The organism is Microbacterium sp. Z6_144, from assembly GCF_057197625.1.
This window is the reverse complement of sequence record NZ_JBXVPT010000001.1, coordinates 1,911,582-2,021,893: the sequence shown is the minus strand read 5'-3', so window position 1 is coordinate 2,021,893 and position 110,312 is coordinate 1,911,582. Positions and strand designations below refer to the sequence as shown.

Sequence of the window (110,312 nt, the reverse complement as noted above, 5' to 3'; positions counted from 1 at the left end):
CACCTGTCCGACTCGTACTTCGTGGTGGCCCACTTCCACTACGTCGTGTTCGGCACGGTCGTGTTCGCGATGTTCGCCGGGTTCTACTTCTGGTGGCCGAAGTGGACGGGGCGGATGCTGAACGAGCGGCTCGGCTACGTGCACTTCTGGATGCTGTTCATCGGCTTCCACATGACCTTCCTCATCCAGCACTGGCTGGGCGTGGACGGCATGGTGCGCCGCTACGCGGACTACTCGCCGCAGGACAATTGGACGTGGGAGAACCAGGTCTCCACCGTGGGTGCGATGATCCTCGGTGCTTCGATGATCCCGTTCCTGCTGAACGTGTGGATCACGGCGCGCAAGGCGCCGAGGATCACGGTCAACGACCCGTGGGGCTACGGCGGCTCCCTGGAGTGGGCGACCTCGTCGCCGCCGCCCCGCCACAACTTCACGTCGATTCCGCGCATCCGCAGTGAGCGCCCCGCGTTCGACCTGAACCACCCCGAGGCCGGCATCCCGGTCGGTGTGGGCCCGGCCAAGGACGCGCCCGACGCACCGGTCGTCGACGCCGCCGAGGGGGAGGTCAAGTAATGCGCGCCAACGCGAACCTGTGGTGGCTGCTGTCGGTCTTCTTCCTGATCGTCGGGATCGTCTACACGGTATGGGCGATCATCTTCTACTCCGGCGATGTCGTCACCCGCATCGAATGGGTCGGCACGATCGCCCTGATCTTCGCGGCACTGATGTCGGCGCTGATCGCGTTCTACGTCCAGCGCGTCCACCGCGCACAGGGCGGGGAGCTGCCCGAAGACACCCTCACCGCCGACATCGACGACGGTGACCCGGAGATCGGCGAGTTCAGCCCGTGGTCGTGGTGGCCCATCGTGCTCGCGTTCTCGGCGGCGATCGCAATGATCGGTCTCGCCGTGGGCACCTGGATGATGCCCATCGGGCTCAGCATCTTCGTCGTCGCCATCGTCGGCTGGGTGTTCGAGTACTATCGCGGATATTTCGCGCGCTGAGCGGCGAGTGCCGATCCGACTGAGAGCGGCTGCGGTGTCCGACATCGGGCCGCACCGTTCGACGAACCAGGACGCCGCCTTCACTGCGTCCTGGGGCGCGGCGGTGGCCGACGGCGTCGGTGGTGGGCCGTCGGGCGACCTGGCCTCGGCAGCCCTCGTCCACCGCCTCGTGGCCGGGGCGCCGGGCGCGTCCGATGCGGAGGCGTTGCTCGTCCGCATCCGCGAGGCCAATTGGGACCTCCGGGCCCATGTGGTGCGCGATCCGTCACTGCAGGGCATGTCGACGACCTTCACCGGTCTCTTCGTGGCGCACAGCGGCTCGATGCTCGTGGCGCACAGCGGCGACTCACGGGGGTACCTGCTGCGTGACGGGTGGTTCACCCGGGAGACACGGGATGACTCGTACGTGCAGGCGCTCGTGGACCACGGTCTGCTCGCGCCGGAAGCGGCCTCGACTCACCCGCGACGCAACATCATCACGGCTTCCCTCGGCGGTGGCGAGAACGATGTGGTCTCCGTCAGCGAGCGCACGGCTCTCGCCGGCGACCGCTGGCTGCTCTGCAGCGACGGAGTGACCGATTACATCCCTGAGCCAGAGGTGGCCGCGCTGCTGGGCGCGGGGGAGAGCCCGCGCCAGGCTGCCGCCGACCTCGTCGCGTTCGCGCTCGAGGCCGGCTCCCTCGACAACGTGACGGCGGTGGTGTGCGACATCATCGAGGACGACTCCGAGGCCTCTCCGCCGGTGTTCTCCGGGTCGGCCGCACGCTATTTCGCCGAAGACGTCGAGACGGCCTGAGCCGTCGTGCCGATCCGGCGGCCCGCGGCGCGGTACCAGTCGGCGCAGAAGATGACGATGATCGCCACCTCCACCCAGGCGCCCGCGTAGTACATCAGCTGCGCTCCCTCCCGGGCTTGGGCCACGGGAACCCCCTCGGGGGGATACGCGTAGAGGTATTTCGCGAGCACGGCGTGCGAGGCGATCGCCGCCATGAGCACCGCGGCGAGCACGGTGCGGCGCGCGCGGTGCGGGCGAGGATCTCGGCCGATCACAGCCGCGGTGAAGAGGTAACCGGCGGCAAGGAGGTGAGCGTGCACCACCATGTTCAGGAGCGGATCGCCGTGCATCGCGGGGAACAGGGGAGTGAGGTAGAGCACCCACAGGCCGCCCGCGCTGAGCACCGCGGCGAGGAGGGGCTCGGAGACGAGGCGGGCCGGCCAGGAGCGCAGCATCCGTGACAGCCGTCGCGCCGGGGTGAGCGGCAGAGACCGCAAGGCCAGTGTGACGGGGGCTGCGAGCACCAGCAGAACGGGAGCGGCCATTCCCGCAGCCAGGTGCCCCCACATGTGCACGACGAAGTCGTTCCGGGCTGCCGCCGCCACCGGGCCCGTGACGGAGAGTGCAGCGAGAGTCACGCCTGTGACCCACGCGAGCACGCGCCAGATCGGCCACTCCCGGCCTCTTCGTCGCGTCGCGAGAGCCGCGGTGAGGTAGATCGTCACCGCGAACGCCGACAGAGCGACGAGCAGCACATCGAGGAACCCGGTTCCGCCGCCGGCATGGACGTGCGCGGTGACGGCCTCGCTCACGCCGCCTCCGCGTACGCGAGGGCGCGGCGTCGGCCGGTTCGCGCTACGACCACGATCCCCGCGATCAGGACAAGGGCCGCCGAGATGTTCCAGGTGAGGTCGTACGGCAGGAGGTCCTCGACGTAGCGGATCTGGTGGATGCGCCATACCTTGTGCTGGAGCAGCCCGTCATACAGCTGGAAGGCGCCGGCTCCTACCAGCACGCCGCCGGCCCACCGCGTCGCCCACAGGGCGTTACGGCGACGGAGGTCTGTCAGGAGGAAGAGTCCGCCGATCGTCGCGAACCAACTGAATGCATGGAAGAGGCCGTCGGAGACCAGGCCGATGTCGGTGGTACTGCGGTCGTAGAAGTGGTGCCAGTGCAGCAACTGATGAAACACGGCTTCGTCGACGAACGCGATCAGGCCGACACCGAACAACGCGCCCGACCAGGCGTTCTGTGACGACCGGTCAGCGCGTGATGCCCACGAAGGACGCGGCGTCGTCGGGCGGCGGGCGGATGCAGGAACGGTCATGGTCCCAGCCTCGGCTGCAGCCCCGGGTCGGTGACACGGGGTGGACAGCGCCGCGGGGCGCCGCTACGACGAGAGTGCGGGGGAGTGCACCACCATGACGAGGGGATCGAAGGTGCGGCTCAGTGGTCCGTCGTCACCCTCGGACGGCTGCCCTTCCCGCACCCAGTATTCGTATCCGCCGATCATCTCCCTGACGTCATAGCCGAGCTGGGCGAACTCGAGTGCGCCCTTCACGCCGGCGTTGCACCCGGGGCTCCAGCAGTACACGACGACCGGCACCGCCGGATCGAGCTCCCGCGGCGCCCGCTCGGCGATCTGCCGGTAGGCATGTGGACGGCCCCAGGGATGCGTCCCTGCGCCCACGCATCCTGCCCCCGCACATCCACGAGGACGAACGCGTCACCCGCCTTCTGCGCGGCGTACACGTCGGACGGGTCGGTCTCGGCGGCGAGGCGGGCACGGAAGTACGCGGCACGGTCGGTCATGGCATCAGGCTACGGGAGACGTGTCGTCGCGCGGAACCTGAGAGAGCCGTCGGTCGCGCGAATCCTGCCAGAAACGCGGGATGCGCGGTCCGCGGGGCGGACCGGGCATCCCGCGTTTCATCTCACCGCGTCACTGCGGCTTGTCTTCTCCCGTGGGACGATTGCGCTCCTCCAGTCCCTTCGGAGAGGGCATCTCCATTTCCGCTCGCTCGTCGTGGGGGGCGGCCACGGGGCGGCCTTCCCCGATGGCGCGCTGATCGGAGGCCTCGAGCTCGTCCTCGGCCACGTGCGTGACGTGGTCGAGCTCGTGGTGCTGGTGCGCGGCCGCCGCATCCAGTTCCGCCTGCGTGAGCGGGGCGAGGCGGTCCTCGAAGAACCAGCGCGAGAACGCGGCCCGTACGTGCTCATGCCAGGGGATGCGTCCCTGAGCGTTGGGACGCACGACCAGCGGGGCGTAGATGTTCTCCGAGTCGACGAGCTTCCAGCGGTCGTACTCGTCGACCGGCTGGTGGACCTCGATGTACTCCCCGCCGGGGAGGCGCACGATCCGGCCGGACTCGTAGCCGTGCAGGAGGATCTCGCGGTCCTTCTTCTGCAGGGCGAGACAGATGCGCTTGGTGACGAAGTAGGCCACGATCGGGCCGACGATCAGCAGCGCCTGCAGGGCGTGGATGACGCCTTCCATCGTGAGCCAGAAGTGCGTGGCGATGATGTCCGAGGACGCCGCAGCCCACAGCACCGCGTAGAAGGTGACGCCGGCGGCGCCGATCGCGGTGCGGGTCGGAGCGTTGCGCGGACGCTGCGCGATGTGGTGCTCGCGCTTGTCGCCGGTGATCCACGCCTCGATGAAGGGGTAGATCAGGACGAGCACGATGAACACGCCGAGCACGGCCAGCGGGATGAGGATGTTCCACGACCACGTGCGATCCCACAGGACGAACTCGAGGTACGGCGGTACCAGGCGCAGGGCGCCGTCGGCGAACCCGATGTACCAGTCCGGCTGGGTGCCCGCGGAGACCGGAGAAGGATCGTAGGGACCGTAGTTCCAGATCGGGTTGATCGTGAACAGCGAAGCGACGAGCACGATCACGCCGAACGTGATGAAGAAGAACCCGCCCATCTTCGACATGTACACCGGCATGATCGGGTAGCCCACGACGTTGTCGTTGGTGCGTGCAGGGCCGGCGAACTGCGTGTGCTTGTTGATGATCATGAGCATCAGGTGCACCACGAGCAGGGCGACCAGGATCGCCGGCAGCAGCAGGATGTGCAGCGTGTAGAGGCGACCGACGATCACCGAACCGGGGAACTCGCCGCCGAACAGCAGGAACGAGATCCACGTTCCGGCCACCGGGATGCCCTTGACCATGCCGTCGATGATGCGCAGGCCGTTGCCCGACAGCAGGTCGTCGGGCAGGGAGTAGCCGGTGAATCCTTCGGCCAGGGCGAGGATGAAGAGGATGAAGCCGACCACCCAGTTCAGTTCCCGCGGCTTGCGGAACGCGCCGGTGAAGAACACGCGGAGCATGTGCACGCCGATACCGGCGACGAACACGAGCGCGGCCCAGTGGTGGATCTGGCGGACCAGCAGGCCGCCACGCAGGTCGAACGAGATGTGCAGCGTGGATTCCAGCGCCGCCGACATCGCGACGCCCCGCATGGGCGCGTAGGCGCCGTCGTAGTGCGTCTCCACCATCGACGCCTCGAAGAAGAACGTCAGGAAGGTGCCCGACAGCAGGACGACGACGAAGCTCCACAGAGCGATCTCGCCGAGCATGAAGGACCAGTGGTCAGGGAAGATCTTGCGACCGAGCTCCTTGACGATGCCCGAGATGCTGGTTCGCTCGTCGAGGTAGTTCGCGGCAGCGCCGACGAACCGTCCGCCGAGCGGCTTTCCGTCGCGTCCGGCATTCCCCGGTGCGGGATGATTCGCCGGCTCGGTGGTGACGTTGTCCGTGGGATGAGTCGTGGTGCTCAATGGCGCTCCCAGAAGCTGGGGCCGACGGGCTCGTGGAAGTCACTGCGGGCGACGAGGTATCCCTCGTCGTCGACCGTGATCGGAAGCTGCGGCAGGGGACGGGCGGCGGGGCCGAAGATGACGGCCGCACCGTTGGCGACGTCGAACTGCGACTGGTGGCAAGGGCAGAGCAGGTGGTGGGTGTGCTGCTCGTAGAGCGCGACGGGGCATCCGACGTGCGTGCACACCTTGGAGTAGGCGACGATGCCGTCGTAGGACCAGTCCTTCTTGTCCTCGGGCTCGTTCAAATCCTCGGGCAGAAGACGCATGAGCAGGACGATCGCCTTCGCCTTCTCCTCGAGGTACCCATCGTGGTGGCTCACGCCGGCGAGTTCTTCGGGGATGACGTGGAAGGCCGATCCCAGGGTGACTTCGGCCGCGCGGATGGGGCGGCCCGAGGGGTCCTGAGCGAGACGCGAGCCCTCTTTCCACATCGTGTGGCTGAGGAGGTACACCGGGTCGCCCGCGTGCGGGTGCTCCGGGGTGTTCTCCGGTGCCAGCCCGCGGAAGAGGGTGATGCCCGGCAGGATCGATGCCGCCAGCGCGGCGAACAGCGAGTTGCGGATCATCGTCCGGCGCCCGAATCCGGACTCCTCGTTGGCGGCGGCGAAGACCTGCACCGCCGCGGCGCGCGTGTCGTCGCGGCCGCGCGTCGCGTGGCGGGGCTCGATGTACTCCTTGTCGGACATGATCGCCTTGGACCAGTGGATGGCGCCGATGCCGATCGCCAGCAGCGCCAGCGCGATGCCGAGCCCGATGAAGAGGTTGTTGTAGCGGATGTCCACCAGCGAACCCGACTCGATCGGGAACAGCATGTATGCCGCGACCGCCCAGATGCTCGCTGCGACCGAGAGGTAGAACAGCGTGTAGACCGTGCGCACGGCACGGCGCATCGCCTTGGGGTCCTTGTCCGTCACTCGCTCACGGTGCGGCGGGAGCTCCGGATTCCTCACGGGGTCTGTCACCGCGACCGCGAGCCCCGAAGACGGCTTCCAGGAAGCCCTCCCGTGCTCGAGCGCGTCGTCCTCGTGTGCCATGCTGCTCCTCGTACGTTCCGGAATGCCGTTAAGCGTCTATCAGTTGGATTTCGCCGTGATCCACACGGTCAGCGCGATGAGCGAGCCGATACCGAAGATCCAGATGAACAATCCCTCGGCGACCGGTCCGAGTGAACCGAGCGCGTAGCCACCGGGCGACTCGTTCTCCTGCAGGAAGACCAGGTAGGAGATGATGTCGCGCTTGTCCTCGAGGGTGAGGTTCAAGTCGTTGAAGACCGGCATGTTCTGCGGGCCGGTGACCATCGCCCCGTACATGTTCAGCGGAGAGGTGGTGTGAAGCCCCGGGGCGTACTTGCCCTCCGTGAGCGCACCACCGGCACCGGCGACGTTGTGGCACATCGCGCAGTTGATGCGGAAGAGCTCGGCGCCCTCGGCGACGTCGCCCTCTCCGTCCAGCACCTCCTCATCGGGGAACGTCGGACCGACCGAGGTCGACTGCACGTAGGCAGCCATCGCGGCGATCTGGTCCTCGGTGAACTGCACCGGCTTCTGCGGGGCCTGGGGGGCCTGCGCCTGGAGAGGCATACGGCCGGTGGAGACCTGGAAGTGCACCGACAGCTCGCCGACCCCGTAGAGGGACGGGCCGTTCTCGGTGCCCTGCAGATCCATGCCGTGGCAGGTGGCGCAGTTGGCTTGGAACAGCTTCTGGCCGTCTTCCACGGTGAGGGTGGATGCGGTGGGGGAGTCGTCTTCGGTTGCGGCGATCGCCGCGGTCGCACCCGCGTAGAGGCCGCCGGTGACGAGCAGGCCGATGCCGATCAGTGCCGCGGCGGCCAGGGGGCTCCGGCGGCCGGACGAGCGTCGCTTCTTCTCACGTGCCATGTCGAGGTGGAGCTCCGCTCTATTTCAGGAAGTAGATGACGAGGAACAGCGCGATCCAGACCACGTCGACGAAGTGCCAGTAGTACGACACCACGATCGAGGTGGTCATCTCCTTGCGCCCGAAGTTCTTGACGGCGTACGCGCGGCCGATCACCAGGAGGAAGGCGATCAGGCCGCCGGTGACGTGCAGGGCGTGGAAGCCGGTGGTCAGGTAGAACGCCGACGCGTACGGGTTCGCCGTGATGGGCATGCCCTCCGCGACGAGCTGGGCGTACTCCCACACCTGGCCGGACACGAAGATCGCGCCCAGGGCGAAGGTGAGATAGAACCACTCGACCATGCCCCACTTCAGCGGGCTCGCGCCCGTGCGGTACGGCTGGAAGCGCTCGGCGGCGAAGACACCCATCTGGCACGTCACGGACGACAGCACGAGGATGATCGTGTTGACCGTCGCGTAGGGGACGTTCAGCAGCTGGGTCTCCTCGGCCCACAGCTCCGGAGAGGTGCTGCGCAGCGTGAAGTAGATCGCGAAGAGGCCGGCGAAGAACATGACTTCGCTGCCGAGCCAGACAATGGTGCCGACCGCGACCGGATCGGGCCGTTTCACGGACCTGAAAGCCTGGGGGTATGTCGCTGGCGTCGTCACGCTCCCCATTATGGCCGATTCCCGTCCCAGGTTTTGGCACCGCCGTGCCCGATCGACCTGCCGTCGAGATAAGCGACGCCTCAGAATCGGCCGCAGGTTCACCACGGGTCGTCCCTGAATGCGCCCGCGGTCGGGGCGTTGCCGCTCGATAGGATCGCAGGATGGCGGAGCGGTATGCGTGGCCCGAGATCCTGACGAGCCTCCTGGGCGGGGAAGACCTCAGCGTGTCGGAATCCACGTGGGCGATGCGACGCATCATGCAGGGCGAGGCGACGCCCTCGCAGCTCGCGGGCTTCCTCATCGCCCTGCGCGCCAAGGGCGAGACGGTGGACGAGATCGTCGGCTTCCGCGACGCGATCCTGGAGGCCGCCCTCCCGCTCCCGGTCCCGGCGGGCGTCCTCGACATCGTCGGCACCGGGGGCGATCGGTACGGGACCGTCAACGTCTCCAGCATGGCCGCCATCGTCGCCGCCGGAGCCGGTGTGCCCGTCGTCAAGCACGGCAACCGTGCCGCGAGCTCCCAGTCGGGATCGTCCGATGTGCTCTCCGCGCTGGGCATCGACCTCACCCTCGCTCCGGATGCGGTGGCGGAGACGCTCGCTCGCACGGGGATCACCTTCGCCTTCGCGGCGGCCTTCCACCCCGGGTTCCGGCACGCGGGGGCCACCCGGGCGGAGCTGGGTGTTCCCACGGTGTTCAACTTCCTCGGCCCGCTGTGCAACCCGGCGCGCGCGGAAGCCAACGCGGTCGGTGTCGCTCATTTGGACCGCGTGCCGCTGATCACGGGCGTGTTCCGCACCCGCGGTGCCACAGCGCTGGTGTTCCGCGGCGATGACGGCCTGGACGAGCTGACCACCACGGGGCACAGCCGTCTGTGGGAGATCAGCCTGGGCGACGTGCACGAGCACGACCTCGACCCGCGGGACCTCGGCATCCCCCTCGCCGACATGGACGACCTCCTCGGCGGCGACCCGCAACACAACGCCGGCGTGGTCCGTCGGGTGCTCGCCGGCGACTCCGGACCAGTCCGCGACATCGTCCTGCTCAACGCCGCCGCCGGCATCGTGGCGTACCGGCTGTTCCGCGACCCGGGCGAGGTGCAGCGTCCCATCGTGGAGCGACTGGCCGAGGCGCGTGGGGAGGCCGCCGCGGCGGTGGACGACGGCCGCGCGGCCGCGAAGCTGGAAGCATGGGCGGCGACCTCGCAGGAGCTGGCGGGCTGAGGCATGGATCCGCTGGACGCCCTGACCGAGATCGCGTACCTCCTCGAGCGCGAGCGCTCCAGCCGCTACAAGTCCAAGGCGTTCCGCTCGGCGGCCGATGCCATCGCCGGGCTGGATGACGCGCAGCTGCGCGACCCTGGGCTGCGGCGGCGGAAGGGGATCGGGGACTCGACGTTCACCGTCATCCAGCAGGCGCTGGCCGGCGACGTGCCGGAGTACCTGGCGTCGCTGAGGGAGAAGGCCGGCGTCGCCGGGCCGTCCGAGCTGCGCGCGGCCCTCCGCGGCGACCTGCACAGCCACAGCGAGTGGTCGGACGGACTCACCCCCATTCAGGCGATGGTGGATGCCGCCCGCCGCCTCGGGCACGAATACCTCGCGCTCACCGATCACTCGCCGCGCCTGCGCGTGGCCAACGGGCTCTCCCCTGAGCGACTGCGCGCCCAGCTCGAGGTCGTCCCGGGGATGAGCGGCGACGGCTTCACCCTCCTCAGCGGCATCGAGGTCGACATCCTCGAGGATGGCTCCCTCGACCAGGAGGACGCCCTCCTGGACGAGCTGGACGTCGTGGTGGCGTCGGTGCACTCGCTGCTGCGGATGGAGCGTGCGCCGATGACGCGACGTCTGGTCGCCGCCGTGTCGGGCCCGCACGTCGACGTGCTCGGGCACGTCACCGGTCGCCTGGTGGAGGGTTCACGCGGCACACGGCCGCCCTCCGACCTCGACCCGCACGCGGTGTTCAAGGCATGCGCGGCGCACGGCGTCGCCGTGGAGATCAACTCACGGCCCGAGCGGCAGGATCCTCCGGACGAGCTGATCGCGATCGCGATGGAGAAGGGGTGCCTCTTCTCCATCGACTCCGATGCCCACGCGCCCGGTCAGCTGTCTCTGCTGGACTACGGCGCCGCGCGAGCCGAGCGGGCCGGCATCCCGGCCGACCGGATCGTCACGACCTGGCCGTTGGCGAAGCTGCGGGAATGGCTGGGACGCAGGCGGTGAGCCGCTCGTAGACTGGGGTGATGACCTCGCCACGTGGGGGTGCCCTCGGCAGGCCCCTCCCGTGGCTGCTCATCGCGGGAGTCCTGGTAGCCGCACTGAGCCTGCGTGGCCCGATCGTGGCTCCGACCCCCGTGCTGCGCGACATCGAGCAGGATCTCGGCCTGGGGGCCACGACGGTCGCGCTGCTGACGACCGCGCCGGTGCTCATGTTCGCGATCCTCACGCCGGTCGCCGCGTTCGTGATCCGTCGTGCGGGCCCGGAACTGGCGCTCCTGATCTCGCTCACCGGGGTGCTGGTGGGAACGGCGGTGCGCGCTCTACCGACCTTCGGGTGGATGCTGGTCGGAACGGTCGTCATCGGCGCGGCCATCACGGTCGGCAACGTCGTCATCCCCGTCATCATCCGGCGCGACGTGCCCCCCGGGCGGGTGAGTCTGCTGACCGCCGCGTATGTCGCGATGCTCAACGCCGGGTCTCTCCTCACCTCGCTGCTGACGGCGCCGCTGGCATCCCTCGTGGGGTGGCCCCTCGCCCTGCTGCTGTGGTCGGTGCTGACCATCGCCGGTATCGCGTTGTGGGGCGCGCACCTCGCGCGCTGGCGCCGCGCGGGAATCGACATCGACGAGCGGTATTCCGGGGCGCGCCCGGCACGCGCCGGCGCCATCGAGGACATCGACCCGCGCACGCTCACGGGACCCATGCCGGTGATCAGCACGCGCAGCGCATCGTTCCTGCGGCGACCCGTGCCGTGGCTCCTCTTGGCGACCTTCGCGTTCCAGACCTTCATCTACTTCGGGTTTACCACTTGGCTTCCCGTGCTCTCCGGCGACCTGTTGGCGCTGGACCGCACGGCAGCCGGTGCCCTCGCCTCGATCTTCCAGGGCGTCGGCATCGTGGGAGCGTTCGTGGTGCCGCTGTTGACGCGAGTGGCTCCGCCGTGGGTGACGGTCGTGGTGATCAGCGGGAGCTGGCTCGCCCTCACCGTCGGCGTGCTCGCGGCCCCGTCGCTGATGGTGCTGTGGCTGTCGATCGGCGCCATCGGGCACTCGGGCGGATTCGTGGCGGTCTTCAGCGTGCTCGTCCAAGTGGCCCGCTCGGACAGCGAGGCAGCAGGCATGTCGGCCTTCGTCCAGGGCGGCGGCTACGCCATCGGTGCGATGGCCGGTCCGGTGCTGGGGGCGATGCGGGAATTCAGCGGCGACTGGACCGGCGCGCTGATCGTGCTCGTGATCGCCGCGGCGGTGTACACCGTGCTGCTGGCGGCCGCGTTCTCCGCCGTGCGTCGCGCCCGCTGAGGGCCGCGCCGGCGGGCGTGCGTCGCGCCCGCTGACGGCCGCGCCGGCGGGCGTCGCGGCCCCGGCGGTGTTCAAAACTCAGGAGACACGCCGAGCGGCGGGTGCTGTGGGCCCCGAGAATGCCCGAATCTCCTGAGTTTTGCGCACCTCGGCCGCGGGGGAGGTCCCGGCGCAGCGACGGCGGCCGAGGGGCGCGTGGCCCGCCGGCGCGGCGATGGGCTGCGGATGGATGCCGGCGATGTGCCGTTGGTCGGTGGGGGTGTGTGGCGGGGGCCGTCGCGGAGGACGGGCGTTCAAAACTCAGGAGACACGCCGGGCGGAGGGCGCTGTGGGGCCCGAAAATGCCGGAATCTCCTGAGTTTTGCGCACCTTGGCCGCACCGATGGATGCCGCGCCGGTGGATGCCGCGCTGATCAGGTCAGGGCGTCGAGGACGCGGGTCATGGAGGACCCGAGGTTCCACCGCTCTGCGAGCTCTTCGGCTGCCGCACGGCGTTCGGCGTCCACACCGGGCAGGCGGGCGTCCACGGGCGGCAGGTCGAGGTCACGCACCACTTCGACGACCGTCGGGGCGACGGCCAGGTACGCCGAGCCCGCGAGCATCTTCGCGCGCTGGCCCGCGGTCATCCCCTCGCCGGCCTCGGCGGCAGCGACGATGCCGGCGAGATCGCCGTGGGCGGTGAGGAGGGTGGCGGCCGACTTCTCCCCGATGCCGGCGACACCGGGCAGCCCGTCGGAGGCGTCGCCGCGGAGCGCGGCGAAGTCGGCGTACTGCGGCGCATGCACGCCGTACTTCGCGACGACGGTGGCATCGGTGACGACTTCGAGGTTGCTCATGCCGCGCGCCGTGTACACCACGCGGACCTCGCGCTCGTCATCGATGAGCTGGAAAAGGTCACGGTCGCCGGTGACGATGTCGACCGGGATGTCGGCGCGCGTCGCGAGCGTGCCGATGACGTCGTCGGCTTCGTGCTCGGGGGCGCCTACGACGGGGATCCCGAGGATGGCGAGGGCCTCCCGGATGACGGGGATCTGCGCCTCCAGCGGGTCGGGTACCACTTCCACATCCGGTGCGTCGGCGACGACTTCGGCGACGCGGTGCGTCTTGTAGCTCGGAATGAGATCGACTCGCCACTGCGGGCGCCAGTCATCGTCCCAGCACGCCACCACGTGGGTCGGGTGGTAGGTCGTGACCAGCTTCGCGATGATGTCGAGCAGCCCCCGGACCGCGTTCACCGGCGTCCCGTCGGGGGAGCGCACCGTATCGGGCACGCCGTAGAACGCTCGGAAGTAGAGGGAGGCGGTGTCGAGCAGAAGCAACTTGTCTGGACGCGGGGACACATCGACAGGCTACTGCTCGTCGAACGGGCGGTACATTGACGGAATGTTCGCGATGAAGACCACCAGCTTCCGACTGGCCGTCGGCCAGGCGATTCTCAACGCGGTTGCCGCCTCCGCCGGCGCGGCCATCCTGATCTTACGAATCCCCCACGGGGGCAGCAGTTTCGGGATCCTCGCGGGAGCTGCGATCCTGCTCTTTTTCGGAGCGCTCGCTGTCACCTATGCGGGGAACGCCCTGCGGCTGCGTGGAGAAAGGCCGGCCCAGGTGGGACCGGCGCCAGCGGCGTCGTCGGAAGACTAGAAGCAGCTGCGGTACACCGAGGCGGTGTCCGCGAGCATCCGTCGCATGAATCAGAGGAGATCTCGCGGATCGAGGACCCGATCGGCCGGTGGGATCCTCGATTCCCGAGATCTCCTCGATACGGGGGGGCGTCAGCAGCCGGGGCCGGTGGGATTCTCGGCGCACGTCTTGTCGACGAGTGCGGTGCGCACCTCGAAGATCTCGACCGGATAGCCGGCCGTGGTGGCTGTGACGACGCCGCGGACCGGGAACCACCCCGTGCCGAAGTCGACCGCCGCGGTGTACTCGATCGTGACCGAGACGTCGTACGTGCCGCGTTCGGCGTAGGAGTGGCTGGTCGGCGTGGGCGTGAACTGCGCCTGGCCCAGGTCGCGCCAGGATGCTCCGCCCGACGCCGAGCGCGCGGTGGAACCATCGCCGTAATCGAAGACGAAGGCGGCCGGGGTGAACTGCACCGTCACCGGTCGGCCGAAGAGGGTGCCGCCCGTGGTCTGCGCCGACGCCGAGGCGACGAAGTTGGCGGGCATTCCGACGACACCGACGCCCTCGGGCTCACTGCCCAGCGCCGGGCCCGCGGGGGCGAAGCTCGCGAGGTCGCGCGCGGTCACCGCCGGGATCCCGGGAGCGACCTCTTCCTCCTCGGCTTCTGCGGGACACACCAGGAACGTGCCGGTCCGGGCGGGGACCTCGGTGCACCCGTCGGCCCGCGCCGGTTGCGTCGCCGGGCTGGAGTTTGCGTCCGCGGGGCCCGTGCCCCCACCGGACCTGCGCCCGGTGCCGGCCCCGCCGTTGTTCCGGCCGGGCTCGTTCCGCTCCCCGACGATGTCGACCCCGGTGCCGGAGTTAGATACGCATGCAGAAACTAAGATTTGAGCCGAGTTGCACGCCGACCCGGTATAGCCCATGGCGCCTCCAGCGACCAGAGCCGTCGCCAGAAGTGCTCCTAACATCTCAACTCCTGCGCGGGCTCGATCGACGCGATCAGCAGAGCGTCGCCTTGGGGTCGTACAGCCGTGATGCGTAGGGGCTGGACGGCAGGTCTTTCCTCGTCCACGAGAGAAGCCCCCTCAGGAGTAACCACGTCAACCGTCGAGACGTCGTAACAGGCCTCAAGGACAATATCGATCTGGCTAGACCGCTGTGAGATTTCCACGGGCTGTAGCCCGGCAACGACCGCGTCTCCCTCGATGGAGAGGCCGTCCGCGTGCCATTCCGAGAAGTTTCGCCGGTCCTGCGCGTTTAAGTCTCCGGTGGTGAGGGCGTACACGGGCTCGAAGGTGGTGGGGTCGCTCAGATCCACCTGGTTCAACGCATCGACGTAGGCGCGGTAGGTCTCCTCCGCCGCGGCGAACGCCTCCTCGTCCGTCAGGGGCGCCGGGGTGCTCGCTTGCGGTTCGGGCGTTCCGGCACATCCGGTCATCGCAGCGCCGGCCAGCAGGACGACGGCGATGGCGCGGGCGACTCGGGCGAGCATGGCACCAGGCTACGAGCGGGGTCGGTCGAGCGCATCCGTTATCCACAGCGACATCCCGTCGGCGAGATCGTGCGTAGCAGGGCGGAAACATGGATCCGACACAATGGCGGCATGACTCTTGCCACCTCCTTCTCCGCAACGCTGCCGGAGTGGATCCTGTCCGATTTCCCGAACCTGCCCGAGATGCTGCCGTCGCTCGAGGACCGCATGGATCTCGTCAATGAACTCGCCGACCGCAACTGGCGAGCCGGGAACGGCGGCCCGTTCGCCGCGATCGTCGTCGAGGCCGACAGCGGTCGCCTGGTGTCGGCCGGGGTGAACGTCGTGCTCAGCTCCGGCCTCAGCTCGATGCACGCCGAGGTGACCGCGATCAGCCTGGCCCAGACGGCGGTGGAGCGCTGGGACCTCGGCGCCTCGGATGCGAACCTGCAGCTGGTGGTCAACTGGCGCCCATGCGTGATGTGTTACGGCGCCACGATGTGGAGCGGCGTCCGCTCCCTCGTCATCGCCGGCGACGGCCCCGAGCTGGAGGCCCTCAGCGGATTCGACGAAGGACCGGTCGTCGATGACTGGGCGGCCCAGTTCGAGGCACGCGGCATCCAGGTCGTCACCGGTGTGCGCCGGGATGAGGCGGTCGCCGTGTTCGCCGAGTACGGGAAGTCCGACGTCCTCGTCTACAACGCCCGCGGCACGTCCTGACGCGCGGCACCCGGCCGCTGCACGTCGCCCGCGAATCCGCCGACGGCTGAGGCTCACTGCGCCGGTCCCCAGAAGATCTCGCCTCCCTCGGGAAGCTCCAGCACGAGGAACCCGCTGCCGGTGACCGTGGGTGCCACATCGAAGACTTCGAAGTACTCCACGGTGTCGCCGGGGGCCACCTCGTCGAGATCGAAGCTCCCGCGGTAACCCGCCTCCTCTGCCACGTAGGTCGGGTCGGCGCGGCCCCCGTCGCCGGTGAGCAGCCAGGCATAGAGCGTGTACTCGTAATCGCGCGACGGGTCGATCGGCGTATCGCTGAGGTTGGTGAGTTCGAGGGGGACCGCGACATAGCCGCCGTTGTCCGCGTCGGCGCCCGGTGCGTCGGAGACCGCGGCGGTGGCGTCCTGGGGTGCACCGACCGTGATGCTCCACACCTCGTCGCCGGTGTTCTCATCCACGACCGTCACGGAGGTGCCGTAGGGCAGTGCATCCGCGCGTGACGTCCCGCTGCCGTCCAGGCCCACCACGCCCAGCAGTGGGGGTTCGGCCGGGTCCGGCTCGGCGGCACCCGGGGCGCCGGGTGGCGCGGGGAGTTCGGCGGAGCGGTCGGCCTCCCACGGCCACCGTGCGGGCGCGGAGCGTCCCACGGATGACGCGGCGGTGACCAGCACCCCGGCGAGGGCGAGCACCAGCGCTATGACGGGGAGCGCGCGGGAAGCTCCGGGGCGGTTCATCGCGATGACCGCGCAGGTCAGGGTCGCCACCACGAGCGGTGCGATGAGGATCGTCCCCAGGAACGGGATCACCGCGCACACGACGCAGAGGATGCCGAGGACGAGTGCCGTCGCGGCGAGCCCGGAGCGGACCGTCCCGTCCCCGTCATCCGCCGGCCCTGTCCCAGCCCATCCCGTCGCGGCCGGAGCCAGGGTGGGCGGCGCACCGGGGTAGGGCTGCTGCATGACGAGCGGCGGAGCGCTCGGCGGGGTCGCGCTCGCCGCGCCGCCCCACGGGTTCTGCGGATCGGTCATGCTGCTCCTTGTCGCCGGGTGCGCCCATGCTACGGACCGCGGGCCGGACCTTATCCCGTCCGCGCCCGGGCTGTGGGAAGCTGCGCGACGACCGCCGCGGGGGAGGAGAGGACCGCCCGGCCGGCGCGACCTGCCCGGGTTAGGGTGGCGGGATGTCCTTCGGTGCCGCCGCCTCGATCCCTCCCGAGGATGCGGCATGCCCGTGCGGAAGCGGCAGGTCGTTCACCGCGTGCTGCGGGCCGTTGCTGGCCGGACAGGCGGCCCCCTCGCCCGAGCGGCTCATGCGTTCGCGCTTCACCGCGTTCCGGATCGGGGATGCAGCGCATCTGCGGCGCACGTGGCACCCGCGAACCCGGCCCGAGACCGTCTCGCTCGATGCGGCGCTGACATGGGAGCGGCTGGAGATCCTCGACGCGGCCGCGACGGCGGACGGCAAAGGGACCACGGACGGCGAGGAGACCGCGGACGGCGACGAGTCGACGGACGGCGAGGAGACCACGGACCGCGAGGAGACGGTGGAGTTCCGCGCGCACTGGCGCGACTCCGGCGGACGCGGCGTGCTGCAGGAGCGCAGCCGATTCGCCCGGCGTGGGGGCCGCTGGCTGTACCTGGACGGCGACGTCTCGGCGGAATAGCCGCGGCTCCCCGCAGGTTCTCCCGTCCATGACGTCCGACCAGCCCCGGGAAGCGGACGTCGCCGTCCTCGGCGCAGGTCAGGCCGGTCTCTCGGCGGGCTACCACCTGCGCCGTCGCGGGTTCCTGCCGGTATCGCAGAGCACACCGGAGGCGAAGGGAACCTTCGTCGTGCTCGATGCCAACGCCGCCCCCGGCGGCGCCTGGCAGCACCGCTGGCCGTCCCTGCGCATGGCCACGGTGAACGGCATCCACGAGCTTCCGGGCTTCCCGGTGCCCCCGGCCGACCCGCGCTCGCGAGCGCGCGACGCCCTCCCGCCCTACTTCGCGGAGTACGAGGATCGGTTCGAACTCGACGTCCAGCGACCGGTCACCGTCACCGCGGTGCGGGCCGCCGACGCCGACCCGCACGGGCGCCTCGTGGTCGAAACCGACTCGGGCACATGGGCCGTGCGTTACATCGTGAACGCCACCGGGACCTGGACGCGGCCCTTCTGGCCTCACTACCCCGGACAGGAGAGGTTCCGCGGCCGTCAGCTGCACACCGCCGACTATGTGTCCGCCGAGGAGTTCGCCGGGCAGCGCGTGATCGTCGTAGGCGCCGGCATCTCGGGCGTGCAGCTGCTCGAGGAGATCTCGCATGTCGCGACGACCTTCTGGATGACGCGGCGGGAACCCGAGTGGATCGAGGGCGACTTCGACGTCCCGGCGCGCGTCGCCGCGATCGCCGGAGTCGAGGAGCGCGTGCGCCAGGGGCTCCCACCGGGAAGCGTCATCTCGGTCACGGGAATGCACTGGACGCCGTGGGCGCGTCGCGCTCAGGAGCGCGGGGTCTTGAACCGGCTCCCGATGTTCACGCGGATCGAAGAGAACGGCGTCCGGATGCCCGACGGGTCGCTGCTCGAGGTGGACGCGATCCTGTGGGCCACGGGGTTCCGGCCGGCACTGGAGCACCTCGCGCCGCTGAAGCTGCGCACGCCCCAGGGAGGGTTCCGTGTGGGGCAGGGGCGCTCGCTCGATGACCCGCGCGTGTTCTTCATCGGTTACGGGCCGTCCGCGTCGACGATAGGAGCCAACCGCGCGGGGCGTGCGGTTGCGGCGGCGATCGCCTCCGAGCGGCTTCCCTCCGTCGTGTGAGCGCGTCAAGCCCTCGCTGCATCCGTCGGTGACGCCCTAACGTGTGGATGTGACCGATTCCGCGATTCCGACCCATCTGCTCCGCGCCCCCAGAGACGGGGCAGTGGGCACGATCCACCCCGCCGGCAGCGCGCTGGTGACCACGCTGCGTTTCGAGTGGGTGGGGAAGAACTGATGCGGGTACTCATCCTGGGCGGCCACGGGAAGGTGGGCCTCCTGCTCGCTCCCCTCCTGGTGGCGCGGGGCGACGACGTGACGTCGGCGATCCGCAACCCCGACCACGCCGACGAGATCGCCGCGACCGGGGCGGAGCCGCTCGTCCTCGACCTGGAGAGCAGCCACGGCGCCGCGCTCCGCGAAACGTTCGCGGGCTTCGACGCGATCGTGTGGTCCGCCGGAGCCGGCGGGGGGAGCGCCGCCCGCACCTACGCCGTCGACCGCGACGCGGCGGTGCGCACCATGGATGCGGCCAAGGCCGCGGGCGTCCGCCGGTACGTCATGGTCTCGTGGATCGGCTCGTCACCGGGTCACGGCATCGACCCCGACGACCCCTTCTTCGCCTACGCCGACGCGAAGCTCGCCGCCGACGACCATCTGCGGGCGAGTGGTCTGGACTGGACCATCCTGGGACCGGGCACGCTGACCCTCGATCCCCCGACCGGTCGGATCGAGATCGACCCGGAGGGGGACGGTGCCGTCCCGCGGGCCGACGTGGCCGCCGTGATCGTGGCGGCTCTGGCCGATGATCGGACCGTGGGCCGCTTTCTGCGGTTCGGCTCGGGGGATGAGCCCATCGCGGAGGCGCTCGGCCGCTGACGCCGGCAGGTGCTCAGCGCTCGCCGAGGCTCTCGTGGATGCGGTTCAGATCCATCAGCAGCGAGCCGACCAGCACCCAGTGGTCGGCCGACGGGGTGGCCACCTGCAGCGGCCGGGTGAGCGCCGGCGGCTCCGACGTCGCTGCCTCATCGCGCACCTCCCACACGCGCAGCCGCGCGTCGTGTGCGGCGCGGTGCAACTGCTCCGCGATCGCCTGCACGGAGGGTTCGCCGGCGATCGTCGCGTCATAGCGGTCGTACACGGCCCGCGTCATCCCGATGACCTGCGTGAGGATCGGCGTGAACGCGTCGAGCAGTTCTTGGACGCGGGCAAGGTCCGCGCGCAGGCGACGTCCGCGCGGGTTGAAGGTGAGCGAGTCGGCGGCATCCCCGATCGACGCCTCCGCGGCGTCGCGCATGGGACGCAGCAGTCGCGCGGTCAGGAGCAGCTCCTCCAGCTGATCGCGCGACTGGGGCGTGACGAGGGCGTCGGCGAGACGGTCGAGCGCATCGGCGGTCTCGAGGACGAGCGCGTGGGTCTTCTCGCGGGCCGGCGTGACGGCCACCGGGGGAACCACCGCCAGGTTGACCAGGAACCCCATCACCGCACCGATCAGGGTCTCCAGAACCCGATCGACGGCGTAGCCGGGTGTGGCCGTGCCGAGGGCGAGGACGAGGACGGCACTGATGGCGACCTGGTTGGTCGTTCCCGGCGTCATCTTCAGTGCCCACGCCGCCAGGAGGGCCACGGCGGTGGACAGGAGGATCACCCAGGTGTGCGATCCCAGCGCGATGCCCAGGGCCGAAGCGATGAGCACGCCCACGATCACGCCGACGCTGCGCTCGATGGCCTTGGTGAACGACTGGTTCAGGCTCGGCTGCACGACGAGGAGAGCCGCGATCGCGGCGAAGACGGGCGGCGGTCCCTGCACGAGCCACCCGGCGACCAGCCACGCCGCGATCGTCGCAACGGCCATCTTGACCACCTGCAGGAGCGGCCCCCTCCGGGGCGCTCGGAAGGTGGCCGGGATGCGCATGGTACGAGTCTGACAGGCAGGCTCGTCGCAGGCAGGGGGTTGCCTGCGGCGTCGGGCGGCCCCGCCGGCTCAGCGCGTCGAGAGCTGGGTGCCGATGACCCGCAGCAGCGCGAGCTTCTCCGCGTCCTCGGTGCCGGGGGTTGCCGTGAACACGAGCAATCGATGGCATGTTTCGGTGTCGAGCAGCGTCTGACAGTGCAGCGTCATCTCGCCCACGTCCGGGTGCGCGAAGCGCTTGGTCGTCGGATGCTTCTCCGCAACCTCGTGCTGAGCCCAGATGGCAGCGAACTCGGAGCTCCGGCGGAGCAGTTCCGCCACGATCGCGCCGGCGCGGGAGCGTTCGCCGGTGCGGGTGTACACCGCGCGCAGTTCCGCAACGAAGGTGCGACCGCGCAGCTCGTGATCGGCGCGCGCATAGATGTCTCGTGATTCCGGCTCGGTGAACCAGCGGAACACCGTCGAGCGCCGCATCCCCGTCAATTGCCGGGCATCACCGAGGAGCGCCCGCGCAGGCTCGGTCTGCGCGAGGGTCTCTCCGAGTTCGTTGACCACCTGTGCCGGGGTGTCGGTGAGACGCTCGAGGATCCGCAGCATCCCGGTCGAGACGTGGGTGGAGATGCCCTCCCGCTCGGGCGCGGCGTGCCCGGCCAGACGGAAGAGATGGTCGCGCTCGGTGCGCTCGAGGTGCAGCGCCCGCGCGAGTGCGGTGAGCATCTGCTCGGAGGGCTGCGGTCCGCGCGCCTGCTCCAGCCGGTTGAGGTAGTCCGTCGACATGCCCGCCAGCGCAGCGACCTCCTCACGGCGCAGCCCCGGTGTCCGCCGGCGCGGCCCGCGTGGCAGACCCACGTCTTCGGGCTGCAACGCCTCGCGACGGTTGCGGAGAAACTCAGCCAGTTGCTGCATGGGGTCATCCTCCTCGCTCCCGGGCGCGCCAACCAGGGATCGTTGATACCTCGATGCGGGGGCGAGCGCGACGACGCCCGCGTCGGCCGACCGCGCGGCGAGGGGCGTAGCGTGGGAACATGCCCGATCTGGAACGTCTGCGCGCCGAGGTGTCGGCGCGACTGGCGCGCCTGGACGCCGATGAGCGCGACCTCCTGCGCGACCGTGCAGACGGCACCGCCGACGACGAGCACGATCCGGAAGGGTCGACCCTGTCGGGGGAGTGGACGCGGGTGGATGCTCTCCGCCGCGGCGCCATCGCCGAGCTCGCCGAGATCGATGCGGCGCTCCGCCGCGTCGCGGACGGCTCCTACGGTGTGTGCGCGCGCTGCGGCCGCCGGATCCCCGAGGAGCGCATGGAGGTGCGGCCGATGGCCGACCTCTGCGTCGCCTGCGCGTAGACGCGCGTCAGTCGTCGCTGGAGGACAGTCCCCGGCGGGCGGACAGCAGCGTCACCTCCGGATGCTCCGCCATCGCGCGTTCCGCGCGGTCGAGGACATCCCGGACGTGGGCGGCGTCGCCCGCGACGACAGCGACGCCGATCTCGGCGCGGCGGTGCAGGTCGTGCGCTCCGGTCTCCGCGGCCGACGCCTCGGTACGGCGGCTGAGGTCCGCGACGATGGGCCGCACGACGCTGCGCTTCTGCTTGAGCGAGGATACGTCGCCGAGCAGCAGGTCGAATTCGATCCATCCGACCCACATGCTCAATCGGCCGCGCCTCGAGGCTGCAGGAACCACTCGACCGATCTGGCGGCGAGCCTGTCGCTGGTGGGTGTCATGGTTCGTGTCTACCTCCTGCCTTCTCGAGGCGCCACCGCCTCCGTCGACCCTCCTGCGGGTGCGAGCGCCACCTGAGTACGCTGACGGCATGACCACCCTCATCCTCACCCTCGTCGGAGACGACCGTGCCGGCATCGTCGCTGCGGTGGCCGGCGTGGTCGATGCCCATGACGGCAACTGGGAGAACAGCCAGCTGGCCGAACTGTCCGGCGCCTTCGCCGGGATCGTCGAAGTGTCCGTCCCCGCGGCGCGCGCCGAGGCGCTCAGCAACGCCCTCAACGCGATCGAGGGCCTCGTCACCGTCGCGGTCCCGGCCGCCGGATCCGGCGTCCCGGCCGCATCCCGGCACGTCGCCGTGCAGGTGATCGGCAACGACCATCCGGGGATCGTGCGCGACATCTCGGCCGCCCTCACCGGTCAGGGGCTCAGCATCGAACGGATGACGACGGAGACCCGGGATGCCGCGATGTCGGGCGGGCGGCTGTTCGAAGCCTCGATCGCCGCTCTCGTTCCCGCCGAGGTGGGACTGGAGGACGTGCGGGCGCAACTGGAACGGCTCGCGGCGGAGATCCAGGTGGATCTGACCCTCGACTGACGCCGGGCGCCCGGTGGGTCGTTTCGCGGCGCAGGTCAGCCGACGGCGTCCGCGTGCACCGCGCTTTCCGCCCGATCGTCGCGCCGGATGAGACGCACGCGGCAGGCGATCGCCCCGGCTGCGAGGGAGCCCAGCCCTCCGGCGGCCATGTCCCCGATCGTGTCGACGTAGGCGACGAAGATGTCGTCGGTGATGAAGGTGTAGCCGGCCCATTCGATCATCTCCCACACCGCGCTGATGGCCAGGCCTGTCAGCGGAACCAGCAGGAGCGGGATGCGGGCGGGCGCTCTCGCGTCCAGGGCGTCGCGGATGATGTCGAGGCGCCCGGCGAGGAGATAGAGCATGAGGGCGATGACGCCCGTGCACTCGAAGTGCACGAAGAGATCCCAGCCCGGCATCGTGCGGTAGAGGTCCAGCACGTTGCTCCACGCCGCCACCAGCACCGAGAGACCGAAGATGATGTCGAAGGCGGCACGCACGCCGAGGAAGCGGGGGAGGACGAGGGCGGGGAGCGCGAAGGCGAGGATGCCCGCGTCGACGGCGGACCACCCGACGCCGGCGACCAGGACGCTGATCACCCCCACCACCCGGATCGCGTCGGCGATCCAGTCGCCGACGGTGGACGGTCGACGCAGGAAACGTTCGATCACGCGCGGTCCTCCCGCATCCGGACGACCGCCTGGACGGGGAGATGATCCGACGGCCAACCGCCGCGTACCGGTCGCGCGTCGATTCCGACCCGCAGGACATCGCACCCGCGGACATGGATGGCGTCGATGCGCGGGCCTCCCGAGCGGGGACGACGGCGGCGTGCGTACGTCGCCCATTCGCGGGTCAGGTACTCACCGGCGACGGCCCAGGCGTCGGCGAGTCCGGATGCGACCAGGATGCGCCGAGCCGGGGATGTGGGACCGGCGTTGAAGTCGCCCGTGACCACGGCCGGCCCCTCTCCCGCACGAGCGGCGATGATCTCCGCGGCGCGTCGGCGAGCCAGCGGCGAAAGCACATCGAGGTGCGTGTTCAGGGCGGTGAACCGCACGCCGGTGGCGCGGTCGAGGAGTTCGGCGCGAGTGAGAACGCGGGGGAACAGTGATCCCCACGCCCGCGTGCCCGCCGTTTCCGGCCGGGTCGACAGGGACGTCTGCTCCCAGTCGAGCAGCTCCAGCCGGCTCGCGTCGAAGAAGATCGGGCAACCCTCGCCGCCGCCGTCGGCATCGCGACCGCGCCCGACCGACCGGTAGGTGCCGCCGAGCGCGTCGCGCAGCACGCCCACCTGGTGAGGGAGCACTTCTTGCGCGCCGAGGATGGTCGGGCCTTCCCGTCGGAGCAGCGCCGCGACGCGGTCGCGCCGGTCCTTCCATCCCGGCGAGGCCTTCCGGGCACGAAGGACGTTGAAGGTCATGATCGAGATCTCGGGCGGGCTGGCCGGGCCCACCAGCGCCTCACCGATGCGCATGGGCGCCCCCTCCGTGCCGGTTCCGATCGACGGCGCGGCGCATCGCGAGATGCACCCACCGCACCGGCGGGAAGTCGCCCGGCCAGTGCACCACGACGCTGAGCACACCGCGCGCGGTGCGGCGCGCGAACGCACCCGCATGGCCGAACGGCCGCATCGACACGCCCATCGCCGCGTGGGGGAGGTACCGGATGCGGTGACGGAGGCCGATGTGGAAAGCGAGGTCGAAATCGTCGTGCACCTCTGTCGACAGGTGTATCGCCCGGCGGGCGCCGCGCCAAGCGTCACGGCGGAACCCCATGTTGGATCCGTAGAGCGGGAGGTGCCCGAGTGCCGGGACCGCGACGGCGGCATACGCGCCCAGATACAGGGCTGCCAGCGGTACGCGCAACACGCGCGGCCCGTCGAGGAACCGGGCACCTCCGGTGAACGCGGCGACATCCGGACGGCGCTCGAACGCCGAGGTCATGACCTGCACCCAGGTGACCGCCGGCATGCAGTCCGCGTCCAGGCGCAGCACGATGTCACCGCGTGCGGCGTCGTACCCGCGGGCGCTGGCGGCGGGAATTCCTGGGCGCTCGCAGCGCAGCACGCGCGCTCCGGCCTCGGCAGCCACGGCGGCGGAAGAGTCGGACGAGCCGTTGTCGACGACGATCACTTCGTCGGGTACGCGGGTCTGCACCGCCAGAGCGCGAAGGCACCGGCGAAGCTCGGCATCGTCGTTCTTGACGGGGATGACGACGGATACTCGGGTCACGTCGCCTCCTCGGTCAGGATGCAGACCGAACCGGGGTCGCCGGTCGCACCCTCACGCTAGGTGCTGCCTCGGTCGGGGTCCGCACGGTTGACACCCCCGGCCCCAGCCGGTACCCCGTCTCAGGGCGTCATGACGCGCTTCTCACGCCCTCGCGGGCTGCTCGCGGTGGCAAGGCGGCTACGCACTCACTTCGCAGCGGCGTGAGGATCGTTTCGGCAAGGTCCTCCAGCTGCTCGACCTGCCGGTCCTCGAGAAGCGCGAACACTCGAGCGCGCACTTCGGCGGCGTATCCGGGCTCTACCTCGGCCACCAGGCGCGCCCCCGGTTGCGTCAACCTCGCCCGGGTCTTGCGCGCGTCCGCGGGGTCCGTGCTCCGGGTGAGGAGGGTGCGTTTCTCCAGCCGGCCGACGATCCGCGACAGGTGCGACGGTGTCACGCTGGCCGTGGCAGCCAGGTGGCTCATGTGGATTTCCCGGTCCTCGCTGGCGGACAAGGAGCGCAGCACCCCGTACTCGGCGTGGCTCAGATGGGCTGACCGCTCCAGGTAGGCATCCAGTTCCGCCGGAAGCCACATCATGACGCCTACCAGCAGCGACCACGTCCGGTCCTGCTGTGGAGAGAGGTGATCTGCGGCGGTCATGATCACAGAGTACCTTTGCTTGCCGCGGAAAGGAATTCTGGGGGTAGCATTAGTTTCCGCGGCAAGTAATGCTGCGTCGTGCTCACCAGAAAGCAGAACCCTTATGCGCGCTGCCCGCTTCCACTCGTACGGAGCCCCCGACGTCCTCGTCATCGAGGACGCGCCGGAACCCCACGCCGGCGAGGGTTTGGTTCGGATCAAGGTGCATGCGACGAGCGTGAATCCTGTCGACGTGGTGCTGCGCGCCGGTCACCTCGCGCAGGCCTTGCCCGTGCCCCTGCCTGCCATCCCCGGCCGGGATGCGGTCGGCGTCGTCGACGAAGTCGGTGCGGGTGTGACAGACACGCAGGTCGGTGACGTCGTGTTCGGCCTGGGCGGGGTCAGCGACACCACGGCCGAGTACGCGGTTCTGACCGCATGGAGCAGCGTCCCTGAGACATGGTCGACGGCGCAGGCCGCCGCCGCAGGACTCGCGTCCACCACTGCCGCGGCCGTCATCGACGCGCTGGGTGACCTGAACGGCAAGACGTTGCTCATCGAGGGCGCGTCCGGTGCCGTCGGCACCGCCGCCGCAGCGTTCGCCCTCGCTGCCGGCGCCACCGTCATCGGCACGGGCCGCGAGAGCAACCATCCGCACCTCGAGTCGCTCGGTGTTCTTCCGACGACGTATGGCCCGGGCCTGGCTGAGCGGGTGGCCGCCCTCGCGCCCGACGGTGTGGACGCAGCCCTGCACTCGGCCCCGTCCGACACGCTGCCGGATCTGGTGAGCATCGTCGGGGTGGCCTCCCAGGTCGTCACCGTCATCGATCACGAGGGGGCTGCGCAACTCGGCGCCACGTCCGTCAGCTCGCGCAACGACTCGGCACTCCTGCGGTACGCCGCCGCGCTCGGGCGGGACGGGCTTTACACGCCCCGCGTCGACTACGAGGTCTCCTTGGCCGACATCGTCGAGGCGCACACCCTGGCCGAGAACGGCGGCGGCAAGGTCGTCATCATCCAGCCCTGACCAACGCCGGAGCTCAGCCTCCGGAGGGCCTCATCGATCTCCGTACGCTGCGCGGGGTGCCGATGTCCAGGGGGTTGTCGCCGGGCGCGCGGTGACGAGGCTGGAGAGGACGGAAGGAACCCTCATGAGCGACACCAGCCACGGCCGCGACGCGGACGACGCACACTCCGACGACGCGCCGCCCACGGATGCGGTCTCTGACGAGGTGCGCGAAGACGCTGCCGCCGCAGAGAACCATGCCGGAGGCACCGACGGCGAGGCCACGCCAAGCGCAGAGGGCGACGAGAACGACTGACCCGGCCGTCCTGCGCGCGAACGCAGGGGGTTGTACGCATATTCGACTTCTGGCCGCATCCGTCACCCGCGCCCGGCGCTATCGTGCTCGGTATGGCACAGAAGACGTGGTTCATCACCGGCACCTCTCGCGGCTTCGGGCGGGAGTGGGCGACGGCAGCGCTCGAGCGTGGCGATCGCGTAGCCGCGACAGCGCGCGACGTCGCGTCGCTGGATGACCTGGTCGAGCGATTCGGGGACGCCCTGCTGCCGATCGCGCTGGACGTGACCGATCGCGCGGCCGATTTCGCCGCCGTGCAGACGGCGTACGAGCACTTCGGCCGCCTCGATGTCGTCATCAACAACGCCGGGTACGGTCACTTCGGAATGGCCGAGGAGCTCAGCGAGAAAGACCTCCGCGACCAGATGGAGACGAACCTGTTCGGTGCCGTCTGGGTGTCGCAGGCGGCGGTGCCGCTCATGCGCGAGCAGGGATCGGGCCACATCATCCAGGTGTCATCGATCGGCGGCATCTCGGCGTTCGCCAACCTGAGCGCGTACCACGCGTCGAAGTGGGCGCTCGAGGGGTTCTCGCAGGCCCTCGCGCTGGAAGTGGCCGAGTTCGGTATCAAGGTCACGATCGTCGAGCCGGGCGGGTTCGCGACCGACTGGGCGGGCCCGAGTTCGCGCCACTCCGACCCGCTTCCCGCCTACGACGCGGCCCGCGAGCGTCGCGCGCAGCAGCGCGCCGCCCAGGCCCCCGGCGATCCGACCGCATCGGCGCAGGCCATCCTGAGGATCGTGGATGCGGAGGAGCCGCCGCTGCGCGTGTTCTTCGGAGCCGCCCCCCTGTCCGTCGCGCGTCGCGACTACGAGTCCCGGCTCCAGACGTGGCAGGAGTGGGACGACGTCGCCCGTCTCGCTCAGGGGTGAGGGCCTGATTCGCATACGCTGACACAACGTCGGCCGCGCTGAACTGGGAGCATGCGTCACCTCTCCCGCGGTCTTCTGGCCTCACTCGCGCTGCTTCTCGTGGCAGCGCTCACCCTCGCGCCGCAGATGTTCGTCGGCCCGGCGCGGGCGGCGTTCCTCGAGTGGGCGGATGCGGTCACGATGCCGCTGTTCGCAGGAGCCGGCTACGCCGAGACCGAGCGGCTGATGAACATGGCCATGTTCGTGCCGCTCGGGGCCGCCGCCGCGCTCGTTCTGCCCCGCCGGCTGTGGCCGCTCGCCGTTCTTGCCGGCCTGGGTGTGTCCGCGGCGGTCGAGTACGTGCAGGCCTTGATCCCCGGGCGCATCCCCGATGCGGCCGATGTCCTGTGGAACACAGCGGGCGGCGCGTTCGGTGCGGTCGCGGTGACCGCGGTCCGGACGCTGGTGGTCGTTGTCGCCCGGGCTCACCGGGGCAGCGTCACCCGCACCTGAAGACCGCCGTCGGGGCGCGCCCTCACCGTGAGCCCCCCGGAGTGGGCCCGAACGATCGCGGCGACGATCGCGAGCCCGAGACCGGCGCCGTCGTGTCCGCCGGCCCCGCGGGAGCGGCCGGCGCCGCGGACGAACGGTTCCGTCAGTGTCGCGGCCACGTCGGTGGCGTGCACCTCTCCGCTGTTGGCGACCACGAGCTCGCACCGCCTGAGGTGCACGTCGATCCAGCCTCCGTCGACGTTGTGGACGATCGCGTTATGCAGCAGGTTCCACACCAACTGCCTGAGCAGCGCGGCGTTTCCCGTCACCGTGCAGGAGGTGATGTCCGGCTGCAGATGGATGCCCCGTCCCGCCACATCGGCGTGTACGTCCTCGACGGCGGCGCGGACGACATCGGCCAGGTCGATCGCTTCGGTGCGGAGCGCCCCGCCGTGGCCGGCTCGGGCTAGGTCGAGGAGAGCTTCGGTGGTTGCGACGGCGCGCTCGTTCGTTCGGGCGATGCGCTGCAGGAGCACGTCGACATCACGTCCGGAGGGATCGGCTTGGGCGACCTCGACCATCGTGCGGATGATCGCGTGGGGCGTGCGCAGTTCGTGCGAGGCGTTCGCCGCGAAGCGACGTTCCTCGTCGATCGTGCCCTGCACCCGATCCAGCAGCGCGTCCAGCGTGTCGGCGAGGTCGGTGAGTTCGTCGCCGCGGCCGGGGAGGTGGAGGCGCAGGTCCAGGCGCCCGTCCCGCGCCTGCCGCGCAGCGTCGGCGATGCGATCGAGCGGACGCAGGATGAGCCCGGCCAGCACCCAGCCGCCGACGAGACCGAACACCACGAGCCCGGCGACCGCCCACCAGGCGTAACGGACGAAGACGTCGATGAGGTCGCGGCGCCGCGGTGCGTAGTCGTTACCGTTGGCAAGCAGGAGGTTGCCCTCGGGAATGTACCGCAGGAGGAGGAACCCGACCGCGAAGAGCGCCATGCCCGCGACCACGAGGAAGCCGGCGTAGGTCAGCGCGAGCTTGATGCGAACGGGGACCCCGCGCGGCCGTGGCCGAGTCACGGGGTCATCCGGTAGCCGACGCCGGGGACCGTCTCGATCACCCAGGGTTCGCCGAGGCGCTTGCGCAGGGTCGAGATCGTGATGCGGACGGCGTTGGTGAAGGGGTCGGCGTTCTCATCCCACGCGCGCTCGAGCAGGTCTTCGGCGCTGACCACCCCGCCACCGGCTGTCATGAGTACGTCGAGGACGGCGAACTGCTTGCGCGTCAGCCCGACATAGCGCTCGTCACGGAAGACCTCCCGACGGAACCGGTCCAGCCGTACCCCGCCGACCTCGACGACCGGGGGAGTGCCCGCCGCCGGGCGGCGGCCCAGAGCGCGGATGCGCAGCACCAGCTCGCGCAGCGCGAACGGCTTGGTGAGGTAGTCGTCGGCACCGCTTTCGAAGCCGGAGGCCTTGTCGTCGAGGCGGTCGGCCGCAGTGAGCATGAGCACGCGGGGGCTCGAGGGTTCGTCCACCAGACCGCGGGCGATCTCGTCGCCGTTCGGCCCCGGAATGTCGCGGTCGAGCACGACCACGTCGTACGTGTTGACGGCGAGCTGCTCGAGCGCGGTGTCGCCGTCACCCGCGATGTCGGCGGCGATCGCCTCCAGGCGCAGTCCGTCGCGGATCGCTTCGGCGAGGTACAACTCGTCTTCGACAATCAGCACGCGCACGCCCCCATGCTAAGTGGGTCGACATATCGCGGGTGTATGACGACCGGCATACGCCGCGGCAACGCTCGCCCCCGTGGGATGGCTGCCATGCCGATCGCCAGCACCCCCGTCCCCCGCATCCGTCCGGCGACCTTCATTGCGGCAGGCGCGTGCCTCGCCGCCATCGTGGCGGCGCTGCTGATCCTCGCGACCGGATTGACCGCGTCGTTCGCGACGACACCCTTCACACCGGACATCCGCGACGGCCTCATCCCCGAGGGCGCGGCGATCTCGCTCAGCGACGAGCATCCCGCCATCGCGAACCTCGAGCCGGAGCTCCTGCACGCGATGAGGGAGGCGGCAGCGGACGCAGCCCTGGCGGGGGTGCCCTTCGAAGTCACGAGCGGATGGCGCAGCGCCGCCTACCAGGACTGGCTGCTCGACACCGCCGTCGAGACCTACGGCAGCGAAGAGGTGGCACGACAGTTCGTCGCCGCCCCCGAGGAGTCCGCGCATGTCACGGGGGAGGCGATCGATATCGTCCCGGTCGACGCGCAGTCCTGGCTCAGCCAGCACGGCGCGCAGTACGGACTGTGCCAGGTGTACGCCAACGAGATGTGGCACTACGAGCGGATCATCGAGCCCGGCGAAGCGTGCCCGAAGATGGCCCCGGATGCGTCGGCAGTGCGATCGGCATCGGAGTCGGGAGTCCGGGCGGCCGCCGAATCCTCCCGCTGACCGCGGATCGGTCTCTCCTCCCCAGGCGGCGACCGCCCGTGCTCATCCACCGCCGTGCTCGTCCGGGGCGCGGGGACTCCGCGACGGAGGGACGGTGGAGGGATGACGCACACGACACCTCCCGCCCACCGACCACTGCCGACCGACTCCGACCTGCAGCGATGGCTCGACGGCCTGTTGAAAGAGGCCATCCGTCGCCAGCTGTGGCTCATCTTCCTCGATGACGATCACCGCGTGGTGGGTCCGCTGATGCCCGGGGCCGAGCTGCCGGGAGACCCGTACGAGCCGTCCGAGACGGCCGACCTCGGCACCCTTCCCGCCTCGCTCGTGCTCGCCCATCGCCTGACGATGATCGCCGAGATCGTGGAGGCGAGCCAGGCGGTGCTGGTGTGGGAGCGCACGGGTGACGCGACGCCCACCGCCGATGACCGGGAGTGGGCGAGGGCGCTGGCGGGCGGATGCCGCGAGGTCGGCATGCACCTGCGTGCCCAGTTCCTTCTGCACGACGGCGGCGTCGACCCCCTCGCCCTCGACGACGTGCCCTGAGCGCCGGCGCGGCGCACGGGTTCTCGGCCCTACCACCCGCCGCGCGTGGGCGTGTGGCCCTCGCGCGCACCGTCGGGCATCTCCATCTCCGCTCGGACCCCGAGGAGTCGGAGCGGCCGGTCGGGCTCGATCTTCGCCACCAGCCGGAGGATCTCCTCGAGCACCACCCCCCGGTCGAAGGTCGTCGCCACCTTGCGCGTGAACGTCTTCGTGGTGAAGGGCGCGTACCGCACCTTCAGCCCCACCCCGACGACCGGCCGGCCCTCGGCGGCGACATCGTCGAGCACCTGCGCGGCGAGGTCACGGGCTGCCTGTTCTATCGCGTCGGGGTCGGCGACGTTCTGCTGGAACGTCGTCTCGCGCCCGTGTCCGCGAGCCACCCAGGGCGTGTCATCCACGACGGCGGCCCCGTCGCCGCGGCCCAGCTGGCGGTACCACGGGCCCATGCGTGGCCCGAACTCGGCGACGAGCGGTGCCTCGTCGGCGGCCGCGAGCTGGGTCACCGTGCGGATGCCGAGGGTTTCCAGACGCCGTGAGACCTTCGTGCCGACCCCCCACAGGTCGATCGTGGGCCGGTCTCCCATCACCTCCAGCCAGTTGTCGGCGGTGAGACGGAAGACGCCCCGGGGTTTGCCGAAACCGGTTGCCACCTTGGCGCGCACCAGCGTGTCGCCGATGCCGACGCTGCAGTGCAGCTGCGTCCGCTCGAGCACGGCCGCCTGGATGGCGCGGGCGTATGCTTCCGGATCATCCGTCGCAATCCCGACGAAGGCCTCGTCCCAGCCGAGCACCTGCACGACGGCCCGGGGCTGTGCGCGCAGCGTGGCCATGACCTCCTCGGAGGCCGCCGTGTAGGCGGGCGCGTCGACCGGGAGGATCACGGCGTCGGGCACCTTCCGGGCGGCCAGGCGCAACGGCATCCCCGATCCGACACCGAACGCGCGTGCTTCATACGAGGCGGTGGACACCACCGCCCGCTCCGCCGGGTCGCCACGGCCGCCGACGATCACCGGCTTGCCGGCCAGTTCCGGCCGGCGGAGCACCTCGACGGCCGCGATGAACTGGTCGAGGTCCACGTGCAGCACCCACGCCCGCTCGGCACTGTCGCTCATGCGATCCAGTGTGGCCCGGGACGCGGCGATGCACACCCGTCCCGGCCGGTGCGTCCGGATCCGTCCGTCGCGTGCTCCGTGCCGCCGCGCGCCCATCCTCTCGCCCGCCCCACGCAGGAGCGGGCGAGGGAGGGTCAGACGGTAGCGCTCGCCTCGGCGCGGCGGGGCAGCACCCAACCGGCACGCGGGAAGTGGCACGTGTACCCGTTGGGGTACTTGATCAGGTAGTCCTGGTGCTCGGGCTCGGCCTCCCAGAACGGACCGGCCGGCTCCATCGTGGTCACGGCCTCGCCCGGCCACAGCCCCGAGGCATCCACGTCGGCGATCGTGTCGCGCGCGACGCGCTCCTGCTCCGGACTCTGCGGGAAGATCGCCGAGCGGTAGCTGGTGCCCACGTCGTTGCCCTGTCGGTTCAGCGTCGACGGGTCGTGGATCTGGAAGAAGAACGCGAGGATGTCGCGGTACGTGGTCTGGGCGGGATCGAAGACGATCTCGACGGCCTCCGCGTGACCGGGGTGGTTGCGGTACGTCGCGTGCTCGTTGCTGCCGCCGCTGTAGCCGACGCGGGTCTGCAGGACGCCGGGCTGGCGGCGGATGAGGTCCTCCATGCCCCAGAAGCAGCCGCCGGCGAGGACGGCGGTCTCCGCGCCGGGGATGCGGGTGACGGCTCCGGTGTCGGTGGTCATGATGGGTTCTCCTTCGTGTCGGTGAAAAGCGTGCGGTAGGCGCCGTACCCCTGGGACTCGAGGTCGTCGAGCGGAACGAAGCGCAGTGCGGCGGAGTTCATGCAGTACCGTAGCCCGCCGGCCTCGTGCGGGCCGTCGTCGAACACGTGCCCGAGGTGGCTGCCGGCGGCCGCCGAGCGAACCTCGGTGCGGGTCATCCACAGCGTACGGTCGGTCTCCTCCGTCACGGCGGCCACAGCGATCGGTCGGGTGAAACTCGGCCAGCCCGTGCCGCTGTCGAATTTGTCGGTCGACGAGAACAGCGGCTCGCCGGAGACCACGTCGACGTAGATGCCGGCCTCGTGGTGGTCCCAGTACCGGTTGCGGAACGGCGGCTCCGTGCCGGCCTCCTGCGTCACGTGGTACTGGGTGGGGGTGAGGCGGCTCAGCGCCTCGGGGGTGGTGCGGTACTCGTCGTTCACGATTCCTCCTCGATGACGCCGCTGGCTGCGGCGTCCACGGAGGACAACGACGGGCCCGGCTGTTTTGGTCCCGCGAAGCTGGCAGGGCCCCGTGAGTCAGCCCGCCTCGGCGTCGATCGCGCGTGCCGCGGCGACGAGGATGTGGTCCAGGCTCGGAACGCCGCTCGCACGCGCCAGCTCCACCCCCGCGCCATCGCGCACGATCACCGTCGGTGTCGACACGATGCCGCGTTCCTCGGCGAGGTCGGGCTCGAAGGCGACATCGTGCTCGGAGACGGTAACGCCCGGGACGAGCTGCCGGGCTCGCTCGAGCACCGTTCGCGTCTGCCGGCACGCGCCGCAGAAGGACGTCGAGTACAGCTCGAACCCGATCGTCGGTGTGTGTGCCATGGCCACCTCCCCTTTCGGGCAACATCCGGCCGTCTCCCGATATTTCGCCCGTCGGACGGCCCCGTCCGCGAGCCGGGGGGATCCCGTCGCGGAGGAGCGACCTCGGCGCCCCTGTCCGGCCGTCGGCGTACCCTGGGGAAATGGCCGTCGACTCCGCTCTGCGAAACGCCCGATCGCAGCTGGCCGCGCTCGCCGAGACCGGTGGGGTCGATGAGGAAGGGCGCTCCTTCGTGCCCCCCGCCCCCGACGCCGGAGCGAACGCCCGCGCAGCGGCCGTGCTGATCCTGTTCGGCGTGCTCGACGCCCGGGCGAGCGAGCACGACGCGCAGGCCCGCGCCGTCTCCCGCGACCTCGACGTCCTCCTCCTGGCGCGGGCCGCCACGCTTCGCTCTCACCCCGGTCAGGTCGCCTTTCCGGGAGGACGCGTGGATCCTGACGATGAGAACCCGGTCGCGGCCGCGCTGCGTGAGGCGGAGGAGGAGACGGGGCTGGATCCCGCCGGGGTCGAGGTCCTTGGGACGCTCGCACCCGTGCCGCTCGAGTACTCCCGCCACGTGGTCACCCCTGTCGTGGGGTGGTGGCGGCAACCGTCCCCGGTGCGGGTCGTCGACGACGCGGAATCGGCCGCCGTGTTCCGCGCGCCGGTCGCCGACCTGCTCGACCCGGCCAACCGCGGGGTGACGGTGTTCCGGCGGGACGGCTCGGAGTGGCGCGGTCCTGCGTTCCTCGTGCCGCACTCGGAGGGTGCGCATCTGGTGTGGGGCTTCACCGGGATGCTGCTGGACGCGCTCTTCGACCGCCTCGGCTGGGCGGAGCCGTGGGATCCGGAGCGCGAGCTTCCCCTGCCGCCGCCCGCGCCGACCGACAGCGCGTGACCCGGGGCCACTGGTTGCGCCTCTGCCCGCCCGCCCGGAGACTGGCGGCATGGGCTTCGACGTCTCCGAACTGCTGCGCCTGGAACATGCCGGGTGGACCGCCCTGTCGGACGGGACCGGCGGGGAGTTCTACGGCTCGATCATGACCGACAACGCGGTCATGGTGCTCGCCGACGGCTCGGTGCTCGATCGCGACGCCGTGGTGGCCTCCCTCGATGACGCACCGGCGTGGTCGGCGTACCAGATCACCGACGAGCGTCTCGTGGAGATGGGGGCGGATGCGGCGGCCTTCATCTACCGGGGCCGGGCGTTCCGCGCCTCCGGCGGTCCGCCGTTCGATGCGCTCATGTCGAGCGTCTACGTGCGGACCGAGGGCCGGTGGCGGCTCGCGCTGTACCAGCAGACGCCCGTGCCGGGCGAGGAGAGCGCCGAGCTCTAGGCCGCTGCCGCCTCCGCGGCCCCTCTTCGACGGCCGCCCGCTTTACAGCCCCCGAAGGTGCTTGATGTTGGTCTTGGCGGTCTCGATCACCTGACGGACGCCGCCGGAATGCTCGGCTCCGAGTACGAGCTTGGTCATGGACAGGCCGAATCCGGTCACCTGCTCCGCGGTGATCGTCGCCGGCATGGAGAGAGCATCGGGGTCGGTCACGATGTCCACCAACGAGGGTCCGGCGTGTCCGAGCGAGGTCGCGATCGCCGCATCCAGGTCACCCGGATCGGTCACGCGCTGGGTGAGGAACCCGAGACTCTGAGCGAGCGCAGCGAAATCGACCATCGGGACGTCCACCCCGAAATCGGGGTACCCGTTGACGAGCATTTCGAGTTTGACCATGCCGAGCGTGGAGTTGTTGAACACGAAGACGTTGATGGGCAGCCGGTACGCGGCGGCGGTGATGAGTTCGCCGAGGAGCATGGACAGTCCGCCGTCGCCGGCGATGGCGATCACCTGTCGGTCGGGGTAGGCGATCTGCGCGCCGATGGCCTGGGGGAGCGCGTTGGCCATCGAGCCGTGCCGGAACGACGCCAGCAGCCGACGGTCCGCGGTGGGCGTGACGTAGCGCGCCTGCCAGACGTTACCCATCCCGGTGTCGGCGGTGAAGACGGCGTCGGATGCGGCGGCCCGGTCGATCGCGGTCATGGCGCGCTCGGGGTGGATGGGCACCGCATCCGAGTCGGTGTAGGACGCGACCGCGTCCCTCATCGCCGTGCGGTGGCGCTTCAGCGTCTCCTCGAGGAACGTGCGGTCGCTGCGGGCGGGCAGCCGCGCCTGCAGGGCCTCGAGGGTGAGGCCGACATCCCCGTGGATGGGGTGCGTCACGGCTGCGCGTCGCCCGAGGCGGGTGGCGTCCTCGTCGATCTGCGCAATCGTCACGTCGCCGGCGTCGGGGAAGAACTGGCCGTAGGGGAAGTCGGTGCCCAGCAGCAGCAGCAGGTCCGCCTGCTGCATGGCGCGGTCGATGCCGCCATATCCGAGGAGCCCCGACATCCCCACGTCGAACGGGTTGTCGTACTGGATCCACTGCTTGCTCCGCAGGGTGTGACCCATCGGCGCCTGGAGGTGGCCCGCGAAGGCGAGCACCTGGTCGCGTGCGTCGCGGACGCCCTCCCCGGCGAACAGCGCGATCTTCTTCGCTTTCCCGATCGCGGCCGCCAGCGTCTCGACGTCGGCGGCGGCGGGGGCGACCCGGCCGGGGCGCGCCGGGACGAAGGGCGGGAAGGTCCCGGCGGCTTTGTCGGCGGCGAGGTCGCCCGGGAGAACCACCACGGCCACACCCGATCCTCCGGTGGCGTGGCGGATGGCGGAGTTGACCACGCGCGGTGACTGCTCCGCCGTCGACACGAGTTCGCAATAGTTCGAGCACTCGGTGAACAGGCGCTCGGGATGCGTCTCCTGGAAGTAGTCCGACCCGATCTCCACCGTGGGGATGTGGCTGGCGATCGCCAGGACCGGCGCGCCCGAGCGGTGCGCGTCGTAGAGACCGTTGATGAGGTGGAGGTTTCCCGGCCCGCAGCTGCCTGCGCAGACGGCGAGCTCCCCGGTGAGCTGGGCCTCGGCGGCCGCGGCGAACGCGGCGGCCTCCTCGTGGCGCACGTGGATCCAGTCGATCCCGCCGTGGGCCGAACCCCCCGTCCGCCGCACCGCGTCGACCACCGGGTTGAGGGAGTCTCCGACGATCCCGTAGATGCGCTTCACTCCGGCATCGATGAGCTGCTGGACGAGCTGCTCGGCGACGTTCGCTGCCACGGTGATCCTTTCTCGGCGCACGGGGGCGCCTTCGACGTGTCCGTCGAGTCTTCGCGAGCGGCGGTGGTCCGTCCAGGGGGTTGTGGCGGCCGGAGGCAGGGGGCTCTCCCGTGCGATCCGCCGCATGGATCTTCGGGCCTGTCAACGCCTCGCTTCGAGCGGGTGCGCGGCGGTTGCATGGGGGTGTCCGTTCTCGAGAGGAAATCCCATGACCGCTGATCCTTCGGAGCTTGCCAAGCTCAACGAACTGCTGAAGAAATTCCGTTTCGCGATGGTGACCACCCGCACGGCAGACGGCAAGCTCGTCGCCCACCCTCTGACGGTGCAGGAGACCGAGTTCGACGGCGACCTCTGGTTCGTGATCAGCCGTGATGCCTCGGCAGTGGAGCACATCGGCCTCGACGCCACCGTAGGCGTCTCCTTCAGCTCGAACGACGCGTGGCTGTCGCTGTCGGGAACGGCCCACGTCGTCGAGGACGACGCAAAGCTGCGAGAGCAATGGAACGCGGGGCTGGAAGCGTGGTTCCCGGACGGCCCGGAAGACCCCGACGTCGTGCTGCTGAAGATCGACACCCACAGCGGCGAGTACTGGGACAGCCCGGGCGGCCGGGTGGCGAGCGTCGTCGCGTTCATCACGCACAAGGTGACCGGCGAGCGCATGGAGGGGGAGAACGAGAAGTTCAACCTCTGACAGGATCGATCGCCGTTCGCAGCGGGCCGCGCCGTCCGAGTCCGAATCGAAGGAGATCCCGTGCCCCGCACCATCGTGATCACCGGAGCCAGCGACGGCATCGGCGCGGCGGCGGCCGCTCAACTGCAGGACGCGGGCGAGCGGGTCGTGGTGGTCGGGCGCGATCCCGTCAGGACGAGCTCCGTCGCCCGCCGGATCGGCGCCCCGTGGCACGTGGCCGACTACAGCGAGCTGTCGCAGGTACGCGACCTCGCCGCGACGCTTCTCGGGACCTATCCGCGCATCGACGTCCTGGCCAACAACGCCGGCGGGATCTTCGGCGAGACCCGGAGCGTGACCTCGGACGGGTTCGAGGTGACCTTTCAGGTGAACCACCTCGGGGCGTTCCTCCTCACGAACCTGCTCCTGGACCGGTTGGCGGAGAGTTCGGCGGCGGTGATCCAGACCTCCAGCGTCGCCGCGCGTACGCTCGCGCGCTTCGACATCGACGACCTGCAGGGTGAGCAGCGCTACACCGCCAGCACGGCGTACGGCAATGCCAAGCTCGCCAACGTCCTGTTCACCAAGGAGCTGCAGCGCCGATACGGGGATGCCGGAGTGAACGCGGTGGCATTTCACCCCGGCGGGGTCGCCAGCGGGTTCGCCGCCGCCTCCACCGGCGCGTGGGGGCTGATGTACAACAATCCCGTGATGAGGCGGTTCCTGGTCTCCTCGGAGGTCGGCGGGTCGCGCCTGACGTGGCTCGCGCTGGGCAAGCCGGGTCTGGACTGGGAGCCCGGACGGTATTACGCCCGCAACCGTGTCGCCCGCACCAACCCGGCCGCCGATGACCCGGTGCTGGCGAAGAAGCTGTGGGAGCGCAGCGCGGAACTCGTCGGGCTCTGACGCGCACCTCGACCCTGGCAGGCGTCCTGCGTGCGCTAGCGTGAGGGCGGCCGAATCCGATCCGACCGGAGGGCGGATGTGACGTACCTGCCGTTGCCCCGACCGCGCAGCGAGGGCGAGAGCCTTCGCATCCAGCACGAGCTCCTGCGCTTCGTGCGGGAGGCCGCCGCCGGCCGCACGCCGCTTCCGGGCGAACTGGAACTGGCGGCCCGGCTGGGATGTTCGCGCCAGCAGCTGCGCAACGCGATGGCCGGCCTCGAGGCGCTCGGGATCCTCCGCCGCCGACAGGGGTCGGTGACCACGGTCGACCCGATCGCGCTGCGCCTCAGCGTGCGGCTGGAGGAGCAGTTCGAGCACACCGAGCTGCTCGACCGTCTGGGCTTCGATGCGTCGGTGGAGACGCTCGCCTCGCACCGCGCAGAGCTGGGCGCCGACATCGGCGCCCTGATGGAGCTGCCGGCCACCATGTCGGCGCTCCGCGTGCGAAAGCGGTGGCGTGCCGACGGCGCGGTGGCGATGATCGCCGACGACACCGTCCCCCTGGACGGCGATGATCCGTGCGACCCCGACGAGTCGGTTTTCACCGTCGCCGCCCTCATCTGGGGCGAACCGGTCATCTGGGAGGTGTCCACCCCCGGCGTCGCGGCGCTGGACCCGGAGCTCTCGGAGCTCTTCGAGCGACCCGCCGGCACGCCGGTCATGACGTTCGAGATCGTCGGGATCGGCGCGAGCGGTCGCCGGCTCATGCACAGCATCGAGTACCACGCGCCGGACATCGTGTCGTACTCGCTCGTGCGCACGGTGCGCCCGCCCTGGGGCGGCTCGGTGCGTTCCTAGTTCCAGAAACCGATGTGCGCCTGGGCGGCCTCGTCCTCCAGAAGTGGCCCGATCACGGTGACATCCCGCTGCCCGCGTGCGAATACCTCGCGGCAGGGGAGGGAGAACGTCGGATTCTCCGGGTGGTCGCCGGTGAGCTCGAGGAGCCGACGCTCGGACAGCGCATACACGACGCGATCGATGCCGCACCAGTAGGCCGCCCCCGCGCACATCGCGCACGGTTCCGCGCTCGTGAACAGCGTCGTCCCGGCCATGCCGTCGGCCCCGAGTACACGGAAGGCCGCGGCGACCGCCTGAAGTTCCGCGTGCTGAGTGGGGTCACCGTCCGGAGGGAGAGAGTTGTTGCCGAAGGCTGCGACGATCCGCCCGTCGGCGCTGACCACCAGCGACCCGAACGGGTGCGTTCCCGCCTCCCGTGCGCGCTGGGCCACCCGCAGGCTCTCGCGCAGGTTCCCGAGGTCGGCATCCGACAGTTTCTGGGTCATCCAGGTCTCCTTGTGAACAAGTACTACGTCCGAATTTCCACGGTAGCGATCGGTCCCGCACAATCGTCAGGCGGGATTACGCCCGTGTTACGGCCTTCGAAAGATACAGCGTCCACTTGTCAACAAGTTGGGGCTGGCAATTAGCGTTCGACTATCCCGAGCACCCGACCGAGAGAGCGCCATGTCCCACCCCGCACCGCCGCGCATCGACGAGAGCGTGATCCGAGCCCTGCCCAAGGCCGAGGTCCACGTGCACCTGGAGGGGACCTTCTCTCTTTTCGACCTGCTGTCGCTCGCGAAGGAGAACGGCGTTGCTCTGCCGGGGCCGGCCGCGACCCTCTTCGACATCTCGACCCACCATGCGTATACGGCGCCCGATGTGACCACCGGCGGCGGTGCCGCGGCGGGGTCGGGTGGGCTCACCGGATTCCTCCGGTTCCTCGACTGGCAGTGCGGTCTCGTCCGCACGCCCGACCAGGCGGCGCGGGTCGCGTACGCGTTCGCGGCCCGGCAGAGTGCGTCGGGCATCCGGTACAGCGACGTCATCGTGAACCCCACCCACTGGAGTGCGTGGCGTGGACGCGAACTCGACCTCCTCGACGCGATGGCCGCAGGTCTGGACGAGGCGCAGCAGGACGGGTTGTGCACGGTGAACATCGCGTACTCGCTTCTGCGTGCGCAGAGCTCCGGTGAGGCGGACGACATCGTCGCCGCCCTCGCGGCGAACCGCCCCCGACGGGTGGTCGCGCTGTCGGTGGACGGCGACGAGAAGGTCACCGGCCGCACCGGCGAGAAGTTCCGCTCGGCATTCGCCGCGGCGGCTGCCGCGGGCCTGCATCGTACGGTCCACGCGGGGGAGTCCAGCGGCCCGGAAGGGGTGTGGGATGCGGTCGACCTCCTGGGTGCCGAGCGCATCGACCACGGCGTGCGGGCGATCGAAGATCCGGCGCTGCTGGAGCACCTCATCGCCAATGGGGTGAGCCTCGGGGTGTGCCCGCGCTCCAACCTGACGCTCGGCATCTACGGCTCGTGGCCGGAGCACCCGTTGCCGCGCCTTCTCGCCGCCGGCGTCGCGGTCACCCTCAACACCGACGACCCCGCTCCGCTGGGCTCCACGCTGGAGAGCGACTGGGCGGTGGCGGCCGAGCAGTTCGGCTTCGGATACGCCGACCTGGTCGGTTTCGCCGCGCGATCCATCGACGCGTCCTTCGCCGATCCCGACACCCAGGCCTCCCTGCACGCCGAGCTCGCCGCCGTCGCGGAGGGTGTCGCCGCATGAGCCGCCGCCCCGGTGGACGCCGTCGCACCCTGATCGCCCTGGCCGTAGGCGGCCTGGGGGCGCTCGGGATCGCCGCGGTGGCCGCCGGGGCCGCTGGGGCGAGCGACGGGAACGTCCCGCTGGCGCCCATCGTGGCCGCGTGGCCCGACGCGTACACGGTGGACGGCTCCAAGTCCGAGCCGCTCTACACCGAGCGCATCAGCATCCGGCGCGCCGGCGACGCCTTCTCCGTCCGTATCGAGGCGGTGGCGCAGGGGGACGCGGCGCTCGGGACGCAGCGAAGCCGAGTGCGCGTCACCCCCGACGGATCCGTGACCTGGCTCACCGGGTGTCCCAAGACGTCGTCGCTGTGCGACCACGACACGCAGCTGCGCGGGTTCCTCGCCACCGCCGCCCTGGTCGCTCTGGCGCGCGAGGGCCGGCTGCCCGAGACCGCCACGCCTCGCGACTTCGCCGGCGGCGCGGTGCTCTGCGTCGACGACGAGGCGCTGCATCCGGATGCTCCGCCCGCCGCCGTGCGCCTGGACCCGTGCTTCGACCGCCGAACCGGCGCCGTGCTGGCGCACTGGTCCGCGGACAGTGCCGCGTTCGTCGGGGCAACGCTCGCCCCCGGCTTCACCGTGTCCGTCCCCTGACTCGCACCCGACTTCCGAACCCCGAAAGGACCCCGCCCATGCGCACCCGCCCCTTCCTCGTCGCCCTCGCGGCCACGACCGTCTTCGCTCTCGCCGGCTGCGCCGGCACCGCAACCACTAGCGGGGGCACCGGCGGTGACGACGACGTGATCCGCGTCGGCGCGCTGACCCCGGGTCACGCCAACGACGGCGCCTTCAACCAGGCCCTCGCCGACGCACTCGCCCAGCTGGAGGAGGAGGGGCTGATCGAGTACGAGCTGCGCGAACAGATGGCCGACCCGGCCACGAGCGAACCGGTCATCGCGGACTTCGCGAGCCAGGGATTCGACCTCATCATCGGCCACGGGATCGAGCTCGGCGACGCGATCTTCGCCGTCGCGGAGGACTTCCCCGACATCGCCTTCACCGCCTCGGGCGGGCCCGACATCCTCGAACGCCACACCGACAACGTCGAGACCTGGACCTACGACTCGTCGCAGGTCGGCTACCTCTCCGGCTACATCGCGGGCGCGACCGGGGTCAGCCCGATCGGCCGCGTGGAGAGCCTCGAACTCGACTTCGTCGTCGCCACCGATGAGTTCTTCCAGCAGGGCGTGGCCGCCGCCAACCCCGAGGCGACGCTGCTTCCCGTGGTGTACGCGGGGAGCTTCGACGACGCCGAGGCCGCCGCATCCGCGACGACGGGCCTCATCGGTCAAGGTGCCGAGCTCATCTACACGACGGGTGACGGGATCGCCGCCGGTGTCGGGGCCGCCGCATCCGGCGCCCGTGTGCTCTCGGTCGGCGTCTCCCCGGCGGCCGGCGAAGAGGCGCTCGCGACGAACGTGTCGACGGTCGACCTGGACATGTACCCCATCCTCAAGGCGTGGGTCGAGGCGGTCGGCGACGGCGGCTTCGGCGGTCAGGGCGTCGTCTCGACGCTTGCCAACGGCGGCATCGTCTACCAGGAGATCAATGACGTCGACGGTACGGTCGCCGCGGACGTCGCCACCAAGGTCGAGGAGCTCGTCACCGGGATCGCCGACGGAAGCGTGACCATTCCCCGATGACCGTCCCGTTCGTCGAGACCGACCGGGCGGCATTGGTCGCCCGGTCGGTCTCCAAGACCTTCGGCGCTGTCCGGGCTCTCGACAGCGTCGATATCGTCGTCCGCCCGGGCGCCGTCCACGCCCTCGTCGGCGAGAACGGAGCGGGCAAGTCGACGCTCGCCAAGATCCTGGCCGGAATCGAGATGCCCAGCGCCGGGAGCATGAGTCTGGGCGGCGATCCGTTCGCCCCGCGTGATCGCGCCGACGGGAAGGCGCGCGGGGTCAACATGGTGCCGCAGCAACTCAGCCTCGTCGGTGAGTTGAGTCTCGTCGACAACTTCCTTCTCGCCGGACCTCGCCGGATCGCACGGCGCCGCCCGGCACGCGCCCTCCTGGCAGACACGCTGAGCCGCGCGGGCGTCGCCGTCGACCTGGACGCTCCGACCGCTCGCCTCAGCCAGGCCCATCGCCAGCTCGGCGAGATCGTCGTGGCCCTGGCCGAGGGGGCGACGACGCTCATCCTCGACGAGCCGACGGCCAGTCTCGGACCCCTCGAGGTCGGCGGGCTCTTCGAGCACCTGCGGCGACTGTGCGATCTGGGTCTGGCGGTGGTGCTGATCACGCACCGGCTGGAGGAGGTCCGTGCCGTCGCCGACGAGGTGACCGTGCTCTCGCACGGCCGCCGCGTGCACTCGGGGCCGGCGCGCGGACTCGCCGCAACCGAGATCGCCCGCCTCATGGTGGGAGCCCTCCCAGAGCCGGCTCCCCGCGCGGCCCGGCGACCGGGGAAGCCGGTGATCGTCGCACGCGGCATCGCCGCAGCTTCCGAGGCGGATGCGTCGCTGTCCGACGTGTCGCTCACCGTGCGCGCGGGCGAGATCGTGGGGGTGGCCGGTGTGGCCGGCAGCGGACAGAACACGCTCCTCGAGGTGCTCGCGGGGCTCCGGGCGCCGACCGCCGGAACAGTGGAGTTCGACGGTGACCGGGGGCTCGACGCGCACGCGCTCCTGCAGAGGGGCGTCGCGTGGATCCCGGAGGAGCGCGCGGAGGCCCTGGTGCCCGCGATGCCGCTGGGCGCCACGCTCGGGCTTTACGAGTCCGCCCGCGGGACGCGCGGGCCGCGCCCCGCGGAGGCCGATGCGCAGGCGCGGTTGCGCGGGTTCGATGTGCGCCCCGCGGCCCCGGCCCTCGCCGCGGGCGGCCTGTCCGGTGGCAACCAGCAGAAACTCCTCGTCGCCCGGGAGCTGGGTCGCGTGTGGCCGGGTACGGGGACGGGTGCCCCGCGCGCGGTGCTCGCCTACGGCCCGACGCAGGGTCTCGATCTCCGTGCGGCGCAGGCCATCCGGGACCGGCTCATCGCCGCCGCCGAGGGGGGAGCGGCGGTGGTGGTCGCCTCTCACGACCTCGAGGAGATCCGCACCCTCGCCGACCGCATCCTCGTGCTTTACGCCGGACGCGTCGCCGCTGACATTCCCGCAGCCCAGGCCTCGACCGCGCGTGTGGGCGAGGCGATGGCGGGGCTCGACATCCACGCCGAGGAGCACTCATGACAGAACTGACCGACCTTCTGCCCACCGCCGCTGAGCTCGGTCGGCTCCGCGCGGTCGCCGCAGGCGACGCCGAACCCGACCTCATCGTCCGCGGTGGGCAGGTCCAGTCGCCAGGCACCGAGGAGTGGCTCGACGTGGATGTCGTCATCGCCGGCCGTCACATCGCAGCACTGACCCCGTGGGGGCATGTCGCCACGGCAAGGAGCGAGATCGATGCGACCGGATGCCACGTGGTTCCCGGGTTCATCGACACGCACCTTCACATCGAGTACACCAACCTCACTCCCGGGGAGCTCGCGCGGCTGTCGGTGCCCCGCGGGACGACGACCGTGCTGACCGACCCCAACGGATCGGCGAACGTGTGGGGCGCGCGCGGGATGGATTTCACCCTGCGCACCGGCACTCCGCTGCACGTGTTCCAGCAGGTGTCGCCGGCCACGCCGGGCTCGTTCGCCCTCGAGCGCGGCGGCGCGGTCATCCCGGAGGAGACCGTCCGGGCACGGCTGCACGATGATGTCACCGTCACCCTGGGCGAGAGCAATCCGTTCGACTACGGGGACGTCTCCACGGGGCGATTCCGCGAGGCGCTCGCGAGCGGGCGACGCATCACGGGTCACACCGCCGCCCAGACGCGCGAGTCGCTGTGGGGATACCTCGCCGCCGGTGTCGGCGACGACCACAACGCCGCGACGGTGGATGAGGTGCTGGAACGGGTGCGCCTCGGGGCCCGGATCACGGTCATGGGCTCATCGCTGACAGACAACACCGTGCCGCTGTTCGCCGATGTCGACGCGATCGCCCCGGCGCTGCGGTCGATGAGTTTCTGCGCGGACGACAAGCACGCCCTCGACCTGCACCGGGAGGGGCACATCGATCACCACGTGCGCCAGGCCATCCGGTTCGGCGTCGACCCGCAACTGGCCTATCGCATCGCCACCACTCAGCCGGCGCTCTACTACCGGCTCGACCAGGCGATCGGCGTCATCGCGCCCTCGCGCCTGGCCGACCTCCAGATCATCCCCGACCTCGCCGAGGTCCGCCCGAGCGTCGTCCTCGTCGCCGGCGAGGTGGTGGCGCGCGACGGCGTGGCGCTGTTCGAGAACACCGACACCATTCCGGAATGGACGCTCGGCACCGTCCACCTGCCCTCCGAGCTTCCCGCAGACCTGTTCGCCGTCCGTGCTCCCGGCAGCGCCGAACGCGTGTCGGTGCGAGCGATGGAGATGTACCGGGGGTACTTCAAGCGCGCGTTCACCGCCGACCTCGACGTCGTGGACGGCGAGGTGATGTCCGATCCGTCGCGGGATGTCCTGAAGATCGCCGTGGTGGACCGGCACCACGGGGAGGCGCTCACCGGCATCGGGTTCGTGCGCGGATTCGGGCTGCGCCGCGGCGCTGTGGCCATCACGATGAACTGCCCGAACATGAACGTCTCCGTCGTCGGCGCGAGCGACGCCGACATGCGCTTCGCGGTGGAGGAGCTCGGCCGGATGGGCGGCGGGTTCGTCACGGTCGCCGACGGCGAGGTGCGTGCGCGGGTGCCGCTGCCGGTGGGCGGAATGATGAGTGCGGCCCCCTGGGAGGAGACCGCCGCCGCGCTCGCCGCCGGCCACGCCGCGACCCACGAGCTCGGCTGCACCATCGCGTCGCCGTACATCATCCTGTCCTTCGTCGGCTTGTACGTCGTGCCCGACCTCGGGGTGACCGAACTCGGTCTCATCGATGCCGCCACTCAGCAGTTCGTGGACGTGCTCCTTCCCGGCCCCGTGGATCCCTGCGGGCACGCGCACGACGAGGCTCGGACATGACGCGGATGCGCTCCCTCACGCTCACCGCCGCCGTCGTCGCGGGGGTGCTGGCGGTGGCCACCGCCCTCATCCTCTTCGCCGGCGCCGATCCGCTCGTGGGGCTGCGGGGACTGGTGGAGGGCGTCTCGAGTTCGCCCTACCGGGTGGGCGAACTCCTCGTCGGTGCGGTGCCCGTGGCGATCGTCGCGCTCACCCTCGTTCCCGCCCTGCGCGCCGGGGTCTTCTCCGTGGGTGCGGAGGGCCAGGTCACGATCGGCGCGGTCACCGCGACCGCCGCGATCCTGGGCCTGCGGTCGCTGCTCGGCGACTCGGCGCCCGCACCGCTGTTCTGGCTCGTGGGAATCGTGGCCGGCGCGGTCGGGGGCGCGGCCTTCGCGCTTCTCCCGGCGTGGCTGGCCGAGCGCTGGCACGTCAACGTCATCCTCTCCACGCTCCTGCTCAACTACGTCGCGACCGGTTTCCTGGGCTGGACGCTTCGCACGTGGCTGGCCAGTCCCGACGACACCGCGACACCGCAGAGCGAACGCCTGCCCGACGCGGCCTCACTTCCCGACCTCCTCCCCGGCACCCGTGCTCACGTCGGCATCCTCCTCGTCCTGGTCGCCGTCGGAGTCTTCGAATGGTGGCGCCGCACCCGGCACGCCACCCGCATCGGGGTCTTCGCCGAGCGGCCCGCCCTCGCCCGACGCCTGGGCGCGACGCGCGCCCGCACGCTGTACGCGACGATGCTCGTCTCCGGGGCGGGTGCCGGCGTCGTCGGCTGGATGCAGGTCGCGGGCGTGAACGACCGGCTCCTGGCGTCCGTCTCCGGCGGCGTCGGGTTCTCCGGGCTCGCGGTCGCGCTTCTCGGCGGGCTCCTGCCGATCGGCATCGCTGCGGCCGCGGTCTTCTTCTCCGCCCTGACAGTCGGGGCCATGGGCATGCAGTCGGCCACCGGCACCATCCCGTCCTCGATCGCCGAGGTCATCAAGGGGGTCCTCCTGCTGGGTGTCGCCGTCATCGCCGCCTCCCGCCCGGGCCTCGTCGCTCCCGCGCATCCCGCGCCCACCCCCGCGCCGGACGACGGTGCGTTCGCTTCCGACGAGATCGCCTCGGCGAGCGCCGCCTCGGGTGAACCGGTCATCGAGGACGCCGCGGCGGTCGGTGCGGCGGACGTGCCGGTCATCGAGGAAGGGGCGAAGGGATGACCCTCGAGCTGTGGGCGTCGATCCTCGCCGGCACGCTGGCGCTGGCCGCGCCGCTCGTGATCGCCGGTATCGGCGAAGGCTTCGTCGAACGCGCCGGCCGGCTCAACCTCGGCATCGAGGGGATGATGATCCTCGGCGCGTTCTCGGGGGTCTTCGCCGCGAGCATCCTCGGCCCGTGGGCGGGTGTCCTCGCCGCCGGAGTCACGGGGCTCCTCCTCGCCGTGCTGATGAACTCGCTCGTCTACGCCCTCAAAGCGAACGAGATCGTCGTGGGCCTGGCGATCACGATGCTCGGGCTCGGATTGTCGACCTACCTCTACCAGGTGTGGGTGCCGGCGGGGCAGACGAACGTGAGCGTGAGCACGCTCGGACGCATCGACCTCGGGCCACTCGCAGACATCCCGCTCATCGGACCGGCGCTGTTCGGGCAGAGCCCGTTCGTCTACGGCGCCGCCCTCCTGCTGGTCGCCGCGTGGGCGGTGATGCGCTTCACGAGGTTCGGTCTGCAGGTGCGCTCCGTCGGCGCCGACCCCGCCTCGGCGGCGCTGCGGGGCGTACGCCCGCACACGGTCGGTGCTCGCTCGCTCCTCATCGGCGGAGCACTGGCGGGGGTCGCGGGTGGGGCGATCGCGCTCGCTTCCATCGGCGCCTTCACGCCGCACATGACCGCCGGCCGCGGATACATCGTGCTCGCAATCGTGATCATGGGCCGGATGACGCCGGTCGGGATCACCCTCGGCGCCGTGCTGTTCGGGTTCCTGCAGAGCTTCTCGCTGCTGTCGCAGTCCACCAGCATCCAGCTGCCGAGTGAGATCTATGCGACCCTGCCCTACGTCGTGACCCTCGTCGTGCTCATCCTCACCTCCCGTGCGCAGCTGCGCCGCCGCGCGGCGGCGCTCCGCCCGGCCTGACCGGCACCGCGCGCACCCGACACACTCCGCCACCCCGAAAGGACTCCCATGCTCCGCCGCTCTTCTCCCGTTGTCGTCCCCGAGGCCGAACAGCACTGGGTCGATACCGTCGCTGCCCTCGCCGCGGGTTTCGCCGAGACCGCCGCCGACGATGACCGTGCCGCACGCCTTCCGATCGAGCATTTGCGCGCGCTGGGAGACAGTGGCCTGGATGCGGCGTTCCTGCCGCGCGCGCACGGCGGCGAGGCGCTGTCGTACGCCACGCTCGGCGAGGTGGTGCGCACGCTCGCGGCGGCGCATCCGGCCGCAGCGACCGTGTGGCTCATGCACATCGGGGCGGCCCACGCCCTGGTGACCCTGTCGGGCGAGGAGGAGGCGGAGTTCTTCGCGGCGGAGCTCCGCGCGGGGCGCCGGTTCGCCAATGCGCTGTCGGAGCCGGCCGGGGGCAACTACTTCCTGTCGTCTCAGCAGGACGCCGAGCCGTCGGGCGGGGGGTGGTCGCTCTCGGGCCGCAAGCTGTTCGTGTCGGGCTCGGAGGTCGCCGACCACCTCTTCCTGAACGCGCGCGTCGAGGGTGGTCCGGCCTTCTTCGGCGTCACCGTCGATGACACCGTGTCATTCCCGCCGATCGAGGAGACCATGGGGATGCGGGCCACGCGGAGCCGCACCATCCTGTTCGATCACACGCCACTGCACCGTGGGCGTCTCTGCGGACCGCCGGCGCCGACCTACGCGAACCTCATCACCGTCGGGTTCGCGTTCCTGTCGATCGGCATCGCCGAGGCGGCCCTCGACGCCCTCGCCGTCGCGGCGAAGAACACCCGGGGCGGAGGGAGCCTCTCCGATGCCGCCTGGGTGCGGCAGGAGACCGGCACCGTGTGGGCCGAGGTGACCGCGGCGTCCTTGATGGCCGAGCGTTCGGCGTGGCTGGCGGACGCCGGGTCGCCGGAGGCGATGCCGGCCGCGACGGAGACGAAGATGCTCGCGAACGAGGTCGCCAAGCGTGCGGCGGCCACCGCGGTGCGTGTCGGCGGCGGCGGCGGGTATCTCGTGACCTCGCCGATCCAGCGCCTCTTCCGTGATGCGCAGGCCGGCGCGCTCATGGCGTACTCGGTGCCGTTCAGCTCGGAGATCGTCGGGGGCTGGGTGTTCGACGCCGCCTGATCACCCCCGCCGGACGGTCCGCCCCGAGTTTTCCGTTCAAAACTCAGGAGACACGCCGAACGGAGGACCCGGAAAGCCGCCGTATGGCCCGATTCTCCTGAGTTTTGAACGGCCGGAAGGTGAAGCACCGGGTCGGGAGCTGCAGCCCCGTGTCCGCAGGTGCAGCACCGTGTCCCTTGTGTTGCGCCGCGTTCCCGCCGAGGGTGGAAGCCCGGGCCCGCGAAGGAGGACCGCCATGGCCAGGACCGCACGATGGGCCGCCGTGATCGCGGGTGCGCTCGTGCTGGCCGGATGCTCCACCTCCGACAGTGGCGCAGCGCCCCCCTCGACCGCATCCGCCGTCCCGTCGGCGACGGACACCGCCCCCACGGGTGCACCGGGCGCCACCCACCGCCCGGCCGGGGAGCCGAGCGTGGTGGCGACGCGCCTCGAGGCGCCGTGGTCGGTCATCCCGTTGGCCGATGGGACCCAGCTCGTCAGCCAGCGGAACGCGGGCACCGTGGTCGAGGTCGCGGCCGACGGGCGCACCGGCGAGGTCGGCACGGTGCCCGGCGTCGCGGCCGGCGGTGAGGGCGGACTCCACGGCATGGCGGTGTGGGAGGGGGACGCCTCCACGTGGCTCTACGCCTACCACGGCACCACCGACGACAACCGGGTCGTGCGGATGACCCTGACCGGGGCCGCCGGGAGCCGGACGCTGGGGCCTGCGGAGATCGTGATCGACGGCATCCCGCGCGCGGGCAATCACAACGGCGGACGCATCGCGTTCGGCCCCGACGGATTCCTCTACGTGGCCACCGGTGACGCCGGGTTGCGCGACGCGGCGCAGGACGCCGCATCCCTCGCCGGCAAGATCCTGCGGCTCACCCCCGAGGGCGAACCGGCACCGGGCAACCCGTTCGACTCGGCCGTGTACTCGCTCGGTCACCGCAACGTGCAGGGCATCGCGTGGACGGCCGACGGCACGATGTGGGCCAGCGAGTTCGGGCAGAACGCCGTCGACGAACTCAATCGCATCGAGCCGGGTGGCAACTACGGCTGGCCGGCGCACGAGGGCATCGCGGACGATCCCGAATTCCTCGATCCCGCCGTCACGTGGGCGCCGTCCGAGGCGAGCCCCAGTGGATTGGCCGCCACCGGGCGCACGCTGTTCGTCGCCGGGCTGCGGGGGGAGCGCATCTGGATGCTGGATGTGGACGGCGGCGTGCTCTCCGGCGAGCCGACGGCCCTGTGGGGCGGGGAGTACGGCCGGATGCGGGATGCCGTCGTCGTCGGAACCGATCTGTGGCTTCTCACCAACAACACCGACGGTCGCGGCTCACCCGGCGGGGACGACGACCGGCTCCTCCGCGTGCCGCTTGCGGAGGAGCCGTAGCGCGTCAGGCGAGGATCGTGCTCTCGTCGAGGTCCCGCAGATCCAGCACGAACCGGTAGTGGACGTCGTTTCGTCCGAGCCGGTCGAGTGCTTGGGCGATTCCGGACGCGGGAACCACCTCCACGTCGGCAACGACACCGTGTTCGGAGCAGAAGTCCAGGAGGTCCTGGGTGTAGCGGTGCCCGCTGCCGCCGGACGAGCTGAGCTTCTTGTGCCCGTAGACGAGATCCACCGTCTCCACCGTGACGGGACCCAGATACCCGAGGGAGAACAGGGTGCCGTCGAGGTCCAGGACGTGCAGATACGGTGCGAGGTCGTGATCGGCGGAGACGGTGTCGAGAATGACGTCGAGCGAGCTCAGCCGCGCGCGCATGGCGTCGGCATCCGTGGACACGACGACGTGCGATGCGCCGAGCGCGAGTGCGTCCTCGGTCTTGCTCGCCGACCTGGTGAACACGGTCACTTCGGCTCCGAGGGCCTTGCCGAGCTTGACCGCGAGGTGGCCGAGGCCGCCGAGCCCCACGACCCCCAGGCGCGTGCCGGGCCCCACCCCGGCGATCCGCAGCGGCTCCCACACGGTGATTCCCGCGCACATGAGCGGCGCAACGGCCGCAGGGTCGAGGTTGTCCGGCAGACGGTAGGCGAAATGCTCGCGAACGACGTACCGAGTGGAGTACGCGCCCGCGGTGATCGTTCCGTCCACGCGGTCGCGTCCGCCGTAGGTGAGCGTCGCGACCTGCTCGCAGAAGTTCTCCTGGCCGGCGCGGCACATGCGGCAGACGCCGCACGAGTCGACGATGTTGCCCACGGCCACGAAGTCGCCGACGCGGAAGTTCGTCACCTCCGGGCCGACGGCGACCACCTCGCCGACGAACTCATGGCCGGGAACGAGCGGGAAGGTCCCGCCCTCGTCTGGGCTCGTGTGCAGCGCGTGGAGATCACTGTGGCAGACGCCGCAGTAGGTGACCGCAACCTCCAGGTCGTCCGGCCGAAGCGCGCGACGCGGGATGGAAACGGGGGTAAGGGGCGCGCCGTACTCGGCGGCTTGCAAGGCGATTGCGTTCATGCCAGCACATTACCAACTAGTTGGTTTGTCTGTCTAGCGGGTAATTCGTCGGGTCGGTCCGCCCTGACAGGCGAGCGCAACCCCCGCTCGCGATCGCCCAGGCACTTCTACGATGGGCGAATGCCGATGAGAACTCTGTGGCTCGCGCGCCACGGCGAGAGTGTGGGAAATGTCGCTGCGACACGCGCCGAACGGGAAGGTCTCGAACGCATCCCGCTGGACATCCGGGACTCCGACGTCCCGCTGTCTCCCACGGGGGAGGACCAGGCGCGCGCCCTCGGCGTGTGGGTGGGGGAGCACCGCGACGAGATCGCGACCTACTGGGTCTCGCCCTACTTCCGTGCACGCGAGACGCTCGCCATCGCGCTCGGGGAGAACCCCGCCGTCGTCGGCCTCGATGAACGCCTCCGCGACCGCGAACTGGGGATCCTCGACCTCTTGACGACCATCGGTGTGGTCCGGCGGTATCCCGAAGAGGCCGAGCGCCGCCGCCACCTGGGCAAGTACTACCACCGGCCGCCCGGCGGGGAGTCATGGGCCGACGTGGCGCTCCGACTGCGGTCGTTCCTCGGCGACCTGTTCGCCCGTCCGGAGGAGTCCGCGCTGATCGTCGCCCATGACGCGGTCGTGACATTGATCACGTCACTCCTGATGAGCTTGCAGGAGGAGGAACTCCTCGAGTTCGCCGCCGCCAACCCGGTGCTCAACGCCTCGATCACGCGACTGGATTCGACGGATTCGGGGTGGCAGGTGTCGTCCTTCGCCGATGTGAGCCATCTCCGCGAGGAAGGCGCCGACGTCACCGTGCACGAGGGCGCGCCCGATCTCGAGGCGGGTCCAGGAGAGGCGCACGAGGACTCCCCGCACGCAGCCGATACGGACGCAGTCCACCCGGGGGGCTCCGATGTCCGCGCCGAGTGAACCCCAGCCGTCGGATGCGGCAGCCTCCGCCGCATCCGGCGCCGCCCAGACGGTGACGCCGGAGCTGCTGAAGGAGTGGGGTCTTCCGGACCCCGGCGCCGACAAGAAATCGCGGGGCGACGTCATCGTGATCGGCGGATCGCGGCGTACGCCCGGGGGAGTGATCCTTGCCGCGGAGGCGACGTTGCGGGTGGGCGCGGGCCGGGTGGGCGTCTACGCACCGGGCACCGTGAGCGTGCAGCTGGGCACCGTCCTGCCCGAAGCGGCCATCCTCACACTGCCCGAGAAGGCGACGGACCCGTTCGATTCCGCCGCGCGCGACAAGCTCGCCGCCGCCGACGCCGTGCTCGTCGGACCGGGCTTCGACGATGCCGATGAGACAGCCGACACGCTGCTGGCCGTGGCCGATGCCGGCCCGCGCTGCCTCGTGCTGGATGCATACGCCCTGGGCGTGCTTCCGCGCATCGATCGGGCGCGCCTGCCCGACGGTCTCGTCCTCACCCCGAATCGGGAAGAGCTGGCGCTTCTCCTGGAGGGCGCACCCGAGCCGCGCGACGCGAGCGACGATCTGGCAGCGGATGTGCACGAGGTCGCTCGCCAGTATCGCGCGGTCGTCACCTGCTACGACACGGTGGCCGGACCGGACGGTGCGTCGTGGCAGGTCGGCACCGGCGGCCCCGGTCTTGCGACATCGGGCAGCGGCGACGTTCTCTCCGGCGCGGTCACCGGCTTCGTCGCGCGCGGCACCGACCTCGCGCACGCGGCGGTGTGGGGCACGTGGGTGCACGGGCGTGCGGGCGACCGCCTCACCGAGCGACTGGGGCTCGGGTTTCTCGCCCGCGAGCTCGTCGCAGAACTGCCCCTCGCGCTGCGCGAGATCGTCTGACCGCTCGGGGGAGACCCGGGCGTCACCCCTGGTCGAGTGAGTTCGCCACTTCGCGGAGCGCCTCCACTGCCGCCACCGCGCGGCTGACCGCGTCCGCCGGCGCCTCCGCGAGACGGGCGGCCCAGTAGGCGTTGATCCGCGCGATGCTGGTCTGCGCCTTGCGCGTGGCGACGAGAGTCACGGAGCGGGCGTCATCCGGCGTCTGCCGGCGGATGACGAGTCCGCCGGTCTCGAGGGTGCGGATGGCCGTGCTCACGTTGCTGCGAGCCAGTCCGGTCACCTCCGCGACCTGACTCGGGGTGGTGCCCGGGGTGCGGTGAACTTCGCGGAGGACCGCGATCTCGGTGCCGGTGAGCGGGACGACGTCGCGCAGTGCGGGGTTGCGGATGTCCAGCCGGTGCGCGAGATCCAGGACGACGTCGGCGAGGGCGGCGAGGTCGTCGGCTCCGGGCATGGCGGTCATGGCATGAGTCTACGCCGGGTATGATTATGCAATCATAAGTACGTGATGGCGCCGCGTTAGCACGCCGACCGGCGACGACGGAGCCAGGATGCTCAGACCTCGCTAGCGTGGAGGGGTGACCGCTCCTGTCGACCCCACGTCCACGTCCGCCTGGCGCGAGCTGACCGCCGCTCGCGAGACCTTCGCGCCGGATCTCCGCGCGTGGTTCGCGCTCGATCCGAGCCGCGTCCAGCGGATGACGCACACGCTCGGCGATCTGCACGTCGACCTGTCGAAGAACCTCGTCACCGACGAGATCCTCGCCTCCCTCGTGAAGCTGGCCGAAGAGACCGGTGTCGCCGAGCGGTACGCCGCCATGCTGCGGGGCGTGCACCTCAACACCAGCGAGGACCGCGCGGTGCTGCACACGGCGCTGCGGCGGCCCGGCCATGCCGAACCCGAGCTCGTCGTCGACGGCCAGCACATCGATTCGGACGTGCACGAGGTGCTCGGGCGGATGTCGGAGTTCGCCGAAGGCGTGCGGTCGGGCCGGTGGCGCGGGATCACCGGCAAGAAGGTCACGCACGTCGTCAACATCGGCATCGGCGGCTCGGATCTCGGCCCCGTGATGGTCTACGAGGCCCTGAAGCCCTACGCGGACGCCGGAATCGAGGCGCGCTTCGTCTCCAACATCGATCCGACGGATGCGGCGCAGAAGACCGAGGGCCTGGATCCCGAGACCACCCTGTTCGTGGTCGCCTCGAAGACGTTCACGACGTTGGAGACCCTCACCAACGCGCGTCTCGCGCGCGACTGGCTCTGGGCGCGGCTCGCCGAGCGCGGTGCGATCGACGATTCCGACGCATCCCGCACCGACGCTGTGGCCAGCCACTTCGTCGCGGTTTCTACCGCCCTCGACAAGGTCGCCGAGTTCGGGATCGATCCGGCCAACGCGTTCGGGTTCTGGGACTGGGTCGGCGGTCGGTACTCCGTCGACTCCGCCATCGGCCTCTCGCTGGCCATCACGCTCGGACCCGACGCGTTCCGCGAGCTGCTCGCGGGCTTCCACACGGTCGACGAGCACGTGGCATCCACGCCGCTCGCGCAGAACGTCCCCGTCCTCATGGGGCTCCTGAATGTCTGGTACACGAACTTCCTCGGTGCACAGTCGCACGCCGTTCTGCCCTACGCGCAGCAGCTGAACCGCTTCCCCGCATACCTGCAGCAGCTGACGATGGAGTCCAACGGCAAGTCGGTGCGCTGGGACGGCACGCCGGTGACCACGGACACCGGCGAGGTGTTCTGGGGTGAACCCGGCACGAACGGACAGCACGCGTTCTACCAGCTCATCCACCAGGGAACACGTCTCATCCCCGGCGACTTCATCGCCTTCGCGAACCCGGCGTATCCGCTGGAGGACGACGGCCGTGACGTGCACGGGCTGTTCCTGGCGAACTTCCTCGCACAGACGAAGGCACTGGCGTTCGGCAAGACTGCCGAGGAGGTCGAGGCGGAGGGGACGAGCGGCGCGCTGGTGGCGGCGCGCACGTTCCCGGGCAACCGCCCGACCACGTCGATCTTCGGACCGGCGCTGACCCCGTCGGTGCTCGGGCAGCTCATCGCGCTGTACGAGCACATCACCTTCACGCAGGGCACGATCTGGGGCATCAACTCCTTCGACCAGTGGGGGGTCGAACTCGGCAAGCAGCTCGCCCTCCAGATCGCCCCCGCGATCGAGGGGGATGCCGCCGCGCTCGAGGCGCAGGATGCATCCACGAAGGCGCTGCTCGCGTACTACCGGTCTCAGCGCCCCTGACCCGCCGCGAGCGCGCCCAGGCGGAGGTCTGGGGCGTACGGAGGGTTCGTCCAGGGTGGGGCGCGCAGACTTGAGGCTTGGTGTCTTACCCGAAGACGCCTTGCGCCACGCCGGCGCCGATCCCTCAAGGACGTACGTTCGTCATGCCTGCAGTTCGCACCGTCACGCCATCCCACCGTTCCTCCCGCCGCTTCGCCGCGATCGCCACGGCCTGCGCGGGGGCCGCGCTCGCTGTCGTCGGAACGACCGGCGTGGCAGCCGCCGCCGCCGAGCAGGTGGGCGAGTCGGTCATCCGGGAGAACGAGACGAACGTCTTCGTCGCGGAGTCTGTGGCGCTGCTCCAGCCTCTCAGCATGAGCACCGCCGACGCCCAGCTCACCCTGGCCAACGCCGAGGCCGCGGTCGCCCGGGCGACGGCCGTCACGACGGAGGTCGCCGGCTCGGGGCTCAGTGTCGGAGACGCTTCCGCCTCGGTGGACACGGAAGCGTTGCGCTCTGCGATCGGGCGGCTGTCGGCCGCGGGGATCGTCCCGGCGCTGCTCTTCCCGCAGGTGGCCGAAGACGCCGAAGCGCAGACGCGCATCGTCGACGAGCGCACGGCAGAAGTGCGCGCCGCTCTGGAAGCGGCGCGCACTCAGAAGGCGGCGGAGGAGGCTGCCGCCGAGGCCCAGCGGCAGGCGGAGGCCGCAGCCACCGCCGAGGCGCAGCGGCAGGCGGACCTCCGCGCTGCGGCCAACACTCCGGCCGGCGCGAAGGCGCTGGCACAGCAGATGGCCGCCGAGCGCTTCGGCTGGGGCGGCGACCAGTTCTCGTGTCTGGCGTCGCTGTGGGAGAAGGAGTCCAACTGGAACTACCAGGCGTACAACGCGTCGAGTGGGGCCACCGGCATCCCGCAGTCGCTCCCCGGCAGCAAGATGGCCAGCGCCGGCGCCGACTGGCAGACCAGCGCCGCCACGCAGATCGCGTGGGGGCTGGATTACATCGATCGCGCCTACGGGAGCCCGTGCGCGGCGTGGGGCAAGTCGCAGGCCGTCAACTGGTACTGAGAATCACCCGGCAGGGCAGAGCTCGGCAGCGGCAGGGAGCCGGCACGCGGATACCGGCCCGCGGATCGGAGTGCTCGGCTATGCCGCAGGGTTCGAGATGTCGTTCAACCGTGTGACCTCGTCGGCGGTGAGCTCCACCCGCAGGCTCGCAAGCAGGTCGCCGACCTGCTCCGGCCTGGATGCGCTGGCGATGGGCGCCGCGACGGTCGGCTGCTGCCGGAGCCACGCCAGGGCGATGCTCGCGATCGCGACGTCATGGTCGTGGCCGATCTCCTCGAGCGCATCGATGATCGCCAGTCCTTGAGGTGTGGCGTACTGCGACGCGCCGCCCGCGCGCGGCGATTGTCCTGCGGCATCGGGGGACCGGTACTTGCCGGTGAGGAAGCCGGTCGCCAGGGCGGGGTACGGCACGAGTGTCATTCCGAACTCCTCGGCGATCGGAATGACGTGCGTCTCGACATCGCCTCGGTGTACGAGGTTGTAGCGCGGCTGGATGGCGACGGGGACGGCCCCGCCGGCGGCCTGGGCGAGTGAGATCCAGGAGCGGATGCGGTCGGCTGAGTAATTCGACACCGCCGTATAGCGCACCAGGCCGTCCGTGACGAGGTCGTTGAAGGCGGCGACCGTCTCTTCGAGCGGAGTGTCGGCGTCATCGAAGTGTGCGTAGTACAGGTCGATGGTGTCCAGCCCCAGCCGCGTCAACGACGCTTCGGCGGCCGCGCGGACGTTCTTCGGGGAGAGTCCTCGGAAATCGGGGTGGCTGCTCACCTTCGTCGCGACCACCAGATCGCGGGGTTTCCGGGCGGCGAGCCATTCGCCGATGAGCGTCTCGCTCTCGCCACCGGAGTGCCCGCTGACCCACGCGCTATATCCGTCTGCGGTGTCGAGGAAGTCGCCGCCGCCCGCGTGGAAGGCGTCGAGCACGGCGAAAGAGGCGTCGCGGTCGGCGGTCCAACCGAACACGTTGCCACCGAGGGCGAGGGGGACGACGTCGAGGTCGCTCGAGCCGATGCGGGCCACGCGGACGCGCGCTACTCGGCGGTGTAGTCGTGCGCCCAGCACACCTCGGGCTGGATGAGGAACACGGCATAGCCCGAGCGGTAGGCGTGGTCCTTGCCGGTGTAGAGACGTGCGATCCGGTCGACGATCTCCATCGCCGCATCCCCGTCGATCCGCTCGACCATACGGCCGCGGACGGTCGCCATGTCGAGCGGATTGTCCGGGTGCGTGATCGAGAGTGCGACGCGAGGGTCGGCGCGCAGATTCTTGTCCTTGCGAGAGCCGGCGAGGGAGAAGAACGCGACCCTGTCGCCTTCGACGTCGACCCACACCGGCACCGAGTGCGGTGAGCCGTCGGGCAGCAGTGTCGCCACATGGGCGACGGCGCCCCGGACGAGATACGGGCGGACGTCTTCCCAGCTGTTCGGCATATCCACAGGGTAGGGGAAGCACGGTGTGGACGGGGGAAGGATGCGCGGGGCAGTCGGGGGCAGTACAGTCTGGTCATGTCACGCCCTCGCGCGATCGCACTGTTGACGGCGGCCCTCCTTCTGACCGGCTGCGCCGCTCCGGTTGCCGAGCAGCCGCCGCCGTCGGCGGCGAGCCCGGCGGCGCCGGCCGCCCCCAGTCCCACCGCGTCCACGCCCGCACCGGTTGTCACCATCACGCTCGATGGCTTCGCTGACCCCGCTGGCGGAACCGGCGTCGCTTTCGACGATGGCGACGAGATCGTCGCGTTCGTCGGCTCACTGGTCGACGCCGCGCCCGCGGTGAGTGACATCGAAGACCCGTGGGGCAACGGCACGAGCATGGGAACGCGTTATGAGTGGGACGACGTCGATGTGAGTGTCTCCGGTGATCGGGTGAACGTCTGGGTGCGATCGGCCACTCTCGGTGGAGCCCACGTGCAAACCGCCGAGGGGATCACGGTGGGCTCCACTCGGGCCGAGGCCATGACCGCGGGAGCATGGGACTCCTATGACGAGGACGGTGACGGAATCGCGGACTGGCTGGGCATCGGGGCGGTCGAGGTGCCCGGTACCGAGTCGCTGACCAACCCCGGGGAAACGGGCGTCGAATTCCTCCTGCTCGGCCTGGAGGGCGACATAGTCAGTGAGATTCAGGCGCCCGCCAATGACTTCAGCGATCTCTGAGCCGTCTCGGCCGCAGGGCGCTGTGACGGCGAGAGCCACCGCAGCCCGCAAAGACGGGAACGTCCCCGCCCAACCTGGTAGTTCACCGCAGAACCGGTTCGGCCGGGCATGAGCGATATATCGTTATGTATCGTCGAGCCGTTCGTGCTCGGCACAGGGAGGTCATCATGAGCGGTTCATTCATGGGCGACGCGTTCGGCGGATTCGGCGGCGCAGGCCGTCCGAGCACGGGTTCGGGTTCCAGTTCGGGCTCCGGCGCCGGTTGGCCGATCAACGGGCTGTGGGACGCGATGGAGCAGTTCAGCAAGTCCTTCATGCCCAAGCCCAGCACGCGGATGCAGCGCGGCGACGTGCGCGCGGCGGTCCTCGCGCTCCTCGCCGAGAAGCCGATGCACGGCTACCAGATCATTTCCGAGATCGAAGAGCGCAGCGGCGGCAGCTGGAAGCCGAGCCCCGGTTCGGTGTACCCCACGCTGCAGCTCCTCGCCGACGAGGGACTCATCGACGCCGAGGAGTCGGGTGGTCGGAAGACCTATTCGCTCACCGACGAGGGACGTATCGTCGCCGGCGCCGAGACCGACAAGTCCGCACCCTGGGAGACCTCGGGTGCGCGCGAGGGCGGGCGTCACTCGACGCTGGCCAAGGCGGGCATGGATCTCGCCCAGGCGGCCGCACAGGTGGGTCGCTCGGGCAGCCAGGAGCAGGTGAAGGAAGCCGTCGCCGTGCTGAATGAGGCACGTCGGAAGCTCTTCTCCATCCTCGCTCAGGGCTGAGGTTGTCCGCGTCCGGCCCCCTGCCTGCCCACGGGCGTCAGGGGAGTTCGGCGACTGACGCCTACGCGATGCGCGCCCGCTATCGCCGCATCATGCGGTTCGCGGCCCGATACCTGGTGCAGTCGTGGTGGTACGAGCTCTTCCTGCCTCGCATCGGGTTCGCCCGGCTGGCCGCGCGCGGCCGGGCGACCCGACTGCAGCGCATCGCGCGGCGTTTCCACGTGCTGGCGGTGGATCTCGGCGGACTCATGATCAAGGTCGGACAGTTCATGTCCTCGCGGCTGGACGTCCTGCCCCCGGAGATCACGAGCGAGTTGCAGGGGCTTCAGGATGAGGTACCGCCGGTGCCGTTCCCGGCGATCCGCGAGCTCGCCGAGTCCGAATTGGGCGTGCCGCTCGAGCGGGCGTTCGCGTTCGTGGATCCGGCGCCGTTGGCCGCTGCATCCCTCGGCCAGGCGCATCGGGCGCGGCTCGCCGAGGCGGATGCCGCCGACACGGGGCTCGCCGCGGTGGTCCTGAAGATCCAGCGGCCCGGGATCGACCAGGTCATCGACGTCGACCTGCGCGCCCTGCGCCGCGTGGGGCAGTGGCTCACCCGGGTGAAGGCGGTGGCCGACCGAGTGGACATGCCGGCGCTGGTCGAAGAGTTCGCCGCCACGAGCTTCGAGGAGGTCGACTACCTCCACGAGGCCGCGAATGCGGAGAGGTTCGCCGCTTCGTTCGCCGGCGACGGCCGCGTCGCCGTGCCCGAGGTGGTGTGGGAGCGGACGACCAGGCGGGTGCTGACGCTGCAGGATGTCACCGCGATCAAGATCAACGACCGGGAGGGGCTTCGCGCTGCCGGGATCGATCCGTCCGAGGTCGCCGCGCAGTTCGCCGCGGTCATGTTCGAGCAGGTCTTCGCGCACGGCTTCTTCCACGCCGACCCGCATCCGGGCAACATCTTCGTCACGCCGCTCGGCATGGCCGACGACGGCGGGCGCGCATGGCGCTTCACCTTCATCGACTTCGGGATGATGGGCGAGGTTCCCGACAACCTCCGCGGCGGTCTGCGAAAGGCGATCATCGCGGCGGCATCGCGCGACGGCCGCGGTCTGGTCGCTGCGATCCAGGACGTCGGCGCCCTGCTGCCGTCAGCCGACAACGCCGAACTCGAACGCGCCCTGACTGCGGTGTTCGCCCGGTTCGGCGGGATGGGGTTCGCCGAACTTCAGCAGGTGGATCCGCGGGAGTTCCGCGCCTTCGCGACGGAGTTCGGCGACGTGCTGCGGTCGCTGCCGTTCCAGCTGCCGGAGAACTTCCTCCTCATCATCCGCGCCATGTCGTTGACGTCCGGGATGTGCAGCTCGCTGGACCCGGCCTTCAACGTCTGGGATGCCGTCGAGCCCTATGCCGATCGCTTGATCCGCGAAGAGAGCGGCAACGTCGTTCAGGGCTTCGCGGCAGAGGCGGCATCGGCGGCCGGCACGATGATGCGGCTGCCGCGCCGGGTCGATGAGGTGATCACGCGGATAGAGGAGGGACGGCTCTCGGCGCAATCCCCGCGGATCGAGCGGCGAATCCGCGCGCTCGAGCGTCTCGGGCGCCGCGTGCTCGCGGCCGTGCTGTTCGCAGGGCTGCTGATCGGCGGCATCCTGCTGCGCCCGGAAGAGGCGGTCTTCGGGTCGGTGCTCATGGCCGTGTCGGTCGTGCCCCTGCTCTACGCGCTCTTCGCGGGGTTCGCCGGCCGCCGCGGCTTCGACTGACTTCCGTCGGCTCCTCACCACATGGTGGGCCGGCATCGGCCATGCTGGTCGCGTGACCACAGTGGATCTCAAGAAGGAGATCGCCGGATACGGCGCCCAGCGCACTTTCGAGATCGTCGACATGCCCCCGCTGCGGTACCTCACCCTGGAAGGGGCCGGCGACCCGAACACCGCCGCGGAGTATCGCGCCGCCCTGGAGACGATCTACCCCGTCGCGTACAAGCTGAAGTTCCTCAGCAAGCGTGAGCTCGATCGCGACTACGTGGTCCCGCCGCTCGAGGCGCTCTGGTGGGCCGACGACAGGGAGGCCTTCACCTCCGCACGCGACAAGTCGCAGTGGAACTGGATGCTTCTCAATCTCGTGCCCGATTGGGTCTCCGACGACGACGTCGTTCGCGCGCTCGACGCGGCAGGGGATGCTCCGCTTCTCGAGCGACTGCGTGTCGACACGGTGGCCGAGGGCCGGTGTGTCCAGATCCTCCACGTCGGCTCCTACGAGGACGAGGGGCCGGTGCTCGCGGCGATGCACGACGAATTCATCCCGAGCCATGGGCTGCAGATGAGCGGCCGCCATCACGAGATCTACCTGAGCGACCCCCGCCGTACCGCTCCGGCGAAGCTCAAAACCATCCTGCGACAGCCGGTGACACGGCCTTAGTACCAGCCGACGCGGACCGACTGCTCCCACGCGCCGCACGGCGTGCCGTAGCGGCCGGAGATGTACCCGAGGCCCCACGAGATCTGCGTGCCGGCGTTGGTCTGCCAGTCGGCACCGGCCGAGGCCATCTTGCTGCCGGGGAGTGCCTGGGGGATGCCGTAGGCGCCGCTGGAGGAGTTCGACGCGTTCACACGCCAGCCCGACTCCTTGCTCCACAGCGACACGAGGCAGTTGAACTGATCCTCGCCCCACCCGCGAGCGGCGACCATGCCACGGGCGGTCGCCTGAGCGCCCGCGGGGCTGTTGTCGCCCGTACCGGCGGGCACGGCCGGGAGCGGCGCTGTGCCGCCGGAGCCGGCGGGGCTGCTGCTGCCGCCACCACCGCCCGTGGACGGCTTCGCCGCCTTCGCCGCTGCGGCAGCGGCTGCCGCAGCGGCCGCCTCTGCTTCGATGCGCGCCTTCTCCGCGGCCTCTTCTTCGGCCTTCTTCTGGATCGCGCCCTCGAGGCCGCCTCGCAGCTCGGCGACGCGGATGTCGACGGATGCGACGAGCTCGGCAACATCCTCGGTGAGCGCCGGCATGAGGGGAACGGGGAGGACGTGGGCGCCCTCGAGTCGGTCGGCTGCGGCCTCGAGCGATGCAGTGTCGACCGACGTGTCGGGCTGACCGATGTCGAGGCCTGAGGCGGCGATGTCGGCCTGCACGGTGGCCGCGGCCTCAACGGAAGCGCCGGCGGCGGCGACCGCATCCTGCGCCTCGACGAGCTCGGGAGCGGCGGGCTGAATCTCCATCGCCGCGCCGAAGGAGGCGAGAGCGTAGGTGCCGGCGGGCGAGGGGGTGGCTGCGGCGGCCTGGGGGACAGGCACCGTGCCGGTCATTCCGACCGTGCAGGCGGCGGCGAGGACAAGGCTCCCGACGACGAGAACCGGGCGGCGGCGCGTGCGGCGTTCGGCCTGACGGCGGGTACGGCGGGTGGAGACGGATGATGTGTTCGGGCGCATGAAACCGGTTCCGTATAAGGGGTCCACGCCGATGAATCGGCGCCTCGCGTCCGCGTCATGCGGACATAAAACCCCAAGCTTGGCAGTCGTTACCTGGGCGTTACCTGGGTGGTGTGGTCGGATCGCGTCCGGGGAAAGGCCGATCCGGAGCCTATTCGGCCAGCCGCGGGCGTCGATGCGCGGGTCGTCACCGGCCCCCCGCGCCACCGCAGCGCGGGGGCGCGGGGCCCGCCGGATGGTCACCGCCACCCGCTACGGTAGGCGGTTGTAGTTCCTATATACATTCGATGAGGAGTGCCCCGTGGTCGCTGGTCTTCCTGCTTTCCGTGCCGCCGTCGGCGCGCTGCTCGGTGCGGCGCACGTCCTCGGTGACGACGCGCTCGAGCACTATTCCGACCCGTTTCCGGTCGGGGACCCGGACGAGTTCCGCACGAGCCTCGTCGTGCGGCCGGCGACGGTCGAGGAGGTCAGTGCCCTGGCACGGCTCGCGACGGAGACCGGGGTCACGCTGTGGCCGATCTCGCAGGGCCGCAACAACGGATACGGCGGCCGGAGCCCTCGGATGAGCGGCAGTGTGGTCGTCGATCTGTCCCGCATGGACCGCGTGCTGGACATCGACGGCGTGAGCGGTACGGTGCTGGTCGAGCCCGGGGTGCGGTTCTCCGACCTCTACACCGCCGTGCGCGACAGCGGTGCTCCGTTCTGGACGTCAGCCCCCGACCTGTCGTGGGGGAGTGTCATCGGCAACGCGCTGGAGCGCGGGCTGGGATACACCGCGTACGGGGAGCACTCCGCCCAGGTGTGCGGATTGGAGGTCGTCCTGCCCGACGGGGAAGTCGTCCGCACCGGCATGGGCGCGATGGAGGGCAGCAGGACGTGGCAGCTCTACAAGCCCGGCTTCGGCCCCGCCGTGGACGGACTCTTCTTCCAATCCAACCTCGGCATCGTCACCAAGATGGGTCTGTGGTTGATGCCGAAGCCCGAGGCGTGGGCCGCGGTCGACGTGGCCGTGGACGGATTCGACGATCTGGCACCGCTGATCGATGCGATGCGTCCGCTGAAGCTCGACGGCACGATCCAGAGCACGGTCGTCATCGGTGACCCGCTGGGTGCGGCCGCGTTCTCCGGTCCCCGCAGCGCGTGGCAGGAAGACCGCGGCATCCTGGCACCCGGCGTGCACGAACGGATCATGGAGCGCTACGGTGTCGGCCGCTGGAACATGACCTTCGCGCTCTACGACCACGCCGAAATGCTCGATGCCCGCATCGGGGTGGTCGAGCGGGCCTTCGCGGCGATCCCGGGCAGCCGCGTCACGGTGACGAGATACGCGGGGGATGCCGGGCCCGAGGACATCGCGTACGGCCATCGCATCAAGGCCGGCATCCCGGACATGTACGCCGAGAAGCTGTCCTTCTGGTTCGGGGGTCGCGGCGGGCACGTCTCCTTCGCCCCGGTCCTGCCCCTCGACGGGACGGAGGCCCTCGCCCAGGTCTCCCGCCTCCGCGAACGCTTCGAGGCCGCCGGATTCGACTACTGCGGGGCGTTCACGGCGGCGGGGCGCTCGATCGTCCATGTCACCGAGGTGCTCTACGACCGCGACGACGCCGAGCAGGTGGCGCGCGGCCGCGCCCTCGTGCACGGATTGATCGCAGACCTGGCGCGCGACGGGTATGGCGAGTATCGCGGACACCTCGCCTTCATGGACGACATCGCCGCATCGTTCGGCTGGAACGATCGCGCCCTCGGGAGGCTGCACGGCCGCCTCAAGGATGCGCTCGACCCGGCCGGCATCCTCGCGCCGGGTAAGCAGGGCGTCTGGCCGGGGCTCGGGGACTGAGGGCGGCAGGGCGTCAGGTCACCGTCCGTCGACGACCGACATGAACCCGGCGAACGCGAAGATCCCGGGTACGGCGTACAGGAAGATGAGCAGCGCGAACCACCCGATCGCGCCGATGATCGGCCACACCCCGCGGTTGGGGTCGCGGATGTCGAGCCGCCGGCCGTCGGAACCGATGCGCGGCGTCGGTGGAACCCAGACGACGTCCGGCTCGTCGCGCGCGGCCCGCAGCGCGACGAGCGCGCGGGGCACCTCCTGACCGGGAACCCGCTCGTCGACGTATTGGCGCGCCGTGGACATGACGCGCGGGACGACGCTGGTCAGCGCAGCGCCGACCGACTCCCAATGAGCGGGGGCGCTGAAGTCGACCGGCGACGCGAAGAAGACGAGCGTGTCGTCGACGATCTCCACGTTGTAGCCGCTCGCGTCGTCGATCAGGGCAGCCATCACGTCGGGAGTGAGGACGTACAGAGCGTCGGCGCCGTACGCGGCGGGGGAGTAGGCACGGAACCAGCGGTCGAAGTCGCCCTCGAGGGAGAGCCGCTGGCTCCGGCCGACGGCGACGGGGAGGTCGCTGCGCGCACCGTCGTTCGAGGTCGCGTCCAGGATCAGATGCGGCAGCGGCGCGGGCAGCCGGACGGCGATGTAGTGCCATCGGGTCGAGCGGGCGCGGCGGTGAGCGAGGGTGCCGAACTCCACGCCGGGGGCGACGAATCGCGGATACACGTTCACGCCCCGGGTCGCCGGGGTGATCAGTGCGGAGAAGGTCGCTACCGTACTCGGGCGCGGCACGAACCCGTTGGCGAGAGCGGTGAGGTCGCGCCGCCAGTTCTTCAGTCGTGCGCGGGGCGAGGGCGGGAGGGCCGCCCAGCGGCGCAGCCAGTGGCTGCCGTACAGCCACGCCGCCAGCAGCGCGATGATCACCAGGAGTCCGACGACATCCGCTCCGCGGGTCTCCCCGTCCTGATAGGAATCCACCCGTACCCCGATGATCATGAAGGCGATGCAGAGGTACCAGAGGATGAGGCAGTGATTCACGTGCACGAGCACCGTGCGCCGGGTGGGGACCCACGTCGGTCGCGAATCGTGACGCACGGCCGCCATCGCGGCAGCGACTTCTGCTTCGGGCGCGGTCAGCCACCGCAGATCCATGGTCATCGTTCGGCCTCCCCGCATCGGCCGGCTCAGAGGCACGGCGGATGACGGCATTCGACGCGCCCGATCGGGTTCGGGCGCGAGTGCTGGATCAAGCATGCCTCCTAGGCTGAACGGATGCCGTCCGCGACACCGACCCCGCTCGCGTCGTGGCGATTCTCCGGCCGCCTTCGCCGTTATCAGGCCGACGTGCTGGAACGCGTCGACGTGGATGCCGGTTCGCCGCTGCACATCGTCGCCCCACCCGGTTCCGGCAAGACCCTGCTCGGGCTCCTTCTCGCCGCGCGCCGAGGGCGCCGCACGGTCGTCTTCGCTCCGACGACGACGATCCGGGGGCAGTGGGCTCGGGCCGGAGCATCCCTGGCCCCCCACCCGGTCGGGGTCTCTGAGGATCCCGAGCGCCCCGGCGACCTCACCGCCCTGACCTATCAGGCCCTCAGCGTGCTGGACGCGGCCACTCCCTTCGCGGGGCTCGCCCGCGCGCGCTGGCGCGACGAGCTCGAAACCGACGGGCTCTCCTCGGATGCGGCGGGGAGGTGGCTCGACGAGCTCGAGGCCGGCAACCCGAAGGTCTACCGGCGCGGCATCGCGAGCCGGGCACGGACTCTGCGCCGACGGGTGGTGCGGGAGGACGCCGACGTGCTCGCGTCGACGTTGCATCCCAACGCCCTGGCGCTCATCGACCGGCTCGTCGCCGAGGGGGTGGAGACGATCGTCCTCGACGAGTGCCATCATCTGCTCGACCACTGGGCGGTCGTGATCGCCGCCCTCGTCGCCCGGCTGCGGGCCGCGGGCGGGGCCCCACTGCTCATCGGGCTCACCGCGACCCTCCCCTCGCCGGACGACGCCGACGAGTACGACAACTACACGGCGCTCCTCGGCGAGGTCGACTACGAGGTGCCGGTTCCGGCGGTGGTGCGAGAGGGAAACCTCGCTCCCTACCGCGACCTCGTCCGCTTCGTCGAGCCCACCGGCGACGAGCTCGCCTTCCTCGCCGCGCACGCCGAGGGTCTCGCCGCGCTCCTCCGTGCGACCTTCGCGCACGACACCGGCCTGCGATTCCTCGTCGACCGCCTTCAGCCCGAATCCGAGCCGCATGCCGGCCGGTCCGAGCTCGAGCCGCCGCCGCACCTCTCCGAGGCCGACTCCGTGGACGTGGGCCTGGGCGCTGCGTTCGCCGATGATTTCGCGGGGTCTGAGGCGGCGGCCGCGATGCTCGCCACGGTGGCTCCGCAGCATCCGCTCGTCGCGCGGCTGCCCGATGTCGCGCGGCGCCCCCCGACCACCGACGAGTCGTTGCGACTGCTCGCCCGTTTCGCACTGGATCGCCTGCTGCCCCATCCCGCCGAACAGCCGAGATGGGAGCGCATCCGGCGCACCCTGGCCGACTTCGGCTATGCCCTCACCGACCGGGGGGTGCGCCGCACGCGCGACCCGGTCGACACGATGCTCGCATCCTCGCTCGCGAAGGACTACGCCGCGTGCGACATCCTCCGCCTCGAGCGCGAGGCTCTGGGCGGGGAGGGATTGCGGGCCCTCGTCCTGACCGACTTCGCCGAGCACGGCAACACGCACGGCGGGCTCGTCGGCACCGCCGACGCGCTCCGCACGTTCGCCGTCCTGGTCGCGGATGCGGCCACCGCGGGTGTGCGGCCGATCCTCGTCACCGGCACGCGCACGCGCATCGCCACGCGTGACGCCGACGTGCTCGTTCCCGCGCTCGAAGAGCTGCTGGGCGTCCCGGTGGCGGCGGCGCCGGTGCTCGAGGCGCCGCACCTGTCAGAGGTGCACGCGCCGGGCGCCGGATCGGCGGGGCTCGTGCGCGCCGCATCCGCACTCCTCGTGCGCGGAACGGTGCAGGTCGTGGTGGGAACGCGGGGACTCTTCGGCGAGGGCTGGGACTGCCCGGCCGTTCACACCCTGATCGATCTGACCGCGGTCGCGACGGCATCGGCGACCCAGCAGCTGCGCGGGCGCACCTTGCGGCTCGACCCGTCGTGGCCGGAGAAGGTCGCGCACAACTGGACGGTCACCGCGCTCCTTCCGCCGGCCTTCCCCCTGCAGACGCAACCCGACCTGAACCGGCTCCGCCGCAAGCACGCACGGCTGTGGGGCCTCGACGCCGACGAGCCGTCGCGCGTCGTACGGGGGCTGTCCATCGCCCTCACCGCAGCGCAATGCGTGGCGCTGGAGGGCGTGCGCGCGAAGCATCCGGCGGCATCCGTGGATGCCCTGAACGGTCTGCAGGAGGTTCCGGCGCGGTCGGTCACCCGCGGTGCGTGGCGGATCGGGGAGGAGTACGACGATCGGGAAAGCGTGAGCGCTCTCGTGCCGCGGTGGCACCAGCAGCCGGTGTTCCGCACGAGCGCGCCGGCCTCCCGCGCGCTGGGCGGCGCGTTCGGGGGCGTGGCGGCGGCCACCGCGCTCGGCTCGACAGGCGTTCCGCTGGTCGGATTCGTCCTGGCGGCTCCCGAAGCAGGGATCATCGCCGGAGCGGTGGCGCTCGCCCTCGGGCTCATCACGGCGCCGCCTCTCGCGCGAGCGTGGCTCCAAACGCGCGCGCAGTCCGGGGATGCCGCCGAGACCTACCGCCGGATCGGCACGGTCGTGTGGGAGGCCCTCCGCCGGGCCGGACGCGTCGCCGATACGGACGTGTCGGCCGCGGTGTCGGAGGGCGAACCGCAGGGCGCTTTCGTCCCCATCGCGATCGAGGCGCCGACCGCCGCGCTGGCCGATCAGCACACGTTCGCCGCCGCGCTGACCGAGCTGTTCGGTGTCGTGCGGACCCCGCGCTTCCTGATCGAGACCGGGAGCGGCGGCCGTACGGGCGTTGTTCGTGCGGTGCTGAGGCGGGCCGATCGACGCGAACGCCCGAGGCACTTCCTCTCCGTTCCCGCCGTGATCGGCCGTCGGCGCGGGGATGCGGAGGCCTTCGCCGCGGCGTGGGAGCGCGAGGTCGGCCCCTGCCTCCTCCACGTGATGGACCGGCCTGGTCAGCTCGCCCTCATGGCCCGGGCCCGTCGCGGCGGCGGCGAGTGGGCGCTGCCCGTCACGCGAGAGGAGTGGCGGTGAGCGGCTCACCGTTGCGACGCCTCTGCTCGCGCCCTCGCCCCGGGGTGGTTCCGCTCGGCGGCGCGGGGAATGTCGGAGGTATGTTCTAGTCTTTTCCCATGACCACAGACCGCCTTGACCCGCTGGAGTACTCCGGCGTGGACGGCGAGGCGCTGTGGCACGAAGCCCCCGGCCTCCCCGACGAGCTCGACCCGATCGACCTGGTGACCGAGGTGTCGACGATGATGTCGGTGTTCGCCGCGCAGCGCTTCGAGCGTGTCGAGGCGATGCACCGTGAGGCGCTGACGGAGGCGACGACGTTCCGCGGAGCGTCGCCGGAGATCATCGAGCGGTCGCTGCGCCTGGAGCTGGCTGTGGCGTTGCAGATGACCGAGCATGCCGCCGACCGGCTGCTGATCACCGCCGAGGGCCTCGTGGCCCGGTACCCCGCGATGCTCGCGTCGCTCTCCCGGGCGCAGACCACCGAGCGGCACGCGGAGGTGTTCGTGGAGCTGGTCGACACGGTCGAGCCGGCGCTGCGGGAGGAAGTGGTCCCCATCGCGGTCGAGTTGGCCGAGGCGCATCCTCTCGGCACGTTCCGCCGGTTGCTGCGCAGACTGGTCGAGACCGTCCGCGCGGCGACCTTGGCGGAGCGTCATCGTGACGCGATCGCGACTCGGCGAGTCGTGATCGAGCCGTCGGCCGACGGGATGGCGTGGCTGCTCATCCACCTCCCGGCCGTCGAGGCGCACGCGGTGCACGAACGAGTCACCGCCATGGCGAAGATTCTTGCCGCCGAGGAGGGCGAGGAACGCACGCTCGATCAGCTCCGGGCCGACGTGGTGGGCGATCTCCTCATCGATGGCGCGGTGGCGGCACATCCCGACGCTGCCCAGGGCATCCGGGCGACGGTGGCCGTCACGGTCCCCGCTCTCGCCCTCCTGAATGACGAACTGGCCGCCCGGAGCGAGCCGGCCATGGTGGAGGGGGTCGGGCCCATCCCGATCGAAGGGGCACGGGAACTGGTCGGCACGGCCGACGGGTGGATGCGGATCCTCACGCACCCCGAAACCGGGATGGTGCTCTCCGTCGGACGCACGAAGTACCGACCGCCCGGCGCTCTGCAAGAACTCGCCCGCTGGCGGGCAGGCCGATGTATGGGCCCCGGGTGCGCACTTCCGGCCTCCCGATGTCAGATCGATCATCAGGTCGCGTGGGAAGACGGCGGTGCAACGGAGCTGTCCAATCTCGCCCCGCTCTGCCAAGGGCACCACACGATCAAGCACCACGGCGGATGGCACGTACGCCAGGTCGACGGCGGCGGAGCGATCGAATGGACCTCACCCCTCGGTCGGCGCTACGTCGTCCAACCGGAGCGCCGGGTTCCCGTCTTCCGCGCCGCGTGAGTACAGCGTCGGGGCGTGCGTTCACGCCATGATGGTGCGAGTGATCGGCAGAGCGCAGTGAGCAGAGCGCAGTGAGCAGAGCGCAGTGACGTCGAAGAGGCGCGTCTCACGCGGCCGCCGGGCACAGCCGATCCGGGGCGGCTTGACGGCGCTGTTCGCGATTCTCGTCGTGAGTCTGGCGGTCGTGGTGGTCGCACCGTTGTGGGCGCCGCACTCGGCTCCCGGCTCCACCGCGGCGCCGGCAGACACCGCGGCGCCGGCAGACACCGTGGCGCTCGCGGACACGCGTGCGGAGGCCGCGGAAGCCCTCGACGCTCTCGCCGCGCTGGAGACGGTGTCGGGGCAGTCCATCGCCCGCTACTACCGGGAGTCTTTCGGACGGGCATGGCACGACCACGATCGCAACGGGTGCGACACCCGCAATGACGTGCTGCGGCGGGATCTTCACGATGCGGTCCTCAAGGTCGGCACGAACGGATGCAAGGTGCTCTCCGGCATCCTGGTGGACCCTTATACCGGCGAGCAGGTCGAGTTCGTGTCGGGCGCGGACACATCGGTGCTCGTCCAGATCGACCATCTCGTGCCGCTCGCGTGGGCCTGGCGGCACGGTGCGGAGTTCTGGAGCGAACAGGAGCGGATCGCGTTCGCGAACGACCCGGACAATCTGCGGGCGACCGCGGGCGCGGTGAACCAGTCGAAGGGCAGCTCGGGGCCCGCGGACTGGCTGCCGCCGTCTGAGGCATCGCATTGCGAGTACGCCCACGACTACACCGCCGTGCTCGCCGCGTGGGAACTGGGTATCAGCACCGCCGAACGGCACGTACTGGAACGCACCCTTGCGCGCTGCTGAGCTCGGGGGTGGAGGGAACATTTCGCACCCCGCCAGCGTTTGCTAGTCTTGAGTGTCACTCGTGTGGCTCGTTCCGCACGTCCAGGCCCCGGCTTGGGTGACACCGCACGAAATCAATCCGCTTCGCTTCGGCTCGCGCCGTTTCGTCTCGGTTGCTGAGCGTTCCCGCTCAACGATCGTATGGCTGCGGAATGCCTCATCCTCAACCGGGAAGAGGCACGAGCAGAAGCCCGACACAAACCCAACTAGGACAACCCACTACATGACTACCGCAACGACCGCCCCGGCCACCAAGCAGGTCGCGATCAACGACATCGGCTCTGCTGAAGACTTCCTGGCCGCGGTCGAACTGACCCTGAAGTTCTTCAACGACGGCGACCTCATCGAAGGCACCGTCGTGAAGATCGACCGCGACGAGGTGCTCCTCGACGTCGGTTACAAGACCGAGGGCGTTATCCCCTCGCGCGAACTTTCCATCAAGCACGACGTTGACCCCAATGAGGTCGTCAAGGTCGGCGACCACGTCGAGGCGCTGGTTCTCCAGAAGGAGGACAAGGAAGGCCGCCTCATCCTGTCCAAGAAGCGTGCGCAGTACGAGCGCGCCTGGGGCGACGTGGAGAAGATCAAGGAGACCGACGGTGTTGTCACCGGCTCCGTGATCGAGGTCGTCAAGGGTGGCCTCATCGTCGACATCGGCCTCCGTGGCTTCCTGCCGGCATCGCTCATCGAGCTGCGCCGCGTCCGCGACCTCACGCCGTACCTCGGCCAGGAGATCGAGGCGAAGATCCTCGAGCTCGACAAGAACCGCAACAACGTGGTTCTCTCGCGCCGCGCTCTGCTGGAGCAGACGCAGTCCGAGTCGCGCTCGAACTTCCTCAACAACCTGCACAAGGGCCAGGTCCGCAAGGGCACGGTCTCCTCGATCGTCAACTTCGGTGCGTTCGTCGACCTGGGTGGCGTGGACGGCCTCGTGCACGTCTCCGAGCTGTCGTGGAAGCACATCGAGCACGCGTCCGAGGTTGTCGAGGTCGGCCAGGAGGTCACCGTCGAGATCCTCGAGGTCGACCTGGACCGCGAGCGTGTCTCCCTGTCGCTGAAGGCGACGCAGGAAGACCCGTGGCAGGTCTTCGCCCGCACCCACGCGATCGGCCAGATCGCACCGGGCAAGGTCACCAAGCTCGTTCCGTTCGGTGCGTTCGTTCGCGTCGCAGACGGCATCGAGGGCCTCGTGCACATCTCCGAGCTGTCGGGCCGCCACGTCGAGCTCGCCGAGCAGGTCGTGTCGGTCGGCGAAGAGGTCTTCGTCAAGATCATCGACATCGACCTCGAGCGTCGCCGCATCTCGCTCTCGCTCAAGCAGGCGAACGAGTCGGTCGACCCGTTCGGCACCGAGTTCGACCCGGCCCTCTACGGCATGGCCACCGAGTACGACGAGCGCGGGGAGTACAAGTACCCCGAGGGCTTCGACTCGGAGACCAACGCGTGGCTCGAAGGATTCGACGAGCAGCGGGAGAAGTGGGAGCAGGAGTACGCCGCTGCCCAGGCTCGCTGGGAGGCCCACAAGGCCGCCGTCGCCAAGGCCCTCGAGGCCGAGGCGAACGCTCCGGCCCCGAGCGCGGATGCTCCGGCATCGACCGGTGGCGGAGGCTCGTACTCCTCGGAGTCGGCCTCGGCCGGCACCCTGGCCGACGACGCCGCTCTCGCCGCTCTGCGCGAGAAGCTCTCGGGTCGCTGATCCAGCACTGATGTAACGCTCCACCTAAAGCGGGCCGGAACCTTCGGGTTCCGGCCCGCTTTTCGTTTCCCCGTCGCCTCACGCCCTGTTCGACGCGCAGGCCCTGTCGCGGTCGGCAGGGCGCTTGCCTACCTACGCCACATTGGTGATAACCTAAAGGCTGTAGGTTTACCGGATGGGAGAGCGGGCGATGGCACGAGCGGGCGTGACGGTCGACCGCATCGTCCGCACGGGCGCGGAGCTCGCCGACGAGTTCGGCTTCGACCGGGTGACGGTCGCGGCGGTCGCGCGGAGGCTCGGCGTCCAGACGGCGAGCCTCTACTCGCACATCCTCAGCACCGGCGATCTCAGCGTCCGCATCACGCTCCTGGCCCTCGAAGAACTCGCCGACCGCGCGGCCGAGGCGGTGGCGGGTCTATCGCGCCGTGACGCGATCGCCGCGCTGATGAACGCCTACCGCGACTATGCGCGGGAACACCCCGGCCGGTTCGCAGCGATGCTGGCGACCGTGGATGGCGAGACCGCGGCGTCCAGCGCCGGCCCCCGCCATGCCCGCCTCGCCGAGGCGGTCCTGCGCGGGTACGGGCTGGATCCCGGCGCGACCGTCCATGCCGTCCGCCTGCTGGGGAGCACGACGCGCGGCTTCATCACCCTCGAGATGAGCGGCAGCTTCGCCCACACCGCCCCGGCTCCCGAGGAGAGCTGGGTGCACATCATCGACGCGCTCGACGGGCTCCTTTCGCAGGGCCCGGCGGCGTGGCACACGACCCCGGGAGAACGATGACCCTCAACGATCTGCGCGTGGTACCCCTCGACGAGGGGCTGGTGCGGGGCGCGGCCGAGCTCGAACGCACCGAGCACGGGCTGCTGCCGCACCGGCTGCCCGCGTGGGCCCGGGCCGAAGCATCCGATGCCCAGCTCGCCATGGTGCAGTCCCAGCCCTCCGGCGTCCGACTGGTCTTCCGCACCACCGCGACGGCCATCGAACTGGACGTGCGCCGCAGGCGTGTGGCGTATGCCGGACTCCCGGCGCGCCCCGACGGGGTCGTCGACCTGGTGGTGGACGGCCGCCCGGCCGCCTGGTCCACGACCTCCGACGGGATCACCACCGTGATCGACATGGCCACCGGCGCGCGCTCCACCCAGGAGGGCCCGGCGAGCACCGCTCGGTTCGGAGACCTGCCCGCCGGGGAGAAAGCCGTGGAACTGTGGCTCCCGCACAACGAGACGGTCGAACTCCTCGAGCTCCGCGCCGATGCGCCCGTCCTCCCGGCGGAGGACACGCGGCCCGTCTGGGTCCACCACGGCAGCTCCATCAGCCAGGGCTCCAACGCCACCCGGCCGACGGGGATCTGGCCCGCAGTCGCCGCGCGTATCGCGGGAGTCGAGCTGGTCAATCTGGGGTTCGGCGGAAGCGCGCTGATGGATCCCTTCGTCGCGCGCGTGATGCGCGACACCCCCGCGGACGTGATCAGCCTCAAGCTCGGCATCAATGTGGTCAACACGGATGTGATGCGGCTGCGCGCTTTCGGCCCGGCGGTGCACGGCTTCCTCGACACGATCCGCGACGGCCATCCCCGCACACCGATCGTCGTCGTCTCGCCCATCTTCTGCGCGATCCACGAGGACACGCCGGGCCCGGGGGCCTTCGACCCGGAGGCGCTGGCGCAGGGCGAGGTGCGTTTCATCGCGACGGGCGACCCGGCGGAGCGGGCCGCGGGGAAGCTCACCCTGACCGTGATCCGGGCGGAGCTCGCGCGCATCGTGACGGAGCGACGCCGTTCCGACCGCCACCTGCACTACGTCGACGGACTCCGGCTCTACGGCGAGGAGGATGCGCAGGCGCATCCCCTCCCCGACGCCCTCCACCCCGACGCTGCGACCCACCTCCTCATCGGAGAGCGGTTCGCCCGCCATGGGTTCGCCGACGCCCTGGAGCGCGCTTCCGACCGCCTCTGACCCCGGCCGGCGACCGGGTGTCAGCCGACGGTGCCGGCCGGGGCACCGCACGATGGCACCGCAGGGGGATGTGGGCGGGCAGGGGCCATCCGTAGCGTCGGAGACATGATCACAGCGGAAGGCCTCACGAAGAGGTACGGACACAAGACGGCCGTGGACGACGTGTCGTTCACGGTCAGCCCGGGCAAGGTCACGGGGTTCCTCGGCCCCAACGGCGCGGGCAAATCCACGACGATGCGCATGATCGTGGGCCTTGACCGGCCGACGTCCGGCCACAGCACCGTCAACGGCAGCGACTACCGGCGCCTGCGCGCGCCGCTCACCGAGGTCGGGGCGCTCCTCGACGCCAAGGCGGTGCACACCGGCCGCACGGCGAGGAACCATCTGCGCGCCATGGCAGCGACCCACGGCATCCCCGCGTCCCGTGTCGACGAGGTGGTGGAGCTCACGGGCATCGGTTCGGTCGCCGGGAAGCGCGCCGGCAGTTTCTCGCTCGGCATGGGCCAGCGGCTCGGCTTGGCCGCGGCGCTCCTCGGCGACCCGCACACGCTCATCCTCGACGAGCCCGTCAACGGACTCGACCCCGAGGGCGTGCGGTGGGTGCGGCAGTTCGTGCGCCGCATCGCCGCCGAAGGGCGCACCGTGCTGCTCTCCAGCCACCTCATGAGCGAGATGGCGCAGACGGCCGACCACGTCATCGTGCTCGGACGGGGAAAGGTGCTGGCGGATGCCCCGCTGCAGGAGCTCGTTCGGGCCTGGACCACCGCGGCCGTCCGGGTGCGCACGCCGCGCGCGACCGAGCTGGCGGCGGCCGTCTCCGGGCAGGGAGTCGAGGTCGTCACGACGAGCCCCGACTCGCTCGACATCCATGGGCTCCCGGCCGCCCGCATCGGCGACCTCGCCGCCGAACGCGGCATTGCGCTTCACGAACTGACCCCGACCACCGGGTCCCTGGAAGAGGCCTACCTCGCCCTGACCGGCGAATCGGTCGAGTACCGGACGAAGGAGATGGCATGACCACCGCATCCGTGACATCGGCATCGCCGCGGCTCCGGACGAGCCCCTACCGGCTCACCTTCCCCCGGGCGCTCCGCAGCGAGTGGATCAAACTGTCCACCCTGCGATCGACCTGGTGGTCGATCGGCATCGTGGCCTTGCTCACGATCGGGATCGCCGTGCTCATCGCGCTGGCGGTGGACGGTCCGGGGTTCGCCGGCATCCAGGCGGTCGTCCTGCCCGTCCAGTTCACGATGCTGCTCGCCGGCATCCTCGGGGTGATCGCGGTGACGGGCGAGTACTCCACCGGGATGATCCGGTCCACCCTCACCGCCGACCCGAGCCGCGCGTCGGTGCTCGCGGCGAAGGCCGTCGTCGTCGCCGGGCTGATGTTCGCGGCATCCCTCGTGATCTTCGTCGGCGCAGCCCTCGCGATTACTCCGATCCTCGAGCCGAGAGGCAATGGGATCGCGTGGGGCGCGGCGGACGAATCGTTCCTGCCGCTCCTGGCGGCGGCGTTCTCGATGGCGATCTTCGCCCTCATCGGGGCGGCATTGGGGTTCCTCCTGCGCAGCGGCGCCGGCGCGATCGCGGCCACGATCGCTCTCCTGTTCGTCCTGCCGATCATCGTGGGCATCTTCCCCGCGTTCGACCCCACGGCGTGGCAGTGGCTGACCGATCTGAGCGCGTACCTGCCGTCGGCGGCGTCGCAAAGCCTCATCCTGCCGCTTCCCGACACCGGGCTGAGCGCCACCGCGGCACTGGTCACGCTGTGCGGATGGGCTGTCGCGGGGCTCCTCGCCGCCTGGGCGGTGCTCCGGATGCGCGACGCGTAAAGTCGACGCCGTGCCGAGCCCGCGCAGCCGCCGTTCCTCCTCGCCCGCCGAGGAGGAACTGCGGCTGCCGCGCGCGCCGGGGCTGATCCGGCAGTTCTGGGCGCGCCATCCGCTCGTCGCCGACATCCTGATCGCCCTGATCTGCCTGGTGCTTTCGCTCCTTCCCGCGGCGCCGTTCCAGCCGGCCGATCTGCGGGACGGAGAGTCGGCCGTCGACCTGCCCTGGGCATCCGCGATCCCGCTGGCGGCGGTCGCCGCGGCATCCGTCCTGCTGTTGTCGCGCAGGAGACAACCGACCCTCGTCTTCGCCGCGTGGTTCGTCAGCGCCGCGACCTTTCTGCTGTTCGATCCCACCAGCGGCAGCCCTCTCGTGCTCGTCGCCACCTATTCGCTGGCGGTCTACCGCTCGTCCCGCGCGTGCTGGGTCGGGTACGGCATCGCCATCGGAACGCTCGGCCTCCTGGGGCTCGCTCTGGTGGGCAGCGGCAGCCTCACCCTCCAGACGGCGAGCACCGCGGTCATCGCGGAAGCGGTGCTCGGACTCATCGGTTCGCTCATCGGCGTCAACGTCGGCAACCGGAAGCGATACCTCGAGGCGGTGCTCGCCCGGTCGCGCCAGCTCCTCGTGGAACGCGACCAGCAGTCGCGCCTGGCCGCAGCGGCCGAGCGGGCGCGGATCGCGCGCGAGATGCACGACATCGTCTCGCACTCGCTCACCGTGGTCGTCGCCCTGTCCGAAGGCGCGGCGGCGACGCCCGACCGCGAGCGGGCGCGCAGTGCCATGGATGCGGCAGCCGCCACCGCACGCGAGGCGCTGACGGAGATGCGAGCCATGCTCGGGGTGCTTCGGGAGAGCGCCCCGGACGCCCCGCTCGCCCCCATGGAGCCCGTGGCCGCCGAGGCCACGGTGGCCGCCGCCCAGCGCGCGGGTTTCCCCGTGACGCTCGCCGTCACGGGATCGCCCTCCGGGTCGGACGCCGTGCGCTTCGCGATCGGGCGGATCGTGCAGGAGGGCGTGACCAATGCCATGCGGCACGCCCCCGATGCGACGGGCATCGAGGTGCGGATCGACTACGCGGATGCGGAGGTGCACGTGACAGTGCGGAACGACGGTGCTTCGCGACCCAGGGGGGCGGGAGGATTCGGCATCCAGGGCCTGATCGAACGGGCGGCGCACGTCGGGGGGAGCGTGACGTCCGAGCTCACCCGCGACGGCACGTGGGAGCTTCACGCCGTGCTCCCCGCGGCTGCCGCCGACGCGCGGGATGTGCCCGCCGAGTTCTCGGCGCGCGGGGAGGCACGCGCATGAGCGACCCCATCCGCATCCTTCTGGTCGACGACCAGGAGCTCATCCGCGTCGGATTCCGCCTCGTGCTGGAGGCAGAACCCGACATGATCGTCGTCGGGGAGGCGGCCCAGGGCGAGGCGGCCATCGCCCAGGCGGCCCGGCTGAGGCCCGACGTCATCCTCATGGACGTGCGGATGCCCGGCGTGGACGGCATCGCGGCGACCGAGCGGATCGTCCAGGCCGAACCGCGGGCGAGGGTGCTCGTCCTCACCACCTTCGACCTCGACGAGTACGCCTTCGGAGCCATCCAGGCCGGCGCGAGCGGATTCCTCCTGAAGGACGTGCAGCGCGCCGACCTGACTGCCGCCATCCGCTCGGTCCACGGCGGAGACGCGGTGCTCGCGCCGCGCGTCACGCGCCGGCTCCTGGACCACGTCGCCTCGCGGATGCCGGGGACACCCGCCGGTCCCGATCCCGCGACGCTCCTCACCGAACGCGAGAACGAGGTCTTCCGCGCGATCGGGCGGGGCCTCACGAACGCCGAGATCGCACAGTCGCTGTTCCTCAGCGAATCGACGGTGAAGACCCACGTGGGACGCGTTCTGGCGAAGATCGCCGCCCGTGACCGCGTGCACGCCGTCATCCTCGCCCACCGCTGGGGCCACGTCGCCCCCGACGATCGGGGCCCCTGAGCCGGCGTGCCGGGCATCGTGAGCGGATCGCGGGGCGGCGGATCTCGGCCGGCTCGCGGATCCCCTAGCGTGGGGGAGTGAGCGGCTTCACCGGACACCTGCCAGGAAGCCGCGTCTACCGTCGGCTCCTCGCCGGTCTCTTCTTCGCCGGCGTCGCGACGTTCGCGCAGCTGTACTCGCCGCAGGCGGTGCTGCCCATGATCTCCGACGACCTCGGCATCGCACCCGCCACCGCCGCACTGTCGATCTCCGCGTGCACGCTGGGCCTGGCGCTGGCGGTCATCCCGTGGTCGATGGTCGCCGACCGCATCGGCCGGGTCGCCGCCATGGGGATCGGCATCCTCGCCGCCACGGCGCTCGGCATCGCGGCACCGCTGGCGGGCGACATCGGGCTGTTCCTGGCCATCCGTCTCGTCGAGGGCGCCGCGCTCGGCGCGGTGCCGGCGGTGGCGCTGGCGTACCTCAGCGAGGAGGTGGATGCGGGCCACGCCGCAGCCGCGGCCGGCAGCTACATCGCGGGCACCACCGTGGGCGGGCTCGCCGGGCGGCTCGTTTCGGGTCCCGTCGCCGACCTCACCGAGTGGCGCGCGGGCCTGTGGGCCGTTGCCGGGCTGTGCGCGGCGGCGGCCGTGCTGTTCCTCTGGCTCGTGCCGAGGGCGCGCGGGTTCGTGCCGCACCGGCACGCCCCCGACCCCGGGCCGCGCATCGCCGCCCGACTCGGGCTGAACCTCCGCTCGCCGGTGCAGCTCACGCTTTATGCGCTGGCCTTCCTGCTCATGGGCGGTTTCGTCGCGATCTACAACTACCTCGGATTCCACCTCACGGCGCCGCCCTTCGCGCTGCCCGCATGGATCGTCACCCTGCTCTTCCTCGCGTACCTGGCCGGTACGGCGTCCTCGCCCTGGGCGGGTGTGCTCGCCACGCGGCACGGGCGGCTCCCGGTGCTCCTGGCATCCATCGCTCTCAGCATCCTGGGGCTGCTCGTGATGCTGGTGCCGGCCGTGCCGGTGCTGCTGGTCGGGCTCGTGGTGTTCACGGCCGGCTTCTTCGGCGCGCACGCGGTGGCCTCGGGCTGGGCCCCCGCCGCGGCACGCCCCGACACGCGAGCCCAGGCATCGTCGCTGTACTACCTGGGCTACTACGGCGGATCAAGCGCCCTCGGATGGGCGCTCGGATGGGTGTTCGCCGACTCGGGGTGGGAAGCGTTCCTCGCCGCCGTCATCGCGACCTGTGTGGTGGCCGGTGCTCTGGCGGCGGGAGTTCTCCGCGGGCGGGGCCTGACCGCCGTCGGCCCGACATCGCGTTAGGGTCGGCGCATGGCCGAGGCATCCGACTACTGGGTCGACGCGGGCATCATCCTGGGATGGAATCCGAGCCTGTGGGATGAGTGGCCCGGCTCTTACGCTGCCGTGGTGACGGGCGTCGCGGCCGGTACCCCGTATGTCACGCAATGGTCGGTCGGATCCCGGCGCGAGGTCGAGCCCGGCACGGATGCCTGGTTCCTCCGCCAGGGCGGCTCCCACGGACTCATCGGCCATGGCACGGTGCTGACGCATCCGTACGAGGACGTGCATTTCGCCGACGCCCGCCGCACGGCCCGCTTCGTCGATGTGGCGTTCGACACGCTCGTCGTCGAGGAGGACCGCGTGCCGCGCGACATCCTGGAGGCCGTCGTCCCGGAGGTGGCCTGGCGGTATCAGTTCCGCTCGGGAAATCGCGTCGCACCGGAACCGAACCGGCGCCTCCGCGACCTGTGGCGCGACGCCCTCACCGGCCTGCCGGGACGCTGACGCGCGGCCCGGCCCCGTCAGCGAGGGCGTCGCGCGCGGGCGGCGGAACAGGACGGGAGGAGGCCGTCATCGGGATCGCGCGCGCGGGGGGCACGCGCGCGATCCCGATGACGAGCCCGATGCCGGCGACCAACAAAAGGATCGACAGCAGCAGGTCATCCATACTTGCTCGCATCTGTTCGGTGGGGGGTATCCGACGACGCTCTTCGAGCCTAAGCGGCACTCATCCGCGTGTCTGTAGACCGTATGGGGGACAGCCGTGTCGGCGCCGGGCCGTACGCTCGGCGGATGCGAAGGACGTGCCTGGTCGACGGATGCGGCGCTGCCGTCGACGCCGACGCGCCGCTCGCGCTGTGCGCCCGGCACTACGCGGTGGCGGGGGAGTGGGACGCCCGCGAGCACGGCGTCACCGACCTGCTGCCCTCGCCGTGCCTCGTGTGCGCGTCACGTCTGGGTGTCCGATGGCCGAGCGGCTGGCAGTGCGCGGCGTGCGAGTGGCGGCACGGCGACGTGCCCGACGACGACCTCCCGCCGCCGCGTGTGGACGTCGTCTACTACCTCCGCTACACCGACCGGGTGAAGATCGGCACCACGGCGAACCCCCGCCGGCGGCTGGCGGCGATCCGCCACGACGAGCTCCTCGCGTTCGAACGCGGCGACCGGAGCCTCGAGGCCCGGCGCCACGTCGAGTTCGCCGTGGACCGCTACCCCGGCACGGAGTGGTTCCGGCTCTCCGGCACCCTCACCGCGCACATCGCGGTGCTCGGCGCGGGTGCCGGAGACCCGTGGACGCTGTGGGCCCGCTGGCAGAGCGACGCACTCGCGCACCGGGGCTGACGCGTGGGCGAGGTGTCAGGTGGCCGGCGGCCCGAACATCTGGATCTCGCTCACCGCCTCGAAGCCCATCCGGCGGTACACGGCGATGGCCATCTCGTTGGACTGCAGGGTGACCTGGGCAAGGCCCTCTTCACGCGCTCGGGATACGGCAGCGGCCACGACAGCGGTCGCCGCGCCGCGCCGCCGGTAGGCCGCCTGGGTCGCGACGAGGTAGATCCCGGCGAGGTCCCCGGTGATCAGCATCTCGACGGTCGCGCGGATGGCCCCGTCGGCGACGTACCCGTATCGGATCAGCCGGTCCTCGTCGTACCTGCGCGCCGGGTCCAGCGCCGCGATCTGCGGGATGACGGCGTCGGGCACCTCCATCGGCGCGGCGTACGCCCGCACCCACTCCGCGGCCTCGCCGGTGCGCTCCCACTCGATGATGCCCGTCGGCGCGTTCGGAGCGGAGTAGGCCGAGGAGCGGGTGAGATCCATCGCCATGACGGTGCTCGTGCCGTAGTGCGGTGCGCCGAGAGTACTCAGCGTCTCGCGCGTCCGAGGGTGGGACTGGTCCGTGACTTCCCAGATCCAGGGGACGCCCGTCATCCGCCGCCGGACGTCTCCGACGACCTCATCCGGGGGCATCTCGTTGTGGGTGATCCCGTTCAGGCGCGGGTACTGCGCGCCGCTGCGGTAGATCTGAAGCGGGCCGGTGACCGACCCCTCCATTCCCCATCCCTGCCAGAAGCGGCGGTAGTTCGCCAGCAGGGCCGTGAGGTCGTAGGCGGTGTCCGTTGTCAGACTCATGGCCTCAACGGTAGGCACCGCCGACGCAGGAGAGAACCGGGCACCTACGTAAAACACTACGTATTGTGCTGCGGGCGCCGCTGTCCGCGGGGCGCTACTGTCATCCCCATGGCCCGGCTGTCCGACAACGAGCTCCGTGCTCGCGGCGAGGACAGCACCCGCGACCGCACGGTGCTGCTGAATCAGGCCCTTCTGGCGGGCGTCACACTCGTGGTGAGCGTGGTCGCTCTGCTGCTGGACGAGGTGACCCAGCCCACCACCTATGTGATCGGATTCGGGATCGTCTATCTGGCTGCTGCGGCGGCGGTGCTCGTGCCCTGGAAGCGGCTGCCGTTCTGGGCCGCCGGCATCCTGCCCGTCATCGACATCATCGCGGTCGCCTTCATCCGCGACGGGGCTCCCACTGCCGGACTGGGCCTGCTGTGGGTGTTCCCGGCGATCTGGGTCGCCGCCGTGTTCGGATTCGCCGGGGTCATCACCTCCACGATCGTGATCACGGCGCTGTTGGTGGTGCTCATCTGGCTGGATTCGGTCGGGCGCGTCTCCGCGTCGACCTTCCTCCTGCCCATGGTGCTCGCCGCCCTCGGGTGGCTGGTCGCGCTGTTCACCCGCCGCGCGGATGTGCAGCGCGAGTTGCTCGAGAAGCAGTCGGCGCATCTCCGGCGTTCGGTCGACCGGGCGCGGCGCCAGGAGGACATCGTCACCGAGGTGCTGGACGCGGTCGATTTCGGTGTGACGCGCATCACACCCTCCGGCGAACTGGTGGTGACCAACCAGGCGCATGCGGTTCTTCAAGGACGCTCGGCGTGGAGCGGCGAGGAGGTCCCCGCCTTCGCCGCCGACGGCACGCGGCGGTTGGAACCGTGGGAGGCGCCGCTGTCGCGCGCCCGCCGAGGAGAGACGTTCGAGAACGAGCTCGTCTGGTACGGGCTCCCCGGGGAGGGGCGTCGCGCGCTGATGATCACCGCCCGGCGGCTCACCGACCTGGACGGATCGCCCGCGGGATCGATCGTGGTGTCGCGCGACGTCACGAACGAGGAGCAGGCGCTGCGTGCGCGCGAAGATCTCGTGGCATCCGTCTCACATGAGCTGCGCACGCCCCTGACGTCGATCATCGGCTACCTGGAGCTGGCGCTGGACAGGCCGGGGCTTGCCGAGCAGACGCGCCGCGACCTCGAGGTCGCCGAGCGCAACGCCGGGCGCCTGCTCGAGCTCGTCGCCGACATCCTGGCCATCTCGGCCTCCTCCCGCCAGGGAGTGAAACTCCTCATCCATCCCGAGCCCGTCGATGTCTCCGTCATTCTCGCCTCCGCCGTCGAGTCCATCGCGCCGCGTGCCGCCGAGCGGCACATCACGATCGACACCACCGCCATGGGCTCGGTCGTGGCCGCCGTCGACCCCCACCGCATCCGCCAGGTCATGGACAACCTGCTCTCCAACGCCGTCAAGTACAACTACGACGGCGGCATCGTGCACGCGGGCATCAGCGGCGACGGGGTGCATGTGTGGATCACCGTGAGCGATGAGGGCCCCGGCATCTCCGCCGAGGAGCAGCCGCACCTGTTCGAGCGGTTCTTCCGGTCGGACGCCGTGCGCAACTCCACGACGCACGGCTCGGGCCTGGGCCTGGCCATCAGCCGCGATATCGCCCGGGCACACCACGGCGAGATCTTCGTGCAGACCCAGTCGGGCAAGGGCGCCACGTTCACCGTCCGGTTGCCCGTCGCGTTCGAGGAGGACGACGAATGATCATCTTGGATCCCTTCACCGTCAGTCTGGTCACGGCGCTGGTGATCGTCGTGTCGGGCGTCTTCTACCTCGTCGAAACGCTGCTACGCAAAGAGGGCGCAGCCGGGCGGCTGTGGGCCATCGCTTTCCTGGCCGGGATCCTCAGCGTGATGAGCTACCTCGTCTGGTCCGTGGAGCCGGGAGCCTTCGTGGCCGTCGCCCTCGGCAACGGTGCTTTCGTGGCGACCGCGGGGTTCCTCTGGCTCGGCTGCCGCGCCTTCAACGGCCGCAGTCTCCGAGTGAGCGGCATCGCCCTGGCTGCCGGTGTCACGGTCGTGATCCTCTCGGCCCTGCTGGCCGGCCCCGATGGCGGCGACTGGGCCGGTGCCGTGGCGACCTTCCTCGGGAATGCCGTCTTCGCAGCGGTCGGCGCCGTGGAGACGCGGCGCGGTGCGCTGGCCACGCAGTGGAGCGCGATCGGGTTGACCGTCGTCCTCTTCATCGAGGCGGTGTGGTTCATCGTGCGCACCGCGGTGTTCCTCATCGCAGGGTCCGAGAGCGACCTGTTCCAGACCTGGTTCGGCACGATCGCGGCGTCGTTGCTCACCATCGTCCTCACCATCGCGACAGTGGTGACCACGTCCGTCCTGCGGGCAGGGGAGTCCAACCTGCGCGGGCAGCGCGACACCGTCACGCTGCACGTCGCCCACGACGGCGTGCTGCTGCCGGAGTCCTTCCGGGCTCTCACCTCCGCGATCCTGGACACCGCGCGCCTCAAGAAGGAGACGATGTGCATCATCGCCGTCGGCGTCGAGGACCTCGTGCGCATTGCGACCGCCTTCGGGCCGAGCGAGGCCGAGGCGGTCGCCGCGGCGTGGCGGAGCGGAGTGCGCCGCCACGCGCCGAGTGCCGCGATCGTCGGCGAGGCGGGCCGCACGACATTGCTGGCCGCATTCCTCACGACCTCGTTCGCGGATGTGCGTCGTACCGCGAGCATCATCCATCGCCGTGTGCTGGATGACATGGCCGAGCTCAGCCTCTCGGTGCTCCCCGTGGTGTCGGTGGGGGTCGCGCTGACCGACCAGGTGGGCTACGACTTCGACGCGCTGGCGGACGCTGCCAAGGACGCCGCGAAGCGCTCGGCCTCCAGCCACGACGCATCCGTCATCCTCGCCGAAGGATGACGGACCCGGTCACTCCTCGCCCAGGGCGGCCTGGACGCGCGCGCGGAGCTCGCGCGGGCGGAACGGCTTGGTGATGTAGTCATCCGCACCGGCCTCGCGGCCCTGGCGGGCATGGTCCTCGTCGGCGCGCGCGGTCACCATGAGAATGCGGGTGTCGCTGAAGGCCCGGATGCGTCGAGCCGTCTCGAATCCGTCGATGCCGGGCATGCTGACATCCAGCGTCGTCACGGCCGGGGCGTACTCGCGGACGAGTTCGATGCCCTCGAGGCCCGCGGAGGCGGTGTGGACGTCGAAACCGGACCCGGACAGGACGGTCGAGATCAGCGTGCGGATATCGGCGTCGTCTTCGATGATGACCGCCACGCGCGGGTTCGACATCCGTTACCTCGGTACTCCGCCGACGTCGGGGTGCGGGCGGACATCTGAGATCGTAATACACCCCTCCATCGTCAGCGCAGGGGTAAGCGGTGCGGGCGCCGCCGGGCGGAGGCGTGCCATGCTCGGGAGATGCCTTTGATCGCACTGACCGGCGGCATCGCCTCGGGCAAGTCCACGATCGCGCGGCGACTGGCCCACCACGGCGCGGTCATCGTCGACGCCGACCAGATCGTCCGCGACGTGCAGCAGCCGGGCTCACCCGTGCTCGCCCAGATCGAGCGTGCGTTCGGCGCCGAGGTCATCCGGCCGGACGGATCGCTGGACCGGCCCGCCCTCGGCGCGAGGGTGTTCGGCGACGCCGAGAGTCTGGCCGTGCTCAACCACATCGTCCACCCGGCCGTGCGCGTCGAATCCGAGCGGCGTTTCGCGGATGCGATGACCGCCGACCCGCGCGCGGTGGTCGTGTACGACGTCCCGCTCCTGGCCGAGGCGCGGGCGGCCGATCCGTGGGACGTCGTCGTCGTGGCGCATGCGCCGACCGAGACCCGGGTGCGGCGGCTCGTGGCCGAGCGCGGTATGAGCGAGGCCGACGCGCGCGCGCGGATCGCGTCGCAGGTGCCGGACGAGGAGCGGCTCGCGCTCGCGGACGAGGTCATCGACACGTCCGGATCGCTCGAAGAGACCCTCCGCCAGGCCGACCGGCTGTGGGAGCGCCTCACCGGCTGACGCGGCATCCGCGGTCGGCGAACGCTCGCCCTCGGCGTCGGACGGTCGGCCTACGCTGGAAGCATGCAGGCCACCCGATCCGTCCGTCCGTTCGAGGTCGTCAGCGAGTACCAGCCGTCCGGCGACCAGCCGCAGGCCATCGCGGAGCTGGCGGCGAGGATCAACGCGGGAGAGACCGACGTGGTGCTGCTGGGCGCCACCGGAACCGGGAAGTCGGCCACGACGGCCTGGCTGGTCGAGCAGGTCCAGCGCCCCACGCTCGTGCTCGCGCACAACAAGACCCTCGCGGCGCAGTTGGCGAACGAGTTCCGTGAGCTGATGCCGAACAACGCCGTCGAGTACTTCGTGTCGTACTACGACTACTACCAGCCCGAGGCGTACGTCCCGCAGACCGACACCTTCATCGAGAAGGACTCCTCGGTCAACGCCGAGGTGGAGCGGCTGCGGCACTCCACGACCAACTCGCTCCTGTCCCGCCGCGATGTCATCGTGGTCTCCACCGTCTCGTGCATCTACGGACTCGGGTCGCCCGAGGAGTACCTGCGCGCCATGGTCGCGCTGCAGGTGGGGGAGCGTTACGACCGCGACACCCTCATCCGCAAGTTCATCGCGATGCAGTACAACCGCAACGACGTGGACTTCTCCCGCGGCAACTTCCGCGTGCGCGGCGACACGATCGAGATCATCCCGGTGTACGAGGAGTTCGCGATCCGCATCGAGATGTTCGGTGACGAGATCGAAGCCCTCTACATGCTGCACCCGCTCACCGGCGACGTGCTGCAGCGGATGGAGGCCATCCCGATCTTCCCCGCGACGCACTACGCGGCCGGCACCGACACCGTCAAGCGCGCCATCGGCACGATCGAGCACGAGCTGGCCGAGCGGCTGAAGGAGCTCGAGTCGCAGGGGAAGCTCCTGGAAGCCCAGCGCCTGCGCATGCGGACCACCTTCGACCTCGAGATGCTGCAGCAGCTGGGCTTCTGCTCGGGCATCGAGAACTACTCCCGCCACCTCGACGGCCGCGGTCCGGGCGACCCACCGCACACGCTCCTGGACTTCTTCCCCGACGACTTCCTCATGGTCATCGACGAGTCGCACGTCACGGTGCCGCAGATCGGGGCGATGTACGAGGGCGACGCCTCGCGCAAGCGCACGCTCGTCGAGCACGGATTCCGCCTGCCCAGCGCCATGGACAACCGGCCGTTGCGATGGGACGAGTTCAAGAACCGCGTGGGGCAGACGGTGTACCTCTCGGCCACACCGGGACGCTACGAGATGGGCATCGCCGACGGCGTCGTCGAGCAGATCATCCGTCCGACGGGCCTCGTCGACCCGCAGATCATCGTGAAGCCCTCGAAGGGACAGATTGACGACCTGCTGGAGCAGATCCGGGTGCGGGCGAGCCGCGACGAGCGCGTGCTGGTGACGACGCTGACGAAGAAGATGGCCGAGGAGCTCACCGACTTCCTCGGCGAGCACGGGGTGCGGGTGCGGTACCTGCACTCCGACGTCGACACGCTCCGCCGCGTCGAGCTCCTCACCGAGCTGCGTGCGGGTGTCTACGACGTCCTCGTCGGCATCAACCTCCTGCGCGAAGGCCTGGACCTGCCGGAGGTCTCGCTCGTCGCCATCCTCGACGCCGACAAGGAGGGGTTCCTGCGCAGCGGCACGTCGCTCATCCAGACCATCGGGCGCGCGGCGCGCAACGTGTCGGGTGAGGTGCACATGTACGCCGACAGGATCACCGACTCGATGGCCAAGGCGATCGAAGAGACCGATCGTCGCCGTGAGAAGCAGGTGGCGTACAACCTCGAGCACGGCATCGACCCGCAGCCGCTGAGGAAGAAGATCGCCGACATCACCGACGTGCTCGCCCGTGAGGCGAGCGACACCAAGCAGCTGCTCTCGCGTCGCGATGCGGCGGCGTCGAAGAACGGCAAGGGCAAGTCGCCCACGCCGCAGCTGCGCCGCACGGGCATCGCGGCGGAGGGCGCCGAGCAGCTGGAGGCGACCATCGCCGACCTGAGCGATCAGATGCTCGCCGCCGCCGCGGAGCTGAAGTTCGAACTGGCCGGGCGTCTGCGCGACGAGGTGCAGGACCTCAAGAAGGAGCTGCGAGCCATGGAGCGCGCCGGACACGCCTGACCCGCTCGCCGTTAACCGCCGCGGTACACGGGGAGCGGGTCAGGGGCAGTGCATGAGGGGCTTCGGGCCGGTGCGGTCGAAGGTGTGCGCCGACATGGCCTTCCCGCACAGCGGGCATGCCCGCTCGGAGCGCTCGGGTTCGGGAGTGGTCTCGTAGGGTCCGACCGAAGCCGGCCCCGCGATGCGGATGAGCCGGGTGTTCAGGTAGGTGTACCACCCGCCGGCTTCACGGACGCGCTCGCGCAGCGGACGGCGTCCCGCATCTTTTCGTGCCATGCTCCCCAGTGTTGGCGCTCGACACGCTGCGTGCAACGTGGGCCGCCGCCCGCCGGAGCGGGATGCGCTCGTCGCGAACCTGAAGCCGGTGTCAGAACCCCCGCCTAAACTTGACGGGTGCCCATCGTTCCTGCCGTCCTGCCCGGAAACACCAGCGGAAAGCTCAGTGTTCGCGGTGCGCGCGTCCACAATCTGAAGGATGTCGACCTCGACATCCCCCGCGATGCTCTCGTCGTCTTCACCGGCTTGTCCGGATCGGGGAAGTCGAGCCTGGCGTTCGACACCATCTTCGCCGAGGGCCAGCGACGCTACGTCGAGTCGCTGAGCGCGTACGCCCGGCAATTCCTCGGCCAGGTCGACCGGCCCGACGTCGACTTCATCGAGGGCCTCAGCCCGGCGGTCTCGATCGACCAGAAGTCGACCAACCGCAACCCGCGCTCGACCGTGGGCACGATCACCGAGATCCACGACTACATGCGTCTGCTGTGGGCGCGGATCGGAGTGCCGCACTGTCCCGAGTGCGGTGCGCAGATCCAGCGTCAGACGGTGCAGCAGATCGCCGACCAGCTCATGGAGCTGCCCGAGCGCACGCGCTTCCAGATCGTCGCGCCGGTCGTGACGCAGAAGAAGGGCGAGTTCGTCGATCTCTTCAAGGAACTCAGCGCCAAGGGGTACGCGCGCGCCGTCGTCGACGGCGAACTCGTCCAGCTGGCCGAGCCGCCGGCGCTGAAGAAGAGCTACAAGCACGACATCGCCGTGGTCGTCGACCGTCTCGTCGCCGCCCCCGACATCCTGGGACGCGTCACCGACTCGGTCGAGACGGCACTGGGCCTTGCCGGCGGCATCATGCAGGTGAACTTCGTCGACGAGGAGGGGGATGCCGCGTGGCAGTCCTTCTCGGAGAAGCTCTCCTGCCCCAACGGGCACGCGATCCAGCTCACCGAGATCGAGCCGCGGACATTCTCGTTCAACGCCCCGTTCGGCGCGTGCCCGACCTGCTCGGGCCTGGGCACCCGCATGTCGGTGGACGTCGAGCTGATGCTCGGTGACGAGGAACTCTCCATCCGCGACGGTGTCATCATCCCGTGGACGACGCAGGGCAAGGGGCTGTTCCAGTACTACGAGCGGCTCCTCGAGGGGCTCGCGCGCGACCTGAAGTTCTCCCTCGACACGCCGTGGAAGAAGCTGCCTGTGGCGGTCAAAGAGGCCGTGCTGCGTGGTGAGAACTACAACGTCACCGTGAAGTGGAAGAACCGCTACGGCCGCGAGATGCGGTACACGTCCGGCTTCGAGGGTGTGGTTCCCTACATCGAGCGCCAGTATCTGCAGGCCGAGTCCGACACGCAGCGTCAGCGCTGGTCGGAGTTCCTCCGCGAAGTGCCGTGCCCGGCGTGCAACGGCGACCGCCTGAAGCCCGAGGTGCTCGCGGTGCACGTTCACGGCCACTCCATCGCGGATGCGTCGCGCCTGAGCCTCGCCGAGGCGCAGGAGTACTTCGCGCAGCTCGAACTGACCGACCGCGAGGCGCACATCGCCGCGGCGGTCCTCCGGGAGATCCGCGCGCGGCTGGACTTCCTCATCCAGGTCGGTCTCAACTATCTGAGCCTCGGCCGCGCCGCCGCGACGCTCTCCGGCGGCGAAGCCCAGCGCATCCGGCTCGCCACGCAGATCGGGTCGGGACTCACCGGAGTCCTGTACGTCCTGGACGAGCCCTCGATCGGGCTGCACCAGCGCGACAACCGCCGCCTCATCGAGACGCTCATCAAGCTCCGCGACCTCGGCAACACCCTCATCGTGGTCGAGCACGACGAGGAGACCATCCACGCCGCCGACTGGGTCGTCGACATCGGCCCCCGCGCGGGCGTGGACGGCGGCAACGTCGTGCACTCCGGACCGCTGTCCGGGCTGCTGACGGATGAGCGGTCGCTGACCGGCGCCTACCTGTCGGGCCGCCGCGCCATCGCCACGCCGCCCAAGCGCCGACGGATCGACAAGAAGCGCCAGATCACGGTCGTGGGGGCGCGCGAGAACAACCTGAAGAACGTCACCGTCGACTTCCCCCTGGGCGTCCTCACCGCCGTCACCGGGGTGAGCGGCTCGGGCAAGTCGTCGCTGGTCAACGGCATCCTCTACGAAGTCCTCGCCTCACGCCTGAACGGAGCGCGCCGCGTCCCCGGCAAGCACACCCGTGTGACGGGCCTCGACAACCTCGACAAGGTCGTGCACGTGGACCAGGCGCCCATCGGCCGCACGCCGCGATCGAACCCGGCGACCTATACGGGGGTCTTCGACCGCATCCGGACGCTCTTCAGCGATACCCCCGAAGCGAAGGTGCGCGGCTACCAGGCCGGCCGGTTCAGCTTCAACGTCAAGGGCGGGCGCTGCGAGGCGTGCTCGGGCGACGGCACGATCAAGATCGAGATGAACTTCCTCCCCGACGTGTACGTCGACTGCGAGGTGTGCCACGGCAAGCGGTACAACCGCGACACGCTCGCCGTGCACTACAAGGGCAAGAACATCGCCGAGGTGCTGGAGATGCCGATCTCCGAGGCCGCCGACTTCTTCGAGCCGATCCAGGCCATCCACCGCTACCTGAAGACCCTCGTGGACGTGGGCCTCGGGTATGTCCGGCTGGGCCAGTCGGCCACGACGCTGTCCGGCGGCGAGGCGCAGCGCGTGAAGCTCGCCACCGAGCTCCAGCGCCGCAGCAACGGCCGTTCGATCTACGTGCTCGACGAGCCGACCACCGGTCTGCACTTCGAAGACGTCTCGCTGCTCCTGCACGTGCTGAACGGTCTCGTGGAAAAGGGCAACACGGTCATCGTCATCGAGCACAACCTCGACGTCATCAAATCGGCGGACTGGGTCATCGACCTCGGACCCGAGGGCGGCTCCGGAGGCGGCACGATCGTCGCGACCGGCACGCCCGAGCAGGTCGCGCGCGTCGAGGCCAGCTACACCGGCGTGTTCCTCGCCGAAGTGCTGGCGGGTCGTTCGCTCGCCGAGCCCATCCGCAGACGCGAGCCGGAGCTCGAGCGCAAGGCGGGCTGAGCGTGGCATCCCGAGAACGGATGTCGCAGCTTCCCTACCGCCCGAAGCCCGGCGAGATCCCCACCAACCCCGGCGTCTACCGGTTCCGCGACGCCGATGGTCGCGTGCTCTACGTCGGGAAGGCCAAGAACCTCCGCGCGCGGCTGTCCAACTACTTCGCCCCCCTCAGGTCGCTCCACGAGCGGACGCGGCGCATGGTGACGACCGCCGCATCCGTGGAGTGGACGGTCGTGGCCAGCGACGTCGACTCGCTGCAGCTGGAGTACATGTGGATCAAGGAATTCGATCCGCCCTTCAACGTCCGCTATCGCGACGACAAGTCGTACCCGTTCATGGCGATCACGCTCGCCGACGAGGCGCCCCGGGTGATCGTGACCCGCAACCGGCGCATCCCCGGGGCCAAGTACTTCGGCCCGTATCCCAAGGTCTGGGCCGTGCACGACACGATCGACCTGATGATCAAGGTCTTCCCGATCCGCACGTGCAGTGACGCGTCGTACAAGAAGGCGATGCAGAGCGGGCGTCCGTGCTTCCCCGGACAGATCGGACGCTGCGGCGGGCCCTGCTCGATGAAGGTCACGATCGAGGAGCACCGCGCGATCGTCGACGACTTCGTCGCGTTCATGGCCGGCGGCGACCAGCGTTTCCGCAAGACCCTCACCGCGCGGATGCGGGAGGCCTCGGCCGCGATGGACTACGAGTCGGCCGCCGTCTACCGAGACAAGCTGCAAGCCATCGACGCGGTACTGAACAAGAGCGCGCTCGTGCTCGCGCCCGACACCGACGCGGACCTGTTCGGCATCGCGGAGGACGAACTCGCCGCCGCGGTGCAGCACTTCGTCATCCGCGGCGGACGCGTGCGCGGTGTCCGCGCGACGACGATCGAGAAGGAGATCGACATCTCCGGCGCCGAACTGGTCGACCAGGTGCTGCAGCGCACCTACGGCGATGCCGCCGCCGGGGACATCCCGCGGCAGGTGCTCGTCCCCTCGCTTCCCGACGACGCCGCCGAGCTCGAAGACTGGATGCGCGAACGCCGCGGCAAGAACGTCACGATCCAGGTCGCCCAGCGCGGGCGCAAGGCCGAGCTGATGAAGACGGCCACACTCAACGCCCAGCAGGCGCTGATGCTGCACAAGACCCGGCGGACGAGCGACTACGTCGCCCGCACCCAGGCGCTGTCCGACCTGCAGGAGGCTCTCGACCTCGCCGAGGCACCGCTGCGCATCGAGTGCTACGACGTGTCGCACCTGTCGGGCACGAACGTCGTGGCATCGATGGTGGTCTTCGAAGACGGCCTGCCGCGCAAAGACCAGTACCGCTCGTTCGGGGTGCCCGAGACCACCGACGACACCGATTCGCTGTACCAGGTCCTCACCCGGCGCCTGGCCTACCTCGACCGCCCCGAGTCCCAGGGCGGAGACGAGCCGGACGCTTCCGCGGGCGCGCGCGGCGCCGTCGTCGTCGATCCGGGGGCGGACATCGTCACAGACCCCGAGGCGGAGGTCGTGACGGCCCGCAAGCGTCCGCGCTTCGCCTACCCGCCGCAGCTGCTGGTGGTCGACGGCGGGAAGCCGCAGGTGGAGGCCGCCGCCCGCGCCCTCGCCGACTCCGGCCACGAGGAGATCGCCCTGTGCGGCATCGCCAAGCGCCTCGAGGAGGTGTGGCTGCCGGGGGAGGACTTCCCCGTCATCCTGCCGCGCACGAGCGAGGCGCTGTACCTGCTGCAGCGCCTCCGCGACGAGGCCCACCGGTTCGCGATCACCCATCAGCGCAAGCGTCGCAAGCGCGACATCTCCAGCGTGCTGGCCGAGGTGCCGGGGCTCGGCGACGCGCGTATCAAGGCGCTCCTGAGGCATTTCGGGTCGGTGACGGCGCTGCGCGAAGCCACACCAGAGGAGATCACCCAGCTGCCGGGGATCGGGCCGAAGCTCGCGGAGTCGGTTCACACGCACCTGGCTCGATAGGCTGGGGTCACGGGGGTGGTCATGACCGATCAAGCACACCGCGATCGCGGCGAAGTGCTGATCGTCACCGGCATGTCCGGTGCCGGCCGCACCACCGTCGCCAACGCCCTGGAAGATCTCGACTGGTACGTCGTCGACAACCTTCCGCCCCAGATGCTGCGGCCGCTGCTGGAGCTGACCGAACTGGCCGGCGGCGCCGTTCCCCGCGTCGCCGTCGTGGTCGATGTGCGCGGTCGCGAACTCTTCGCCGATCTGCCCGACGTCATGGAGGCGATCCGTGCCGGCCGCCAGGTGCGTCTGGTGTTCCTGGATGCTGCCGACGACGTGCTCGTCCGACGCTTCGAGGCGGTGCGGCGGCCGCATCCGCTGCAGGGCGAGGGCACGATCCTCGACGGCATCCGTCGTGAGCGCGAGCAGCTCGCGGGCGTCCGGGAGTCGGCCGACGTGCTCATCGACACCTCGGCCACCAACATCCACCAGCTCACGACCCGGGCCGTCGAGCTCTTCAGCGAGCAGGGCGCCGCCCGGCACACCGTGACGCTCATGAGCTTCGGGTTCAAGTACGGGCTCCCCACCGACGTGGACATGGTCGCCGACATGCGGTTCCTGCCGAACCCGTACTGGAAGGACGACCTGCGCGCCCTCAGCGGCGAGGACGCCCCGGTGCGTGACGAGGTACTCGCCCAGCCCGGCGCCCAGGAGTTCCTCGACGCCTACGCCGCAGCCCTCCGCCCGGTGCTGGAGGGATACCAGCGGGAGAACAAGCGGCATTCGGTCGTCGCGATCGGGTGCACCGGGGGACGCCATCGCTCCGTCGTGATGGCGCGCGAACTGGCCGAGCGGCTGCGGTCGACCCCCGGCGTCGCCGTCCGGGTCGCGCATCGCGATCTCGGCCGCGAATAAGCCCGGTCGTCTGAGACGCGAGGCCGCGAGTAGGCTGTAACGTCGTCCCCCACCCGCCGTCCCGAGGAGAATTGTGCCGCTGACCGCCGACGCGAAGGCCGAGCTGACCACCGTCCGCGACCCGCGGCCGACGGCACGAATCGCCGAGCTGACGGCTCTGCTGCGCTTCTCCGGGGGGCTGCACTCCATCGCGAACCGCGTTGCCGTCGAGGCGGAGCTCGACTCCGAGCAACTCGCCCGTCGCGTCGCGCGCGACCTCATGGAGCTGTACGGCGTGCGCCCCGAACTCGTGCACGTGCAGGGATCGGGTGGACGCGCCGGCGGCCACTATGCGGTGCGCGTCATCGAGGCGGGGGAGACCCTCGCGCGTCAGACGGGACTGCTCGACCAGCGTCGCCGTCCCGTCCGCGGCCTTCCCAACAAGCTCACGACCGGATCGAGAGGCGACCTCGCGGCCGTGTGGCGCGGCGCGTTCCTCGCCGCCGGCTCACTCAGCGAGCCCGGCCGATCGGCGTCGCTGGAGATCGCGTGTCCCTCGCCCGAGGCCGCCATGGCCCTCGTCGGCGCTGCCCATCGCATCGGCGTACCGGCGAAGGCGCGCGAGGTGCGCGGCGTGCCGCGCGTGGTCGTCCGCGACGGCGAGGCGATCCGGACGACTCTGGCGGAGATGGGTGCGCGGCGGACGGCTGCCGAGTGGGACCAGCTGCGGCAGCGCCGCGAGGTGCGCGCGGGAGTGAACCGGCTGGTGAACTTCGACGACGCCAACCTCCGCCGCTCGGCTCAGGCCGCCGTCGCCGCGTGTGCGCGCGTGGAGAGGGCCATGGAGATCCTCGGCGACGAGGTGCCCGAGCACCTCCGCGAGGCCGGCGAACTCCGTCTCGCGCACCGCGACGCGAGCCTGGACGAACTCGGCCACCACGCCGACCCCCCGCTGACGAAGGATGCGGTGGCCGGTCGCATCCGCCGCCTTCTGGCCATGGCCGACAAGAAGGCCGAGGTTCTGGGGCTCCCCGACACCGAGTCGGCCGTCCCCGCCGGCGCCGAGGACTGAGCTCCGCCGATAGCGCGCGCCACGTGGGGAAGCAACCCGGGTGCGCGCGTGTTGCCGCTCAGTAGGATGAACACGTCATCCTCGCTGCGCCGAGGTATCGGCGCGCGCCGAACGGAAGAAGAGAACATTGGCGAAGTATTCGTTGCCCGACCTCCCTTATGACTACGCCGCGCTGGAGCCGCACATCAGTGCGACGATCATGCAGCTGCATCACGACAAGCACCACCAGACGTACGTGACCGGGGCCAACACCGCCCTCGAGCAGCTCGCGGAGGCCCGCGAGACCGGCAACCTCGCGAACGTCAACAAGCTGACCAAGGACCTCTCCTTCAACCTCGGCGGCCACGTCAACCACTCGATCTTCTGGACCAACCTGTCTCCGGACGGTGGCGACAAGCCCACCGGTGACCTCGCGGCCGCCATCGACGACGCGTTCGGATCGTTCGACAAGTTCCAGGCGCACTTCACCGCTGCCGCCCTGGGCGTGCAGGGTTCGGGCTGGGCGGGTCTGTTCTGGGACTCGATCGGGGAGAACCTCGTCATCCAGCAGATCTTCGACCAGCAGGGCCAGATCGCCGCGGCGACGGTCCCGCTCCTCCTCCTGGATGTGTGGGAGCACGCGTACTACCTCGACTACAAGAACGTGCGAGCCGACTACGTCAAGGCGTTCTGGAACGTCGCGAACTGGGCGAACGCGCAGGAGCGCTTCGCCACCGCCCGCCAGAAGACGGCGGGTCTGCTGGTACTGTCGTAAGCGACGGTGGCGTCCCGGCGGGACCCCCGCCGGGACGCCCGTCGTCCCCTGGAAAACCCTCATCAGAGCGCAAAAGCGCACCAACATTCAGGAGTGACTCCGTGACCGTCAAGATCGGGATCAACGGCTTCGGCCGGATCGGACGCAACTACTTCCGCGCGGCGCTCGCACAGGGTGCCGACCTCGAAATCGTCGCGGTCAACGACCTCACCGACAACAAGACCCTGGCGCACCTGCTGAAGTACGACTCGGTGACCGGTCGCCTCGACGCCGACGTCTCGTTCGACGAGAACTCCATCACCGTCAACGGCAAGTCGTTCCGCGTCTTCGAGGAGCGCGACCCCGCCAACCTCCCGTGGGGCGAGCTCGGCGTCGACATCGTGATCGAATCGACCGGCCGTTTCACCAAGGCGGAGCTGGCGCGCAAGCACATCGACGCCGGTGCCAAGAAGGTCCTCATCTCCGCCCCCGCCACCGGCGAGGACGGCACGTTCGTCATGGGCGTGAATGAGGAGACCTACGACCCCGCCACGATGCACATCATCTCCAACGCCTCGTGCACCACGAACTGCCTCGCGCCGCTGGCCAAGGTCTTCAACGACGCCTTCGGCATCGAGCGGGGCCTCATGACCACGGTGCACGCGTACACGGCCGACCAGAACCTGCAGGACGGCCCGCACAGCGACCTGCGCCGCGCGCGTGCCGCCGCCATCAACATCGTCCCCACCTCCACGGGTGCCGCGAAGGCCCTCGGCCTCGTGCTGCCCGAGCTCCAGGGCAAGCTGGACGGCTTCGCGCTGCGCGTACCCGTTCCCACCGGCTCGATCACCGACCTGACCGTCGTCGCCTCGCGACCGGTCACCGTCGAAGAGGTCAAGGAGGCCTACAAGGCCGCCGCCGCCGGTCCGCTGAAGGGCATCCTCAAGTACACCGAGGACGAGATCGTCTCCAGCGACATCGTCACCGACCCGCACTCGGCCATCTTCGATGCGGGCCTGCTGCGCGTCCTCGGCAACGAGGTCAAGCTCTCCGCCTGGTACGACAACGAGTGGGGCTACTCCAGCCGCCTGGTCGACCTGACCGTATACGTCGCCGAGCGCCTGTAAGGCCGGATCATGGCTCTGCGCACCCTCGCCTCTCTGGGGTCGCTCGCAGGCAAGCGCGTCATCGTCCGTTGTGACCTGAACGTTCCCCTCGGGGACGGGGTCATCACGGACGACGGCCGCGTGCGTGCGTCGCTGCCCACGCTCAATGCCCTCATCAACGCCGGCGCGCGCGTCGTGGTGTGCTCGCACCTCGGCCGTCCCCAGGGGGCTCCCGAGGCGAAGTACAGCCTCGCGCCCGTCGCCCAGCGTCTGTCCGAGCTGCTCGGCAAGCCGGTCGCGTTCGCACGGGACACGGTGGGCGAGTCCGCCCACGAGGCAGTGGAGGCCCTCGAGGACGGCGACATCGCGGTCCTCGAGAACCTGCGGTTCAACCCGGGCGAGACCGCGAAGGACGACGCCGAGCGCCGCGCCTTCGCCGCGCAACTCGCCGAACTCGGTGACGCGCTCGTCTCGGACGGCTTCGGGGTGGTGCACCGAAAGCAGGCGAGCGTCTACGACCTCGCCGAGATCCTGCCGTCGGCGGCGGGCCTGCTGATCGAGGCGGAGCTCGACGTCCTGGACCGCCTCACCGAGCGCCCCGAGCGTCCGTACACGGTCGTCCTGGGTGGGTCGAAGGTGAGCGACAAGCTGGGCGTCATCGCACACCTGCTGCCGCGTGTGGACCGCCTCCTCATCGGCGGCGGGATGATGTTCACCTTCCTCGCCGCGCAGGGGTACTCGGTCGGCGCGAGCCTGCTGGAGAAGGACCAGATCGACACCGTGAAGAAGTACCTCACGGATGCCGCGGAGCGCGGGGTGGACATCGTCCTCCCCGTGGACGCGGTGGTCGCGGCATCCTTCTCGGCCGATGCGGAGCACGTCGTCACCGATGCCACCGCGCTCGAGGACACCGCCTTCGGTGCGGCAGGCCTCGGCCTGGACATCGGCCCGAAGACCGCGGAGACCTTCGCCGCCGCGGTGCGGGAAAGCCGCACCGTGTTCTGGAACGGCCCCATGGGCGTGTTCGAGATGGCGCCGTTCGCGGCCGGCACGCGTGCCGTCGCGCAGGCGCTCACGGAGGTCGACGGCCTCAGCGTGGTCGGCGGCGGTGACTCCGCCGCGGCGGTCCGCCGGCTCGGATTCAGCGATGACCAGTTCGGTCACATCTCCACCGGCGGCGGAGCCAGCCTGGAGTTCCTCGAAGGCAAGAAGCTCCCCGGACTGGAGGTCCTCGGATGGTCATAACCACCCGCACCCCGTTCATCGCCGGCAACTGGAAGATGAACCTCGACCACCTGCAGGCTGTCGCATTCGTGCAGAAGCTGCACTGGACGCTCAAGGAGGCCAAGCACGACAACGGCAGCGTGGAGGTCGCGGTCTTCCCGCCCTACACCGACCTCCGCACGGTGCAGACCCTCGTGGACGCCGACAAGATCCCGTTCGGCCTCGGCGCCCAGGACCTGTCGACGCAGGACTCCGGCGCCTACACGGGCGAGATCTCCGGGCAGTTCCTCGCGAAGCTCGACGTGCGGTACGTCATCGTCGGCCATTCCGAGCGGCGTCAGTACCACGCCGAGAGCGATGAGATCGTCGGCCAGAAGGTGCAGGCCGCGCTCCGCCACGGCATCGTCCCGGTCATCTGCGTCGGTGAGACCTCCGAAGATCTGGAGACCTTCGGCGCGAGCGCCGTTCCGGTGGGCCAGCTGCAGGTAGCACTGGAGGGTGTGCCGGCGGAAGCGGACATCGTCGTGGCCTATGAGCCGGTGTGGGCGATCGGATCCGGGCAGGCGGCGACGCCCGACCAGGCGCAGGACGTGTGCGCGAAGCTGCGGCAGGTCGTCGCCGACAAGCTCGGCGCGGATGCAGCGGCACGCACCCGCGTCCTTTATGGCGGGTCGGTCAAGTCGGGCAACATCGCGAGCTTCATGCGCGAGCCCGACGTGGACGGCGCCCTGGTGGGCGGGGCGAGCCTCGTCGTCGACGAGTTCGCCGCCATCGTCCGCTACCAGAAGCACGTCGGCGTCTAGCCCTCCTTCGAGCGCGGGTGGCCACGGCCCGTATACTTGACCCTTGTGCGGCCGGGGAGGGTCGCCACGAAAGGCTATCCACAGTGCAGATCATCGAGTTCGTCCTGCAGGTTCTGCTGGGCATCACCAGCCTCCTGCTGACCCTGCTGATCCTGCTCCACAAGGGGCGTGGTGGCGGGCTCTCCGACATGTTCGGCGGCGGTATGACCTCCGCGCTGGGCTCGTCGGGGCTGGCCGAGCGCAACCTCAACCGGTTCACCATCATCCTGGCGCTCGCGTGGTTCGTTTCCATCGTGTCGCTGGGGCTCATCACCAAGTTCCAGGGACTCTGACACATGGCGACAGGCGGCAACGCGATCCGGGGCACGCGCGTAGGCGCGGGCCCGATGGGCGAACAGGACCACGGCTACCACGCCGACCGCGTGGCGGTGTCCTACTGGGACGCGCTCGGAAACGAGACGGTGCGCTACTTCGCCGCCGGCATCCCCGAGGACGAGATCCCCGAGACCATCGACTCCCCGCACTCCGGCCTTCCGGCCGGACGCGATCAGGAGAACCCGCCCGCGCTGGCGAAGAACGAGCCGTACAAGACGCACCTGGCGTACGTGAAGGAGCGTCGCACCGAGGAAGAGGCCGAAGCCCTCCTCGACGACGCCCTGCAGTCGCTGCGCGAGCGCCGCGGCCAATAGGCCCGCGCCGCCCCCGCGTCAGTATTCGCGGTCGATGAGCTGCGGCGGAACCTGGGCCGCGGCTGCTTCGTCCACGAAGAGGATGGTGCGCTTGCGGCCTTTCGCGCCGGCGGCCGGCACGCTGACGTAGCTGGCACCGGCAAGTGCGAGTCCGAGCGCCGATGCCTTGTCCGGTCCTGCCAGCACCATCCACACCCGCTTGGACGAGTTGATCACCGGGCGGGTGAGCGAGATGCGCTCGGGCGGCGGCTTCGGTGAGTCGCGGACGGGCACGGTCGCCCGATCGGTGACCTGGATCTCGGGGCGGTCGGGGAACAGCGACGCGATATGCCCGTCGGGTCCCACACCCAGGAAGCAGATGTCGAAGGTCGGCCAAGGGCCCGTCTCGGTGCGGTCCGACGGCGCGAACTGAGCCAGCTCGTCGGCGTACGCCCCGGCCGCGGCGTCGAGGTCCAGGGTCTCATCGCTGGAGGCCATCGGGTGGATGTTCGCGGCGGGGATGTCGAGCGCATCCAGGAACGCGTCGCGTGCCTGCTTCTCGTTGCGGTCGTCCGAATCGCGCGGAACCCAGCGTTCGTCACCCCACCAGAAGTGGACGTTCGACCAGTCGATGCGCGCCGTGCGGCGGTCCTCGGCCGCGGCGCGGAGGACGCCGCCGCCCATCGATCCGCCGGTGAGGCAGATGTGGACGGTCTTGCCGTTGTCGACCTGCTTCTTCACGCGGTCGATCAGGCGGCGGGCGACCGACGCCGCCAGCGAGCCCGCATCGTCGCTGATCACGACGCGTTTTTCCGTGCCCGAGTCAGCCACGGTCGCTCCTGTCGGTGCGGGCCAGGAGCTCCAGGCCCTCGGTGATGACCCGACCGTACAGCTCATCGGGATCCAGGCGCCTCAGCTCCTCGGCGAGGCACTCGCGCAGCGTCCGGCGCGGGAAGGCCAGCTCGTGCACGGGCTGGCCCGGCTGGGTGAGGATGGCCACGCCGGGCGTGGGCCGCTCCAGGAGCGTGTCGCCGCTCGATCGGGTCAGCCGCACGCTCTTGATGCCGCTGGCCCACTCGTCGGTGGGCAGGTAGGCCGAATCCACCGGGACGCCCAGCTTCAGGCGCAACCACGCGGCCAGCAGCACCGTCGACGGCGAGTCGGCTGCACCGCGCACCTCGACGGCGGTGACCGGCTCGTAGGGCGGCTGGTCGAGAACGGCGGCCAGCTGCTCGCGCCAGCGCGTCAGACGCGTCCACGCGAAGTCGGTGTCACCGGGGGAGTAGTGGCTGCCGAGACCGTCCACCCACGCCGCGGGGTCGGGCTGGTTCGACGCGTCGGTGATACGGCGCTGGGCGATATGCCCCACCTCCGAGTGCGCCGGCGAGTCCGGCGGATCGGCCGGCCACCACGCCACCACCGGGGCATCCGGCAGCAGCAGGCCCGTGACCAGACTCTCGGCGTTGGACCCGGCTTCGCCGAAGACGCGCAGCACGACCACTTCGCTGGCGCCGGCGTCGCCGCCGACACGGATCTCCGCGTTCAACCGCGGTGTGTCGTCCTCGTCATTGATCAGCAGCACGATGACGCGCATGGGATGCTCCCGCGACGCGTCGTTCGCGGCCTCGATGGCCGCTTCCTCTGCGCCGTGGTGCGTCACGATGATGAGGGTCAGCACGCGCCCCAGGGCGACCGCGCCGCCTTCTTCGCGCACATTGACGAGCGCCTTGGAGATCTTGCTGACTGTGGTGTCGGGCAGGTCGATGATCACGGGCGCCTCCAGCTGCGGCCGTCGCGGGCGAGGAGTTCGTCGGCGGATGCCGGACCCCACGACCCAGGGGAGTACTGCTCGAGTGCGCCGCCCTGCTCCGCCCAGAAGCGCTCGATCGGATCGAGGATCTTCCAGCTCAGCTCGACCTCCTCGTGCCGCGGGAACAGCGGCGGGTCGCCCAGGAGCACATCGAGGATGAGACGTTCGTACGCCTCGGGGCTCGCCTCGGTGAAGGCGTGCCCGTAGCCGAAGTCCATCGTCACGTCGCGCACCTGCGTGCCGTCGCCGGGGACCTTCGAGCCGAACCGGATCGTGACACCCTCATCGGGCTGCACCCGGATGACGAGCGCGTTCTGGCCGAGTTCTTCGGTCTGGCTGCGGCTGAACAGCAGCTGCGGCGCGCGCTTGAAAACGACGGCCACCTCGGTGACCCGCCGGCCCAGTCGCTTGCCCGTGCGCAGGTAGAACGGCACACCCGACCAGCGGCGCGTGTTGACCTCGAGCTTGATGGCGGCGTACGTCTCCGTCGTCGAGGCGGGGTCCATGCCATCCTCGTGGAGGAAGCCGTTGACCTGCTCCCCGCCCTGCCATCCGCCGGCGTACTGGCCGCGGGCGGTCGCGTGGGAGAGGTCTTCGGGAAGGCGGACGGCGGCGAGAACCTTCTCCTTCTCGGCGCGGAGGTTCTTCGCGTCGAAGCTGATGGGCTCTTCCATCGCGGTGAGCGCCATCAGCTGCAGCAGGTGGTTCTGGATGACGTCGCGCGCGGCGCCGATACCGTCGTAGTAGCCGGCCCGCCCCCCGACCCCGATGTCCTCGGCCATCGTGATCTGCACGTGATCGACGTAGTTGCGGTTCCAGATCGGCTCGTACAGCTCGTTCGCGAAGCGCAGCGCCAGGATGTTCTGGACCGTCTCCTTGCCGAGGTAGTGGTCGATGCGGAAGATCGAGTCGGCCGGGAACGCCGTCTCCAGCGCCGCGTTGAGCTCGCGCGCGGAGGCCAGGTCGTGCCCGAACGGCTTCTCGATGACGACGCGGCGCCAGCCCGTCTCGTCGTCGGCGTTATCGCCGACGAGTCCGGACGCCTTCAGCTGCTGAGCGACGACGGGGAAGGCCTTCGGCGGGATCGAGAGGTAATAGGCGTGGTTGCCGAGCGTGCCCCGTTCGACGTCGAGCGTCTCGACCGTCTCCCGCAGGCGACGGAAGGCCTCAGGGTCGTCGAACTCGCCCGGCACGAAGCGGATGCCTTCGAGGAGCTCCTTCCACGTCTCGTCGCGGAACTCGGTGCGCGCGTACTGCTTGACCGCGTCGTGGACGACCTGAGCGAAGTCCTGGTCCTCCCAGTCGCGGCGGGCGAACCCGACGAGGGCGAAGCCGGGGGGAAGGAGGCCACGGTTGGCGAGGTCGTACACCGCCGGCATGAGCTTCTTGCGCGCCAAGTCTCCGGTGACCCCGAAGATCACCAGGGCGCTGGGTCCGGCGATGCGGCTGAGACGCCGGTCATCCGGGTCTCGGAGCGGGTTGTGTCCCCGCGAGATCTCTACGGTCATTCCTCGCCTTACTGAGCAGCTTCGAAGAGCGAGAGCACTTCGACCTGCGGATCGGTCAATGTCACAGTCACGACCGGGCGTTCGTGGCCTTCGGCCAAGACGGTCGCGTCACCGGCGGCCTGCGCCTGGATCAGTGATCCGAACGTGAAAGGGCGCCCAGGAATTTCCAGGTCGACCTCCGACTGCTCGATGATCTGCAGGAAGACCCCCGTCGCGGGGCCGCCCTTGTGGTACTGCCCCGTGGAGTGGAGGAACCGGGGACCCCAGCCGAAGGTGGTCGGACGGCCCGAGTCGGCGGCGACGAGTTCGCGCAGCCCCTGCAGCTGGGGGAGCGCCAGCCGGTTCACGTAGGCCTGGATGGCCACGTAGCCGTCGGCCGGGATGCTCGCCCATAACGCATCCAGCACGCCGGCCAGCGTCCCGGCTGCGCCGAGAGCGGGGTGGCTGACCCGGACTTCGACGCCGTCGGTCGTGAAGGCGGGAGCGGACGGGGCGGGGCTCGCATCCAGCAAGGCGCGCGCGGCGTCCTTGGCGGATTCGACATCGGGCTGGTCGAAGGGGTTGATCCCCAGCATCCGCCCGGCGATCGCGGTGGCGTACTCCCACACGATGAACTGGGCGCCGAGCGAGCCGCTCACGAGGATCTCATCGAAGTGGCTCTCGAAGAGGCGGAAGTGCTCGGCATCGTCGACGAAGCGGACGATCTGCAGGTCGGCGGGTGGTTCCTCCACCTCCGGGGAGACGGGGAGCAGCACCACGGGGAGGATCCCGGTGCCGCTCTTGCCCGTCGACTCGGCGACGAGCTGCTCGATCCAGTCGGGAAGTCCGCGGATGTGGGTGCCATCGGAGACGAGACCCAGCTTGTCGCGGCGAGGGTCTCCGCCCGCGATGGCAGCAGCCAGAACGAGCGCCGGGTTGTCCGGGCCGTCGATGGCCACCTCCAGGAGCGTCGCCTCGGCCTCGTCGAGCAGCTCGGCGATGTCGACGCCGGCCAGGCCCGCCGGCACCAGTCCGAAGGCCGTCAGAGCCGAGTAGCGTCCGCCCACCTCGGGGTCGGCGGCGAAGACCCGGTAGCCGTCGGCCCGGGCGGACTCCTCCAGCGGGGAGCCGGGGTCGGTGACGACGATGATGCGCGACGCCGGGTCGATGCCGAGATCACCGAACGCGGCTTCGAACGCCCGCTTGACGGAATCCGTCTCGATGGTCGAGCCCGACTTCGACGAGACGACGAGCACGGCGCGCTCGAGTCCCCCCGCCTCGGGATCGCCGTCGATCGCAGCGAGCACCTGGCCGGGGGAGGTGGAGTCGAGGATCACCAGCGGCACGCCGCCGGTCTGGGCGATGACCTCGGGAGCCAAGGATGACCCGCCCATACCCGTCAGGACGACGCGAGTCAGGCCCTGCGCCACGAGCTCAGCCCGGAGGGCTTCGATCTCCGGCACGAGGGGGCGCGAGTTCGACACGGCCTGTACCCACCCCAGGCGACGGGACGCCTCGGGTTCGGCGGCCGCGCCCCACAGGGTCGCATCGCCGGCGGTGATGCCGGAGGCGACGAGGGATGCCGCCAACCCAGGGACGATCGTGTCCACGAGCTCTTTGGGACGCCCGGAGACATGGATCTCGAAGCTCACGAAGCGGCCTCCGCGGTGCCGGCCTCCAGCGCCTTCGAGACGGTTTCCTGCAGCTCGTGCCACGAGGCGATGAACTTCTCCACGCCCTCGTCCTCGAGCACCTGAGTGATGTCGGCGAAGTCGACGCCCGCGTCGGCGAGATTCGCGAAGACCTCACGCGACGCGTCGTAGCTGCCGGTCACCGTGTCGCCCTCGATCACGCCGTGGTCGAAGGTCGCCTCGAGCGTCTTCTCCGGCATCGTGTTCACGACGCCGCGCGCGACCAGTTCGGTCACGTAGAGCGTGTCGGGGAGATCCGGGTTCTTCACGCCGGTCGACGCCCACAGCGGGCGCTGCACGGTGGCGCCTGCCTCCAGGAGCGCGGTGGCGCGCGGCTCGGCGAACTTCTGCTCGTACAGCTCGTACGCCAGACGCGCGTTGGCGAGTCCTGCCTGGCCCTTGAGCGCGGTGGCCTCGGCGGTGCCGACGGCGTCGAGCCGGTTGTCCACCTCGGTGTCGACGCGGGAGACGAAGAACGAGGCGACCGATTGCAGCGTGGTGATGTCGTGGCCCGCGGCCTGGGCCATCTCCACCCCGGTGAGGTACGCGTCGATCACCTCGGCGTAACGCTCCAGGCTGAAGATCAGCGTGACGTTGACGGAGATCCCCGCGCCGATCACCTCGGTGATGGCGGGAAGGCCGGCCTTGGTGGCGGGGATCTTGATCAGCACGTTCGGGCGGTCGACGGCTGCGGCGAGCTCTTTCGCCTGGGCGATGGTGGCCTCGGTGTCGTGCGCCAGCTCAGGGGAGACCTCGATCGACACGCGCCCGTCGACACCGCCGGTCTGGGCGAACACCGGTGCGAAGACATCGGAGGCCGCGCGGACGTCGTCCGTGGTGATCTCGAAGATCGCGTCGTCGACGGAGGCGTTCTTGGCCGCGAGCTGACGCACCTGAGCCTCGTACGCCTCGCCCTGGGAGAGGGCGCCGGCGAAGATGGTCGGGTTCGTGGTGACCCCGCTGACGTTGCGCGTGGCGATGAGGTCGGCCAGGTTGCCGGTGAGGATGCGCTGGCGCGACAGGTCGTCGAGCCAGATGCTCACGCCCTCGGCGACGAGGCGGGCGGTGGGGGTGCTCATGACAGTTCTCCTTGTGCTTATTTCGCAGCCGCGCCGGCGGCCGCGATGCTCTCGCGCGCTGCCTCGACGACGGCCTCGGCGGTGATGCCGAACTTCTGGAACAGGGTCTTGTAATCGGCGGATGCGCCGAAGTGCTCGATCGAGACCGACCGGCCGGAGTCCCCGACGATGCCGCGCCACGGCAGGGCGATGCCCGCCTCGACGGACACGCGTGCGCGCACCGAGGACGGCAGCACCGACTCGCGGTACTGCGCATCCTGCTCGTCGAACCACTCCAGCGAGGGGGCCGACACGACGCGGGCGTTCACGCCCTCCGCGGCGAGCTGCTCGCGCGCGGCGACGGCCACCTGCACCTCGGACCCGGTGCCGATGAGGATGACGTCCGGCGTGCCGTCCGGGGCATCCACCAGCACGTAGGCGCCGCGGGCGACGGACTCCGCCGACGCGAAGGTATCACCGGATGCGGCGCCCTCACCGCGCGGGAACACCGGGATGTTCTGGCGGGTCAGCGCCAGGCCGGCAGGGCCCCCGGTGCGGCGGAGGATCTCCAGCCACGCCACGGCCGTCTCGTTCGCATCCGCGGGACGCACCAGCGTGAAGTTCGGGATGGCGCGGAGGGCGGCGAGCTGCTCGATCGGCTGGTGGGTGGGGCCGTCCTCGCCGAGGGCGATGGAATCGTGCGTCCACACGAACACCGTCGGGATGTTCATCAGGGCGGCCAGACGCACCGGCGGGCGCATGTAGTCGCTGAAGATGAGGAACGTCCCGCCGAACGGGCGGGTCGGACCGTGCAGGACGATGCCGTTGAGGATCGAGCCCATGGCGTGCTCGCGGATCCCGAAGTGCAGCACGCGCCCGTACGGCGTGCCGTCCCACTCGTGGGTGGACCACCGCTCGGGGATGAAGGAGGGGGCATCCTTGATCGTGGTGAGGTTCGATTCGGCGAGGTCGGCAGAACCGCCCCACAGCTCGGGAAGCTCGGCGGCGAGGGCGTTGAGGACCGTGCCGGAGGCGGCACGCGTGGAGACCTCCTTGCCCGACTCGAAGGCGGGGAGGGCGTCGGCGATGTCGGCGGGAAGCTCGCGGGACTGCAGGCGGTCCCACAGCGCCTTGCGCTCGGGGTTGGCCGCGGCCCAGGCGTCGAACTTCTCCTGCCACGCGGCTTTGTCCGCCTCGCCGCGTTCGACGAGCGAGCGGGTGTGCGCGATCACATCATCGGCGACGGCGAAGTTCTGCTCGGGGTCGAAGCCGAGCACCTCCTTGGTGGCGCGGAGCTCGTCGGCGCCGAGAGCCGACCCGTGGATCTTGCCGCTGTTCTGCTTGCCGGGGGAGGGCCAGCCGATGATGGTCTTGAGGACGATGATCGACGGCTTGTCGGTCTCGCCCTTCGCGGCCTCGATCGCGTCGTACAGCTCGTGCACGTCTTCGACGTACTCGCCGCTCTTCTTCCAGTCGACCGTCTGCACGTGCCAGCCGTAGGCCTCATAGCGCTTCGCGACATCCTCGGTGAAAGCGACGTTGGTGTCGTCCTCGATCGAGATCTGGTTGGAGTCGTAGATCACGACGAGGTTGCCGAGCCCCTGGTGTCCGGCCAGTGACGACGCTTCGCTGGTGACGCCCTCCTCGAGGTCGCCGTCGGACGCGACGACGTACACGAAGTGGTCGAAGGGGCTCTCGCCCTGCGGAGCATCCGGGTCGAACAGGCCGCGCTCGTAACGAGCCGCGTAGGCGAAGCCCACCGAGGAGGACAAGCCCTGGCCCAGCGGGCCGGTCGTCATCTCCACGCCGTCGGTGTGGCCGTACTCGGGGTGCCCGGGGGTCTTCGAGCCCCACGTGCGCAGCTCCTGCAGGTCGGACAGCTCCAGTCCGAACCCGCCCAGGTACAGCTGCACGTACTGGGTGAGCGAGGAATGTCCCGCGGACAGGACGAAGCGGTCGCGCCCCGGCCAGTGCGTGTCGGCAGGGTCGTGGTGCATCACCCGCTGGTACAGGAGGTACGCCGCCGGCGCCAGGCTCATCGCTGTGCCGGGATGGCCGTTACCCACCTTCTCCACGGCGTCCGCCGCCAGCACTCGGGCGGTGTCCACCGCACGTCGATCGATCTCATCCCATTGCAAGTCCGACACCCGGTCGCCTTTCTGATCCGGCGCCCAGCCGCATGCGATCCGGGGCCTCGATCCACGAGGGTCAGGGGGAGGATGCGCTGGGCGCGCTTCGTTTTCAGCATAGCGAAGGCGGCCACCCACGGGGCCGGCGATGACGGCTCGGGAACGGCGGCCGTACCACCATGGCCTAGACTGGAGGGCACCCGAACGGCGTGCGACACAGGGGGCGATGGACATCTCTACGACGACGAATACGCCGTTGCCGACCGCCCACCGCTCGGTGCGCCGCACTGTCCGCGCGTACGTCGCCCTCACCAAGCCCCGCGTGCTGGAACTGCTGCTGGTCACGACCGTCCCGGTGATGATCCTCGCCGCGAACGGGCTGCCGAACCTGTGGCTGGTCCTGGCCACGGTCATCGGCGGATCGATGAGTGCCGGATCCGCGGCGGCGTTCAACATGTACCTGGACCGCGACATCGATGCGCACATGCAGCGCACCGAGAACCGCCCGCTGGTGACCGGGGAAGTCTCCCCGCGCGGTGCCCTGGTCTTCGCGTGGGTGCTCGCCGCCGCATCCACGGTGTGGCTGCTGGTGACCACGAACTGGGTCGCTGCCGCGCTCTCGGCCGCCGCCATCTTCTTCTACGTCGTCATCTACACGATGCTGCTCAAGCGCCGCACCGAGCAGAACATCGTGTGGGGCGGCATCGCGGGGTGCTTCCCGGTGCTCATCGGCTGGTCTGCGGTGACCGGGACGCTCAGCTGGTCGGCGCTCATCCTCTTCCTGCTCGTGTTCCTGTGGACCCCGCCGCACTACTGGCCCCTGTCGATGAAGTACAAGGACCAGTACGAGGGGGTCGATGTGCCGATGCTCGGCGCGACCCGCAGCGGCTCGCAGGTGGGTCTGCAGGTCATCCTGTACGCCTGGGCGACGGTCGCGTGCTCGCTCCTGCTCATCCCGGTCGCCTCGATGGGCCTGGTCTACACGGTGTCGTCGCTGGTGTTCGGCGGCTGGTTCGTCTATGAATCGCACCGCCTGTACTCGCGCGCCGTGCGGGGTACGGAGACGCGGCCCATGCGCGTGTTCCACGCGTCGATCACGTACCTGACGCTGCTCTTCGTCGCCATCGCGGTCGACCCGCTGCTGCCCTTCTGACGCGGCACCCGTCGCCGAGAAACGACGATCCCGCCGAGACGGAGCGCGTCGCGCTGTTTCTCGGCGGGATCGTTGTTTTTCGTGTCAGTCGCGCGCGTTCGTGGGCGGCGTCGCGGTGCTGGGGGTCTCGACGTCGGGGTCCTCGGCGATGACCGGGTCGGCGTGCAGGGCCGGGTCGGCGTGCACGGCCGGGGCGACGTACGCGGGGGGTGCGGTGGTGGATGCGGCGGGCGCGGTGGATGCGGCGCCGCTGGCGCTGTACTCGGGCGCGGGGGCGGTGTCCTCGTCGGCGGTCCAGTCGATCGACTCGACCTCCTCGGCGGCCGGGCGGGGGCGCAGGGTGCTCAAGGCGGCGACGGCCAGCGTCAGAAGCAGACCGACGAGTCCGGCGCCCAGGATCATCGCGGCGGCCAGGACGGCGGGCTGACCGACGTAGACCTCGATCGTGGCCTCGGCGGACTGGCTGACGATCGCGGACTCGATGCGCTCGAGGCGGTCGAGGACGAGCCATGCGCCGACGCCTGTGAGGACGAGCGATCCGGCCAGGAGAATCCAGAACGGGATGCTGCGGACAAGGCTGGGGCGAGAGGTCATAACGGATGTACTCCTAGAGGTTTCCGGGCACGGTCGGCCGCGGCATCCCTCCAGCTTGGCCTATCGCCCCGCACATCGCCTCCGCGGGGCCGATGAATCACCTATGAGGAGGCCGATTCGCCCGCCGGAAGCCGAAGGTGCATGACCACCGCGGTCAT

At 70.3% G+C, this 110,312-nt stretch carries 114 protein-coding genes and 1 pseudogene (2 of these 115 cut by a window edge); 71 read left to right on the top strand and 44 right to left on the bottom strand.

Annotated elements, in window-relative coordinates; translation table 11 throughout:
• The 3 genes in view from ctaD to AC2DGY_RS09900 are tightly spaced (at most 34 nt apart) and all read left to right on the top strand, a layout consistent with a single transcriptional unit that may run on beyond the window.
• Positions 1–573, top strand: the final stretch of a protein-coding gene (gene ctaD / locus AC2DGY_RS09910; RefSeq protein WP_484509524.1) for an aa3-type cytochrome oxidase subunit I. Its footprint begins 1,191 nt before the window's first position; 573 of the gene's 1,764 nt are visible here — the last part of the coding sequence; the start codon falls outside the window, past its left edge; it ends in the stop codon at positions 571–573.
• Positions 573–1,004 carry a cytochrome c oxidase subunit 4 gene (locus tag AC2DGY_RS09905; protein WP_484509523.1) on the top strand — a complete coding sequence of 144 codons (432 nt, stop codon included), beginning with the start codon at positions 573–575 and terminating at the stop codon, positions 1,002–1,004. Before ctaD ends, AC2DGY_RS09905 begins: the two co-directional genes overlap by 1 nt.
• 34 nt (positions 1,005–1,038) lie before the next feature.
• Complete coding sequence (locus AC2DGY_RS09900; RefSeq protein ID WP_484509522.1) at positions 1,039–1,800, top strand: PP2C family protein-serine/threonine phosphatase; 762 nt, start codon at positions 1,039–1,041, stop codon at positions 1,798–1,800.
• Here the strand turns inward: AC2DGY_RS09900 and AC2DGY_RS09895 are convergent.
• The 7 genes and pseudogenes from AC2DGY_RS09895 to ctaE all read right to left on the bottom strand — a co-directional run bounded on the left by AC2DGY_RS09895 (position 1,770) and on the right by ctaE (position 8,143).
• Complete coding sequence (locus AC2DGY_RS09895; protein ID WP_484509521.1) at positions 1,770–2,591, bottom strand: cytochrome c oxidase assembly protein; 822 nt, start codon at positions 2,589–2,591, stop codon at positions 1,770–1,772. The two genes, AC2DGY_RS09900 and AC2DGY_RS09895, sit on opposite strands and share 31 nt — an antisense overlap.
• Positions 2,588–3,106 carry a DUF2243 domain-containing protein gene (locus AC2DGY_RS09890; protein ID WP_484509520.1) on the bottom strand — a complete coding sequence of 173 codons (519 nt, stop codon included), beginning with the start codon at positions 3,104–3,106 and terminating at the stop codon, positions 2,588–2,590. Before AC2DGY_RS09890 ends, AC2DGY_RS09895 begins: the two co-directional genes overlap by 4 nt.
• A 63-nt stretch (positions 3,107–3,169) precedes the next feature.
• Positions 3,170–3,486, bottom strand: a pseudogene (locus AC2DGY_RS09885) (rhodanese-like domain-containing protein).
• A 235-nt stretch (positions 3,487–3,721) separates the two neighbouring features.
• The gene (qcrB, locus tag AC2DGY_RS09880; protein WP_484509519.1) at positions 3,722–5,569 is read right to left on the bottom strand and encodes a cytochrome bc1 complex cytochrome b subunit; all 1,848 of its coding nucleotides are present in this window, start codon (positions 5,567–5,569) and stop codon (positions 3,722–3,724) included.
• Positions 5,566–6,645, bottom strand: coding sequence for a cytochrome bc1 complex Rieske iron-sulfur subunit (gene qcrA / locus AC2DGY_RS09875; protein WP_484509518.1), 1,080 nt, complete (start codon positions 6,643–6,645; stop codon positions 5,566–5,568). The genes qcrB and qcrA overlap by 4 nt, the downstream gene beginning before the upstream one ends.
• 39 nt (positions 6,646–6,684) lie before the next feature.
• A complete protein-coding gene (gene qcrC, locus AC2DGY_RS09870; protein ID WP_484509517.1) occupies positions 6,685–7,488 on the bottom strand; it encodes a cytochrome bc1 complex diheme cytochrome c subunit in 804 nt (267 codons plus the stop codon).
• Positions 7,489–7,507: 19 nt separating this feature from the next.
• Positions 7,508–8,143, bottom strand: coding sequence for an aa3-type cytochrome oxidase subunit III (gene ctaE / locus AC2DGY_RS09865; RefSeq protein WP_484509516.1), 636 nt, complete (start codon positions 8,141–8,143; stop codon positions 7,508–7,510).
• 152 nt (positions 8,144–8,295) lie between these two features.
• On the opposite strand from ctaE, the gene trpD reads away from it, so the two are divergent.
• The 3 genes from trpD to AC2DGY_RS09850 are packed head-to-tail and all read left to right on the top strand — an operon-like array spanning position 8,296 to position 11,648.
• The gene (gene trpD / locus AC2DGY_RS09860) at positions 8,296–9,357 is read left to right on the top strand and encodes an anthranilate phosphoribosyltransferase (RefSeq protein ID WP_484509515.1); all 1,062 of its coding nucleotides are present in this window, start codon (positions 8,296–8,298) and stop codon (positions 9,355–9,357) included.
• Between the two features lie 3 nt (positions 9,358–9,360).
• Positions 9,361–10,353, top strand: coding sequence for a PHP domain-containing protein (locus AC2DGY_RS09855; RefSeq protein WP_484509514.1), 993 nt, complete (start codon positions 9,361–9,363; stop codon positions 10,351–10,353).
• A gap of 20 nt (positions 10,354–10,373) precedes the next feature.
• Positions 10,374–11,648 carry an MFS transporter gene (locus AC2DGY_RS09850; protein ID WP_484509513.1) on the top strand — a complete coding sequence of 425 codons (1,275 nt, stop codon included), beginning with the start codon at positions 10,374–10,376 and terminating at the stop codon, positions 11,646–11,648.
• Between the two features lie 413 nt (positions 11,649–12,061).
• Here AC2DGY_RS09850 and AC2DGY_RS09845 read toward each other — a convergent pair whose 3' ends face one another.
• Positions 12,062–12,988, bottom strand: a complete 927-nt coding sequence (locus tag AC2DGY_RS09845; RefSeq protein WP_484509512.1) for a 5'-3' exonuclease — start codon at positions 12,986–12,988, stop codon at positions 12,062–12,064.
• Between the two features lie 43 nt (positions 12,989–13,031).
• Here AC2DGY_RS09845 and AC2DGY_RS09840 point away from each other — a divergent pair, with 43 nt between their 5' ends.
• Positions 13,032–13,289: a hypothetical protein gene (locus AC2DGY_RS09840; protein ID WP_484509511.1), complete on the top strand. Its 258-nt coding sequence runs from the start codon at positions 13,032–13,034 to the stop codon at positions 13,287–13,289.
• A gap of 131 nt (positions 13,290–13,420) precedes the next feature.
• Here the strand turns inward: AC2DGY_RS09840 and AC2DGY_RS09835 are convergent, their stop codons facing one another.
• Both AC2DGY_RS09835 and AC2DGY_RS09830 read right to left on the bottom strand, forming a co-directional pair.
• Positions 13,421–13,897, bottom strand: a complete 477-nt coding sequence (locus AC2DGY_RS09835; protein ID WP_484509510.1) for a hypothetical protein — start codon at positions 13,895–13,897, stop codon at positions 13,421–13,423.
• A 335-nt stretch (positions 13,898–14,232) separates the two neighbouring features.
• Entirely contained in the window at positions 14,233–14,763 is a 531-nt protein-coding gene (locus AC2DGY_RS09830) for a hypothetical protein (protein WP_484509509.1), read from the bottom strand.
• A 111-nt stretch (positions 14,764–14,874) separates the two neighbouring features.
• On the opposite strand from AC2DGY_RS09830, the gene AC2DGY_RS09825 reads away from it, so the two are divergent.
• On the top strand, positions 14,875–15,462 hold the full coding sequence (locus tag AC2DGY_RS09825) for a nucleoside deaminase (protein ID WP_484509508.1): 588 nt from the start codon (positions 14,875–14,877) through the stop codon (positions 15,460–15,462).
• Positions 15,463–15,515: 53 nt separating this feature from the next.
• Here AC2DGY_RS09825 and AC2DGY_RS09820 read toward each other — a convergent pair whose 3' ends face one another.
• Positions 15,516–16,490, bottom strand: a complete 975-nt coding sequence (locus AC2DGY_RS09820; RefSeq protein WP_484509507.1) for a DUF4352 domain-containing protein — start codon at positions 16,488–16,490, stop codon at positions 15,516–15,518.
• A 152-nt stretch (positions 16,491–16,642) separates the two neighbouring features.
• Here AC2DGY_RS09820 and AC2DGY_RS09815 point away from each other — a divergent pair, with 152 nt between their 5' ends.
• From AC2DGY_RS09815 to AC2DGY_RS09800, 4 genes are read left to right on the top strand one after another with little or no spacing between them, the layout of a single operon-like run.
• On the top strand, positions 16,643–17,125 hold the full coding sequence (locus tag AC2DGY_RS09815) for a YchJ family protein (RefSeq protein WP_484509506.1): 483 nt from the start codon (positions 16,643–16,645) through the stop codon (positions 17,123–17,125).
• Between the two features lie 28 nt (positions 17,126–17,153).
• Positions 17,154–18,260 (top strand): NAD(P)-binding domain-containing protein, encoded by a 1,107-nt coding sequence (locus AC2DGY_RS09810; protein ID WP_484509505.1) that lies wholly within the window; start codon positions 17,154–17,156, stop codon positions 18,258–18,260.
• A 49-nt stretch (positions 18,261–18,309) separates the two neighbouring features.
• Positions 18,310–18,435 (top strand): hypothetical protein, encoded by a 126-nt coding sequence (locus AC2DGY_RS09805; RefSeq protein WP_484509504.1) that lies wholly within the window; start codon positions 18,310–18,312, stop codon positions 18,433–18,435.
• Positions 18,432–19,076, top strand: coding sequence for an SDR family oxidoreductase (locus tag AC2DGY_RS09800; RefSeq protein WP_484509998.1), 645 nt, complete (start codon positions 18,432–18,434; stop codon positions 19,074–19,076). Before AC2DGY_RS09805 ends, AC2DGY_RS09800 begins: the two co-directional genes overlap by 4 nt.
• A 13-nt stretch (positions 19,077–19,089) precedes the next feature.
• Here AC2DGY_RS09800 and AC2DGY_RS09795 read toward each other — a convergent pair whose 3' ends face one another.
• Both AC2DGY_RS09795 and AC2DGY_RS09790 read right to left on the bottom strand, forming a co-directional pair.
• Complete coding sequence (locus AC2DGY_RS09795; protein WP_484509503.1) at positions 19,090–20,112, bottom strand: FUSC family protein; 1,023 nt, start codon at positions 20,110–20,112, stop codon at positions 19,090–19,092.
• A gap of 69 nt (positions 20,113–20,181) precedes the next feature.
• Positions 20,182–21,015, bottom strand: coding sequence for a helix-turn-helix transcriptional regulator (locus AC2DGY_RS09790; RefSeq protein ID WP_484509502.1), 834 nt, complete (start codon positions 21,013–21,015; stop codon positions 20,182–20,184).
• Between the two features lie 119 nt (positions 21,016–21,134).
• Here AC2DGY_RS09790 and AC2DGY_RS09785 point away from each other — a divergent pair, with 119 nt between their 5' ends.
• Positions 21,135–21,455, top strand: a complete 321-nt coding sequence (locus AC2DGY_RS09785) for a TraR/DksA family transcriptional regulator (protein WP_484509501.1) — start codon at positions 21,135–21,137, stop codon at positions 21,453–21,455.
• 7 nt (positions 21,456–21,462) lie between these two features.
• Here AC2DGY_RS09785 and AC2DGY_RS09780 read toward each other — a convergent pair whose 3' ends face one another.
• Entirely contained in the window at positions 21,463–21,756 is a 294-nt protein-coding gene (locus AC2DGY_RS09780; protein ID WP_484509997.1) for a DUF503 domain-containing protein, read from the bottom strand.
• Between the two features lie 166 nt (positions 21,757–21,922).
• Between AC2DGY_RS09780 and AC2DGY_RS09775 the strand changes: the two genes are divergently transcribed.
• Positions 21,923–22,429, top strand: a complete 507-nt coding sequence (locus tag AC2DGY_RS09775) for a glycine cleavage system transcriptional repressor (RefSeq protein ID WP_484509500.1) — start codon at positions 21,923–21,925, stop codon at positions 22,427–22,429.
• 35 nt (positions 22,430–22,464) lie between these two features.
• On the opposite strand, the gene AC2DGY_RS09770 is transcribed toward AC2DGY_RS09775, so the two are convergent.
• From AC2DGY_RS09770 to AC2DGY_RS09755, 4 genes are all read right to left on the bottom strand, one after another.
• The gene (locus AC2DGY_RS09770; RefSeq protein ID WP_484509499.1) at positions 22,465–23,079 is read right to left on the bottom strand and encodes a DUF2238 domain-containing protein; all 615 of its coding nucleotides are present in this window, start codon (positions 23,077–23,079) and stop codon (positions 22,465–22,467) included.
• Positions 23,076–23,885, bottom strand: a complete 810-nt coding sequence (locus AC2DGY_RS09765; protein WP_484509498.1) for an endonuclease/exonuclease/phosphatase family protein — start codon at positions 23,883–23,885, stop codon at positions 23,076–23,078. The genes AC2DGY_RS09770 and AC2DGY_RS09765 overlap by 4 nt, the downstream gene beginning before the upstream one ends.
• On the bottom strand, positions 23,872–24,642 hold the full coding sequence (locus AC2DGY_RS09760) for a glycosyltransferase family A protein (RefSeq protein WP_484509497.1): 771 nt from the start codon (positions 24,640–24,642) through the stop codon (positions 23,872–23,874). The genes AC2DGY_RS09765 and AC2DGY_RS09760 overlap by 14 nt, the downstream gene beginning before the upstream one ends.
• 127 nt (positions 24,643–24,769) lie before the next feature.
• Positions 24,770–25,282, bottom strand: coding sequence for a MarR family winged helix-turn-helix transcriptional regulator (locus AC2DGY_RS09755; RefSeq protein ID WP_484509496.1), 513 nt, complete (start codon positions 25,280–25,282; stop codon positions 24,770–24,772).
• 103 nt (positions 25,283–25,385) lie between these two features.
• Between AC2DGY_RS09755 and AC2DGY_RS09750 the strand changes: the two genes are divergently transcribed.
• From AC2DGY_RS09750 to AC2DGY_RS09735, 4 genes are all read left to right on the top strand, one after another.
• Positions 25,386–26,288 (top strand): NADP-dependent oxidoreductase, encoded by a 903-nt coding sequence (locus tag AC2DGY_RS09750; protein ID WP_484509495.1) that lies wholly within the window; start codon positions 25,386–25,388, stop codon positions 26,286–26,288.
• 124 nt (positions 26,289–26,412) lie between these two features.
• A complete protein-coding gene (locus tag AC2DGY_RS09745; protein WP_484509494.1) occupies positions 26,413–26,583 on the top strand; it encodes a hypothetical protein in 171 nt (56 codons plus the stop codon).
• A gap of 92 nt (positions 26,584–26,675) precedes the next feature.
• On the top strand, positions 26,676–27,494 hold the full coding sequence (locus AC2DGY_RS09740) for an SDR family oxidoreductase (RefSeq protein WP_484509493.1): 819 nt from the start codon (positions 26,676–26,678) through the stop codon (positions 27,492–27,494).
• 51 nt (positions 27,495–27,545) lie between these two features.
• The gene (locus AC2DGY_RS09735) at positions 27,546–27,986 is read left to right on the top strand and encodes a VanZ family protein (protein ID WP_484509492.1); all 441 of its coding nucleotides are present in this window, start codon (positions 27,546–27,548) and stop codon (positions 27,984–27,986) included.
• On the opposite strand, the gene AC2DGY_RS09730 is transcribed toward AC2DGY_RS09735, so the two are convergent.
• Positions 27,959–29,038, bottom strand: a complete 1,080-nt coding sequence (locus AC2DGY_RS09730; RefSeq protein WP_484509491.1) for a sensor histidine kinase — start codon at positions 29,036–29,038, stop codon at positions 27,959–27,961. The genes AC2DGY_RS09735 and AC2DGY_RS09730 overlap by 28 nt on opposite strands.
• The gene (locus AC2DGY_RS09725; RefSeq protein WP_484509490.1) at positions 29,035–29,694 is read right to left on the bottom strand and encodes a response regulator transcription factor; all 660 of its coding nucleotides are present in this window, start codon (positions 29,692–29,694) and stop codon (positions 29,035–29,037) included. Before AC2DGY_RS09725 ends, AC2DGY_RS09730 begins: the two co-directional genes overlap by 4 nt.
• Before the next feature lie 87 nt (positions 29,695–29,781).
• Here AC2DGY_RS09725 and AC2DGY_RS09720 point away from each other — a divergent pair, with 87 nt between their 5' ends.
• Both AC2DGY_RS09720 and AC2DGY_RS09715 read left to right on the top strand, forming a co-directional pair.
• On the top strand, positions 29,782–30,411 hold the full coding sequence (locus AC2DGY_RS09720) for a M15 family metallopeptidase (protein ID WP_484509489.1): 630 nt from the start codon (positions 29,782–29,784) through the stop codon (positions 30,409–30,411).
• Between the two features lie 102 nt (positions 30,412–30,513).
• Entirely contained in the window at positions 30,514–30,957 is a 444-nt protein-coding gene (locus AC2DGY_RS09715) for a hypothetical protein (RefSeq protein WP_484509488.1), read from the top strand.
• A 29-nt stretch (positions 30,958–30,986) separates the two neighbouring features.
• Here the strand turns inward: AC2DGY_RS09715 and AC2DGY_RS09710 are convergent, their stop codons facing one another.
• The 4 genes from AC2DGY_RS09710 to AC2DGY_RS09695 form a co-directional block, all read right to left on the bottom strand.
• Positions 30,987–32,069: a DNA polymerase IV gene (locus AC2DGY_RS09710; protein ID WP_484509487.1), complete on the bottom strand. Its 1,083-nt coding sequence runs from the start codon at positions 32,067–32,069 to the stop codon at positions 30,987–30,989.
• 134 nt (positions 32,070–32,203) lie between these two features.
• Positions 32,204–32,755 carry a peptide-methionine (S)-S-oxide reductase MsrA gene (msrA, locus tag AC2DGY_RS09705; protein WP_484509486.1) on the bottom strand — a complete coding sequence of 184 codons (552 nt, stop codon included), beginning with the start codon at positions 32,753–32,755 and terminating at the stop codon, positions 32,204–32,206.
• Complete coding sequence (gene msrB, locus AC2DGY_RS09700; protein WP_484509485.1) at positions 32,752–33,216, bottom strand: peptide-methionine (R)-S-oxide reductase MsrB; 465 nt, start codon at positions 33,214–33,216, stop codon at positions 32,752–32,754. The genes msrA and msrB overlap by 4 nt, the downstream gene beginning before the upstream one ends.
• A 96-nt stretch (positions 33,217–33,312) precedes the next feature.
• Positions 33,313–33,606: a thioredoxin domain-containing protein gene (locus tag AC2DGY_RS09695; protein WP_484509484.1), complete on the bottom strand. Its 294-nt coding sequence runs from the start codon at positions 33,604–33,606 to the stop codon at positions 33,313–33,315.
• 140 nt (positions 33,607–33,746) lie between these two features.
• Between AC2DGY_RS09695 and AC2DGY_RS09690 the strand changes: the two genes are divergently transcribed.
• Entirely contained in the window at positions 33,747–34,481 is a 735-nt protein-coding gene (locus AC2DGY_RS09690) for an NUDIX hydrolase (RefSeq protein WP_484509483.1), read from the top strand.
• A gap of 49 nt (positions 34,482–34,530) precedes the next feature.
• Complete coding sequence (locus AC2DGY_RS09685; RefSeq protein ID WP_484509482.1) at positions 34,531–34,920, top strand: nuclear transport factor 2 family protein; 390 nt, start codon at positions 34,531–34,533, stop codon at positions 34,918–34,920.
• 42 nt (positions 34,921–34,962) lie between these two features.
• Here the strand turns inward: AC2DGY_RS09685 and AC2DGY_RS09680 are convergent, their stop codons facing one another.
• Positions 34,963–36,726 carry a thiamine pyrophosphate-dependent enzyme gene (locus tag AC2DGY_RS09680; RefSeq protein WP_484509481.1) on the bottom strand — a complete coding sequence of 588 codons (1,764 nt, stop codon included), beginning with the start codon at positions 36,724–36,726 and terminating at the stop codon, positions 34,963–34,965.
• Positions 36,727–36,934: 208 nt separating this feature from the next.
• Here AC2DGY_RS09680 and AC2DGY_RS09675 point away from each other — a divergent pair, with 208 nt between their 5' ends.
• The 3 genes from AC2DGY_RS09675 to AC2DGY_RS09665 all read left to right on the top strand — a co-directional run bounded on the left by AC2DGY_RS09675 (position 36,935) and on the right by AC2DGY_RS09665 (position 39,139).
• The gene (locus AC2DGY_RS09675; protein WP_484509480.1) at positions 36,935–37,417 is read left to right on the top strand and encodes a pyridoxamine 5'-phosphate oxidase family protein; all 483 of its coding nucleotides are present in this window, start codon (positions 36,935–36,937) and stop codon (positions 37,415–37,417) included.
• Between the two features lie 60 nt (positions 37,418–37,477).
• Positions 37,478–38,302, top strand: coding sequence for an SDR family NAD(P)-dependent oxidoreductase (locus AC2DGY_RS09670; RefSeq protein WP_484509479.1), 825 nt, complete (start codon positions 37,478–37,480; stop codon positions 38,300–38,302).
• 78 nt (positions 38,303–38,380) lie between these two features.
• A complete protein-coding gene (locus AC2DGY_RS09665; RefSeq protein WP_484509478.1) occupies positions 38,381–39,139 on the top strand; it encodes a GntR family transcriptional regulator in 759 nt (252 codons plus the stop codon).
• Here the strand turns inward: AC2DGY_RS09665 and AC2DGY_RS09660 are convergent.
• Positions 39,136–39,624: a nucleoside deaminase gene (locus AC2DGY_RS09660; protein ID WP_484509477.1), complete on the bottom strand. Its 489-nt coding sequence runs from the start codon at positions 39,622–39,624 to the stop codon at positions 39,136–39,138. The genes AC2DGY_RS09665 and AC2DGY_RS09660 overlap by 4 nt on opposite strands.
• A 181-nt stretch (positions 39,625–39,805) precedes the next feature.
• On the opposite strand from AC2DGY_RS09660, the gene add reads away from it, so the two are divergent.
• From add to AC2DGY_RS09615, 9 genes are all read left to right on the top strand, one after another.
• Positions 39,806–40,903: an adenosine deaminase gene (gene add, locus AC2DGY_RS09655; protein WP_484509476.1), complete on the top strand. Its 1,098-nt coding sequence runs from the start codon at positions 39,806–39,808 to the stop codon at positions 40,901–40,903.
• Positions 40,900–41,538: a hypothetical protein gene (locus AC2DGY_RS09650; protein WP_484509475.1), complete on the top strand. Its 639-nt coding sequence runs from the start codon at positions 40,900–40,902 to the stop codon at positions 41,536–41,538. Before add ends, AC2DGY_RS09650 begins: the two co-directional genes overlap by 4 nt.
• Before the next feature lie 38 nt (positions 41,539–41,576).
• Positions 41,577–42,587: a BMP family ABC transporter substrate-binding protein gene (locus AC2DGY_RS09645; protein ID WP_484509474.1), complete on the top strand. Its 1,011-nt coding sequence runs from the start codon at positions 41,577–41,579 to the stop codon at positions 42,585–42,587.
• Positions 42,584–44,116, top strand: coding sequence for an ATP-binding cassette domain-containing protein (locus AC2DGY_RS09640; protein WP_484509473.1), 1,533 nt, complete (start codon positions 42,584–42,586; stop codon positions 44,114–44,116). Before AC2DGY_RS09645 ends, AC2DGY_RS09640 begins: the two co-directional genes overlap by 4 nt.
• Complete coding sequence (locus tag AC2DGY_RS09635; RefSeq protein WP_484509472.1) at positions 44,113–45,924, top strand: adenine deaminase C-terminal domain-containing protein; 1,812 nt, start codon at positions 44,113–44,115, stop codon at positions 45,922–45,924. The genes AC2DGY_RS09640 and AC2DGY_RS09635 overlap by 4 nt, the downstream gene beginning before the upstream one ends.
• The gene (locus tag AC2DGY_RS09630) at positions 45,921–47,111 is read left to right on the top strand and encodes an ABC transporter permease (protein ID WP_484509471.1); all 1,191 of its coding nucleotides are present in this window, start codon (positions 45,921–45,923) and stop codon (positions 47,109–47,111) included. The genes AC2DGY_RS09635 and AC2DGY_RS09630 overlap by 4 nt, the downstream gene beginning before the upstream one ends.
• Positions 47,108–48,022 (top strand): ABC transporter permease, encoded by a 915-nt coding sequence (locus tag AC2DGY_RS09625; RefSeq protein ID WP_484509470.1) that lies wholly within the window; start codon positions 47,108–47,110, stop codon positions 48,020–48,022. Before AC2DGY_RS09630 ends, AC2DGY_RS09625 begins: the two co-directional genes overlap by 4 nt.
• A 48-nt stretch (positions 48,023–48,070) precedes the next feature.
• A complete protein-coding gene (locus AC2DGY_RS09620; RefSeq protein ID WP_484509469.1) occupies positions 48,071–49,186 on the top strand; it encodes an acyl-CoA dehydrogenase family protein in 1,116 nt (371 codons plus the stop codon).
• 235 nt (positions 49,187–49,421) lie between these two features.
• A complete protein-coding gene (locus AC2DGY_RS09615; RefSeq protein WP_484509468.1) occupies positions 49,422–50,561 on the top strand; it encodes a PQQ-dependent sugar dehydrogenase in 1,140 nt (379 codons plus the stop codon).
• A gap of 4 nt (positions 50,562–50,565) precedes the next feature.
• Here AC2DGY_RS09615 and AC2DGY_RS09610 read toward each other — a convergent pair whose 3' ends face one another.
• Positions 50,566–51,627, bottom strand: coding sequence for an NAD(P)-dependent alcohol dehydrogenase (locus AC2DGY_RS09610; protein ID WP_484509467.1), 1,062 nt, complete (start codon positions 51,625–51,627; stop codon positions 50,566–50,568).
• 120 nt (positions 51,628–51,747) lie between these two features.
• Between AC2DGY_RS09610 and AC2DGY_RS09605 the strand changes: the two genes are divergently transcribed.
• Together AC2DGY_RS09605 and AC2DGY_RS09600 are read left to right on the top strand one after the other, a co-directional pair.
• On the top strand, positions 51,748–52,548 hold the full coding sequence (locus tag AC2DGY_RS09605) for a histidine phosphatase family protein (protein ID WP_484509466.1): 801 nt from the start codon (positions 51,748–51,750) through the stop codon (positions 52,546–52,548).
• The gene (locus tag AC2DGY_RS09600; protein ID WP_484509465.1) at positions 52,532–53,434 is read left to right on the top strand and encodes an NAD(P)H-hydrate dehydratase; all 903 of its coding nucleotides are present in this window, start codon (positions 52,532–52,534) and stop codon (positions 53,432–53,434) included. The genes AC2DGY_RS09605 and AC2DGY_RS09600 overlap by 17 nt, the downstream gene beginning before the upstream one ends.
• Before the next feature lie 22 nt (positions 53,435–53,456).
• Here the strand turns inward: AC2DGY_RS09600 and AC2DGY_RS09595 are convergent, their stop codons facing one another.
• Positions 53,457–53,897, bottom strand: a complete 441-nt coding sequence (locus tag AC2DGY_RS09595; RefSeq protein WP_484509464.1) for a MarR family winged helix-turn-helix transcriptional regulator — start codon at positions 53,895–53,897, stop codon at positions 53,457–53,459.
• A 115-nt stretch (positions 53,898–54,012) separates the two neighbouring features.
• Between AC2DGY_RS09595 and pgi the strand changes: the two genes are divergently transcribed.
• On the top strand, positions 54,013–55,692 hold the full coding sequence (pgi, locus tag AC2DGY_RS09590; protein WP_484509463.1) for a glucose-6-phosphate isomerase: 1,680 nt from the start codon (positions 54,013–54,015) through the stop codon (positions 55,690–55,692).
• 143 nt (positions 55,693–55,835) lie between these two features.
• Positions 55,836–56,738 (top strand): aggregation-promoting factor C-terminal-like domain-containing protein, encoded by a 903-nt coding sequence (locus tag AC2DGY_RS09585; RefSeq protein ID WP_484509462.1) that lies wholly within the window; start codon positions 55,836–55,838, stop codon positions 56,736–56,738.
• A gap of 78 nt (positions 56,739–56,816) precedes the next feature.
• On the opposite strand, the gene AC2DGY_RS09580 is transcribed toward AC2DGY_RS09585, so the two are convergent.
• Entirely contained in the window at positions 56,817–57,758 is a 942-nt protein-coding gene (locus tag AC2DGY_RS09580; RefSeq protein ID WP_484509461.1) for an aldo/keto reductase, read from the bottom strand.
• Between the two features lie 11 nt (positions 57,759–57,769).
• Complete coding sequence (locus AC2DGY_RS09575; RefSeq protein ID WP_484509460.1) at positions 57,770–58,168, bottom strand: TIGR03618 family F420-dependent PPOX class oxidoreductase; 399 nt, start codon at positions 58,166–58,168, stop codon at positions 57,770–57,772.
• A 75-nt stretch (positions 58,169–58,243) separates the two neighbouring features.
• Here AC2DGY_RS09575 and AC2DGY_RS09570 point away from each other — a divergent pair, with 75 nt between their 5' ends.
• The 4 genes from AC2DGY_RS09570 (at position 58,244) to AC2DGY_RS09555 (ending at position 62,067) form a co-directional block, all read left to right on the top strand.
• Positions 58,244–58,891, top strand: a complete 648-nt coding sequence (locus AC2DGY_RS09570) for a hypothetical protein (protein WP_484509459.1) — start codon at positions 58,244–58,246, stop codon at positions 58,889–58,891.
• Positions 58,892–59,058: 167 nt separating this feature from the next.
• Entirely contained in the window at positions 59,059–59,664 is a 606-nt protein-coding gene (locus AC2DGY_RS09565; protein WP_484509458.1) for a PadR family transcriptional regulator, read from the top strand.
• 68 nt (positions 59,665–59,732) lie between these two features.
• The gene (locus AC2DGY_RS09560; RefSeq protein WP_484509457.1) at positions 59,733–61,409 is read left to right on the top strand and encodes an ABC1 kinase family protein; all 1,677 of its coding nucleotides are present in this window, start codon (positions 59,733–59,735) and stop codon (positions 61,407–61,409) included.
• Between the two features lie 52 nt (positions 61,410–61,461).
• Entirely contained in the window at positions 61,462–62,067 is a 606-nt protein-coding gene (locus tag AC2DGY_RS09555) for a GyrI-like domain-containing protein (RefSeq protein WP_484509456.1), read from the top strand.
• On the opposite strand, the gene AC2DGY_RS09550 is transcribed toward AC2DGY_RS09555, so the two are convergent.
• The gene (locus AC2DGY_RS09550; RefSeq protein ID WP_484509455.1) at positions 62,064–63,068 is read right to left on the bottom strand and encodes an aggregation-promoting factor C-terminal-like domain-containing protein; all 1,005 of its coding nucleotides are present in this window, start codon (positions 63,066–63,068) and stop codon (positions 62,064–62,066) included. The two genes, AC2DGY_RS09555 and AC2DGY_RS09550, sit on opposite strands and share 4 nt — an antisense overlap.
• Before the next feature lie 301 nt (positions 63,069–63,369).
• On the opposite strand from AC2DGY_RS09550, the gene AC2DGY_RS09545 reads away from it, so the two are divergent.
• The gene (locus tag AC2DGY_RS09545; protein ID WP_484509454.1) at positions 63,370–64,905 is read left to right on the top strand and encodes an FAD-binding oxidoreductase; all 1,536 of its coding nucleotides are present in this window, start codon (positions 63,370–63,372) and stop codon (positions 64,903–64,905) included.
• Between the two features lie 18 nt (positions 64,906–64,923).
• On the opposite strand, the gene AC2DGY_RS09540 is transcribed toward AC2DGY_RS09545, so the two are convergent.
• On the bottom strand, positions 64,924–66,063 hold the full coding sequence (locus AC2DGY_RS09540) for a hypothetical protein (RefSeq protein WP_484509453.1): 1,140 nt from the start codon (positions 66,061–66,063) through the stop codon (positions 64,924–64,926).
• A gap of 114 nt (positions 66,064–66,177) precedes the next feature.
• On the opposite strand from AC2DGY_RS09540, the gene AC2DGY_RS09535 reads away from it, so the two are divergent.
• The 12 genes from AC2DGY_RS09535 to AC2DGY_RS09480 all read left to right on the top strand — a co-directional run bounded on the left by AC2DGY_RS09535 (position 66,178) and on the right by AC2DGY_RS09480 (position 80,663).
• Positions 66,178–69,132: a hypothetical protein gene (locus tag AC2DGY_RS09535; RefSeq protein ID WP_484509452.1), complete on the top strand. Its 2,955-nt coding sequence runs from the start codon at positions 66,178–66,180 to the stop codon at positions 69,130–69,132.
• A gap of 98 nt (positions 69,133–69,230) precedes the next feature.
• Complete coding sequence (locus AC2DGY_RS09530) at positions 69,231–70,517, top strand: HNH endonuclease signature motif containing protein (protein WP_484509451.1); 1,287 nt, start codon at positions 69,231–69,233, stop codon at positions 70,515–70,517.
• An 85-nt stretch (positions 70,518–70,602) separates the two neighbouring features.
• Complete coding sequence (locus AC2DGY_RS09525) at positions 70,603–71,367, top strand: HNH endonuclease family protein (protein WP_484509450.1); 765 nt, start codon at positions 70,603–70,605, stop codon at positions 71,365–71,367.
• A gap of 262 nt (positions 71,368–71,629) precedes the next feature.
• The gene (gene rpsA, locus AC2DGY_RS09520) at positions 71,630–73,102 is read left to right on the top strand and encodes a 30S ribosomal protein S1 (protein WP_484509449.1); all 1,473 of its coding nucleotides are present in this window, start codon (positions 71,630–71,632) and stop codon (positions 73,100–73,102) included.
• A gap of 175 nt (positions 73,103–73,277) precedes the next feature.
• Positions 73,278–73,886, top strand: a complete 609-nt coding sequence (locus AC2DGY_RS09515) for a TetR/AcrR family transcriptional regulator (protein ID WP_484509448.1) — start codon at positions 73,278–73,280, stop codon at positions 73,884–73,886.
• The gene (locus tag AC2DGY_RS09510; protein WP_484509447.1) at positions 73,883–75,061 is read left to right on the top strand and encodes an SGNH/GDSL hydrolase family protein; all 1,179 of its coding nucleotides are present in this window, start codon (positions 73,883–73,885) and stop codon (positions 75,059–75,061) included. Before AC2DGY_RS09515 ends, AC2DGY_RS09510 begins: the two co-directional genes overlap by 4 nt.
• 105 nt (positions 75,062–75,166) lie before the next feature.
• On the top strand, positions 75,167–76,078 hold the full coding sequence (locus tag AC2DGY_RS09505) for an ABC transporter ATP-binding protein (protein ID WP_484509446.1): 912 nt from the start codon (positions 75,167–75,169) through the stop codon (positions 76,076–76,078).
• Positions 76,075–76,893 (top strand): ABC transporter permease, encoded by an 819-nt coding sequence (locus AC2DGY_RS09500; RefSeq protein WP_484509445.1) that lies wholly within the window; start codon positions 76,075–76,077, stop codon positions 76,891–76,893. Before AC2DGY_RS09505 ends, AC2DGY_RS09500 begins: the two co-directional genes overlap by 4 nt.
• A 10-nt stretch (positions 76,894–76,903) precedes the next feature.
• Positions 76,904–78,202 (top strand): sensor histidine kinase, encoded by a 1,299-nt coding sequence (locus AC2DGY_RS09495; protein ID WP_484509444.1) that lies wholly within the window; start codon positions 76,904–76,906, stop codon positions 78,200–78,202.
• Positions 78,199–78,873 carry a response regulator gene (locus AC2DGY_RS09490; RefSeq protein WP_484509443.1) on the top strand — a complete coding sequence of 225 codons (675 nt, stop codon included), beginning with the start codon at positions 78,199–78,201 and terminating at the stop codon, positions 78,871–78,873. The genes AC2DGY_RS09495 and AC2DGY_RS09490 overlap by 4 nt, the downstream gene beginning before the upstream one ends.
• A gap of 77 nt (positions 78,874–78,950) precedes the next feature.
• Positions 78,951–80,180: an MFS transporter gene (locus AC2DGY_RS09485; RefSeq protein WP_484509442.1), complete on the top strand. Its 1,230-nt coding sequence runs from the start codon at positions 78,951–78,953 to the stop codon at positions 80,178–80,180.
• Between the two features lie 9 nt (positions 80,181–80,189).
• Entirely contained in the window at positions 80,190–80,663 is a 474-nt protein-coding gene (locus AC2DGY_RS09480; protein WP_484509441.1) for a hypothetical protein, read from the top strand.
• Here the strand turns inward: AC2DGY_RS09480 and AC2DGY_RS09475 are convergent.
• Entirely contained in the window at positions 80,641–80,826 is a 186-nt protein-coding gene (locus tag AC2DGY_RS09475; RefSeq protein ID WP_484509440.1) for a hypothetical protein, read from the bottom strand. The two genes, AC2DGY_RS09480 and AC2DGY_RS09475, sit on opposite strands and share 23 nt — an antisense overlap.
• Before the next feature lie 125 nt (positions 80,827–80,951).
• Here AC2DGY_RS09475 and AC2DGY_RS09470 point away from each other — a divergent pair, with 125 nt between their 5' ends.
• Positions 80,952–81,500, top strand: a complete 549-nt coding sequence (locus AC2DGY_RS09470) for a GIY-YIG nuclease family protein (RefSeq protein WP_484509439.1) — start codon at positions 80,952–80,954, stop codon at positions 81,498–81,500.
• A 15-nt stretch (positions 81,501–81,515) separates the two neighbouring features.
• Here the strand turns inward: AC2DGY_RS09470 and AC2DGY_RS09465 are convergent, their stop codons facing one another.
• Positions 81,516–82,289, bottom strand: a complete 774-nt coding sequence (locus tag AC2DGY_RS09465) for a GNAT family N-acetyltransferase (RefSeq protein WP_484509438.1) — start codon at positions 82,287–82,289, stop codon at positions 81,516–81,518.
• 108 nt (positions 82,290–82,397) lie between these two features.
• Here AC2DGY_RS09465 and AC2DGY_RS09460 point away from each other — a divergent pair, with 108 nt between their 5' ends.
• Both AC2DGY_RS09460 and AC2DGY_RS09455 read left to right on the top strand, forming a co-directional pair.
• Entirely contained in the window at positions 82,398–84,038 is a 1,641-nt protein-coding gene (locus tag AC2DGY_RS09460; protein WP_484509437.1) for a sensor histidine kinase, read from the top strand.
• Complete coding sequence (locus AC2DGY_RS09455) at positions 84,035–85,201, top strand: hypothetical protein (RefSeq protein ID WP_484509436.1); 1,167 nt, start codon at positions 84,035–84,037, stop codon at positions 85,199–85,201. The genes AC2DGY_RS09460 and AC2DGY_RS09455 overlap by 4 nt, the downstream gene beginning before the upstream one ends.
• 9 nt (positions 85,202–85,210) lie before the next feature.
• On the opposite strand, the gene AC2DGY_RS09450 is transcribed toward AC2DGY_RS09455, so the two are convergent.
• Positions 85,211–85,579, bottom strand: a complete 369-nt coding sequence (locus AC2DGY_RS09450) for a response regulator transcription factor (protein WP_484509435.1) — start codon at positions 85,577–85,579, stop codon at positions 85,211–85,213.
• 129 nt (positions 85,580–85,708) lie between these two features.
• Here AC2DGY_RS09450 and coaE point away from each other — a divergent pair, with 129 nt between their 5' ends.
• Positions 85,709–86,305: a dephospho-CoA kinase gene (coaE, locus tag AC2DGY_RS09445; RefSeq protein WP_484509434.1), complete on the top strand. Its 597-nt coding sequence runs from the start codon at positions 85,709–85,711 to the stop codon at positions 86,303–86,305.
• Positions 86,306–86,368: 63 nt separating this feature from the next.
• A complete protein-coding gene (gene uvrB / locus AC2DGY_RS09440; protein ID WP_484509433.1) occupies positions 86,369–88,450 on the top strand; it encodes an excinuclease ABC subunit UvrB in 2,082 nt (693 codons plus the stop codon).
• Positions 88,451–88,489: 39 nt separating this feature from the next.
• On the opposite strand, the gene AC2DGY_RS09435 is transcribed toward uvrB, so the two are convergent.
• Positions 88,490–88,726 carry a hypothetical protein gene (locus AC2DGY_RS09435; RefSeq protein ID WP_484509432.1) on the bottom strand — a complete coding sequence of 79 codons (237 nt, stop codon included), beginning with the start codon at positions 88,724–88,726 and terminating at the stop codon, positions 88,490–88,492.
• 117 nt (positions 88,727–88,843) lie between these two features.
• On the opposite strand from AC2DGY_RS09435, the gene uvrA reads away from it, so the two are divergent.
• The 10 genes from uvrA to AC2DGY_RS09385 all read left to right on the top strand — a co-directional run bounded on the left by uvrA (position 88,844) and on the right by AC2DGY_RS09385 (position 100,253).
• Complete coding sequence (gene uvrA / locus AC2DGY_RS09430; protein ID WP_484509431.1) at positions 88,844–91,777, top strand: excinuclease ABC subunit UvrA; 2,934 nt, start codon at positions 88,844–88,846, stop codon at positions 91,775–91,777.
• A gap of 20 nt (positions 91,778–91,797) precedes the next feature.
• Complete coding sequence (gene uvrC / locus AC2DGY_RS09425) at positions 91,798–93,744, top strand: excinuclease ABC subunit UvrC (protein ID WP_484509996.1); 1,947 nt, start codon at positions 91,798–91,800, stop codon at positions 93,742–93,744.
• A 21-nt stretch (positions 93,745–93,765) separates the two neighbouring features.
• Entirely contained in the window at positions 93,766–94,647 is an 882-nt protein-coding gene (rapZ, locus tag AC2DGY_RS09420; RefSeq protein ID WP_484509430.1) for an RNase adapter RapZ, read from the top strand.
• A 73-nt stretch (positions 94,648–94,720) separates the two neighbouring features.
• A complete protein-coding gene (gene whiA / locus AC2DGY_RS09415; protein ID WP_484509429.1) occupies positions 94,721–95,698 on the top strand; it encodes a DNA-binding protein WhiA in 978 nt (325 codons plus the stop codon).
• 127 nt (positions 95,699–95,825) lie between these two features.
• Entirely contained in the window at positions 95,826–96,452 is a 627-nt protein-coding gene (locus AC2DGY_RS09410) for a superoxide dismutase (protein ID WP_484509428.1), read from the top strand.
• A 101-nt stretch (positions 96,453–96,553) separates the two neighbouring features.
• Positions 96,554–97,558, top strand: a complete 1,005-nt coding sequence (gene gap / locus AC2DGY_RS09405) for a type I glyceraldehyde-3-phosphate dehydrogenase (RefSeq protein WP_484509427.1) — start codon at positions 96,554–96,556, stop codon at positions 97,556–97,558.
• 9 nt (positions 97,559–97,567) lie between these two features.
• Positions 97,568–98,782 carry a phosphoglycerate kinase gene (locus tag AC2DGY_RS09400; protein WP_484509426.1) on the top strand — a complete coding sequence of 405 codons (1,215 nt, stop codon included), beginning with the start codon at positions 97,568–97,570 and terminating at the stop codon, positions 98,780–98,782.
• On the top strand, positions 98,773–99,564 hold the full coding sequence (gene tpiA / locus AC2DGY_RS09395; RefSeq protein ID WP_484509425.1) for a triose-phosphate isomerase: 792 nt from the start codon (positions 98,773–98,775) through the stop codon (positions 99,562–99,564). Before AC2DGY_RS09400 ends, tpiA begins: the two co-directional genes overlap by 10 nt.
• 83 nt (positions 99,565–99,647) lie before the next feature.
• Positions 99,648–99,896, top strand: coding sequence for a preprotein translocase subunit SecG (gene secG / locus AC2DGY_RS09390; RefSeq protein WP_484509424.1), 249 nt, complete (start codon positions 99,648–99,650; stop codon positions 99,894–99,896).
• A gap of 3 nt (positions 99,897–99,899) precedes the next feature.
• Positions 99,900–100,253, top strand: a complete 354-nt coding sequence (locus tag AC2DGY_RS09385) for an RNA polymerase-binding protein RbpA (protein ID WP_484509423.1) — start codon at positions 99,900–99,902, stop codon at positions 100,251–100,253.
• Between the two features lie 18 nt (positions 100,254–100,271).
• Here the strand turns inward: AC2DGY_RS09385 and pgl are convergent, their stop codons facing one another.
• From pgl to tkt, 6 genes are read right to left on the bottom strand one after another with little or no spacing between them, the layout of a single operon-like run.
• The gene (gene pgl / locus AC2DGY_RS09380; protein WP_484509422.1) at positions 100,272–101,063 is read right to left on the bottom strand and encodes a 6-phosphogluconolactonase; all 792 of its coding nucleotides are present in this window, start codon (positions 101,061–101,063) and stop codon (positions 100,272–100,274) included.
• Complete coding sequence (locus AC2DGY_RS09375; protein ID WP_484509421.1) at positions 101,056–102,003, bottom strand: glucose-6-phosphate dehydrogenase assembly protein OpcA; 948 nt, start codon at positions 102,001–102,003, stop codon at positions 101,056–101,058. Before AC2DGY_RS09375 ends, pgl begins: the two co-directional genes overlap by 8 nt.
• Positions 102,000–103,550 carry a glucose-6-phosphate dehydrogenase gene (gene zwf / locus AC2DGY_RS09370; protein WP_484509420.1) on the bottom strand — a complete coding sequence of 517 codons (1,551 nt, stop codon included), beginning with the start codon at positions 103,548–103,550 and terminating at the stop codon, positions 102,000–102,002. Before zwf ends, AC2DGY_RS09375 begins: the two co-directional genes overlap by 4 nt.
• Before the next feature lie 8 nt (positions 103,551–103,558).
• Entirely contained in the window at positions 103,559–105,181 is a 1,623-nt protein-coding gene (locus tag AC2DGY_RS09365) for a glucose-6-phosphate isomerase (protein ID WP_484509419.1), read from the bottom strand.
• Positions 105,178–106,299, bottom strand: coding sequence for a transaldolase (tal, locus tag AC2DGY_RS09360; RefSeq protein WP_484509418.1), 1,122 nt, complete (start codon positions 106,297–106,299; stop codon positions 105,178–105,180). Before tal ends, AC2DGY_RS09365 begins: the two co-directional genes overlap by 4 nt.
• Positions 106,300–106,316: 17 nt before the next feature.
• On the bottom strand, positions 106,317–108,425 hold the full coding sequence (tkt, locus tag AC2DGY_RS09355; RefSeq protein ID WP_484509417.1) for a transketolase: 2,109 nt from the start codon (positions 108,423–108,425) through the stop codon (positions 106,317–106,319).
• A 208-nt stretch (positions 108,426–108,633) separates the two neighbouring features.
• Between tkt and AC2DGY_RS09350 the strand changes: the two genes are divergently transcribed.
• Positions 108,634–109,560 (top strand): heme o synthase, encoded by a 927-nt coding sequence (locus AC2DGY_RS09350; RefSeq protein ID WP_484509416.1) that lies wholly within the window; start codon positions 108,634–108,636, stop codon positions 109,558–109,560.
• An 84-nt stretch (positions 109,561–109,644) separates the two neighbouring features.
• Here the strand turns inward: AC2DGY_RS09350 and AC2DGY_RS09345 are convergent, their stop codons facing one another.
• Both AC2DGY_RS09345 and AC2DGY_RS09340 read right to left on the bottom strand, forming a co-directional pair.
• A complete protein-coding gene (locus AC2DGY_RS09345) occupies positions 109,645–110,154 on the bottom strand; it encodes a dinucleotide-utilizing enzyme (RefSeq protein WP_484509415.1) in 510 nt (169 codons plus the stop codon).
• Between the two features lie 101 nt (positions 110,155–110,255).
• Positions 110,256–110,312, bottom strand: the 3' end of a protein-coding gene (locus AC2DGY_RS09340) for a COX15/CtaA family protein (RefSeq protein WP_484509414.1). The gene runs 897 nt beyond the window's last position; the window shows 57 of its 954 coding nt (coding positions 898–954); the start codon falls outside the window, past its right edge; it ends in the stop codon at positions 110,256–110,258.

What these genes read in the sequence shown, in the direction of transcription:
- zwf (WP_484509420.1), bottom strand. Translation starts at nt 103,550, where the DNA reads ATGACCGTAGAGATCTCGCGGGGACACAACCCGCTCCGAGACCCGGAT.
- AC2DGY_RS09605 (WP_484509466.1), top strand. Translation starts at nt 51,748, where the DNA reads ATGCCGATGAGAACTCTGTGGCTCGCGCGCCACGGCGAGAGTGTGGGA.
- AC2DGY_RS09505 (WP_484509446.1), top strand. Translation starts at nt 75,167, where the DNA reads ATGATCACAGCGGAAGGCCTCACGAAGAGGTACGGACACAAGACGGCC.
- AC2DGY_RS09345 (WP_484509415.1), bottom strand. Translation starts at nt 110,154, where the DNA reads ATGACCTCTCGCCCCAGCCTTGTCCGCAGCATCCCGTTCTGGATTCTC.
- AC2DGY_RS09710 (WP_484509487.1), bottom strand. Translation starts at nt 32,069, where the DNA reads ATGAGCGACAGTGCCGAGCGGGCGTGGGTGCTGCACGTGGACCTCGAC.
- uvrB (WP_484509433.1), top strand. Translation starts at nt 86,369, where the DNA reads ATGCAGGCCACCCGATCCGTCCGTCCGTTCGAGGTCGTCAGCGAGTAC.
- trpD (WP_484509515.1), top strand. Translation starts at nt 8,296, where the DNA reads ATGGCGGAGCGGTATGCGTGGCCCGAGATCCTGACGAGCCTCCTGGGC.
- AC2DGY_RS09660 (WP_484509477.1), bottom strand. Translation starts at nt 39,624, where the DNA reads ATGACCCAGAAACTGTCGGATGCCGACCTCGGGAACCTGCGCGAGAGC.
- AC2DGY_RS09695 (WP_484509484.1), bottom strand. Translation starts at nt 33,606, where the DNA reads ATGGCACACACACCGACGATCGGGTTCGAGCTGTACTCGACGTCCTTC.
- AC2DGY_RS09780 (WP_484509997.1), bottom strand. Translation starts at nt 21,756, where the DNA reads ATGTGGGTCGGATGGATCGAATTCGACCTGCTGCTCGGCGACGTATCC.
- coaE (WP_484509434.1), top strand. Translation starts at nt 85,709, where the DNA reads ATGCCTTTGATCGCACTGACCGGCGGCATCGCCTCGGGCAAGTCCACG.
- AC2DGY_RS09540 (WP_484509453.1), bottom strand. Translation starts at nt 66,063, where the DNA reads ATGACCATGGATCTGCGGTGGCTGACCGCGCCCGAAGCAGAAGTCGCT.
- AC2DGY_RS09735 (WP_484509492.1), top strand. Translation starts at nt 27,546, where the DNA reads ATGCGTCACCTCTCCCGCGGTCTTCTGGCCTCACTCGCGCTGCTTCTC.
- ctaE (WP_484509516.1), bottom strand. Translation starts at nt 8,143, where the DNA reads ATGGGGAGCGTGACGACGCCAGCGACATACCCCCAGGCTTTCAGGTCC.
- AC2DGY_RS09740 (WP_484509493.1), top strand. Translation starts at nt 26,676, where the DNA reads ATGGCACAGAAGACGTGGTTCATCACCGGCACCTCTCGCGGCTTCGGG.
- AC2DGY_RS09675 (WP_484509480.1), top strand. Translation starts at nt 36,935, where the DNA reads ATGACCGCTGATCCTTCGGAGCTTGCCAAGCTCAACGAACTGCTGAAG.
- AC2DGY_RS09830 (WP_484509509.1), bottom strand. Translation starts at nt 14,763, where the DNA reads ATGCTCGCCCGAGTCGCCCGCGCCATCGCCGTCGTCCTGCTGGCCGGC.
- AC2DGY_RS09585 (WP_484509462.1), top strand. Translation starts at nt 55,836, where the DNA reads ATGCCTGCAGTTCGCACCGTCACGCCATCCCACCGTTCCTCCCGCCGC.
- AC2DGY_RS09690 (WP_484509483.1), top strand. Translation starts at nt 33,747, where the DNA reads ATGGCCGTCGACTCCGCTCTGCGAAACGCCCGATCGCAGCTGGCCGCG.
- AC2DGY_RS09615 (WP_484509468.1), top strand. Translation starts at nt 49,422, where the DNA reads ATGGCCAGGACCGCACGATGGGCCGCCGTGATCGCGGGTGCGCTCGTG.
- AC2DGY_RS09550 (WP_484509455.1), bottom strand. Translation starts at nt 63,068, where the DNA reads ATGCGCCCGAACACATCATCCGTCTCCACCCGCCGTACCCGCCGTCAG.
- AC2DGY_RS09490 (WP_484509443.1), top strand. Translation starts at nt 78,199, where the DNA reads ATGAGCGACCCCATCCGCATCCTTCTGGTCGACGACCAGGAGCTCATC.
- AC2DGY_RS09825 (WP_484509508.1), top strand. Translation starts at nt 14,875, where the DNA reads ATGACTCTTGCCACCTCCTTCTCCGCAACGCTGCCGGAGTGGATCCTG.
- msrA (WP_484509486.1), bottom strand. Translation starts at nt 32,755, where the DNA reads ATGACCACCGACACCGGAGCCGTCACCCGCATCCCCGGCGCGGAGACC.
- AC2DGY_RS09620 (WP_484509469.1), top strand. Translation starts at nt 48,071, where the DNA reads ATGCTCCGCCGCTCTTCTCCCGTTGTCGTCCCCGAGGCCGAACAGCAC.
- AC2DGY_RS09630 (WP_484509471.1), top strand. Translation starts at nt 45,921, where the DNA reads ATGACGCGGATGCGCTCCCTCACGCTCACCGCCGCCGTCGTCGCGGGG.
- AC2DGY_RS09840 (WP_484509511.1), top strand. Translation starts at nt 13,032, where the DNA reads ATGTTCGCGATGAAGACCACCAGCTTCCGACTGGCCGTCGGCCAGGCG.
- AC2DGY_RS09755 (WP_484509496.1), bottom strand. Translation starts at nt 25,282, where the DNA reads ATGACCGCCGCAGATCACCTCTCTCCACAGCAGGACCGGACGTGGTCG.
- AC2DGY_RS09795 (WP_484509503.1), bottom strand. Translation starts at nt 20,112, where the DNA reads ATGCGCATCCCGGCCACCTTCCGAGCGCCCCGGAGGGGGCCGCTCCTG.
- AC2DGY_RS09465 (WP_484509438.1), bottom strand. Translation starts at nt 82,289, where the DNA reads ATGAGTCTGACAACGGACACCGCCTACGACCTCACGGCCCTGCTGGCG.
- AC2DGY_RS09775 (WP_484509500.1), top strand. Translation starts at nt 21,923, where the DNA reads ATGACCACCCTCATCCTCACCCTCGTCGGAGACGACCGTGCCGGCATC.
- tpiA (WP_484509425.1), top strand. Translation starts at nt 98,773, where the DNA reads ATGGTCATAACCACCCGCACCCCGTTCATCGCCGGCAACTGGAAGATG.
- AC2DGY_RS09720 (WP_484509489.1), top strand. Translation starts at nt 29,782, where the DNA reads ATGCCGATCGCCAGCACCCCCGTCCCCCGCATCCGTCCGGCGACCTTC.
- AC2DGY_RS09475 (WP_484509440.1), bottom strand. Translation starts at nt 80,826, where the DNA reads ATGGATGACCTGCTGCTGTCGATCCTTTTGTTGGTCGCCGGCATCGGG.
- AC2DGY_RS09435 (WP_484509432.1), bottom strand. Translation starts at nt 88,726, where the DNA reads ATGGCACGAAAAGATGCGGGACGCCGTCCGCTGCGCGAGCGCGTCCGT.
- AC2DGY_RS09515 (WP_484509448.1), top strand. Translation starts at nt 73,278, where the DNA reads ATGGGAGAGCGGGCGATGGCACGAGCGGGCGTGACGGTCGACCGCATC.
- AC2DGY_RS09640 (WP_484509473.1), top strand. Translation starts at nt 42,584, where the DNA reads ATGACCGTCCCGTTCGTCGAGACCGACCGGGCGGCATTGGTCGCCCGG.
- AC2DGY_RS09450 (WP_484509435.1), bottom strand. Translation starts at nt 85,579, where the DNA reads ATGTCGAACCCGCGCGTGGCGGTCATCATCGAAGACGACGCCGATATC.
- AC2DGY_RS09560 (WP_484509457.1), top strand. Translation starts at nt 59,733, where the DNA reads ATGCGCGCCCGCTATCGCCGCATCATGCGGTTCGCGGCCCGATACCTG.
- AC2DGY_RS09810 (WP_484509505.1), top strand. Translation starts at nt 17,154, where the DNA reads ATGACGTCCGACCAGCCCCGGGAAGCGGACGTCGCCGTCCTCGGCGCA.
- AC2DGY_RS09535 (WP_484509452.1), top strand. Translation starts at nt 66,178, where the DNA reads ATGCCGTCCGCGACACCGACCCCGCTCGCGTCGTGGCGATTCTCCGGC.
- AC2DGY_RS09510 (WP_484509447.1), top strand. Translation starts at nt 73,883, where the DNA reads ATGACCCTCAACGATCTGCGCGTGGTACCCCTCGACGAGGGGCTGGTG.
- AC2DGY_RS09565 (WP_484509458.1), top strand. Translation starts at nt 59,059, where the DNA reads ATGAGCGGTTCATTCATGGGCGACGCGTTCGGCGGATTCGGCGGCGCA.
- AC2DGY_RS09890 (WP_484509520.1), bottom strand. Translation starts at nt 3,106, where the DNA reads ATGACCGTTCCTGCATCCGCCCGCCGCCCGACGACGCCGCGTCCTTCG.
- AC2DGY_RS09600 (WP_484509465.1), top strand. Translation starts at nt 52,532, where the DNA reads ATGTCCGCGCCGAGTGAACCCCAGCCGTCGGATGCGGCAGCCTCCGCC.
- tal (WP_484509418.1), bottom strand. Translation starts at nt 106,299, where the DNA reads ATGAGCACCCCCACCGCCCGCCTCGTCGCCGAGGGCGTGAGCATCTGG.
- AC2DGY_RS09530 (WP_484509451.1), top strand. Translation starts at nt 69,231, where the DNA reads ATGACCACAGACCGCCTTGACCCGCTGGAGTACTCCGGCGTGGACGGC.
- AC2DGY_RS09480 (WP_484509441.1), top strand. Translation starts at nt 80,190, where the DNA reads ATGGCCGAGGCATCCGACTACTGGGTCGACGCGGGCATCATCCTGGGA.
- AC2DGY_RS09790 (WP_484509502.1), bottom strand. Translation starts at nt 21,015, where the DNA reads ATGCAGCAACTGGCTGAGTTTCTCCGCAACCGTCGCGAGGCGTTGCAG.
- qcrC (WP_484509517.1), bottom strand. Translation starts at nt 7,488, where the DNA reads ATGGCACGTGAGAAGAAGCGACGCTCGTCCGGCCGCCGGAGCCCCCTG.
- AC2DGY_RS09400 (WP_484509426.1), top strand. Translation starts at nt 97,568, where the DNA reads ATGGCTCTGCGCACCCTCGCCTCTCTGGGGTCGCTCGCAGGCAAGCGC.
- uvrC (WP_484509996.1), top strand. Translation starts at nt 91,798, where the DNA reads ATGTCGCAGCTTCCCTACCGCCCGAAGCCCGGCGAGATCCCCACCAAC.
- AC2DGY_RS09765 (WP_484509498.1), bottom strand. Translation starts at nt 23,885, where the DNA reads ATGCGCATCGGTGAGGCGCTGGTGGGCCCGGCCAGCCCGCCCGAGATC.
- AC2DGY_RS09635 (WP_484509472.1), top strand. Translation starts at nt 44,113, where the DNA reads ATGACAGAACTGACCGACCTTCTGCCCACCGCCGCTGAGCTCGGTCGG.
- AC2DGY_RS09470 (WP_484509439.1), top strand. Translation starts at nt 80,952, where the DNA reads ATGCGAAGGACGTGCCTGGTCGACGGATGCGGCGCTGCCGTCGACGCC.
- rpsA (WP_484509449.1), top strand. Translation starts at nt 71,630, where the DNA reads ATGACTACCGCAACGACCGCCCCGGCCACCAAGCAGGTCGCGATCAAC.
- AC2DGY_RS09645 (WP_484509474.1), top strand. Translation starts at nt 41,577, where the DNA reads ATGCGCACCCGCCCCTTCCTCGTCGCCCTCGCGGCCACGACCGTCTTC.
- AC2DGY_RS09650 (WP_484509475.1), top strand. Translation starts at nt 40,900, where the DNA reads ATGAGCCGCCGCCCCGGTGGACGCCGTCGCACCCTGATCGCCCTGGCC.
- AC2DGY_RS09850 (WP_484509513.1), top strand. Translation starts at nt 10,374, where the DNA reads ATGACCTCGCCACGTGGGGGTGCCCTCGGCAGGCCCCTCCCGTGGCTG.
- AC2DGY_RS09745 (WP_484509494.1), top strand. Translation starts at nt 26,413, where the DNA reads ATGAGCGACACCAGCCACGGCCGCGACGCGGACGACGCACACTCCGAC.
- AC2DGY_RS09855 (WP_484509514.1), top strand. Translation starts at nt 9,361, where the DNA reads ATGGATCCGCTGGACGCCCTGACCGAGATCGCGTACCTCCTCGAGCGC.
- AC2DGY_RS09570 (WP_484509459.1), top strand. Translation starts at nt 58,244, where the DNA reads ATGTCACGCCCTCGCGCGATCGCACTGTTGACGGCGGCCCTCCTTCTG.
- AC2DGY_RS09350 (WP_484509416.1), top strand. Translation starts at nt 108,634, where the DNA reads ATGGACATCTCTACGACGACGAATACGCCGTTGCCGACCGCCCACCGC.
- AC2DGY_RS09685 (WP_484509482.1), top strand. Translation starts at nt 34,531, where the DNA reads ATGGGCTTCGACGTCTCCGAACTGCTGCGCCTGGAACATGCCGGGTGG.
- AC2DGY_RS09455 (WP_484509436.1), top strand. Translation starts at nt 84,035, where the DNA reads ATGATCATCTTGGATCCCTTCACCGTCAGTCTGGTCACGGCGCTGGTG.
- AC2DGY_RS09385 (WP_484509423.1), top strand. Translation starts at nt 99,900, where the DNA reads ATGGCGACAGGCGGCAACGCGATCCGGGGCACGCGCGTAGGCGCGGGC.
- AC2DGY_RS09595 (WP_484509464.1), bottom strand. Translation starts at nt 53,897, where the DNA reads ATGACCGCCATGCCCGGAGCCGACGACCTCGCCGCCCTCGCCGACGTC.
- AC2DGY_RS09575 (WP_484509460.1), bottom strand. Translation starts at nt 58,168, where the DNA reads ATGCCGAACAGCTGGGAAGACGTCCGCCCGTATCTCGTCCGGGGCGCC.
- AC2DGY_RS09815 (WP_484509506.1), top strand. Translation starts at nt 16,643, where the DNA reads ATGTCCTTCGGTGCCGCCGCCTCGATCCCTCCCGAGGATGCGGCATGC.
- AC2DGY_RS09785 (WP_484509501.1), top strand. Translation starts at nt 21,135, where the DNA reads ATGCCCGATCTGGAACGTCTGCGCGCCGAGGTGTCGGCGCGACTGGCG.
- add (WP_484509476.1), top strand. Translation starts at nt 39,806, where the DNA reads ATGTCCCACCCCGCACCGCCGCGCATCGACGAGAGCGTGATCCGAGCC.
- AC2DGY_RS09610 (WP_484509467.1), bottom strand. Translation starts at nt 51,627, where the DNA reads ATGAACGCAATCGCCTTGCAAGCCGCCGAGTACGGCGCGCCCCTTACC.
- AC2DGY_RS09820 (WP_484509507.1), bottom strand. Translation starts at nt 16,490, where the DNA reads ATGACCGATCCGCAGAACCCGTGGGGCGGCGCGGCGAGCGCGACCCCG.
- AC2DGY_RS09715 (WP_484509488.1), top strand. Translation starts at nt 30,514, where the DNA reads ATGACGCACACGACACCTCCCGCCCACCGACCACTGCCGACCGACTCC.
- AC2DGY_RS09625 (WP_484509470.1), top strand. Translation starts at nt 47,108, where the DNA reads ATGACCCTCGAGCTGTGGGCGTCGATCCTCGCCGGCACGCTGGCGCTG.
- AC2DGY_RS09905 (WP_484509523.1), top strand. Translation starts at nt 573, where the DNA reads ATGCGCGCCAACGCGAACCTGTGGTGGCTGCTGTCGGTCTTCTTCCTG.
- rapZ (WP_484509430.1), top strand. Translation starts at nt 93,766, where the DNA reads ATGACCGATCAAGCACACCGCGATCGCGGCGAAGTGCTGATCGTCACC.
- AC2DGY_RS09500 (WP_484509445.1), top strand. Translation starts at nt 76,075, where the DNA reads ATGACCACCGCATCCGTGACATCGGCATCGCCGCGGCTCCGGACGAGC.
- AC2DGY_RS09460 (WP_484509437.1), top strand. Translation starts at nt 82,398, where the DNA reads ATGGCCCGGCTGTCCGACAACGAGCTCCGTGCTCGCGGCGAGGACAGC.
- AC2DGY_RS09750 (WP_484509495.1), top strand. Translation starts at nt 25,386, where the DNA reads ATGCGCGCTGCCCGCTTCCACTCGTACGGAGCCCCCGACGTCCTCGTC.
- qcrA (WP_484509518.1), bottom strand. Translation starts at nt 6,645, where the DNA reads ATGGCACACGAGGACGACGCGCTCGAGCACGGGAGGGCTTCCTGGAAG.